The sequence below is a fragment of the Woronichinia naegeliana WA131 genome, assembly GCA_025370055.1.
Classification (GTDB): Bacteria; Cyanobacteriota; Cyanobacteriia; order Cyanobacteriales; family Microcystaceae; genus Woronichinia; species Woronichinia naegeliana.
Window position 1 is genome coordinate 2,883,575 of the sequence record CP073041.1, and the last position, 115,343, is coordinate 2,998,917.

86 protein-coding genes and 28 pseudogenes (1 of these 114 cut by a window edge) are annotated in these 115,343 nt (G+C 41.6%); 62 read left to right on the forward strand and 52 right to left on the reverse strand.

The annotated features are described in order from the left end of the window. Positions 1-795, reverse strand: a pseudogene (locus tag KA717_14710) (IS5 family transposase) (it extends 543 nt beyond the left edge of the window). Between the two features lie 83 nt (positions 796-878). Between KA717_14710 and KA717_14715 the strand changes: the two are divergent. Beyond that, positions 879-1,091 (forward strand): annotated as a pseudogene (locus KA717_14715) (FHA domain-containing protein). A gap of 171 nt (positions 1,092-1,262) precedes the next feature. After that, positions 1,263-1,454, forward strand: a complete 192-nt coding sequence (locus KA717_14720) for an EAL domain-containing protein (GenBank protein ID UXE64669.1) — start codon at positions 1,263-1,265, stop codon at positions 1,452-1,454. Positions 1,455-1,472: 18 nt separating this feature from the next. Here the strand turns inward: KA717_14720 and KA717_14725 are convergent, their stop codons facing one another. Continuing rightward, on the reverse strand, positions 1,473-1,910 hold the full coding sequence (locus KA717_14725; GenBank protein ID UXE63718.1) for a hypothetical protein: 438 nt from the start codon (positions 1,908-1,910) through the stop codon (positions 1,473-1,475). 168 nt (positions 1,911-2,078) lie between these two features. Between KA717_14725 and KA717_14730 the strand changes: the two genes are divergently transcribed. The 3 genes and pseudogenes from KA717_14730 (at position 2,079) to KA717_14740 (ending at position 5,116) form a co-directional block, all read left to right on the forward strand. Continuing rightward, positions 2,079-2,273 (forward strand): transposase, encoded by a 195-nt coding sequence (locus tag KA717_14730; protein ID UXE63719.1) that lies wholly within the window; start codon positions 2,079-2,081, stop codon positions 2,271-2,273. 17 nt (positions 2,274-2,290) lie between these two features. Further along, positions 2,291-3,466, forward strand: coding sequence for an IS4 family transposase (locus KA717_14735; GenBank protein ID UXE63720.1), 1,176 nt, complete (start codon positions 2,291-2,293; stop codon positions 3,464-3,466). A gap of 308 nt (positions 3,467-3,774) precedes the next feature. Next, positions 3,775-5,116 (forward strand): annotated as a pseudogene (locus tag KA717_14740) (IS5 family transposase). Positions 5,117-5,271: 155 nt separating this feature from the next. Here KA717_14740 and KA717_14745 read toward each other — a convergent pair. Further along, entirely contained in the window at positions 5,272-5,769 is a 498-nt protein-coding gene (locus tag KA717_14745; GenBank protein ID UXE63721.1) for a hypothetical protein, read from the reverse strand. Between the two features lie 74 nt (positions 5,770-5,843). On the opposite strand from KA717_14745, the gene KA717_14750 reads away from it, so the two are divergent. Further along, complete coding sequence (locus KA717_14750) at positions 5,844-7,271, forward strand: transposase (protein ID UXE63722.1); 1,428 nt, start codon at positions 5,844-5,846, stop codon at positions 7,269-7,271. 3 nt (positions 7,272-7,274) lie between these two features. Here the strand turns inward: KA717_14750 and KA717_14755 are convergent, their stop codons facing one another. The 4 genes and pseudogenes from KA717_14755 to KA717_14770 form a co-directional block, all read right to left on the reverse strand. Then, positions 7,275-7,742, reverse strand: a complete 468-nt coding sequence (locus KA717_14755; protein ID UXE63723.1) for a hypothetical protein — start codon at positions 7,740-7,742, stop codon at positions 7,275-7,277. Positions 7,743-7,872: 130 nt separating this feature from the next. After that, positions 7,873-8,961: pseudogene (locus KA717_14760) on the reverse strand (AI-2E family transporter). Between the two features lie 546 nt (positions 8,962-9,507). Beyond that, positions 9,508-9,772: pseudogene (locus KA717_14765) on the reverse strand (transposase). A gap of 296 nt (positions 9,773-10,068) precedes the next feature. Next, on the reverse strand, positions 10,069-11,682 hold the full coding sequence (locus tag KA717_14770) for an IS1634 family transposase (GenBank protein UXE63724.1): 1,614 nt from the start codon (positions 11,680-11,682) through the stop codon (positions 10,069-10,071). Positions 11,683-11,785: 103 nt separating this feature from the next. Between KA717_14770 and KA717_14775 the strand changes: the two are divergent. Further along, positions 11,786-12,400 (forward strand): annotated as a pseudogene (locus tag KA717_14775) (ISKra4 family transposase). Between the two features lie 17 nt (positions 12,401-12,417). Here the strand turns inward: KA717_14775 and KA717_14780 are convergent. Further along, positions 12,418-12,648, reverse strand: a complete 231-nt coding sequence (locus tag KA717_14780) for a DUF4277 domain-containing protein (GenBank protein UXE63725.1) — start codon at positions 12,646-12,648, stop codon at positions 12,418-12,420. Between the two features lie 521 nt (positions 12,649-13,169). Here KA717_14780 and KA717_14785 point away from each other — a divergent pair. Next, positions 13,170-14,924, forward strand: coding sequence for a DUF389 domain-containing protein (locus tag KA717_14785; GenBank protein UXE63726.1), 1,755 nt, complete (start codon positions 13,170-13,172; stop codon positions 14,922-14,924). Positions 14,925-15,002: 78 nt separating this feature from the next. Here KA717_14785 and KA717_14790 read toward each other — a convergent pair whose 3' ends face one another. Continuing rightward, positions 15,003-16,175 (reverse strand): transposase, encoded by a 1,173-nt coding sequence (locus KA717_14790; protein UXE63727.1) that lies wholly within the window; start codon positions 16,173-16,175, stop codon positions 15,003-15,005. Between the two features lie 162 nt (positions 16,176-16,337). On the opposite strand from KA717_14790, the gene KA717_14795 reads away from it, so the two are divergent. Beyond that, the gene (locus tag KA717_14795) at positions 16,338-17,291 is read left to right on the forward strand and encodes a hypothetical protein (protein ID UXE63728.1); all 954 of its coding nucleotides are present in this window, start codon (positions 16,338-16,340) and stop codon (positions 17,289-17,291) included. A gap of 9 nt (positions 17,292-17,300) precedes the next feature. Then, positions 17,301-17,825 (forward strand): CDP-diacylglycerol--glycerol-3-phosphate 3-phosphatidyltransferase, encoded by a 525-nt coding sequence (pgsA, locus tag KA717_14800; GenBank protein UXE63729.1) that lies wholly within the window; start codon positions 17,301-17,303, stop codon positions 17,823-17,825. 211 nt (positions 17,826-18,036) lie between these two features. Here pgsA and KA717_14805 read toward each other — a convergent pair. Continuing rightward, positions 18,037-18,455: pseudogene (locus KA717_14805) on the reverse strand (DUF29 domain-containing protein). Between the two features lie 239 nt (positions 18,456-18,694). Between KA717_14805 and KA717_14810 the strand changes: the two are divergent. Next, positions 18,695-20,347, forward strand: a complete 1,653-nt coding sequence (locus KA717_14810; protein ID UXE63730.1) for an acetolactate synthase large subunit — start codon at positions 18,695-18,697, stop codon at positions 20,345-20,347. Positions 20,348-20,487: 140 nt separating this feature from the next. On the opposite strand, the gene shc is transcribed toward KA717_14810, so the two are convergent. Then, on the reverse strand, positions 20,488-22,437 hold the full coding sequence (shc, locus tag KA717_14815) for a squalene--hopene cyclase (protein UXE63731.1): 1,950 nt from the start codon (positions 22,435-22,437) through the stop codon (positions 20,488-20,490). Positions 22,438-22,530: 93 nt separating this feature from the next. Then, entirely contained in the window at positions 22,531-23,250 is a 720-nt protein-coding gene (locus KA717_14820; GenBank protein ID UXE63732.1) for a DevA family ABC transporter ATP-binding protein, read from the reverse strand. A 303-nt stretch (positions 23,251-23,553) separates the two neighbouring features. Here KA717_14820 and KA717_14825 point away from each other — a divergent pair, with 303 nt between their 5' ends. The 3 genes from KA717_14825 (at position 23,554) to KA717_14835 (ending at position 29,826) form a co-directional block, all read left to right on the forward strand. Continuing rightward, a complete protein-coding gene (locus KA717_14825) occupies positions 23,554-25,038 on the forward strand; it encodes a PAS domain S-box protein (protein UXE63733.1) in 1,485 nt (494 codons plus the stop codon). Between the two features lie 290 nt (positions 25,039-25,328). Beyond that, positions 25,329-27,962 (forward strand): PAS domain S-box protein, encoded by a 2,634-nt coding sequence (locus KA717_14830; protein UXE63734.1) that lies wholly within the window; start codon positions 25,329-25,331, stop codon positions 27,960-27,962. A gap of 199 nt (positions 27,963-28,161) precedes the next feature. Further along, complete coding sequence (locus tag KA717_14835) at positions 28,162-29,826, forward strand: response regulator (protein UXE63735.1); 1,665 nt, start codon at positions 28,162-28,164, stop codon at positions 29,824-29,826. Between the two features lie 15 nt (positions 29,827-29,841). On the opposite strand, the pseudogene KA717_14840 reads toward KA717_14835, so the two are convergent. Further along, positions 29,842-31,123 (reverse strand): annotated as a pseudogene (locus KA717_14840) (ISKra4 family transposase). Between the two features lie 125 nt (positions 31,124-31,248). Here KA717_14840 and KA717_14845 point away from each other — a divergent pair. The 4 genes from KA717_14845 (at position 31,249) to KA717_14860 (ending at position 34,806) form a co-directional block, all read left to right on the forward strand. Then, positions 31,249-32,109, forward strand: coding sequence for an ATP-binding protein (locus tag KA717_14845; GenBank protein UXE63736.1), 861 nt, complete (start codon positions 31,249-31,251; stop codon positions 32,107-32,109). A gap of 118 nt (positions 32,110-32,227) precedes the next feature. Next, positions 32,228-34,021, forward strand: a complete 1,794-nt coding sequence (pyk, locus tag KA717_14850; protein UXE63737.1) for a pyruvate kinase — start codon at positions 32,228-32,230, stop codon at positions 34,019-34,021. Between the two features lie 183 nt (positions 34,022-34,204). Then, positions 34,205-34,528 (forward strand): type II toxin-antitoxin system RelE/ParE family toxin, encoded by a 324-nt coding sequence (locus tag KA717_14855; protein ID UXE63738.1) that lies wholly within the window; start codon positions 34,205-34,207, stop codon positions 34,526-34,528. After that, positions 34,525-34,806: a type II toxin-antitoxin system Phd/YefM family antitoxin gene (locus KA717_14860; GenBank protein UXE63739.1), complete on the forward strand. Its 282-nt coding sequence runs from the start codon at positions 34,525-34,527 to the stop codon at positions 34,804-34,806. The genes KA717_14855 and KA717_14860 overlap by 4 nt, the downstream gene beginning before the upstream one ends. Before the next feature lie 95 nt (positions 34,807-34,901). Here KA717_14860 and KA717_14865 read toward each other — a convergent pair whose 3' ends face one another. The 3 genes from KA717_14865 to KA717_14875 all read right to left on the reverse strand — a co-directional run bounded on the left by KA717_14865 (position 34,902) and on the right by KA717_14875 (position 36,420). Next, complete coding sequence (locus KA717_14865; protein UXE63740.1) at positions 34,902-35,297, reverse strand: ACP S-malonyltransferase; 396 nt, start codon at positions 35,295-35,297, stop codon at positions 34,902-34,904. Continuing rightward, entirely contained in the window at positions 35,294-35,671 is a 378-nt protein-coding gene (locus KA717_14870) for a DUF433 domain-containing protein (protein ID UXE63741.1), read from the reverse strand. The genes KA717_14865 and KA717_14870 overlap by 4 nt, the downstream gene beginning before the upstream one ends. Before the next feature lie 215 nt (positions 35,672-35,886). Next, a complete protein-coding gene (locus KA717_14875) occupies positions 35,887-36,420 on the reverse strand; it encodes a hypothetical protein (GenBank protein ID UXE63742.1) in 534 nt (177 codons plus the stop codon). Between the two features lie 285 nt (positions 36,421-36,705). Here KA717_14875 and KA717_14880 point away from each other — a divergent pair, with 285 nt between their 5' ends. Continuing rightward, entirely contained in the window at positions 36,706-37,347 is a 642-nt protein-coding gene (locus KA717_14880) for a Uma2 family endonuclease (GenBank protein UXE63743.1), read from the forward strand. Between the two features lie 149 nt (positions 37,348-37,496). Then, positions 37,497-37,880 carry a DUF4346 domain-containing protein gene (locus KA717_14885; GenBank protein UXE63744.1) on the forward strand — a complete coding sequence of 128 codons (384 nt, stop codon included), beginning with the start codon at positions 37,497-37,499 and terminating at the stop codon, positions 37,878-37,880. Positions 37,881-38,208: 328 nt separating this feature from the next. On the opposite strand, the pseudogene KA717_14890 reads toward KA717_14885, so the two are convergent. Then, a pseudogene (locus KA717_14890) lies at positions 38,209-39,490 on the reverse strand (ISKra4 family transposase). 131 nt (positions 39,491-39,621) lie between these two features. On the opposite strand from KA717_14890, the gene KA717_14895 reads away from it, so the two are divergent. Together KA717_14895 and recN are read left to right on the forward strand one after the other, a co-directional pair. Then, the gene (locus KA717_14895; GenBank protein UXE63745.1) at positions 39,622-40,518 is read left to right on the forward strand and encodes an IS110 family transposase; all 897 of its coding nucleotides are present in this window, start codon (positions 39,622-39,624) and stop codon (positions 40,516-40,518) included. Between the two features lie 486 nt (positions 40,519-41,004). Then, positions 41,005-42,765, forward strand: a complete 1,761-nt coding sequence (gene recN / locus KA717_14900) for a DNA repair protein RecN (protein ID UXE63746.1) — start codon at positions 41,005-41,007, stop codon at positions 42,763-42,765. A 3-nt stretch (positions 42,766-42,768) separates the two neighbouring features. Here the strand turns inward: recN and corA are convergent, their stop codons facing one another. After that, positions 42,769-43,923 (reverse strand): magnesium/cobalt transporter CorA, encoded by a 1,155-nt coding sequence (gene corA / locus KA717_14905; GenBank protein ID UXE63747.1) that lies wholly within the window; start codon positions 43,921-43,923, stop codon positions 42,769-42,771. Between the two features lie 249 nt (positions 43,924-44,172). Continuing rightward, complete coding sequence (gene dapF, locus KA717_14910) at positions 44,173-45,027, reverse strand: diaminopimelate epimerase (protein UXE63748.1); 855 nt, start codon at positions 45,025-45,027, stop codon at positions 44,173-44,175. A 191-nt stretch (positions 45,028-45,218) separates the two neighbouring features. Between dapF and KA717_14915 the strand changes: the two genes are divergently transcribed. After that, positions 45,219-46,013, forward strand: coding sequence for a glutathione S-transferase family protein (locus tag KA717_14915; GenBank protein UXE63749.1), 795 nt, complete (start codon positions 45,219-45,221; stop codon positions 46,011-46,013). Between the two features lie 45 nt (positions 46,014-46,058). On the opposite strand, the gene KA717_14920 is transcribed toward KA717_14915, so the two are convergent. Then, the gene (locus KA717_14920; GenBank protein ID UXE63750.1) at positions 46,059-46,841 is read right to left on the reverse strand and encodes a fumarylacetoacetate hydrolase family protein; all 783 of its coding nucleotides are present in this window, start codon (positions 46,839-46,841) and stop codon (positions 46,059-46,061) included. 182 nt (positions 46,842-47,023) lie between these two features. On the opposite strand from KA717_14920, the gene rpsF reads away from it, so the two are divergent. The 4 genes and pseudogenes from rpsF to KA717_14940 all read left to right on the forward strand — a co-directional run bounded on the left by rpsF (position 47,024) and on the right by KA717_14940 (position 50,079). Beyond that, complete coding sequence (rpsF, locus tag KA717_14925) at positions 47,024-47,386, forward strand: 30S ribosomal protein S6 (GenBank protein UXE63751.1); 363 nt, start codon at positions 47,024-47,026, stop codon at positions 47,384-47,386. Positions 47,387-47,621: 235 nt separating this feature from the next. Next, entirely contained in the window at positions 47,622-47,762 is a 141-nt protein-coding gene (locus KA717_14930; GenBank protein UXE63752.1) for a hypothetical protein, read from the forward strand. A gap of 36 nt (positions 47,763-47,798) precedes the next feature. Beyond that, positions 47,799-48,263, forward strand: coding sequence for a type II 3-dehydroquinate dehydratase (gene aroQ / locus KA717_14935; GenBank protein ID UXE63753.1), 465 nt, complete (start codon positions 47,799-47,801; stop codon positions 48,261-48,263). Positions 48,264-48,742: 479 nt separating this feature from the next. After that, positions 48,743-50,079, forward strand: a pseudogene (locus KA717_14940) (IS5 family transposase). Positions 50,080-50,305: 226 nt separating this feature from the next. Here KA717_14940 and KA717_14945 read toward each other — a convergent pair. The 4 genes from KA717_14945 to KA717_14960 all read right to left on the reverse strand — a co-directional run bounded on the left by KA717_14945 (position 50,306) and on the right by KA717_14960 (position 52,841). Further along, positions 50,306-50,836, reverse strand: coding sequence for a hypothetical protein (locus KA717_14945; GenBank protein UXE63754.1), 531 nt, complete (start codon positions 50,834-50,836; stop codon positions 50,306-50,308). 21 nt (positions 50,837-50,857) lie between these two features. Further along, entirely contained in the window at positions 50,858-51,220 is a 363-nt protein-coding gene (locus tag KA717_14950; protein UXE63755.1) for a hypothetical protein, read from the reverse strand. Between the two features lie 255 nt (positions 51,221-51,475). Then, complete coding sequence (locus tag KA717_14955; protein ID UXE63756.1) at positions 51,476-52,159, reverse strand: hypothetical protein; 684 nt, start codon at positions 52,157-52,159, stop codon at positions 51,476-51,478. 76 nt (positions 52,160-52,235) lie between these two features. After that, entirely contained in the window at positions 52,236-52,841 is a 606-nt protein-coding gene (locus tag KA717_14960) for a hypothetical protein (protein UXE63757.1), read from the reverse strand. A 60-nt stretch (positions 52,842-52,901) separates the two neighbouring features. On the opposite strand from KA717_14960, the gene KA717_14965 reads away from it, so the two are divergent. Continuing rightward, positions 52,902-53,285, forward strand: a complete 384-nt coding sequence (locus KA717_14965; protein UXE63758.1) for an IS1634 family transposase — start codon at positions 52,902-52,904, stop codon at positions 53,283-53,285. An 895-nt stretch (positions 53,286-54,180) separates the two neighbouring features. On the opposite strand, the pseudogene KA717_14970 reads toward KA717_14965, so the two are convergent. From KA717_14970 to KA717_14985, 4 genes and pseudogenes are all read right to left on the reverse strand, one after another. Further along, a pseudogene (locus tag KA717_14970) lies at positions 54,181-55,518 on the reverse strand (IS5 family transposase). Between the two features lie 122 nt (positions 55,519-55,640). After that, positions 55,641-56,039 carry an IS1 family transposase gene (locus tag KA717_14975; protein ID UXE63759.1) on the reverse strand — a complete coding sequence of 133 codons (399 nt, stop codon included), beginning with the start codon at positions 56,037-56,039 and terminating at the stop codon, positions 55,641-55,643. A 74-nt stretch (positions 56,040-56,113) separates the two neighbouring features. Then, complete coding sequence (locus tag KA717_14980) at positions 56,114-56,242, reverse strand: IS1-like element transposase (GenBank protein UXE63760.1); 129 nt, start codon at positions 56,240-56,242, stop codon at positions 56,114-56,116. Positions 56,243-56,417: 175 nt separating this feature from the next. Continuing rightward, on the reverse strand, positions 56,418-57,086 hold the full coding sequence (locus tag KA717_14985) for a DUF6444 domain-containing protein (GenBank protein ID UXE63761.1): 669 nt from the start codon (positions 57,084-57,086) through the stop codon (positions 56,418-56,420). Between the two features lie 120 nt (positions 57,087-57,206). Here KA717_14985 and KA717_14990 point away from each other — a divergent pair. Continuing rightward, positions 57,207-57,752 (forward strand): annotated as a pseudogene (locus KA717_14990) (ISKra4 family transposase). Positions 57,753-57,808: 56 nt separating this feature from the next. On the opposite strand, the pseudogene KA717_14995 reads toward KA717_14990, so the two are convergent. Then, positions 57,809-58,042 (reverse strand): annotated as a pseudogene (locus KA717_14995) (transposase). A 63-nt stretch (positions 58,043-58,105) separates the two neighbouring features. Between KA717_14995 and KA717_15000 the strand changes: the two are divergent. Continuing rightward, complete coding sequence (locus tag KA717_15000; protein UXE64670.1) at positions 58,106-59,218, forward strand: IS630 family transposase; 1,113 nt, start codon at positions 58,106-58,108, stop codon at positions 59,216-59,218. Here the strand turns inward: KA717_15000 and KA717_15005 are convergent. Further along, positions 59,205-59,420 (reverse strand): hypothetical protein, encoded by a 216-nt coding sequence (locus tag KA717_15005; protein ID UXE63762.1) that lies wholly within the window; start codon positions 59,418-59,420, stop codon positions 59,205-59,207. The two genes, KA717_15000 and KA717_15005, sit on opposite strands and share 14 nt — an antisense overlap. 153 nt (positions 59,421-59,573) lie before the next feature. Between KA717_15005 and KA717_15010 the strand changes: the two genes are divergently transcribed. From KA717_15010 to KA717_15020, 3 genes are read left to right on the forward strand one after another with little or no spacing between them, the layout of a single operon-like run. Continuing rightward, the gene (locus KA717_15010) at positions 59,574-59,750 is read left to right on the forward strand and encodes a hypothetical protein (GenBank protein UXE63763.1); all 177 of its coding nucleotides are present in this window, start codon (positions 59,574-59,576) and stop codon (positions 59,748-59,750) included. Positions 59,751-59,762: 12 nt separating this feature from the next. Further along, on the forward strand, positions 59,763-60,476 hold the full coding sequence (locus KA717_15015) for a transposase (GenBank protein ID UXE63764.1): 714 nt from the start codon (positions 59,763-59,765) through the stop codon (positions 60,474-60,476). A gap of 31 nt (positions 60,477-60,507) precedes the next feature. Next, a complete protein-coding gene (locus KA717_15020) occupies positions 60,508-60,645 on the forward strand; it encodes a hypothetical protein (GenBank protein ID UXE63765.1) in 138 nt (45 codons plus the stop codon). Positions 60,646-60,846: 201 nt separating this feature from the next. On the opposite strand, the pseudogene KA717_15025 reads toward KA717_15020, so the two are convergent. Beyond that, positions 60,847-62,110, reverse strand: a pseudogene (locus KA717_15025) (ISKra4 family transposase). Between the two features lie 75 nt (positions 62,111-62,185). Here KA717_15025 and KA717_15030 point away from each other — a divergent pair. From KA717_15030 to KA717_15040, 3 genes and pseudogenes are all read left to right on the forward strand, one after another. After that, positions 62,186-63,262, forward strand: a pseudogene (locus KA717_15030) (IS5 family transposase). A 75-nt stretch (positions 63,263-63,337) separates the two neighbouring features. Continuing rightward, positions 63,338-64,618 carry an ISKra4 family transposase gene (locus KA717_15035; GenBank protein ID UXE64671.1) on the forward strand — a complete coding sequence of 427 codons (1,281 nt, stop codon included), beginning with the start codon at positions 63,338-63,340 and terminating at the stop codon, positions 64,616-64,618. 35 nt (positions 64,619-64,653) lie between these two features. Beyond that, positions 64,654-64,827: pseudogene (locus tag KA717_15040) on the forward strand (transposase). Here KA717_15040 and KA717_15045 read toward each other — a convergent pair. After that, positions 64,827-65,895: pseudogene (locus KA717_15045) on the reverse strand (IS4 family transposase). The pseudogenes KA717_15040 and KA717_15045 overlap by 1 nt on opposite strands. On the opposite strand from KA717_15045, the gene KA717_15050 reads away from it, so the two are divergent. Both KA717_15050 and KA717_15055 read left to right on the forward strand, forming a co-directional pair. Next, complete coding sequence (locus tag KA717_15050) at positions 65,887-66,072, forward strand: transposase (GenBank protein UXE63766.1); 186 nt, start codon at positions 65,887-65,889, stop codon at positions 66,070-66,072. The pseudogene KA717_15045 and the gene KA717_15050 sit on opposite strands and share 9 nt — an antisense overlap. A 186-nt stretch (positions 66,073-66,258) precedes the next feature. After that, on the forward strand, positions 66,259-67,575 hold the full coding sequence (locus KA717_15055; GenBank protein UXE63767.1) for a transposase: 1,317 nt from the start codon (positions 66,259-66,261) through the stop codon (positions 67,573-67,575). A gap of 333 nt (positions 67,576-67,908) precedes the next feature. On the opposite strand, the pseudogene KA717_15060 reads toward KA717_15055, so the two are convergent. Both KA717_15060 and KA717_15065 read right to left on the reverse strand, forming a co-directional pair. Further along, positions 67,909-68,150 (reverse strand): annotated as a pseudogene (locus tag KA717_15060) (IS5/IS1182 family transposase). A 189-nt stretch (positions 68,151-68,339) separates the two neighbouring features. Beyond that, positions 68,340-68,732 (reverse strand): annotated as a pseudogene (locus KA717_15065) (transposase). A gap of 451 nt (positions 68,733-69,183) precedes the next feature. Here KA717_15065 and gltS point away from each other — a divergent pair. Continuing rightward, positions 69,184-70,392, forward strand: a complete 1,209-nt coding sequence (gltS, locus tag KA717_15070) for a sodium/glutamate symporter (protein UXE63768.1) — start codon at positions 69,184-69,186, stop codon at positions 70,390-70,392. 128 nt (positions 70,393-70,520) lie between these two features. Here gltS and KA717_15075 read toward each other — a convergent pair whose 3' ends face one another. Beyond that, positions 70,521-70,718, reverse strand: a complete 198-nt coding sequence (locus KA717_15075) for a hypothetical protein (protein UXE63769.1) — start codon at positions 70,716-70,718, stop codon at positions 70,521-70,523. A 194-nt stretch (positions 70,719-70,912) separates the two neighbouring features. Here KA717_15075 and KA717_15080 point away from each other — a divergent pair, with 194 nt between their 5' ends. From KA717_15080 to KA717_15090, 3 genes and pseudogenes are all read left to right on the forward strand, one after another. Next, positions 70,913-71,401: a cupin domain-containing protein gene (locus KA717_15080; protein ID UXE63770.1), complete on the forward strand. Its 489-nt coding sequence runs from the start codon at positions 70,913-70,915 to the stop codon at positions 71,399-71,401. Between the two features lie 378 nt (positions 71,402-71,779). Beyond that, a complete protein-coding gene (locus KA717_15085) occupies positions 71,780-72,148 on the forward strand; it encodes a DUF2934 domain-containing protein (GenBank protein ID UXE63771.1) in 369 nt (122 codons plus the stop codon). A gap of 102 nt (positions 72,149-72,250) precedes the next feature. Next, positions 72,251-73,588 (forward strand): annotated as a pseudogene (locus KA717_15090) (IS5 family transposase). Positions 73,589-74,443: 855 nt separating this feature from the next. Here KA717_15090 and KA717_15095 read toward each other — a convergent pair. Continuing rightward, a complete protein-coding gene (locus tag KA717_15095; protein ID UXE63772.1) occupies positions 74,444-74,605 on the reverse strand; it encodes a hypothetical protein in 162 nt (53 codons plus the stop codon). 723 nt (positions 74,606-75,328) lie between these two features. Between KA717_15095 and KA717_15100 the strand changes: the two genes are divergently transcribed. From KA717_15100 to KA717_15115, 4 genes are all read left to right on the forward strand, one after another. Then, positions 75,329-75,739: a universal stress protein gene (locus KA717_15100; GenBank protein ID UXE63773.1), complete on the forward strand. Its 411-nt coding sequence runs from the start codon at positions 75,329-75,331 to the stop codon at positions 75,737-75,739. Between the two features lie 342 nt (positions 75,740-76,081). Beyond that, positions 76,082-77,359, forward strand: a complete 1,278-nt coding sequence (gene iscB / locus KA717_15105) for an RNA-guided endonuclease IscB (GenBank protein ID UXE63774.1) — start codon at positions 76,082-76,084, stop codon at positions 77,357-77,359. An 89-nt stretch (positions 77,360-77,448) separates the two neighbouring features. Continuing rightward, entirely contained in the window at positions 77,449-78,819 is a 1,371-nt protein-coding gene (locus KA717_15110; protein UXE63775.1) for an FAD-binding oxidoreductase, read from the forward strand. Between the two features lie 212 nt (positions 78,820-79,031). Then, positions 79,032-79,403 (forward strand): hypothetical protein, encoded by a 372-nt coding sequence (locus tag KA717_15115; GenBank protein UXE63776.1) that lies wholly within the window; start codon positions 79,032-79,034, stop codon positions 79,401-79,403. A 337-nt stretch (positions 79,404-79,740) separates the two neighbouring features. Here the strand turns inward: KA717_15115 and KA717_15120 are convergent, their stop codons facing one another. Beyond that, the gene (locus tag KA717_15120) at positions 79,741-80,391 is read right to left on the reverse strand and encodes a hypothetical protein (protein ID UXE63777.1); all 651 of its coding nucleotides are present in this window, start codon (positions 80,389-80,391) and stop codon (positions 79,741-79,743) included. 263 nt (positions 80,392-80,654) lie between these two features. On the opposite strand from KA717_15120, the gene KA717_15125 reads away from it, so the two are divergent. From KA717_15125 to KA717_15150, 6 genes are all read left to right on the forward strand, one after another. Continuing rightward, positions 80,655-80,939 (forward strand): hypothetical protein, encoded by a 285-nt coding sequence (locus KA717_15125; GenBank protein UXE63778.1) that lies wholly within the window; start codon positions 80,655-80,657, stop codon positions 80,937-80,939. 128 nt (positions 80,940-81,067) lie between these two features. Beyond that, the gene (locus KA717_15130; GenBank protein ID UXE63779.1) at positions 81,068-82,414 is read left to right on the forward strand and encodes a GTP-binding protein; all 1,347 of its coding nucleotides are present in this window, start codon (positions 81,068-81,070) and stop codon (positions 82,412-82,414) included. A 143-nt stretch (positions 82,415-82,557) separates the two neighbouring features. Next, on the forward strand, positions 82,558-83,949 hold the full coding sequence (locus tag KA717_15135; GenBank protein ID UXE63780.1) for an ACT domain-containing protein: 1,392 nt from the start codon (positions 82,558-82,560) through the stop codon (positions 83,947-83,949). A 150-nt stretch (positions 83,950-84,099) separates the two neighbouring features. After that, positions 84,100-84,795, forward strand: a complete 696-nt coding sequence (locus KA717_15140) for a D-alanyl-D-alanine carboxypeptidase family protein (GenBank protein ID UXE63781.1) — start codon at positions 84,100-84,102, stop codon at positions 84,793-84,795. Positions 84,796-84,926: 131 nt separating this feature from the next. Continuing rightward, positions 84,927-85,769 (forward strand): cation diffusion facilitator family transporter, encoded by an 843-nt coding sequence (locus KA717_15145; protein UXE63782.1) that lies wholly within the window; start codon positions 84,927-84,929, stop codon positions 85,767-85,769. Positions 85,770-85,950: 181 nt separating this feature from the next. Continuing rightward, entirely contained in the window at positions 85,951-86,142 is a 192-nt protein-coding gene (locus KA717_15150; GenBank protein ID UXE63783.1) for a hypothetical protein, read from the forward strand. Between the two features lie 154 nt (positions 86,143-86,296). Here KA717_15150 and KA717_15155 read toward each other — a convergent pair whose 3' ends face one another. The 5 genes from KA717_15155 to rnc form a co-directional block, all read right to left on the reverse strand. After that, positions 86,297-87,133: a M48 family metallopeptidase gene (locus KA717_15155; protein UXE63784.1), complete on the reverse strand. Its 837-nt coding sequence runs from the start codon at positions 87,131-87,133 to the stop codon at positions 86,297-86,299. Between the two features lie 75 nt (positions 87,134-87,208). After that, positions 87,209-87,460, reverse strand: coding sequence for a hypothetical protein (locus KA717_15160; GenBank protein UXE63785.1), 252 nt, complete (start codon positions 87,458-87,460; stop codon positions 87,209-87,211). A 1,221-nt stretch (positions 87,461-88,681) separates the two neighbouring features. Beyond that, positions 88,682-90,544 (reverse strand): biosynthetic-type acetolactate synthase large subunit, encoded by a 1,863-nt coding sequence (gene ilvB, locus KA717_15165; GenBank protein ID UXE63786.1) that lies wholly within the window; start codon positions 90,542-90,544, stop codon positions 88,682-88,684. 295 nt (positions 90,545-90,839) lie between these two features. Next, complete coding sequence (locus KA717_15170) at positions 90,840-91,391, reverse strand: cyclic nucleotide-binding domain-containing protein (GenBank protein UXE63787.1); 552 nt, start codon at positions 91,389-91,391, stop codon at positions 90,840-90,842. Between the two features lie 73 nt (positions 91,392-91,464). Then, on the reverse strand, positions 91,465-92,181 hold the full coding sequence (rnc, locus tag KA717_15175) for a ribonuclease III (GenBank protein UXE63788.1): 717 nt from the start codon (positions 92,179-92,181) through the stop codon (positions 91,465-91,467). Between the two features lie 399 nt (positions 92,182-92,580). Here rnc and KA717_15180 point away from each other — a divergent pair, with 399 nt between their 5' ends. Then, positions 92,581-92,934, forward strand: a complete 354-nt coding sequence (locus KA717_15180) for a hypothetical protein (GenBank protein ID UXE63789.1) — start codon at positions 92,581-92,583, stop codon at positions 92,932-92,934. 353 nt (positions 92,935-93,287) lie between these two features. Here the strand turns inward: KA717_15180 and KA717_15185 are convergent, their stop codons facing one another. Beyond that, the gene (locus KA717_15185; GenBank protein UXE63790.1) at positions 93,288-93,563 is read right to left on the reverse strand and encodes a helix-turn-helix domain-containing protein; all 276 of its coding nucleotides are present in this window, start codon (positions 93,561-93,563) and stop codon (positions 93,288-93,290) included. 174 nt (positions 93,564-93,737) lie between these two features. On the opposite strand from KA717_15185, the gene KA717_15190 reads away from it, so the two are divergent. Further along, positions 93,738-96,164 carry a general secretion pathway protein GspD gene (locus tag KA717_15190; GenBank protein UXE63791.1) on the forward strand — a complete coding sequence of 809 codons (2,427 nt, stop codon included), beginning with the start codon at positions 93,738-93,740 and terminating at the stop codon, positions 96,162-96,164. Between the two features lie 67 nt (positions 96,165-96,231). Here the strand turns inward: KA717_15190 and sfsA are convergent, their stop codons facing one another. Next, positions 96,232-96,957: a DNA/RNA nuclease SfsA gene (gene sfsA, locus KA717_15195; protein ID UXE63792.1), complete on the reverse strand. Its 726-nt coding sequence runs from the start codon at positions 96,955-96,957 to the stop codon at positions 96,232-96,234. A gap of 83 nt (positions 96,958-97,040) precedes the next feature. Beyond that, positions 97,041-97,547, reverse strand: a pseudogene (locus tag KA717_15200) (IS4 family transposase). A 73-nt stretch (positions 97,548-97,620) separates the two neighbouring features. Between KA717_15200 and KA717_15205 the strand changes: the two are divergent. Continuing rightward, a pseudogene (locus tag KA717_15205) lies at positions 97,621-98,902 on the forward strand (ISKra4 family transposase). 19 nt (positions 98,903-98,921) lie between these two features. Here KA717_15205 and KA717_15210 read toward each other — a convergent pair. The 4 genes and pseudogenes from KA717_15210 to KA717_15225 all read right to left on the reverse strand — a co-directional run bounded on the left by KA717_15210 (position 98,922) and on the right by KA717_15225 (position 101,221). Beyond that, positions 98,922-99,104, reverse strand: a complete 183-nt coding sequence (locus KA717_15210; protein ID UXE63793.1) for a hypothetical protein — start codon at positions 99,102-99,104, stop codon at positions 98,922-98,924. A 29-nt stretch (positions 99,105-99,133) separates the two neighbouring features. After that, positions 99,134-100,478, reverse strand: a pseudogene (locus KA717_15215) (ISKra4 family transposase). Positions 100,479-100,550: 72 nt separating this feature from the next. Next, positions 100,551-101,009 (reverse strand): annotated as a pseudogene (locus KA717_15220) (IS4 family transposase). A 17-nt stretch (positions 101,010-101,026) separates the two neighbouring features. After that, on the reverse strand, positions 101,027-101,221 hold the full coding sequence (locus KA717_15225) for a transposase (GenBank protein ID UXE63794.1): 195 nt from the start codon (positions 101,219-101,221) through the stop codon (positions 101,027-101,029). A gap of 249 nt (positions 101,222-101,470) precedes the next feature. Here KA717_15225 and KA717_15230 point away from each other — a divergent pair, with 249 nt between their 5' ends. Together KA717_15230 and KA717_15235 are read left to right on the forward strand one after the other, a co-directional pair. After that, entirely contained in the window at positions 101,471-102,253 is a 783-nt protein-coding gene (locus KA717_15230; GenBank protein ID UXE63795.1) for an ABC transporter ATP-binding protein, read from the forward strand. A gap of 83 nt (positions 102,254-102,336) precedes the next feature. Then, positions 102,337-103,896: an MlaD family protein gene (locus KA717_15235; protein ID UXE63796.1), complete on the forward strand. Its 1,560-nt coding sequence runs from the start codon at positions 102,337-102,339 to the stop codon at positions 103,894-103,896. Positions 103,897-104,428: 532 nt separating this feature from the next. On the opposite strand, the gene KA717_15240 is transcribed toward KA717_15235, so the two are convergent. Continuing rightward, positions 104,429-107,095, reverse strand: a complete 2,667-nt coding sequence (locus tag KA717_15240) for a hypothetical protein (protein UXE64672.1) — start codon at positions 107,093-107,095, stop codon at positions 104,429-104,431. Between the two features lie 316 nt (positions 107,096-107,411). After that, positions 107,412-108,104 (reverse strand): annotated as a pseudogene (locus tag KA717_15245) (transposase). Positions 108,105-108,253: 149 nt separating this feature from the next. Between KA717_15245 and KA717_15250 the strand changes: the two are divergent. The 3 genes and pseudogenes from KA717_15250 to KA717_15260 all read left to right on the forward strand — a co-directional run bounded on the left by KA717_15250 (position 108,254) and on the right by KA717_15260 (position 111,027). Beyond that, positions 108,254-108,877 carry a hypothetical protein gene (locus tag KA717_15250; GenBank protein ID UXE63797.1) on the forward strand — a complete coding sequence of 208 codons (624 nt, stop codon included), beginning with the start codon at positions 108,254-108,256 and terminating at the stop codon, positions 108,875-108,877. Between the two features lie 112 nt (positions 108,878-108,989). Further along, positions 108,990-110,327: pseudogene (locus KA717_15255) on the forward strand (IS5 family transposase). Positions 110,328-110,661: 334 nt separating this feature from the next. Beyond that, the gene (locus KA717_15260) at positions 110,662-111,027 is read left to right on the forward strand and encodes a hypothetical protein (protein ID UXE63798.1); all 366 of its coding nucleotides are present in this window, start codon (positions 110,662-110,664) and stop codon (positions 111,025-111,027) included. Between the two features lie 61 nt (positions 111,028-111,088). Here the strand turns inward: KA717_15260 and KA717_15265 are convergent. Beyond that, positions 111,089-111,748 (reverse strand): annotated as a pseudogene (locus KA717_15265) (transposase). A 213-nt stretch (positions 111,749-111,961) separates the two neighbouring features. Between KA717_15265 and KA717_15270 the strand changes: the two are divergent. Then, positions 111,962-113,074, forward strand: coding sequence for a transposase (locus tag KA717_15270; GenBank protein ID UXE63799.1), 1,113 nt, complete (start codon positions 111,962-111,964; stop codon positions 113,072-113,074). A 158-nt stretch (positions 113,075-113,232) separates the two neighbouring features. Next, a pseudogene (locus tag KA717_15275) lies at positions 113,233-114,569 on the forward strand (IS5 family transposase). Positions 114,570-115,343 lie beyond the last annotated feature (774 nt).

Here is a 115,343-nt window from a genome sequence, read left to right on the forward strand (position 1 = left end):
CTCATACACTTTTCCTATCGTTACAAGCTCTTCTTGCTCTTTTTTCGTTAGTTTTTCTAACTTTGCTCCCTCTTCTATCATTTTTTCTATATCAGACAAGTTTCTTTTTATATATCCTAGTTGTTTTTTTGTTCCTTTTCTTCTTTCTTTTTTTGACACACGACGTTTTTTTGCTATGGCTAAGTACTCTTTTCTTGCCACTTCCCTATAAGTCCTCGGCTTTTCTTTCCTTTTCTCTTTTATTTCTTCATACAGCTTATCTATTATTTTTTCTATTTTTTCTCTGGCATCATTCAATATTCCTATATCCGTTGGATATTTTATATCTGCTGGTGTACAAGTCGCATCTAACAATAACTTTCCTTCATTTTCTTTTTTTTCTGACGCTACACCCGTCGCTTTTTTTTCTATTTCTTTATTAATTTTATTTATTAATTCCATTCCTATTTTTTTACGAAAATGAACCATCATTGACGCATTAAATGCTTCTTTGCTACTATAGCTTTCCATTCCTATAAAGTACTGTAAATAAGGGTTCTCTTTTATTTGTTCTACTGTTTCTCTGTCACTTTTTCCTGAAATTTCTTTGATAATTAATGCTCCTAATGCCATTCTAAATGATTTGGCTGGGGCTCCTTTTTTTTCTGTGAAGTTTTTTGCATATTCTTCCTCATATTCTTCCCAGGGAATCATTTTTGACATTTCTATCCAACGATTTTCTTCGTCTAACTGCCCGCCGAACAGATTTTTCAAGTTTTCTGGTGTTTCAATTGAGTACTGTTGCTTTCGGTACATCTGCTTTCTCTCTTCTTAATGCAATGGTTTTGAGGCATTCTACCCTATTTTCGTGCATTCTAGCGGTTCTTAATTCGCCTACTATTTTTCTCCGTAAAGGTTTCAGCTTTTTTCAGCAAGCCCTAATTATTGATTCCCCCTCATTTAAAAGAGTCATTCATCTTCGGAATTCCTATTATTCGATTGGTCGCCATCCTTGTAACTCAATTGTAATTCCCTCCCCTCAGATTTCGCGATACCATGCGACCCTGATTAAGAAAATTAATACAAATTTAGAGATATCGTTTCATATTATATACGTCTGATGTGAGTTAAAATAACCTAGTAGTCAGCAAGGGTTTTAGCCCCCCCCCTTTAATTAGAGAAAGCATCAATTAAACGAGTTTACGCCATTCCATGCCCCAACTCACATCAGGCGTATTATAGAAACCATCTTGACCCTAGGGCTAGGTTTTCATCTCAAAGTTGTGGCTGAAGGGGTGGAAACGAAAGAGCAGGCAATGTTGTTACAATCATTAGGCTGTGAAGAAATGCAAGGTTACTGTTTCAGTAAGCCTCTCTCGGCAGAGAAGATGACTCAATTTCAGCAATTCCAAATTCAGAATGTAGTCAAAGATACAAAAGGCTCGATGTATTTACTGGCAAGGGTTTTGCTATGAAAATTGCCAATTAATCAACTAGGAAGAATTCGAGACAGCGAGAGAAACTGAGTCATCAAGCATAAAATCTAAAAGATGATGCCAGCTTTCAAAGAACAGATATTTGGTCAAAGAGAGAATATATTGAAAGAATCCCTTACGAGTGCCGCGTTGGACGCGAATTCTCTGGTAACGTTCATCAACCAAACCTAAAACCGTGTGCAAGAGAAAAGCCAGCAAATTCAGGGTAAGCAAAACAGAGGCGAGGTGTTGTTTACCATGCCCAAAATTATGCTCTAAGTGATAGCCTCGATTTTTGAGAATATTGTGATTCTCGTTCTCAGTGCGCCAACGAGTCCGTCCAGCACGACAGACATCAAGAACGATGTGAGGGGTGAGAAAATGATTGGTAATCCAACTATTGTGATAAAGAAGTTGAGCATCCTGACTTTTCCCGTTAAGTCCAAAATCCAGCAATGCAAACTTCTAGAGGCTTTATCTGGCAAGGGTTTGAGTAATGATTCTCTTGACAGGAAAAAAATATTCTGAAGCCATCATCCCGCTTATCGTTCAAATTTCAAAAACAAAGGATGAAGGGAGTATGAGACTGTAAAATGGAGAAAATCTTAAAGGGCAGGTCAAAAAATGTTGGAATGGTGGACAAAAAACTTTGCCAGTTGTGAATTGGGAGACGAGAGGCTAAACAATCGTGCCTTCTCGATTGGGAAAAAGTTAAGTGAGGGGTTTGGAAAAGCCTTATCAGAAGTGTTTAAGGGAGGAAACGAGTTAAAGAGGGCCTATGAATTTTTGGGAATCCGAAAACAGACTTTGTCAAGATAATAGAGCCGCACTGTGAAATGACAACTGCCGCCGTAGAAGAATATAAGATAATGCTATCAGTCGGAGATACGACCTTCTTAGATTATCGCAATATCAAGGAAAAAAGGGAAGGGTATGGGCCGACTGGAAAAGGAGGGAATGGATTAATACTGCATAGTGCTTTAGCAATTGAGCCAGAAAAAGGACAAGTATTAGGTTTATTATGGCAAAAACTGTGGAATAGGGAGGTAAAAGAAAAGCCCCCAACAGATGAAACGGCGAAGCAGAAAAAAGAAAGACAGAAAGAACAAAGAAAAGCAGCTCGTCAAAGACCATTTGAGGAAAAAGAATCCTACAAATGGGTAGAGGCTCTAAACACCTGTGAGAAACAGGTAGAAAGTTCAACGAGGGTAATTCATGTATTTGACAGAGAAGGAGATGTTTCAGAAGTCTTTGACTCAGTGCGTCAACTCAAGCATACAGGAGTGCTGGTCAGAGCGTCTCATAATCGTAGTTTAGACAAAAATAGTGAACGACTTTGGCAACATTTGGAATCAGAACCGATTCGTTTTCATCAAGAAATCGAGATTCCGAGTACAGGAAAAAGAAAAGCACGGAAGGTTAAGCTTGCCGTCCGATTTTGCTCAGTTAATCTACGAACTCCCTATCGTTTTGATAATCGTGACCCGTTGAATGTCTATGCTGTTTATGCGACAGAAATCGATTGTCCCGAAGGCGAAACTCCTTTATCTTGGATGCTTCTGACTACAGAAGTTGTTGAGACTATTGAGATGGCTGTCACTATTCTTCGTTGGTACACCTACCGATGGCGGGTTGAAGAATTTCATAAAGTCCTTAAGTCTGGTTGTCAGAGTGAGCGTTATCGACTTGCCTCTGATGGAATGAAAACTCTTTTGGGTTTTTTAAGTGTCATTGCTGTTGAACTTTTACACGTTACTTATCTTCATCGTACCCAGCCCGATGCTCTCGCGATTGAAATTCTTAATCCTCTTCAACTTCAGGTGTTAAAAGCAGCCGCCTCTCAAAAACTTCCCCCTATTTTGACTGTTGCTTGGGCTGTCGAGTCTGTTGCTTTTCTTGGTGGTTATCTTGAACATCGTCGTAAAACTCCTCTCGGTATCCAAGTCCTTTGGCGCGGTTGGTTGAAGTTGCATGACCTTTGCCAAGGCTGGCAGCTTGCAATCCGCACTTAACGGGAAAAGTCAGGTTGAGCATCGGATTCGCGGTGGATTTTTAGCTCACACCAGTTAACCAACAAAGCAGGCTGTTGGTCTCGCAGGGGAATCTGATTGAGATAACGGCAGTGCCAAATCTCGAAATACTTCCCATTCCAACGTCGGTGTTGAGTGGTTTTGACTTCTCCATTCGCTTCTAAATAGGGCTTGCTGAAAAAAGCTGAAACCTTTACGGAGAAAAATAGTAGGCGAATTAAGAACCGCTAGAATGCACGAAAATAGGGTAGAATGCCTCAAAACCATTGCATTAAGAAGAGAGAAAGCAGATGTACCGAAAGCAACAGTACTCAATTGAAACACCAGAAAACTTGAAAAATCTGTTCGGCGGGCAGTTAGACGAAGAAAATCGTTGGATAGAAATGTCAAAAATGATTCTTTGGGAAGAATATGAGGAAGAATATGCAAAAAACTTCACAGAAAAAAAAGGAGCCCCAGCCAAATCATTTAGAATGGCATTAGGAGCATTAATTATCAAAGAAATTTCAGGAAAAAGTGACAGAGAAACAGTAGAACAAATAAAAGAGAACCCTTATTTACAGTACTTTATAGGAATGGAAAGCTATAGTAGCAAAGAAGCATTTAGTGCGTCAATGATGGTTCATTTTCGTAAAAAAATAGGAATGGAATTAATAAATAAATAAAATTAATAAAGAAATAGAAAAAAAAGCGACGGGTGTAGCGTCAGAAAAAAAAGAAAATGAAGGAAAGTTATTGTTAGATGCGACTTGTACACCAGCAGATATAAAATATCCAACGGATATAGGAATATTGAATGATGCCAGAGAAAAAATAGAAAAAATAATAGATAAGCTGTATGAAGAAATAAAAGAGAAAAGGAAAGAAAAGCCGAGGACTTATAGGGAAGTGGCAAGAAAAGAGTACTTAGCCATAGCAAAAAAACGTCGTGTGTCAAAAAAAGAAAGAAGAAAAGGAACAAAAAAACAACTAGGATATATAAAAAGAAACTTGTCTGATATAGAAAAAATGATAGAAGAGGGAGCAAAGTTAGAAAAACTAACGAAAAAAGAGCAAGAAGAGCTTGTAACGATAGGAAAAGTGTATGAGCAACAGTTAGAAATGTATGAAAAAAAGACAAATAAAGTAGAAAACAGAATTGTGAGTGTAAGCCAACCTCACGTGCGTCCAATAGTGCGTGGAAAAGCGGGAAAAGCAGTAGAGTTTGGAGCTAAAATATCGGCAAGTAATGTGAATGGCTTTGTCTTCTTAGACAAATTAAGTTGGGATAATTACAACGAATCGGGAGATTTACAAGCGCGAATAGAAGAATATAAAAGGGAAACAGGATGTTATCCGGAATCGGTTCATGTGGATAAAATCTATCGAACAAAAGCGAATCGAGCTTATTGTAAAGAAAGGGATATAAGAATGAGTGGTCCCCGATTGGGAAGACCGCCGAAAGAGGTGAGCAAAGAAAAAAAGAAAGAGGCACGCTCAGATGAAAGAGTGCGTAATGCCATTGAGGGTAAATTCGGACAGGGAAAGAGGAAATTTAGTCTTGGTCGAGTGATGGCCAAACTACCTGAGACCTCGGAAACGGTAATTGCGATGAACTTTTTGGTAATGAATCTTTCTACTCTACTTCAGAAGACAAAAAGTAAAAAGTTGTAGAGTCGTTTTTCTTGTGAAAAATGGTGTTAATTTTCCTCTCTTTTGTGAGGAGTGATTTGTGTTGACCTTTTTAGACAGAAAGGAACAATAGATTAAACAAAATCTGTATTTTGATTTGTTTCCATAAGGATAAGTTATCTATGCTTTTTCAGTCCATACTTCCCTAACCCACATTTCTTTCGTTTTTTGACTTTTTCAGCAAGCCCTAAATAGTTTAACCATTCATAGAGTGTGGGATGAGAAGTCGGTAAACAGACGAAGATAAAGTTGAAATCGTGGTCGAGACAGTGCTGACAAGTGGGCTGACGACTGTACAAGTCATCCCCTAGCAGAGTTATCTTCTGTCCCGCAAACAAACTAGCATGGTTACTTATCCAACGTTTCGCCGCATTTTGCTCACAATCTTGCTTTTCAGAACCGTCTTGAGGGGTAATAAATTCAGGGGGTAAGGAAAAAACTGATTCATGGTCTGGGGAAACAATCACGGGCAATAATGCCTGATGGAAGTAGGTGACTTTTCCCTGTTTTGACGTTTTGGTTGAACAGCATGGACAATTTACTTTTTCCGAACTGTAGTAACTGGACAGTGGGAAGTTCTCGAGCAGGGTAAGTGAGAAAAGAAAATCGGACATGCGATACCCAAGAGTGCCGTTATGTCCGAAACTGGCTGATATAGAAAATAGATAGCCAGTGCTATCTATCAATTATGCAACTATGTCAGCGACTAGAGCAAATCCTAGAGAATCTCCGTCCCGCCTTTAGCCGAGAAGCAACGTACCAATGGTTTATCCTATTAGCCTGGGGAGTAGTGCTCAACAGCCAACCGAGCGCAATAACAAGCTATGTCAATGCCTTAGGGTTAACAGAGAGCTACTACCATCAGGCACTACATTGGTTTGAATCCAAGGCATTTAACGTCAAAGGACTGACCTTGGGATGGTCGAAGTGGGTAAGTCAGCATGAAAATCTATATCGAATCAAGGAAAAACGAGTGTATGTGGGGGATGGAATCAAAGTGGGGAAAGAAGGGCGCAAGATGCCAGGGGTAAAACGACTACACCAAGAATCCGGAAATGTGGCGAAGCCAGAATGGATAAGGGGGCATTACTTCAATGCCTTGAGTGTTTTGGTGGGAGCAGGAAAAGCCTGCTTTGCCTTGCCCTTAGTGTTGCGGCTAGACGATGGCATCAAGTCCAAAGCAACGGCAAAGGAAGGGAAAAAAGGCAGCAAAAAAGAGAAGACTACTCTAGTCACGAAAATGGGGGAGCTTTGCACTACCTACGCAGAGGCGGGAAGCTATGTGATTTTGGATGCTTACTTCGCTTGTGGAGCAGTGCTCAAAAGTTTTCGCCAAAATGCCTTGCATCTCATCACCCGAGTGCGTTGCTCTACAGTGGCATATGCTCCCTTTTCTTCCGTTCCGACCTTGAGGGGGAAAGGACGACCACGGCTTTGGGGGAGTTCAATAAAACTAGAAAGCCTGTTTGCTCTTGTGGAGGATTTTCCCACCGCTAAAGTCTGGCTCTATGGTCAACAAGTCTCCGTTTCTTATCAGTGCTTTGAGTTCCACTGGGATAGTCCCCATCAGCTCGTTAAGTTTGTCCTCACCCAATTGCCCAACGGACAAAGACTGATTCTGCTTTCTACTGACCTCTGTTTGACTGGACCTGAGATTATTGCCGCTTACGGTCTCCGATTTAAGATTGAAGTCACTTTTCGTCAATTAATCCATCTTTTGGGCGGCTTTGCCTATCGTTTTTGGCTTAAGGCTCTTCCTACTTTACCGACCTGGCCTAGCAATCTTATCCTCCCTGACTATCCCCAAACTGTTCAGACTCAGATTTTAAACAAAGTAGAAGCCTTTGAGCGTTTTGTTAATCTTCATGTCATTGTTCTCGGCTTACTTCAAATTCTTTCCTTAGAGTTACCCCAGGGGATTTGGGCTAATTTCCCTCGCTGGTTTCGGACTCTACCCTCCCATGGCTATCCTAGTGAACGCATTGCTCAACTAGCCATCCAACATCAAGCCCCAATGATTTTTCCTCAAAGTCCACCTAGTCTGCTTTTGCCTAAATTCCTTGCCGCTAAACTTGACCCTTTTCCAAGTCCTGATAGACTTACTTTGGCCGCATAGTCATTACCTTCTCTGCCATCCATAAACTTCCCACTGTCCAGTGTAGTAATTTGTCCCATCCATTGCTACTAGAAGATTTCCCCTCAATATTTCATAGGCTTTCAAGAATCCCATGCTCCTCAATGCTTGGTAAATTAACCCAAACAAAGGGAATAGACTACTCGCTGCTACCCCATCCACAATGTTGCGAATCTGTTCTACTGTTGGTATTTTTTCTAGTCCAAACAAGCTCTGAGCATTATCTCGCCCACAACGGCTGTTAAGCTGACGTTGGTACTCTAAAAATGACTCATTTTGCATAAAAAAGGCGGCAAATGCCCCCAGTATCGCCTCTCTTAGACTATATTTCGTTGCATTACTAACCGAACGGGGGTCATCTATCTTCCCAATGACCTCGTTTAAACAGTGAACGATTCCGTCAAAACTTAGGTCGTTTACTTCCATCTTTCTCTCTGCAAAATCAGTAGACACTTTTCTCTTTATTCATAACTTCCTATAGGTCAAAGTTTTTCTGTCTCTATTTATACCATTTGAATTTGGAATTGCTGATTGATGACACGCCCTAGGAAGATTCATGGTGAACAAAACTTTCCTCTGGACTTAGACTCCGTACCGCATTGAGAGCCTCCTTAATCATCACCGCCGAAGGCACTGCCACGATCACCCCCAATAATCCCCCCACTCTCGCTCCTGTCAATAGCGAAATTAAAACCCAAAAAGGATTTAAACCCGTAACACTGCCTAATACCCTTGGAGCAATCCCATTTTCAACAATTTGTTGAATAACCAGGGCGACGGCCAAGAGTTGGAGAGCTAAACCAATATCTCTTAATGCCACCAAGAAAGTGACCAGAGTAATACCGACCGACCCACCAAAAGGAATAAGGGCCATTAATCCCACCGTTAGACCAAACAGCAGGCCAAAAGGAACTTTGAGGAGCAGAAAGCCTGACACCAATCCCAATGCCATACAGGCCGCAGAGATCAATTGCCCCAAGAAATAATTTTGAAAACTACGGCGTAGGGTTTGAGAAAAAGGTTGCTGAACGCGACTTGGCAACCAACCAATCACACTTTGCCAAATATCTTCCGTATGGAGAAGAAGATAAAAGGTTAAAATAACTGTCAATAGTACATCAAGGATACGGACAACCGTAAAAACCGTTAAATTTAAAGCCAAATTCAATGTACTGCCTGCTAGATTTTGCAGTTCTACGGCTAGACGGCTATTGATTTGAGTGATAATGCCATCAAAACTGATGGGTAAGCCAAATAATTCGACTTTTTGATCCAATAGCATTAACTGACGTTGGCCAGAGTCTAACCATTCTGGCAATCTGGCCACCAATTGTTGGGCTTGGTTAAAGGCCAAGGGAACGAGAATAACACCAACAGCAGTAAATACCACCAGTGTAATTAAAAAGACAAAAGTGGCTGCCAGAAATCGTTTAATCCCTCTTTGGGCTAACCAAACAACGGGATAGTTCAAGAGGAAAGCCAACACGGCAGCCAGGAGAATAATCACAAAAAGGGATTGAAAATAGCCAAAAATTGCGGATAGGGCCCTCGCATTTAAGACCATGAGCGGGGCTCCTAAGGTTAAGACTAAGAGGCGGGCAAGCGGCCCCAAGGAGTTCCACCATTTAAATAACCAATTTTGTTTATGGGGAGATGAGTCAGCGTTGACCATAATGATCGGTTGATTAACCCTGCTGTGATCGGAAAAACGAGATTGCGTTTCAAGTTTTATGCCGTTGGCATTGCCAGATGCTCTTTATTTTAAGCGACGATCAGGCACGAAACAGGATTTAAGGATTAATTCAGGAGATTTCTGACTTTGAATAGATTGATCGATTCAAGAAAATGGGTTGGAAAAGGACGAAGGAAATATCGCCTAATGCCACAGGTATCGGCTCTTGCTTGAGAAGATTGGGGGGCTTTTTGGGGAGTCGCGTTTTTCTTTCGTCTGATCGCAAGCACTTTGGGGAGAAAGATCAATTTTTGTGATTGGCTCACGCTCAGTAGAAGATACGGTTTTATCAAGTTGTCCAGTCTTCTAAGGTTAAGTCGGTGATTTTTTTGTTTTTTGAGATTCTGATAATAAGTTAAAGCTCGGTTGCAATCTCCTCTTCATCATAAGCAGCCATTTCTTCAAGGTATAATCTACGGCGTTCTTCGGCCATGGCTTCGACAAATTCATCAAAGGAAGGATCGTCTTTAAAAATTCCGTAAGAATTCAGGAGAACGGGTTGACAAAAGAATCAGGAGCAGGAACAAGAGAAACAATGTCATCCTCGTCAACAGAAGCTAAAGCTTCGCGAAAAAATTCCAAAACAGAACGACCCTGAGCGCGACAAGATTGAATGGCAGTCGCCCGAAACCTTACGCTTTGTCACGCCTAAACGCAGGGAACGTTCTGCTAAATTATTATCGGGGGCAACTTCAGGATGGTCAAGAAAATACCACCACTGATGAGACTTTTCATTAAGAGAAGTCGGTCGTGTTCTGAATCTGTGGATAAGACCAATCGCAATGTATTGCGCTGACAATGTTCTAGAAAAGCGATCTACAGATCTAGAACATTACCGCTTCCAAACATGGTTGGGAAAAACTGGGATGGATCTGTGATGTTGCTGAGTTTGTTTTAGTCCATCAGGAGATGGAGTGGACACTCATAATTGAGCAAGCAAAAAAATTGGGTTGTGAACGAATGCTTTTGATGGGCCTCACTCTCGCCAGCAATCTTCTAGCCCACATTCCGTACATAAAAAAAGAACAAAGAAAATAAGAAAAGTCATTATGACAAAAGATAATACTGACAAGTAGTAGCCCCAAAAAAGCGCAAAATCCTCTCTCGCTCAAGCGTTAGATTGATTATTTGGGGACAATTATCCAGTACAACCCAATGAACTCCTCTCAACATCTGAAAAATCCAACGCAGTGTCGGACGCTGAGTCGGCTTTCCCAACTGATTAGGCACAGTCTCCTCCTGCTCTGCCAGAGCCAGTCTCAGTTTACGTTGTCCCAAGCTGTACACCAGTAAACACAACACCATGATGAAACTCAATGCCATAATCCGCTCAGGGGTTTTGAGAAAAACACTGGACGCCAAAAACAGAGGGTCTTTAAGGAAGCGAAAACCTCGCTCTACCCCTTGCTGTTGCTTGTAGTGGACAAGCAGTTGCTCATCGCTCAAAGAGTCTCCATCTAGCTGATTCGTCGCCAAGACAAAACGTCCTGCTGCCCGCTCTGAAGCTTGAACTTTCGCACTATTGAGGCTGAAAGTGGCTTGGGCATGATAGCTACGACGAATGGGCTGTTCATGGGGACGGGGTTTACCTCGATGACCGTAATGACATTTTTCGACGACAGTTAGGTCTTGAAGAAGATGCCATTCTAAACTCTTCTCCCATCGGCTCAGGGCGGTTAAAGCATCCTCCCGACAAGCAAATTCCTGACGCTGTAATTGTTCTAATTGTCTTTGAGCTTGAGCCGTTGCTTTCTCTGTCTTCTTCGTCAGTTGTTTGAGGTCTAAAGCTTTTTTTTGCTCGCTATCTACCACTATCCAACGTTGTTTGACTCCCCCATATTCACTTTCTAAGGAGGTAAGACGATAGCCCTCTAAATCAGTTGTGATGAATTGCTCCGAGGCTAATTGACTGACCGCATCCTGCACTTCTCTAATCGTTTTCGGCACAGAACATAACCAGTATATGCCGGTTAACTTTTGCAAGTTATCGGCACTGTATAAGGCTGAATCTGCTATATACAAACCATCGAATTGCCACTGCTCATTGAACTTTTTCAAGAGTTTAGCAAACTCTTTTTTATCACTTTGATTGCCATCTCCTAATTCGAGAAAAGCGGGAATGTCGCCATCCCCCCAACAGACTAGATTCAAGACAAATTGTTTCAAGTCTGGTCGCTTATCCTTTGAATAGCCATGAGTGATATGGATTATTTGGCTTTCTTTGTCTTCTCTCTCCACCGATAATTTATATTCCCCTTGTACCGATAATGAACTGGAGTCTAAATGGGAACTTTTCATCACTATTTTGAAGATTTCTACGGCTTTTAGACAAATTCCGAGAAACAAACGGCTGATGCCGGCCATAAAGATTAAATCTAAGACTCTCCCTAAACGGTCATCATTCAGGTCGCTGGCTTTTATTCCTTTTCCTAAAAGATGTTCTACTGGTTTATCTTCAAAAAAACGACTGAACAAATATAAAGGAGAGTTGATAAAGCCTAAGCCATTGAGAATCATCGCTTTCACTACCAGACCCGCACTGATTTTAGCACGGTCATTTTCTCCTAGTTGTTCATTGATATAATCCACTAGACCTAGTTCATCAACTATCGCCGCGATTATTCCTAAATGGTCGAGATTTTTAACGTTTAATTGGGTCATTTTCTCTTGGGTTTATTAGCTTTTTTATTTTAACTATTCTGTAGCCATTTTTGAATCTATTTTTATTTTTTCAAGACTAGTACGGAATACGGGCTCTAACACAGAAGTCGAAGAAATTAGCATAGATGGTGGGAAGGTACGACTCAGAACTCCCAAGGGAGAACCCTTAATTTGGCGTGATTATAAAGGAGTCAGTTTTCATCAATTGGGGGTAGCTGCCTTTTTTCAAGATAACTCGGCTTTATTAGATTTGGTTAATTCTCAAATTTTGGCTAAGCCTTTAATTTGTTTGGGAGATGGACATGATGGTATCTGGAACTTATTTCGTGAGATAGGACAGAAACATGAGCGAATTGAAATTTTGGACTGGTATCACTTAATTGAAAACCTCTATAAAGTTGGGGGGTCATTCCAGCGAATTGAGGAGGTCAAGTCTTTTCTTTGGACGGGTGAAGTGGATGCCGCTATCTCCTGTTTTGAGGGATGGTCAGAGCCTCAAGCTGAGAATTTTATCATTTATTTAAACAAGCATAAACATCGGATTGTCAATTATGGTTATTTGCAGGCAGAGGGCATTTCCATTGGCTCTGGCTCTGTCGAATCTCAAGTTAAACAAATTGGTCATCGTCTTAAAATTACTGGTGCGAGTTGGAATTCTGACAATGTACCACAAGTCCTTCGTCATCGCTGTTCCTATTTAAATGATTACCTTTTTTGACTCTTTCATTTACCTCGTTAAGTATTTCTACTTATTGCAAAGGTGAGATGCTCCCTGAATAAATACAAGGGAGAATTAATAAATCCTAAGCCATTGAGAATCATGGCTTTAACCACCAGACCCGCACTGATTTTCGCACGGTCATTTTCTTGTAACTGTTCATTGATATAATCCACTAGACCTAGTTCATCAACTACGGCCGCGATTATTCCTAAATGGTCGAGATTTTTAACGTTTAATTGGGTCATTTTCTCCTCGGTTTGTTAGCTTTTTTATTTTAACTATTCTGTTGCTATTTTTGAATCTATTTTTATTTTTTCAAAATTAGTACGGGATATGGGTTCTAGACACTCCCCTACCAGAAATAGTTCATCAAAGCATTAAGGCTGATCCGAAAAGCACACTATTAGTCGCGCAAGTGTACGAGTAACTTTTTCATGACAGTTTTATTTTCGATGCTAGTTCAAAATTTAGTTACTGTTTCAGAATGATGGAACGCCCCCAGGATAAATTGCGTTATTCTGTCGGATTTATTTTCAATAATAGTCTCATCCGCTTGTTTTTGTTTATTAGACAGGCTTATGGGAGCTGTATTAAAAGAATAGTGCGATCGCTGTTATCAGGCTAACAGATTTTAGGCTCTTGGTGTCAGCTTGGCTTAAGGACAGCTTGGCAAAAATTAGTTAAAGTCAAGTTATTTTTAGCTATTATACTGATAATCTTACCTGAATGCTTTAATGATCGTTACGATGTTTTGAGGCAAATAGCCATGCCCCTGAAGAATCCTTTCTTTCGCCGTCTAAACTATTTTCGCCGCCGTTTTGCTCACAATCTGGGTTTAACGGATGCCCGCAAAAAACAAATTTATCAAGAAATCTGTGAATCCGTCAGTTTAAGTAGTGTTAGTTATTGGCTTCAGGTACTACTAGCGGCGGGGATTGCCACTCTGGGGCTGGTGCTCAATAGTCCGGCTGTTATTATTGGCGCGATGCTCATTTCTCCTTTAATGGGTAGCATTTTAGCCAGTGGCTTGGCCTTGGCCGTGGGAGATGTGATTTTAGTAGTACGAGCCACGATTAACCTGATTTTAAGCTGTAGTTTAGCGATCGCCTTTGCCATTTTATTGGTATCTCTGTTGCCTTTTAAGGAGATGACCAGTGAGATTATGGCCCGAACCCAGCCCAATTTACTAGATTTAATGGTGGCTCTTTTTTCGGGGGCAGTGGGATCGGTCGCTATCTGTCAAGAACAAAAAGGCGTGGCCACTTCTTTACCAGGAGTCGCGATCGCCGTAGCCTTGATGCCGCCCCTCTGTGTGGTGGGTTATGGTCTGGGTCTGGTGTTTAGTGTGGCCAATTCCAACGGTTTACAGGTGGCGATGGGAGGCGGTTTACTCTTTTTTACCAACCTAGTGGCCATTGTTTTTACCGCCATGTTGGTCTTTTTCTTTGTACATCTCGATACAAAAAATGTTAAAGATCAGATTCATCAATGGCAAGACCGCGATCGCGAAAGTCATAAAGCCCAACAAATTTTACTCCGTCTGCCAACGGCGGGTTATTTTCAAAAAATTGGCAGTTTACCTGGTCGTTTTCTGCTCATTTTATTAACCATTGTGGTTATTTCCCTACCTCTGAATCAATCCTTAGGTCAGTTGCGTCAAGAAATTATTCGTAAACGTCAAGAAAATCAATTAAGAACTCTAATTACCGAAACTTGGCAACAGCAATTAGGTAAATTATCCAATGGTGAAGCCCGTGCCTATATTAATCAACTGTTGATAGCCGAACAGCAGGAAAATTTAATTGTACAGTTGCAAGTTGTCACCAGTAAATTCTATAGCCAAACGGAAAGGGAAAATTTTATTGAACGTCTCGCCCAAGTCCTACGACGCAAGCCTGAGAGCATTACCTTAAAATTAGTGCAAATCCCGACGGGACAGTTAGTGGAATCTCAAACTCCCCAACCCTTAGCCCTAGCTTCTCCTAATATTGCTGAATTACAAACCCAATTTTTCCAAGCGGTAAAAACCTCCCTTCAGTCTATCAGCTTACCATCCCCCGCTCAATTAATTACCACGGAAATTAGTATTAGTGCCATCAATCCTCTCTCCATTCAAATTATCTATCTCAGCGATCGCGATCTGCAAGAGGATGGTAAAAGTTTGCTCACCAATCAAATTCGTAATCAACTCAATATTCCTCAGACCACTGTTGTTTATCACCGTATTAATCCGCAGCTTGGTTCTTTAGAATTGGTTCAAGAGCAAACTGAAATAACGGCTCCCCAAAAAGTAATCTTAGATCAGGTGGGAAAACTACTACAAAAATATCCCAATTTAATCCTATCTTGGCAGTTGCCCTTAGCTTCAGAGAAAACTAATGAAACCGATCCCTTACTATCTAATCATTTAGAGAGTTTACGTCGTTATCTTGCTGAAAAATGGCAAGTTAAAGATAGCCAAATTCAGGAAAAATTTGATCAGAAGAATGCCAATGACCTACAACTGAGGTTAACACTATAGTGGTCGGATTCTGGCAGCGATCGATTAGGTTTGCTCTTGACATCCTCCTCGGCGTGAACGCACGAGGATTCCCAAACCTCACGATTTGGGTTTCTGTTTCTTCGCACCTGCCTTAACAGATTTACTCTGTTCTGGTCTTACAGTCGCTCCGCAGACTGACACCGCAAGCCCTGCGGCCAAAATATTTTTACTTGCGTTAATATCTCGATCATGGTTTACCCCACAATTGGGACACTGCCATTCACGGATATTAAGAGTCATCTTTTCGACAATATGCCCACAAGAATTGCATCGTTTTGAACTAGGAAACCATCGGTCAATCTCGACCAATTTTCTTCCATACCAACGACACTTGTAATCCAGTTGTCGAATCAGTTCACTCCACCCACTATCGGAAATAGCAAGAGCGAGTTTGTAGTTTTTAACCATATTCTTAACAGCCAACGACTCAACGGCAATCACTTGATTTTCGCGTACCAAACGATTCGTCAATTTATGCAAGAAATCTTTTCGAGCATCGGATATTTCAATGTGAATTTTAGCTACCTTGATTCTAGCCTTTTCTCTGTTTTTAGAACCTTTTTGCTTACGAGCAAGATTCTTTTGTGCTTTCTTTAAGCGTTTCCGATGCTTTTTGAAATGCTTGGGATTAGTAATCTTTTCCCCTTTGCTATCTGCAATCAGGCTTGTTATCCCCAAGTCTATCCCTATCGCATTCTCGTTGACAGGGAGAGGCTTGATTGTTGGATCGTCAAATCTGATAGAGATATGCCAGCGTCCAGAGGGGTGAAGACTCACTGTAACGGTACTTGGCTCACATCCTTTTGGAATCTGCCTAGACCATCTAATCGGTAATGGTTCAGAGCATTTGGCGAGGTAAATCTCTTTGTCTCTGAATTTAAAGGCCGACTTGGTAAACTCAGCACTACCGCCATTCCTCTTTTTCTTGAAAGTAGGGTATCCCGCATTTCCTGCAAAGAAATTTGTAAAGGCAGTTTGGAGATGTCGAAGTCCTTGCTGTAAAGGGACACAGCTAACTTCATTGAGGAAGTCAAGGTCTTCTTCTTTCTTCCATTGAGTAAGCAGGCTAGAAGTTTCGGAGTACCCGACTCTTTCCTGCCTCTCATACCATGCCTGAGTTCTTTCATGTAGAGCCTTATTATAGACAAGTCTTACGCAGCCTAAGGTTCGTCGCAATAGCGACTCCTGTTCAGGGGTTGGGTAAAAACGAAATCTAAAAGCCTTTTCCATTTTTCACATTCTAGCGACTCTTCGTTGAAAGCGTCAACCCACCCCATATAAAGTCTTCCTCCGCTATCGCTAAAGGACGGGGTTTCTACCCATTTTTCTGATGATTGCATTCTTGAGTCAATTTTTTGATAGGATGGCCCTATTAGGCGCGAAAAATGTACCATGTCAGACGGTCAAGCTTTATCTAAAACGGAAGTGATTGCTCAATTACAAACGACCATTGGGCAGTTAGAAGGTATTATCCAAACCCTACAAACAGAATCGGCAGTCTTACCCGATCGCCTAGACCTGGATAATTTAGTGAACACCACAACCCAGCTTCGTCAGACCCTATTGCCTATTCCTAGTTCAAATATTGATTCAAGTGTTGACTCAGACCCCGATGATTTTGACCTTTTAAAGACGGAAGACGAGGACGAAGAAATTATCGATGCAGTACAAGCAATTGATCGTCTATTGCCCAGCTTTAACCGTCTCCAGAATTGGTGGGATCGGGTTTTAGGGCGGATTCGCCAATGGTTGCCCAGAAAAATTAATGAAAAACTGACGGATTGGGGTTTAACCAGTCTTTTAACCGTTTTGGTGGTGATTGCCTTACTGTCTTCAGTGGTTTTATTGTCCTCTCCTAGTTCAACGGTCGATAGTTCAACCACCACCGAGGTGAATGGGGCCGACAATTCCCTGTCAAGCCAACCGTCCTTTCCTGAACCGATCGCCGCCCCTGAAAATTTAGAAGCTCCGGCAGAACCGAAACCCATTGAACTCGCGCCACCGTCCCCACCGCCTCTCACCCCAGAGCAAAGTCTATTAGGTGCTATTCAACGAGAAGTGGATGATTTAACTCGCCGTTATCCCGATGGTCTGATTTTGGCGATCGCTCCCGACTTTGACCACAATCATCTCACCCTGACTCTAGCGGACAGTTGGTATCGTTTAACGCCGAAACGTCAGGATACTTTAGTTGATGGCATTTTTAAGCGATCGCAAAAATTAACTTTCCAAAAGCTTTCCCTCATTCGTGGGGATGGAACCCTATTGGCCCGTAGTCCGGTGGTGGGTCAGACGATGATTATTGTGCAACGACAATTGCCTGAACCAGTAACACCCTCTTTGTAATCACTGCCGATGAATTTGCCCAATACCATTACCCTCTCGCGTCTGCTGGGTTTACCCTTCATTTTTGTCTTACTCCAGTTTCCCGCTCCCCTTTATCATTGGTGGGCCGTGGGAATTTTTGCGGTGGCCGCTGGCACAGATTGGCTAGATGGTTATTTGGCCCGCCGCTTGGATCAAGTTACGGAAATGGGAAAATTTCTAGATCCTTTAGTCGATAAATTACTCGTACTAGGGCCCTTGTTAATTTTGGTGCAATGGCAACAGATTCCCGCTTGGGCCGTTTTCTTAATCTTGGCCAGGGAACTAGGCATTGCCGGTTGGCGCATTAACCCGCAATTGAGCGGTAGTGGCCCGATTCAAGGGGCTAATCTGTGGGGAAAATTGAAAACAATCACTCAAATGGCCGCGATCGCTGTCCTTTTGACTCCGTTATCAGGCCAGGTTGAGCAAGTCGGATTAGGGCTATTTTGGCTATCGGTGATTTTAACCTTGATTTCAGGCCTAGTCTATGTGCTCGGCACTGGTATCGTCTGAGTAAATCAGCAAAAGGTTATAATCGCCATAGGGACATAATATATTATGTCCTTTATCTATCTTGTTTTTTCTTAATATTAATGAGAGTTTTCTATTTCACAAAACAATAGAATACGATAACAATGAATGAGGCGATCGCCATCTTCTTACTTAAACTTTCAGGAGCGATCGCATTTTGTTAGGGCAAGAACTGATCATCAAGAATAGCCGTTTAAACATAGGGACAGGCTTTAGGAAAGGTTGCTAGGGGCAGTCCCGTTTCAGCTTTTGCCTGCTTGACAGCTTCAGCGTAACTCTCTTCTAAAATAGTGACTAAATAGGGTTTTAAACTAGAAGAATCTTGCAACGCTTTACGGACTCGACGACGATGTTCAATAATACTGCGCTCCCAACTACCACTCCGTTTTTGGAGTTGATATTGCCATTTGAGTAAATGTAAGAGAATAATAATTAAATTACTTTCTAAAGCATTTTTTCACTTCTACCCATCGTTTCAATTTCTTCAATTAAATTTTCCCAATCCACTTGTTCATACTGTTGAGTCCGCAATTTTCCCAAAGTATTCTCCAGCCAAGCTAAATAGTCACTTTCGTAGAGAGTTTGAGAAGGATTAATTAAGGTTTGAGTCATAGTTCTCAACGGTTCAATATTTGGTTATTGTAACAAAGCATTCAAAAGACGATCGCACTTGGGGTTGAGAGTGGAGAAGCGATCACCTTAGCGCAGAACCCATGCAAAAACCGTATTGTAAAACGATGAAATTGCAAACCTTAAGAAAATCCGCAAAAGAGCCTCAGATTAGTTACGCTAGATAAAGGAGCGATCGCTTCCATCCGATTAACGCAATTGTAGGGATTAAGGACGATTTTATGGGGGAGTTAAACACCGCCGACTTACTGGTTCAATGCCTAGAGAATGAAGGAGTAGAGTACATCTTTGGACTCCCAGGCGAAGAAAATCTTCATATCCTCGAAGCCCTAAAACATTCATCTATCCGCTTTATCACCACCCGCCACGAACAAGGTGCAGCCTTTATGGCCGATGTCTATGGCCGTTTAACGGGCAAAGCGGGGGTCTGTCTATCAACGTTAGGGCCTGGGGCTACTAATTTAATGACAGGGGTTGCTGATGCTAACCTAGACGGTGCGCCCTTGGTGGCCATTACGGGACAAGTGGGAACTGATCGGATGCACATCGAATCCCATCAATACTTGGATTTGGTGGCGATGTTTGCTCCTGTTACGAAATGGAATAAACAGATTGTTCGTCCCAGTATTACCCCCGAAGTGGTTCGCAAAGCCTTCAAAGTAGCCCAATCGGAAAAACCTGGCGCGACCCATATTGATCTGCCAGAAAATATTGCGGCCATGCCCGTCACGGGTAAACCCCTGAGTCTGGATAGTAAAGAAAAAGTATTTGCTGCCTATCGCACCCTCAGTGCTGCTGCCAATGCTATTTCCAAAGCCAAAAATCCCCTCATCCTGGCGGGGAATGGAACTATCCGAGCCAATGCCAGCGAGGCTTTAACGGAATTTGCCACCCTGCTTAACATTCCCGTTGCCAACACCTTTATGGGTAAAGGAACCATTCCCTATACCCATCCCCTCGCTCTCTGGACAGTGGGACTCCAACAACGGGATGTGATTACCTGTGCCTTTGAACAAAGCGATCTAGTGATTGCTGTCGGTTATGACCTGATCGAATATTCTCCTAAAAAGTGGAATCCAGAAGGAACCTGTCGCATTATCCACATTGGTATGACTCCCGCCGAAATTGATAGTAGCTATATTCCCGACGTGGAAGTGGTGGGAGATATTTCCGATTCCTTGATGGATATTCTCAAACGAGCCGATCGCACCGGCAAACCTACACCCCACGCGGCCGAACTCAAACCAGAAATTCGCGCTCAGTACGAGTTTTATGCCAATGATACCGGTTTTCCCGTTAAACCCCAAAAGATTATCTACGACCTGCGGCAAGTGATGGGGCCAGAGGATATCGTCATTTCCGATGTGGGGGCCCACAAAATGTGGATGGCCCGCAATTATCACTGTGACTCTCCCAATACCTGTCTCATTTCCAACGGCTTTGCTGCAATGGGTATTGCCATTCCAGGCGCGATCGCCGCCAAACTGGTTTATCCCAATCGTAAAATCGTTGCGGTGACAGGGGACGGTGGTTTTATGATGAACAATCAGGAACTAGAAACGGCTCTACGGGTCGGAACTCCCTTTGTGACGCTGATCTTTAACGACAATGGTTATGGTCTGATTGAGTGGAAACAAATCAATCAATTTGGAGAAGCTTCTTTTATTAAATTTGGCAATCCTGATTTTGTTAAATTTGCCGAAAGTATGGGTTTAAAAGGCTATCGAGTCGAATCGGCTGAAGACTTAATTCCCACCCTGAAAATGGCCCTAGAGCAACCCATTCCTTCCGTTATTGATTGTCCGGTGGATTATCGGGAAAATATTCGTTTCTCCCAACAAGCTGGCGATTTAAGCTGTGAAATTTGGGAGTAATTTCTATTGATTAGATCAAGGTAATTCCTGACACAATTTATACGAGCAAGTCCCCCAGAATTTAGAGATTTAGGGGGCTTGACTAGGTTACGTGCTTGGTCAGAAATATCCTAATTGCATTAGCGGCGATCGCTATTTCATTAACCCTTTTTCTGAAGCCATTGTTGATAGCGTCCGAGGGCAAGCAAAGGAAAATATTGGCGATAATAATGGTAACGAATATAGAAATGGCAAGGAAAACCAGTTCCCGTAAACTCCGCTTCATCCCAATAGCCTGCCGTTGTTTGCGTGGCTAACAGATAGTTAATGCCCCGTTCCACTGCTTGATAGGCCATTTTTCCCGTTGCTTGAGCACCATCTAATAGACCAATTAAAGCCCAAGCCGTTTGGGAAGCAGTACTGACTCCCTGACCCTTCAAACGAGGATCTTTATAACTTTCGCAGGTTTCTCCCCAACCCCCATCGGCATTCTGACAACGTTCTAACCAAGTCATGGCTTTGGCGATCGCGGCTTGATAACGTTCCGGTGCCATAACAGCCAAGGCAGAGATAACCCCACTGGTTCCGTAGAGATAATTAACACCCCAACGGCCAAACCAACTCCCATCACTTTCCTGTTCCCGTTCCAAATAGATCAAGGCCTTTTCGATGCGTGCGGTTGCCATTGATAGATGACAGGAACCTAGCATTTCTAAGACCCTGGCCGTTACATCGGCTGTATTAGGATCAATCATGGCCTTGAGATCGCCGTAGGGTAACTGGTTGAGCCAGTCTTGATCATTGTCAATATCAAAGGCCGCCCAGCCACCAGATTTACACTGCATAGTTGCCATCCAGTCCACTCCCCTTTCCATTGCTGCTTTTTTCTGAGCTTCATCGGGTAATTGCACCCCCTGGAGAGCCATAACCACCACCGCCGAGTCGTCTAGATCAGGGTAAAAATTATTGTCAAATTCAAAGGCCCAGCCGCCGGGTTTACCCAGTTTATTTTTGACAGACCAATCACCGTAGGTCAAAATTTGTTTTTTAAGCAGCCATTCTCCCGCTTTAACCAGGGCGGGATGATCGGGTTCTAAGCCAGATTCGACTAGAGCGCGAACCACCCAAGCTGTATCCCACACCGGAGAAACACAGGCCTGAATGCAATAGGTTTCCGAAGTTTCAATAGCAAAATGGTCGATCGCTGCCAGGCCGCGTTGAACAACGGGATCGTGCAAATCATAGCCTAAAACCTTGAGGGCTAACATGGAATTGAGCATAGCGGGAATAATGCCCCCCCAATCGCCGCTCACTTCTTGCCGTTCTAAAATCCATTTTTCAGCCGCTTTTAAACCTTGGTCACGGAAAGGAATTAAATTTGATTTTTCTTGCCATTTAAAAACCTGATCTAACCCTAAAAATAGATCGGCCCAATTGCCACTTTTGGGTAATTCGTATTTAACTTGATCAATACCCTCTACATATAATTCATCCAGTTTTAAGCCCTCGGCCAGGTCATAAATGGGCTTGCGATCGCAGACAATCATCAAGGGAACCGTACTGGATCTTGCCCAACTGGACATTTCATAGATGGTAAAGGGAAACCACTCAGGCAAAAGCATCACCCAAGGCGGAATAGAAGGCGTACCGCGCCAGTCGTAGCAACCGATCAGAGCTAGGTGCATTTTGGTGAAAATTCGGGTTTTGCTAATTCCTCCCTTGGCCAAAATAAACGCCTTGGCCTTCAGCAAAGCCGGATCTTGAGCCGGGACACCAAGAACACGCAGAGCTGCATAGGCCTCTACTGTCGTACTGATTTCGCCACCATCGCCATAGTAGAGTTCCCAACCGCCATGTTCCCGTTGTTGCTGTCGTAGATAGGTTTCCGCTTTGTGCAAGGGTCTAGCCTGATCCGTTCCCCAAATTTTATGCAGTAGGATCACTTCCGCCGTAATCGTGACATTGGATTCCAGTTCTGACCACCAGTAACCCTCTGGGTATTGTTGAGCGAGTAAATAATCCTGACTAGCAGCGATCGCGGTTTGCAGTCTGGGCAGGGTTGGAGTGGCATGACTGGACAGAGACGAAATCGGGGGAATTTGAGTTTGCATGGGTCTGGAAACGGTTGAGAGTCAGCTTAATATTTCTTGAATAGTTAGGTTAGTCTAACAGATGGCCTATCAAGCCTGACAATTATCAACGATTTAACATAAGCGTCCATCTTCCAATTCAATAATCCGATCAGCCACATCTAAAATGCGATTGTCGTGGGTGACAATTAAAATGGTTGATCCCTGTTCTCGCGCCAATTTTTGCATTAATTCCACCACATCATGGCCCGATTTACTATCCAAGGCAGCCGTTGGTTCATCGGCCAAAATCATACGGGGATGACTGACTAAGGCACGGGCGATCGCAACCCGTTGTTTTTGTCCACCGGAGAGATTATGGGGATGATAATCAATATGGTCGGCTAGTCCTACAGCTTCAAGCATGGCGATCGCTCTTTCTTTCGCTTCTTTGGCTCCAATGTTATCGTGTAGTTCAACAGACATTTGTACGTTTTGACGAGCCGTTAAACATTCCAACAGATTATGAGCTTGGAAAATATAACCTATATAACGACGAGTCTTAATCAGACGTTTTTTCGGTGCATTCACCAATTCTTGTCCAAAAACCTTTAAACTACCGGATTGGGCTGACCGTAATCCACCCATTAGGGTTAACAGCGTCGTCTTACCCGAACCTGAAGGCCCCTTGAGAATAACTACTTCCCCTTCCCTTAAGGTGAGATTAATTTGAAATAAAATTTGTTTTTTTAGGGAGCCAGTACCAAAAAAATGATCTAGGTTATGAATATTAACAACGGGTTGATTCTCGTCTAGAAAGCTAGGTTTAAGGGGTTGAGTGGTAAGGCTATTCATAGTCACGTTGTTAGGTTGGTTCGCTTTTGGCGTTGCTTAATCAAGGTATGAAAACAAATTTTGCATATATTCCAGATAAAAGTCTGAGTCAATGATTTAAAAATTGCATCTTTAGAGATTCATACTGTAAATCAGCAACGCCCGATTTGTCTAGTTTTACTAACAATTTATCTCACTTTTGTAAAATACGCACTATAATAGCTCTCAAGTGTACCATTTTAAGATTGCTTATAAATCGCCGTTATGGAATTCAAAAATTTATCGTTAACTGAACATAAAGTATTAACGAATTCCCCCAAGATTTTGATAGTTGATGATTCTGAAAGTGATCGCCTTAGTTACGTGCGTTATTTGGAATCAGACTTAGGACGAAATTATCATATTATTGAAGCGAAAACCTTAGAGGAAGGGTTGGAACTGTGGCGATCGCAACAACCTGATGTTGTCTTACTCGATATTAATCTACCCGATGGCGATGGCTTAGAATTTTTAGAGGCAATTGGCACAGATCAACTAATTAACAAGCTACCTGTAATCATGTTGGCGGGGCAGGGAGATGAACGCATTGCTGTACGGGCGATGAAATTAGGGGCCGCAGATTATTTAGTCAAAGACGATGTTATAGCCATTTCACTTTTAACGGCTATCAGTCAAGTACAAGAGAATGATTTGCTGTTACGTCAATTGAGGCGATCGCAACATCAGCAAACGCTTATTGCCTCAATGGCACTCCACATCCGTCAGTCTCTTAACTTTGAAGATGTTGCTAATAGGATAGTCAAGGAAATACGTCGCTTTTTAGAGGCTGATCGCACGCTCATTTATCGATTTAACCCTGATATGAGTGGGGTCATTGTTGCCGAAGCCGTTGTTCCCCCTTGGCAGCCCTGTTTGAATACTCAAGTTGAAGATAATTGTTTTGAAGAAAATCTGGGGGGAGAATATCAAAAGGGTAAAGTTTTTGCGGCGGCGGATATTTATGCGGCTAACCTAACGGAGTGCCATATTCAACTACTGGAACGATTTCAGGTCAGGGCCAATCTCGTCGTTCCCATCTTACTAAATGGTAATAATACCCTGTGGGGATTATTGATCGCCCATCAATGTTCGGGCCCCCGTCAATGGCAAGAAGGCGATATTCAACTATTGCATCAATTATCTGTGCATTTATCAATTGCCCTGCAACAAGCCGAACTTTACCAAAATCTGGAAACGATGAATACCTTGTTAGAGGAGAAAGTACAGGAACGGACTAAAAAATTACAATTGCAATCTCAAGTTTTGGAAGAAATTCATGATGGGGTGGTGACGACCGATCTTAATGGCACAATTCTCACTTGGAATGCTGGTGCAGAGAAACTTTATGGCTATACAGAGGCAGAGGTATTGGGGCGAAATGTCAGCTTTATGTATGAAGATGCCGAAGTTCTGGAAGCAGAAGTGATTGCACCTCTGTTGGCTAAGGAGAAGCATACTGCGGAAATTATTGTCCTTTCTAAATCAGGACAACGCATCTGTGTTAGTTTACGACTTTCTGTGGTCAAAGATGAGCAGGGTAATATTATCTATTTGATTGGTTGTGCCAATGATATTACGCAGCGCAAGCAAGCAGAAATAGACCTCAAAGAAAGCGAACAGAGCTATGTTCATCTCATAAGAAAAGGATGGGAGTTTGGAAACTCAGCGTCTTTAGACCTGAGAGGAAAAACGACTCAGGGGAATTTATTCCCCTTGCGCTATAATTTAGGTGTGAGTAGGAACAACTATCTACGCATTGAACCCTCCTAGTGTGGTGAAATCCCAGCTAATCGAGTAAGCCTATTGAGAGGTGACACAGACAATGGCAAGCAATGGCAGGTGGGGGAGCGTACCAAACTGGCTGAGTGATGGACTCTGAAAACAAGCAAAAAAAGAAAGGTAAACACAATGGCAGCACCGCGAGGTAGTTGTTTTGAGTGATAGAGGTGCTTTGACTACACCTTTGAGGCTCAAACTTTGGGCTATTCAAGAATCTCAGTGTCTTCAGACCTGAGAGTGTCAAGGCGGCTTCTCCAGTAGGCATCTTTCGCACCGATGCGATGGGACATTGCACCTACATCAATGATCGTTGGTGTCGTGTTTCGGGGCTTACCCTAGAAGCTGCGATGGGAGATGGATGGCAACAAGGTATCCACCCTGAAGATAGGCAATTCGTCACTGATGAATGGTATCAATCCGTGCGGGAAGATCGACCTTTCTCCCTTGAGTATCGCTTTCAACATCCCGATGGAGTAGTGACTTGGGTTTATGGGCAATCCGTTGCCAAATGTAACGATGACGGGATCGTCACAGGCTATGTCGGGACAATTACAGATATTAGCGATCGCAAAAAAATAGAAGAACAAATGTGCCAGCTTAATGAGCAACTAGAAGCACAGGTAGAGCAAAGAACCGCCGAGTTAAAACAGAGTCAAATTCGGTTGCAAGAAGCACAAACTTTTGTACGTCTGGGTAGTTGGGAATTAGATGTAGCAACAGGAGAAGTTCAATGGTCGCAGGAACTTTTTGATATTGTTAAAATTGACCCAGAACATGAAGTACTTACCTTCGAGTACCTCTCATCCTACTTCACGCCCAAAGACATTAAGTTGCGTAACGAATTAGTTGATCGAGCAATTCTATATGCTGAACCCTTTGAGATTGATCTTCAGATTGTCCGAACCGACGGAACCATTGGTTATATTTTTTCTAAGGTAAAACCCATTGTCAACGAAGCAGGACAGGTAACACGCTTACTGGGTATTGCGATGGACATTAGCGATCGTAAAATTGCCGAAGAAAGCCTAAGAGAGAGTGAGCAACGTTTTATGACTCTTGCTGAGGCTGCCCCTGTTGCCATTTTTCGTACCAATCGAGCTAATGAATGTATTTATGTCAATCAATTCTGGTCTCAAATCACAGGACAGGAAGCATCGGCAGCATTAGGACATGAATGGGTTGATATAATCCATCCCGATGATCGGGCAAGTATTCAAGCAAAATGGATGAAAGTGTTAAGCCAAAATGGACATTATGAAGGAGAAGGTAGAAGCCTAAGACCCGATGGAACAATTTGTTCTTACTATTGTCAGGCTGTCCCTGAACTTGATGAGAAGGGGGAAATGGTTGGCTATATTGGCACATTAACCGATATCAGCGATCGCAAGCAGATAGAAGCTGCCTTAACGGAGAGCGAAGCAAAATTCCGTCGCTTGGTGGAAGGGGCTAAAGACTTAATTTGGTCAACGGATACTCAAGGCGTTTTTAACTACCTATCACCCCAATTCCAAACCATCTTTGGCTTTCCTCCCGATGACTGGCTAGGAAAAACCGCCATTGATCTTATTTATCCCGAAGATCGCGATTGGGTAATAAGTGAACAGATGCGGTCTATTCACTCTGAGAAAAAGGTTGGCTATATTGAATTCCGCCATCTCCATCAAGATGGTCACTATAGTTGGGTGACTTCCAATTCTACACCGATTATTAATGCTGACGGTATCGTCGTTGGTCTTCAAGGAATTTTGACAGACATTAGCGATCGCAAAAAAGCAGAGCAGGAAATTTTGGAAAATCATCGGTTGATTCAACAAATTGCCGATTCTTCACCTAATGTCCTCTATCTGTATGACCTTCAAGAACAGCGTAATACTTACACTAACCGCGAAATTTTAACAACTCTGGGTTACTCGGCGATCGCCATCCAAGAAATGGGTGCGGCTTGGTTGCCTAGTGTCATGCACCCCGATGATTTCCAAGCCACTTTAGAACACTTTGAAAGACTAAAACTGGCTGATGATCACGAAATTTTCTCCCATGAATATCGCTTGAGACACGCCAACGGCCAATGGCGATATTTCTACAGTCGGGATTTGGTCTTTAGTCGAGATGCCCAGGGACAAGCCAGGCGGATTATTGGTACGGTTCAGGATGTTACTGATCGCAAACTAGCCGAGGCCGAACTTCAACAAAAAAATCTTGAACTTGAAGCCTTAGTGAAATTGCGCGAGGAAGCCCTGACACTACGGGAAGATATGTCCAATATGATTGTCCACGATTTGCGTAATCCTTTGTCGGCGATACTGCTATCGGCTGAAATCATTCAAAAGTACGGCGATCGTCCCAATCAGCAAGCTTTGATGGCCAAAAAAGCAGAGCAAATTTTAACCTCTTGCAAACGACTAAAAAACATGATTGATAGTTTGCTATTGATGGCCAAACTAGAATCAGGAAAAATTCTTTTGAATCCCGTTTCCACCGATTTATATGAACTAGGAAATTCGATTTTAAACGATTTTGAATTATCAGCCCAGTCCCAGAAAATTGAGCTAAAAGCAGAACTACCTGATCCAGGTAATAGTATTTTTATTGATGGAATTATCCTGCGTCGAGTGATTGAAAACTTAATCTCCAATGCCCTAAAATTTTCTCCTTCCAATAGTCAAGTCTGGTTACAGATCGAGTATTTACCCGAAAATCACCTCCGAGTTAAGGTGTTAGACAACGGGCCAGGCGTAAGTCCAGACCAAGCAGAGGACATCTTTAAAAAGTTTGAAATCGGAACCGTTAAAGCCAATGTCTCTCAAATTGGTTTAGGTTTAGCCTTCTGTAAAATGGCTGTGGAAGCTCAAGGAGGAACTTTGGCGATCACCCCCAATCAGCCTCAAGGCTCTATTTTTACTGTAGAAATCTAGGCGTTATCTGTAAAAACAAATCGTTATCTGTAAAAACAAATCGTTATCTGTAGAAATCTAGGCGTTATCTATAAAAACAAATCGTTATCTGTAGAAATCTAGGCGTTATCTATAAAAACAAATCGTTATCTGTAAAAACAAATACAGCTTATCTCGTTTACACTATTCTTATCTATTCCCCGATTATTTAATCGCTGTTATGGTATCCGATAATCCGTCCCCAACTGAATTAGAAGTGTTAACTACTTCACCGAAGATTTTGATCGTTGATGCTTCTGAAAGTGATCGCAGTAGTTATGTGCGTTATTTGCAAGCAGACCCAGAGCAGAGTTATTACATTATTGAAGCAGAAACATTAGAAGAAGGGTTAGAACTATGGCGATCGCAGCAACCCGATATTGTCTTACTGGATATTAACTTACCCGATGGCGACGGCTTGGCATTTTTGGAGGCGATTGGTACTGAGCAATTAATGAATAAATTGCCTGTAATTGTGCTGACAGGACACGGTGATGAACGGATTGCAGTACGGGCGATGAAGTTAGGGTCGGCGGACTATTTGATCAAAGACGATGTAACAGATGTTTCGCTTTTAACTTGTATCCATCAGGTACAAGAAAATAATTTACTTCTCCATCAACTAAGGCGATCGCAACAACAGCAAAGCATTATTGCCTCCATAGCTCTGCACATTCGTAGATCTATCTCTTTTGAGCAGGTGGCCAATGCGATTGTTCAGGAAATTCGTCGTTTTTTAGAGGCAGATCGGACGCTCATTTACCGCTTTAATCCTGATATGAGTGGGACAATCGTTGCCGAAGCTGTCATTCCGCCTTGGGAACCCTGCTTAAATGCTCAAGTTAAAGATACTTGTTTTCAAGAAAATCTCGGTGGGGAATATCAAAAGGGTAAAGTTTTCACGGCGACGGATATTTATAAGGCTAACCTAACGGCGTGTCATATCGAACTGCTGGAACGATTTCAGATCAGGGCCAATCTCGTCGTTCCTATTTTATTGAACGATGGTAATACTCTGTGGGGATTATTGATTGCCCATCAATGTTCGGCTCCCCGTCAATGGCTAGAAGCCGATATTCAACTCTTGCATCAACTATCTGTCCATTTATCCCTTGCTTTGCAACAAGCGGAACTTTATCAAAATCTGGAAAGCATTAATTCTTCCCTAGAAGAGAAAGTCCAAGAGCGTACTCAAGCATTACAACTGCAAAATAGAGTTTTAGAGGAGATCCATGATGCTGTCGTGACTACCGATCTCAATGGTGCAATTCTCAGTTGGAATTTGGGTGCAGAACAAAGCTATGGCTATGCTGAGGCGGAAGTATTGGGTCGGAATATTGCCTTTTTGTACGAAGATAGCAACATTCTACAAACTAAGGTGATTGCCAACCTGTTGGAAAAGGGTCGCTATGCAACGGAAATTGTTGTTTTTTCTAAATTAAGACAACGCATTGATGTTAGCTTACGGCTGTCTGTGGTCAAAGATGAACAGGGCAATATTACCCATTTAATTGGTTGTGCTAATGACATTACCAAGCGCAAACGTGCCGAGCAAGACCTTCAACAACTGAATCAAGAGCTAGAAGATCGAGTCGAACAACGCACTGCTGAACTTCAAAAGCTATCTAATCGTCTGGAATTGGCCCTCAGATCGGCGGCGATCGGTTATTGGCAATGGGATTGCGTTAACCAAATTACCGTTTGGGATGTACGAACCTGTGAAATCTATGGTTTACCGTCGGAATATATCAATTCGATCACTTACGAGAAGTGGACAAGTATGCTCCATCCTGAAGACCTGGCTTCGACAGAAACGTTGCTCCAGCAGGGTGCGACCTTTAGTTGATAAAAGCTGTTGTAATCAGGGTTCTACAGGGAACCCATATTGATCAAGTTTTGCCCAAAATTGACTCCATCGTTCCTTGGTCAATACCAAAGCTCGTAGGCTCAAAATAATTCCTGCTCCTTTTTCCTTCCATCGCATCCCTGAACAACATAATCGTTGTTTGACCAACGTCTTACAAGCTGCTTCCGTAACATCTGAACCAATCGGATACTTTTTCTCTAAGTATTCAGCATAATCCATTTGATGCTGATGATTCTCGTAATAAGTAATCGCCGCTTGTAGTTTCTCGGTAAGATTCTTAGAATGACTTTTTTCTTCTTTGACTTCTTTCATCAGATTTAGCAGTTCTCCTGCTTTTCCTTTTTCATGCTTGAGTTCTCGACAATTTTCAGTCAACCATTCTTTTTGTTTTGACACGGTATTCGGATGCAACGCTTCTGCCAAGGCACCTAAGTAACCAGAGGCATGATAGAAATCTAATATCTGTTCTTCCGTTTGCTTTTCTAAAAACTTCCAATTTGATTCTGCCCCGTCTGCTATCCCGACCAATGTTGCCTCTGGATAACGGTTTTTCGCTCGCTCAATTTCTCTTTCCAATCTTTCTAGAAAACTCTTTTTTCCATACTCTGGTGCCGCACCTAGATAGATTGTAGGTTGACGTTCGCCTTCACTATCGTATAGGGAAACGGTTCCCACCATTGCTTCACGGTAGCCATCCTCACACATCAGCATACAGGTTCCATCTAATCCTATTCCCACTGTTGCAATTTGGCTATCCTCCTTGGGCGGGGCATAACTCCACGCTTCTTCTTTTGCCTGTACCACACTTCCTACTGCTTCACTCAATCTTTGGATATAGGATAGCGCTACTTTTCTACCATGATTTTCTAATAAATCATTTTTCACCTCTTTGCCTGCCATCCCTGACATTTTTGAGGATACCTGTTTTGCCAATAATGGCGTTGATGTTATGATTATCCTTGCTTCTCTTTCTAAGGGGCAATACGTTTTTCCTCAAAGGTGAACGCTGATATACATGACGATTCACTATAACCTCACCATAAGGTGTTTGATATTCTTTCGGTTGCTCTCCCTTACTCTTCCAGATTTCTTCACCGATTTTTAAGGGTGAACCATCTGTATCTAAATATTTCAAGGCTTCTTTGCTGGCGATGCAACCTACTTCGTTTAAGCCTTTTTGAATATTTATTTCTGTATCCAACATTGAACGACTTAGTTCTAATGTTAGTTCTATTTTTATCTTTGAACCCTCTACATTAATTAGTTTTGCTGTCATCATTGTTTCCTCTTTGTCACTTTTCATCCCATGTTAACACTTTTCTTTTCCTTCATCAACTAAAGGTCACACCCCTCCAGCAAGCCCTCTCAGGAGAAGCCGAGTATGAGCCTGAATTTCGGATCGTGCGTCCCAATGGCAGTATTCGTTTTATTAAAGCCTACGGGATCGTGATCAGAGACGAACAGGGTAATCCTACAACCATAATTGGGATCCATCTTGATATTAGCGATCGCAAACAAGCAGAGGCTCAACTTCGACAAAAAAATCTTGAACTTGAAGAACTGGTGAAATTGCGCGAGGAAGCTCTCACTCTACGAGAAGATATGTCCAATATGATTATTCACGATTTGCGTAATCCTTTATTAGCCATGCTTCTATCGGCAGAAATTATTAAAAAATACAGCGATCGTCCAAGCACCAAAGCTATTTTGATCAAAAAAGCAGAGCAAATTTTAACCTCTGGTAAACGCCTGCAAAATATGATTGATAGTTTACTGCTAATGGCCAAACTAGAATCAGGCAAAATTCTGTTTAATCCCGTGCCAACGGATTTATATGAGCTAGGGACAGCCATTTTAAACGATTTTGAATTATTCGCTAATACCCAGAAGATTGAGCTAACAGGAGATCTCCCTAACCCCAAAAGCAGCATCGTTATTGATGAGATTATTCTGCATCGTGTGATTGAAAATTTACTTTCTAATGCCCTAAAATTCTCGCCGTCGAATAGCCAAGTCCGTCTCAGAATTGAGTATTTACCCGAAAATCATCTCCGTATTCAGGTCATTGATCAGGGGCCAGGGGTCAGTCCCGAAAGAACCCAGGACATCTTTAAAAAGTTTGAAATCGGAACCGTTAAAGCTAATGTCTCTCAAATTGGTTTAGGTTTAGCCTTCTGTAAAATGGCCGTCGAAGCTCAGGGAGGAACCTTGGCGATCGCCCCTAATCAGCCCCAGGGTTCTATTTTTACTGTAGAAATTTGAGCCAATGGCAGCTTTACAACTTGAATGACGATGGGGACAATCTTCCCTGATAATGGAGAAACCTAGCCAATAACGTCTGTGCCTAGTATTATTACTTATTGCCCCCTATTGATTTATCATGCAAACTTCTCCGTTACCTCGCCGTACAAAGATTGTGGCCACCATCGGCCCGGCTACGCAAAGTAAAGAAGTACTTAGAAAACTTATTCAAGCTGGGGCAACGACCTTTCGTTTAAACTTTTCTCACGGCGATCACGAATATCACCACAATAGCATTCGTTTAATTCGTCAAACAGCATTTGAATTAAACCAGCCGGTGGGCATCCTCCAGGATTTACAAGGGCCTAAAATTCGGGTCGGTAAATTTCTCAATGAAACTCAATCCATTGAACTAAAGACAGGCGATCCCTTTATCCTAACCAGTCGAAAAGTGGCCTGTTGTCAGGAAATTAGCTCGATTAGCTACGACAATTTAGCCGAAGAAGTGCCAGAGGGAGCCAGAATTTTACTCGATGATGGCAAGCTAGAAATGCGGGTCGAGAAGATTGATAAAGAACAAAAAGATCTATATTGTCGTGTTGTGGTGGGGGGAACCCTATCGAGTAATAAAGGGGTTAATTTTCCAGGGGTTTATCTGTCGGTCAAGGCTCTCACAGATAAAGATAAAGAAGATTTAATGTTTGGCTTGGATCAGGGGGTGGATTGGATTGCTCTCAGTTTTGTGCGGAATCCTGAAGACATTGAAGAAATTAAAGGGTTGATTGCTAGTGCGGGTAAGTCCATTCCGGTCATCGCTAAAATTGAGAAACACGAAGCGATCGCCGACATGGATGCAGTCCTAGAAAAATGTGATGGGGTGATGGTGGCACGGGGCGATCTGGGCGTAGAATTGCCCGCCGAAGATGTACCGATTCTGCAAAAGCGACTGATTGCCACTTCTAACCGTTTAGGCATTCCTGTTATTACCGCAACTCAAATGCTCGATAGCATGGTTAGTAATCCCCGTCCTACCCGTGCTGAAGTGTCCGATGTAGCCAATGCAATTCTGGATGGCACCGATGCGGTTATGCTCTCCAATGAAACGGCGATCGGTAAATTTCCTGTAGAAGCAGTGGCCATGATGGCCACCATTGCCGAACGCATTGAACAGGAAGAAATTAACAACAAACAAACCTCTGCTCTCAGAAACTCTATTCCCAATGCCATTTCTGCTGCCGTTAGCAATATTGCGGAAACCCTCCAGGCCGCAGCCATTATGACCTTGACGAAAACCGGCGCGACGGCCCGTAACGTTTCCAAATTCCGTCCTAAAACGCCTATTCTAGCCATCACCCCCCACGTCGATGTCTCGCGTCAATTGCAATTGGTCTGGGGCGTAAAACCCCTATTAGTCTTAGAATTACCTTCCACCAGTCAAACCTTTCAAGCGGCAATTAATGTGGCCCAGGAAAGTCATTTTCTCAAGGATGGAGATTTGGTGGTGATGACGGCTGGAACCCTTCAGGGCGTAGCTGGTTCTACCGATCTCATTAAAGTGGAAGTGGTTAAGGCTGTTCTCGGACGCGGTGTTGGTATTGGCCAAGGGGCGGTAACGGGTTGTGCCAGGGTTGCTCAATCTTCTAAGGATCTTGGTCAATTCGGTGCGGGTGAAATTCTTGTGGTTCCTGCGACCAGTGCAGATTTTGTCGAGATTATGCGTAGAGCCGCCGGTATTATCACCGAAGAATCCAGCTTAACCAGTCATGCTGCCATTATTGGTCTTCGTTTAGGCGTTCCAGTTATTGTCGGTTTTAAAAATGCCACTCAAATCATTCGGGAAGGAGCTATTTTAACCCTAGATGCTCAGAAAGGATTGGTTTATTCGGGAACAATGCCAGGCATGATCAGTAGTAACAATAATTCTTTACCCTAGATTTGAGCTTCCCTATTTGAGTCAACGCGATCGCCTCTTAACTCTTAACCCTGAAGACCAAAACGCGATCGCCTCTTACCGTGAGAATAAAAATGCGATCGCCAAAAGGTATTGCGTGGTCAGCGACCAAATTTTAGAATTAATTAGCTCATTTTTTGAGAAATTTAACTATAATATTGTTCAATGACACAAGAATTCATTTTTTCTTTAATTTTTGCTCCTGAAGTTATCGATCACCTACGAGTCATTGATAAAAAGTATCACAACTTAATTCGGGAAACGATCTCTCAACAATTAACCTACAACCCTTTAGACTCTACTCGGAACCGCAAACTATTAAAACCCCCTGCCCCATTTGAGGCAACTTGGGAACTTAGATTCGGATCTAAAAACTGTTTTCGGGTATTCTATGACGTTGATGAAGTAGAAAAAATAGTTCTTATTTTGGCTATTGGTGTCAAAAATAGAAATAAATTAATTATTGGCGGAGATGAAATTGGATTATGAAAAAGATTCCTCTTGTAGATGTACAAGAACCACTAAGTACCTATGTAGAACAGGCTCAAAATCAGGGGCCAATCGTGATTACTTGCAATGGTAAGGCGATCGCTTTACTGATTGCTCCCATTGACGATGATGATTTGGAGAGTTTGTTATTATCTCATTCATCCGAACTACAAACTATCTTGAATCAATCTCGTCAAAGTATCAAAATAGGTGAAGGATTAACAACAGATACGTTTTGGGCAAGAGTCAAGAATTCGGTTGAAGACCCAGAATTATGAACTGATTGCCTCTTAAGTTTTTCTAATTCTAACAAGCGATCGCCTCTTAACTGTGAAAATAAAAAAGCGATCGCCGATTAGTTTTTATCAGAGATTCACGGAATAAAAATCCTTCTTGCCCCCTGATAATCCTCAATATCAACGACAATATCTACCAAACGATTAACGCAACGCTCCCGATAATCTGGCTCTACAAGTAGTCGATCAATACGGGCAATTGTCACCACAGGTAATGACGTTGGTGTGTTTTCTTCCCGCATCACTTGTTCTAAGGAATTTTCTCCCTTCATGCTTCGATTAGCCGTGATCAAAATCATATGATGGGCTTGAGCATAATGCCAAACAACACGATCATCACTGGTGTCTGCTAATCCAACTTCTTCAAACAGAACAAAGCAAATTGAGATTAAGTCTAGCCAACCACTCGCTGCAAGGCATCCCGCCAAAATTACAGAATGCCCCCGCAAATTATGATCCACTAGAAAATTCATGTTCGTGATGTCATTAATTTGGCTTTTTCAGCTTCAAGTTTTGCGCGAATTTCTTCTCTGCCTGGTTTTGGTGGTTTAGCCGCAATACGAGTAACGCGATCGCGATTTTCTTCTTCGTAATATTTTTGTAGTTCTTCGGCTTCTTTTAAAATGAACTGATATTCTGTCTCAACTTCTGCTCGATGTGTCTCAATATAAAATAGGGCAGCAGCTACCTGTTCATCGGTCAGCCCTAACATGGCGCGGATAAACTTGGGTGGATAGTTTTCTGTCACATAATCCATGACATCATAAAGCGTTATTCGAGTACCTGCGATCGCCAATCCTCGCTCTGTACGAATAATAATTGCTGGCTCACTGAAGGTTAAAGACATATCAATTAAATGCTCTATCGTTAATTCCATGTTAGCTCAGAAGAAACAAAAAGCGATCGCCAATTAATTAATAGTTAATAATGAATAATTTGATAGTTGATAATTAATAACAGTGATAACTGATTAACATTTTGACTCCAAAAATCTATTCAAAGTCCCCCAGAATTGGGGGATTGAGGGGGCTTTTCCCCCAGAATTGGGGGATTTAGGGGGCATTACTTTTGTAAAGGTTTGGCAAATTTCCGTTTAGCCCACAGCCCCGCGCCGAAGAGAATCGTGCTACCAACAACGGGAAGAGCGTCCGTTTCCCAAGGTACAGCCGTAGCAGGTGCGAAACTAGAAGTGACTATGTCACCATCGCTAATCCCCTGAGGACTTTTATAAATACCTAGGCCAGTGAAAACGTAAGAGGAGTCGGTGGGATCAAGCCCCGTTAGGTTGTAGCTACCACCATTAGTATCATCGAATTTTATTCCCCATTCTTTAACACCAATCCCAGTCCCATCCCACTTAAACGTGTTGTTACCTGTAAATACTGGACTATTACTATTGATTCCTGAAATCGAAACAGTAGTTCCGCCCTTGGTGATAGTACCAGAAATGCCTGTCACGTTGTAAACGGTATCAGTAGCAGCAGGACTACTACCATCAGTGATATATGTCCCTGTAAAGACACCACCGTCGTTCAGCGTATAAGAGAAATTCCAGTTGAGAGCCTGGGCGGGTTGGGAAAGCAGGGATAGACCCATAAGTGTTACCCCCCCCCATTACGGACTTTCCGATAAGATTTGCTAATGTCATGTTTGTCTCCTCAATTGAGCGATGTTTTTAAACTTTTGGCATTACAAAACCTTTTTCCGTTTTGAGGCAATTTACAGCACTTTGTGTTCAAATCCCCTACAGAGTAGAGGTATAATCTGTAGGCTAGAAACTTTACCATCTAAAAAATAAATCGGGCTTTTTTGTGCTATCTAAATGAAGCTAAATAGATAGGTGTTTAAATTGTAAAGGCGATCACCACTTAATCAAAGATTATGTTAATCACCATCAGTCCTGAAACCTTAAGCCTAGAAGCAGGTAGTGAAATCATTCTTAGACACAAAACCTGGGAAGACTACGAAGACCTGTTGGCTATCCGTCAAGACAAAAACTTGCCCAAACTCTATTTCAACGCTAAAACTCAAGAAATTCGTCTTATATCTCCCCTCGCTAGTCACGGAAAACGAGTTGATACCCTCAGAGATTTAGTTAAAGCCCTATTAAATTTTGAGGGTAAGGATTGGGACTGTTTTGATCCGATTACCCTTAAACAATTGCAACGGGCTGGAGTCGAACCTGATACTTGTTTTTATATTGAAAATCGTCAAGTCATTTTAGGTAAAGAACGCATTAACTTAACGGTTGATCCTCCTCCTGATTTAGCGATCGAGGTAGATTTTACTTCCGTTACAAATCTTGGTTCTTATTCCCCCTTAGCAATTCCAGAACTGTGGATTTATTCTCCTGGTGACTTAAAAATTTATATTTTTGAAAATGATGATTATCAGGAAAAAAGTCAAAGTAATTTATTTAAACATTGGGACATTAAAACCCTATTTCCCAACTATGTCGAGATGGCTTGGTTTAAAGGTTCTAGTGTTGCTCTACGAGCATTTGAGGAGGATATTTTAAAGTAGCTTTTACCAAACCAATCTTACCGTCATAAATCAGTGTTATAATATCTAAAATACGACTAGAATGAAGGGTGTGTATTTTGTAGGGGTTTGGGTTACAAATCCTTAGAGCAAAAACTATCCAGTTACTTAAAGACATAAAAATTATTGCTATGACACCATTATTAGAGTCGATAAAAAACATCGACGATCAATTATCAAATCGTTATATTGATCTCGACCCAGGTGGCTATTGGATTATTTATATTGACTCTCAAAGCCAACTCATTGGGCTAAAACATTACAGCAACGCCATTAATGAACAAGGCTTGGCCGTTGATCCAGAAACAGGGGAAATCATTCCTTGTAAAGGAGTAGTGGAACGTCAACCGACTCTGACCCTTCAGGGTCGAACAGCCAAAGAACTCTGCGTTCAGCTTTTTGAAAAAATGCCTGATTGTCCGATCACCATGCTCAATCATGCGGCCTACTTAGGACGAGAATTGGTACGAGCAGAGTTGGCTCTTATTCAGGGAAACGAGTATATTCAGGATTAACACTATCCCCCCTAGCCCCCCTTTTTTAGCTACTGTGTACACACATCTTAAAAAAAGACACGCTTTGAGGTTTGATCCCCCTTGTATCTTAAAGGAAGAGTGGTAGACCGATTCCCCCTTGGTTATAAAAGCCGAGATTTAGTCTAGGTCGCCACTCATCAATCCTTCAAAAACTCGAAAAATCGAGAGGGTCACGAACCCGTAGTGAACAAGGTCGAGTAATGAAGATAAAAACTCAAAGTAAAGGGGTAAAAGCATGGAAACTCAAGTAGCAAGCCAATGGGTTGGTATAGAGGGTGCGACCTTTAGTTGATAAAAGCTGTTGTAATCAGGGTTCTACAGGGAACCCATATTGATCAAGTTTTGCCCAAAATTGACTCCATCGTTCCTTGGTCAATACCAAAGCTCGTAGGCTCAAAATAATTCCTGCTCCTTTTTCCTTCCATCGCATTCCTGAACAACATAATCGTTGTTTGACCAACGTCTTACAAGCTGCTTCCGTAACACCTGAACCAATCGGATACTTTTTCTCTAAGTATTCAGCATAATCCATTTGATGCTGATGATTCTCGTAATAAGTAATCGCCGCTTGTAGTTTCTCGGTAAGATTCTTAGAATGACTTTTTTCTTCTTTGACTTCTTTCATCAGATTTAGCAGTTCTCCTGCTTTTCCTTTTTCATGCTTGAGTTCTCGACAATTTTCAGTCAACCATTCTTTTTGTTTTGACACGGTATTCGGATGCAACGCTTCTGCCAACGCTCCTAAGTAACCAGAGGCATGATAGAAATCTAATATCTGTTCTTCCGTCTGCTTTTCTAAAAACTTCCAATTTGATTCTGCACCATCTGCTATACCGACAAATTTTGCCTCTGGATAACGGTTTTTCGCTCGCTCAATTTCTCTTTCCAATCTTTCTAGAAAACTCTTTTTTCCGTACTCTGGTGCCGCACCTAGATAGATTGTCTGTTGACGTTCTCCCTCACTATCGTATAGGGAAACGGTTCCCACCATTGCTTCACGGTAGCCATCCTCACACATCAGCATACAGGTTCCATCTAATCCTATTCCCACTGTTGCAATTTGGCTATCCTCCTTGGGCGGGGCATAACTCCACGCTTCTTCTTTTGCCTGTACCACACTTCCTACTGCTTCACTCAATCTTTGGATATAGGATAGCGCTACTTTTCTACCATGATTTTCTAATAAATCATTTTTCACCTCTTTGCCTGCCATCCCTGACATTTTTGAGGATACCTGTTTTGCCAATAATGGCGTTGATGTTATGATTATCCTTGCTTCTCTTTCTAAGGGGCAATACGTTTTTCCTCAAAGGTGAACGCTGATATACATGACGATTCACTATAACCTCACCATAAGGTGTTTGATATTCTTTCGGTTGCTCTCCCTTACTCTTCCAGATTTCTTCACCGATTTTTAAGGGTGAACCATCTGTATCTAAATATTTCAAGGCTTCTTTGCTGGCGATGCAACCTACTTCGTTTAAGCCTTTTTGAATATTTATTTCTGTATCCAACATTGAACGACTGAGTTCTAATGTTAGTTCTATTTTTATCTTTGAACCCTCTACATTAATTAGTTTTGCTGTCATCATTGTTTCCTCTTTGTCACTTTTCATCTCATGTTAACACTTTTCTTTTCCTTCATCAACTAAAGGTCACACCCGGTATAGACGTCAGCAAAGCCAAGTTGGACATAGCTTTACGTCCAGCGAATAAGGTTTTGCAAGTAACCAATCAAGAGTCAGGCTGGCAGGAATTAAGCGAACAACTCAAAAAATACAAAATTGAGTTAATCATCATCGAATCAACAGGAGGAATGGAAAGAGGAGTGGCTCACAAGCTGCAAAAAGAGGAATTCAAGGTAGCAGTGATTAATCCCAAAAGAGCCAGAGATTTTGCCAAGGCATCAGGTCGTCTAGCGAAAACGGACAAAATAGATGCCGAGGTATTAGCCCATTTTGGAGAAGCCTTGCAACCAAGCCCAAAACCGTTAGCATCAGAATCTCAAGTAGCTTTATCCGATTTGGTCAATCGTCGTAGTCAGTTAGTGGAAATGCTAAACAGTGAACAAAAACGAGCGCACAGTGTTCGTAGTAGCACGGCGAAAGCTGACATTGAGACTAATATTCAATGGCTCAAACAAAGGATAAAAGGAATGGATGAGCAGATAGACCAACTGCGGCAAGACAACGAAGAGAGTAAAAAGCAGTATGAGCTATTAACCAGTGTACCTGGAGTGGGCAGAGTAACGGCCGTGACCTTGCTATCAATGTTGCCAGAATTAGGAGAGCTACCATTGAAGAAACTGTCGAGTCTAGTGGGAATTGCTCCCATGAACTGTGACAGTGGGCAAATGCGAGGAAAACGACGTATTATCGGTGGACGAGCAAGGGTGCGTGCCGTGCTGTATATGTCAGCCCTAGTGGCAATACAACACAATCCGGTAATTAAGGCGTTTTATCAAAAATTGCTCCAGGCAGGTAAGGCCAAAAAAGTAGCTTTAATTGCCTGCGCTCATAAGCTATTGGGATTTCTTCATGCTATAGTCAAGAGTCAAAAACCTTGGCGATGTCCTGAAAATATAGAGACAAAGGAGGAAAAACTGCAAGCGTGCTAATTCTCTGATATTGGTTGAAAGAGTTAACATAACTCATTCTCTGACGAGTTGTATGAGGATGAGTTGTTTGTTTTGACTAATTTTATTTGATAGCGATCCTATCAAGGCCTTGACAAACAAGATAATCGCTAAATCCCCCTTAAAAAGGGGGACTTCAAACCTTTAATTTGTCTTCCCTCTTTCAAAGCTGTTCGTTACGCAAATCTCCTAATTAAAAAACTCAAAGCCATACACAGCAAGCTTTTCATCTTCTCCCCCCTTTTTAAGGGGGGTTGGGGGGGATCGAGACTCAGTAAGGGTTTCAGAGACTTCTGGATAATGGATAGCTTTCAAAGGGGAGCTATGGGTGATTCTATAACTTGTGTGTACACGGTAGCCTTTTTAAGGGGGGAAGCCGAAGGCAGGGGGATCAAACATCGGCAAAGCTCTTTATTTAATTTGGTATAGTATTGCTGAAATTGCCCATCAAAACCACTGAAACAAACTATGCTGTCTTTCCTGCGGATTAAGAATTTTGCCCTCATTGATCACCTGGAATTAGGGTTTGGTCAGGGTTTAAATGTGCTGACTGGGGAAACGGGGGCTGGTAAGTCGATTATTTTAGATGCCATTGATATTTTGTTGGGTGGTAAAGTCAATGGTCGGGTGATTCGTCAAGGAAGCCACTATAGTCAGATTGAGGCCACTTTTCAGATTACGCCGGTTTTGGAAGCCTGGCTTATTTCCCAGGAAATTGAATCGTTAGAGACTGATAGTTTAATTTGTAGCCGTGAGTTGATGTTAACAGGGGATTCGCTGCGATCGCGCTCTAGGGTGAACGGAGTCGTGGTCAATCGTCAACTGTTGGCCGAACTGCGAGAAAAGTTGGTAGAGATCACCGCCCAGGGCCAAACCGTCCAATTAATGGATTCGTCAGTACAGCGCAAGTTATTAGACCTCTACGGTGGTAAACCCCAATTAGCACAACGGGCCACAGTGGAAACGGCCTATCATCAATACCAAAGTTCAGTGCAGGCCCTAGAAGCCCGTCGTCAGTCTGAAAAAGATCGATTACAACGACTGGATATTTTAGAATATCAACTCAAGGAATTACGAGAAGCGCAACTGTCCGATGCCGATGAATGGGAAACCCTGGAACAGGAACGCGATCGCCTTTCCCATGTGGTTGAGCTACAGCAATTAAGTTATCAAGCCTATCAATTGCTTTACCAAAATGATCGGGGCGACAATGCCGTTGCCGATTTATTGGCCCAAGCTGAAGGTATTGTTCAGGACATGATTCGCTATGACAGTGGGCTGGAATCCTTGTTAGAAATGCTCCGTAATGCCACCACTCAAGTGATCGAAACAGGGCAGCAATTAAATGTCTATGGTAATCACCTGGAAGCCGATCCCCAACGGTTAGCAGAAGTAGAAGAACGTTTATTACTCTTAAAACGGCTTTGTCGCAAGTATGGTCCCAGTCTCACCGAAGCGATCGCCTATTGGCAAAAATTAGAAAGCGAAGAACAGCAAATTAATGATCAAGAACAATCCCTAGAAGTCTTAGAACAGGCCACGGAAAAAGCCAAAGTTACCCTAGAAAAAGAATGTGCGATTTTAACTCAACTGCGACAACAAACTGCCCGTCAGCTAGAGCAAGAATTGGTGCAGCAATTAAAACCCTTGGCCATGGAAAAAGTCATTTTTGCCTGTCAAATTAACCCCATTCCGCCCCAAGTCACGGGAGCCGATCAGGTGATTTTTTACTTTAGTCCTAATCCTGGCGAAAAGATTCAGCCCCTTTCCACAACAGCTTCGGGCGGTGAAATGAGTCGTTTTCTCTTAGCCTTAAAAGCCTGTTTTAGTCTGGCTGAGTCCGTTTCCCAAACCTTAATCTTTGATGAAATTGATGTCGGGGTTTCCGGTAAAGTGGCTCAAGCGATCGCCGATAAATTGTATCATTTAAGTCAACGGCAACAGGTACTCTGTGTCACCCATCAACCTTTGGTAGCGGCTTTAGCGGATCAGCATTTTCGAGTCGATAAAACCATTATTGAAGAAAGTAGTTTACCGATGGATCTCAACCTCGAAGCCGATCCATTATCAGACATTCGGACAGTGGTACGAATTACGCCCTTAATCACCTCGCAACACCGTCAGGAAGAACTAGCTCAATTGGCCGGTGGTCATTCTGCCCAGGAAGCCCTCACCTTTGCCCAGTCATTACTAAACAAGGCCGAAATTTATCGCCAAAAACAAGCCTAAAGATCAATCTTCCTTGATCCGATAGGAGGGTTTGAGCCAACCCCTACGCCAAAAGAAAAAGAGGGAACCAAAGGCGATCGTTAACATCACAATCCAGGTGCCAATATAGCCGTAGGGAGACTTTAATTCGGGCATTTCTTCAAAGTTCATCCCATAAACACCGGCAATAAAGGTTAAAGGAATAAAAATCGTCGAAATAACCGTTAAAAATTTCATGACTTCATTCATTTTATTACTCATCGAGGTCATATAAACTTCCATTAAACTGGCCGCTAGTTCTCGATAGGCTTCAATAATATCCAAAACTTGAATAATGTGATCATGACAATCTCGAAAATAGATGCGGGACTCCGTGCTAATTAAAGGATTAATATCCCTGAGTAACACATTCATAACGTGACGTAGTGGCCAAATTAAGCGTCGTAGAGCCAATAATTCCCGACGAATATTATAAATTTCTTCCATTAATTCTCCATCGGGATGACGAATGATGGTATCTTCTAAGGCCTCAATTCTAGCCTCATAGTCTTCCAAGAGAGGAAAATATTCATCAATTAACATATCCAGTAATAAATAAACTAAATAATCTGGCCCTTCCTGACAGACTTTGCCCTGGTTGGCTCGGATGCGATCGCGGACAGGATCAAAACAATCGGCCATTTCCGCTTCTTGGAAGGTTAATAAATAGCGTTTTCCTAAAACAAAACTCACCTGCTCACTTTCAAAACCATCTTCTTCTCGATTCGGACGGACACGATGGGCAATAATCATAATATGATCATGATAATCTTCCACCTTGGAACGTTGTGGAACATTGACCACATCTTCTAATAGGAGGGGATGTAATTTAAAAATTTCCCCCACTTGCTTTAAAATTTCTTCACTCCCTAAACCACGAATATCCATCCAGGAAACGGTATTTGTCCCTAAATAAGGACGCAAGGCATTGGGCGTTAAATCTGATTTGCGAATGGCATGATCGGAACTATAATCAATCAGAATAATTTTGGAGGGTTGGGCATCGGGTTCAATGCTGAGGGTGCCTGGTTCACTCCCTGGTTCATCATAAAAATAGTCAAAATAATCCTCTTCCTCTTCTGGTGCTTCCGTTGGTAATTGACGCAGCAGGAGTTCTGGATTGAGGCGTGATTGAGTCATAGGCTTTCCTGATTAAAAAGAGAGGTGAACCTGATTAAGCAGCCAGAGCAGAGGAGGAATGCTCCACCCATTTTCGAGAGTCATTTTTTCGCCCATGACCCTTCATAACGATTAATAATTAGTTTTTATTAAGATGGCATTGTCCGTAGTGATTTGCGCTGAATCTGAAGTTCAGAAACGGAGAAAAAACCAAGTCTTAACAAAAACGGGCTTGATCTTGATTAATACCCGATTGAGGTAATGGTTGCGTTAAGAAACTAGCAGGTTGTATGTTCCTGTAAAAACCCGTTGGGCTGGCCCAGTCATATAAATTCGTTGCTCACTGTCTGACCATTCAATTACCAGACAGCCCCCAGGCAATTCTACTATACAACGGCGATCGCTTTTCCCTGTCAAAACTCCAGCAACTACTGATGCACAGGCTCCTGTCCCACAGGCAAGGGTAATGCCAGCCCCCCGTTCCCAGACCCGCATTTTGAGGTAATCGGGGGCCACCACCTGAATAAATTCCGTATTAGTGCGTTGGGGAAAGACGGGATGATGTTCAAATTGAGGGCCGATTATTTCCAGGGGAATGGCATTGACATCTTCGACAAATGTAATACAGTGAGGATTGCCCATACTCACACAGGTGACAGCCCAGGTTTGTCCGGCCACGTCTAAGGGCAGATTAATCACTTTTTCGGTTGGGTTAGCCAAAGTTGTCGGGATTTCTGAGGCGAGCAGATAGGGTTGGCCCATATCCACCCGAACTTGTCCAGCCGCTTCTATTTGAGGCGTGATCACTCCAGCTAAAGTGTGAATGCGGTAGGATTTGCCCACCCGTTCCTGACCCTCTAATTCCGCCAGAAATCGCGCTAAACAACGAATACCGTTACCACACATTTCTGGTTCTGAACCATCTGCGTTATAGATCCGCATGGTATAGTCCGTGTCATCTTGACCAGGTAGCGCGAAAATAACTCCATCTGCCCCCACCCCAAAATGGCGATCGCAGATTTGGATGGCTTGCTCTGGGGTTAGACAAGGGGTCGCACTATGACGATTATCAATCAGAACAAAGTCATTACCGAGACCATGATATTTGGTAAAAGCAAGGGACATAGAAAAACCACCAGGGACAATTAAAAAAGAAGAATGGAGCCGATGAGCCTGTCCGTCAGTCTGTTTTGAGTTGTATCACAATCACCTGACAAGATAAACGCTTTCTATGTTATGTTAACTTTTGTTGAGTCCAATGTGGGTAGTCAACTCTTCTCCATTATTGTCTAGATGCAAAAAATTCTCCAAACACCATGTTAGAACTCTATCAATTTGAATTGTCTCAATATTCAGAAAAAGTTCGTTTTATTCTAGATTATAAAGGGTTAGAATATCGCAAAATTGAAGTGGTTCCAGGGGTCGGACAATTAGAGCTATTGCGTTTATCTGGACAATCAAAAGTGCCAGTATTGAAAGATGGCGAGACGGTGATCGCTGACTCAACGGAAATTGCTTTTTATCTAGATCGGAAATTTCCAGAAAAACCCTTAATTCCCACTGATCCCGTGCTGCGTGGTCAATGTTTGTTAATTGAAGAATGGGCTGATGAATCGATTGGCTTAAAAGGTCGTAAAGCTTTCATTGGGGCCTTAAATCAAAATCCTAACTTTCGGACTTCCGTGTTACCCAAAGAAACCCCCAGTTTCCTGAAAAATCTGGTGGGAGCCGTCCCCTCTGAAATGCTAGATCTTCTCGGTACGGGCATTGGTTTTGGGGCAGATGCGGTCAAAGAGGCCATGCGCGGTTTAAAACAGGATTTAGAAGCCCTGAGTCTCATTTTGCAACATCAGCCCTATCTAGTGGGCAATGAACCGACTTTAGCGGATTTTACGGTGGCGGGTTTGAGTATGATTATCAAATTTCCGGCGGGAGACTACATCAATATTCCAGCAGAGTTAAAGGCAAAGGGCATTCCTGGTTTGGCTGATCACAGTTCTTATTTGCCTTTCTTTGAATGGCGCGATCGCCTGTATAGCCATTTCCGTAAAGTCTCTAACCATTCCCCTGCTAGTCCTGATAATCCCACGGTGATTACGATTGATGATTAATGGTCAATCACAAATCCTCCGTCTTAGAGCTTAGAGCTTTTCTTTTTATGTCTTCTGCTTAACGGCGATCGCGGTTTCTAGAGAACCAATGCCTTCAATTTCAATGCGAACGGTGTCCCCCACTTGCAAAGGGCCAATCCCTTCTGGGGTTCCCGTCAAGATGATATCGCCAGGCAGGAGGGTCATAATCTGAGAAATATAGGACACCAAAACGGCGGGGGAAAAAACCATCTCATTGATTTTGGCCGACTGTCGAGGGACAGTTTCTTCATTGACAAAGGTTTGCAGACGCGCATCGATGGTTAAATCACGGATGATCCAGGGGCCCAGGGGACAAAAACCGTCAAATCCTTTGGCTCTCGTCCATTGACTATCCTGACGTTGTAAGTCCCTAGCGGTAATATCATTGGCAATGGTATAGCCCCAAATTATGCTACTGGCCGCTTCTACGGAGCAATCCTTGGTGGTCGCACCGATTACTAACGCTAATTCTCCTTCGTAATCCACCCGTTGAGATTGAGCCGGATAAAAAACGGTCTGGCCATGGGCCGCGATCGCCGTAGGCGGCTTTAAAAAAAGTAAGGGTTCTGGCGGGACACTATTCCCTAATTCGGCTGCATGGGCGGGATAGTTACGACCCACCGCAATAATCTTAGAAGGAGTACAGGGCGACAGAAGCCTATAATCGGACTCGGCCAAAACCAGACCAGTAGATTTCCCCCCTAACCAGGGAGCTTGATCGAGGACTTCAACAGAACGATTCGGTTGGAGCAACCCATAATACAACTGTTGATCCTGGCTTTGAATACGGACATAGCGTTGCGCCATAGAAGCAAGAAACCATTACGGTCTGATCAAAAAAAGAATTGCAGTTGTCTAGCGATAAACTATCCTATCGTAGTATCATAGACAATCCTTGCTTCAATAATGAATGCTTGATCACAAATCTTTGTAAGATTTTTTCAGCATTGACAAAGAAGCCTATTTGTCCATAAGGAGAACGTTTTCCCATGACCCCCTACGAAATGATGGTAATCCTGCGTCCTGATCTCTCGGAAGATCTTGTACAACAGGAAGTTACCAAATACCAAGAATTTTTAGCCCAATATAACACCGAAGAATTAACCATCAAAGTCTGGGGTAAGCGTCGTTTAGCCTACCCAATCGGCAAGTTTCAAGATGGAATTTATCTGCTCTTGAATTACCGAGGTGATGGCAAACAGGTTGCTCCCCTAGAACGGGCCATGCGTCTAGGTGATGAAGTCATTCGTTTCTTAACGATTAAATTATCGGATAAACCCGCGATCGCTGAAGTTGAAGTTCCAAACGCCATTGCCCCTCCGATTATTGCCCCTGTTCCTGCCCAAGTTTAAGCCCTTATCCGTTGGAGAATGTTGACATTGGCTATCTCCATTGCCAGAAAAATTGTGTTAGGCTAGTTTTGGTCAGGGTTTTACCTACCGTAACTCGTCTCACACAATCTTAAGGAAAGGGAAGTGCTCTGCGGGATTAACCGTTTACCCACAGTGTTTCGCAAGTTTCCCCGTGCAGATAAAAGGTCTGAGACTTTCTAGAAGAAAGCTACAGTACACAGGAGCCGTCTGTCTGATGGACTACTTGGACAAATTAATTGAAAAGCTCAGAGAATTAGCCCAAAAGCTGATTGAACATTTGCTTGGCCCCCAGGCAGAACCGGAGCCTGAGTTGATTCCCATTCCTGTCAAGGAACCTCACCGTCGTCATCGTTAGTTAACTTCCCCCCTTATCGGAGTGTCTGATCAAGCTTTGCCATTGTTAAGCTTATTAGTATTGCATGGCCCAAATTTGAATCTGCTCGGCCAACGGGAACCCCATATTTATGGATCTCTGACCCTAGCCAGTATTAATCAACGTTTAGCAGAAATTGCTGATCAGAACGGGGCTGCTCTGGCGATCGCTCAATCAAACCAGGAAGGGGTTTTAGTGGATCACATACAGGCGGCCCTGAACCAACATCAAGGAATCATGATTAATGCGGGGGCCTATACCCACACGAGTGTAGCCATTCGAGATGCCCTCAGTGCAGTTAAAATCCCGACGGTAGAGGTTCACCTGAGTAATATTTATCAACGGGAAACTTTTCGACATCATTCCTACATTGCCCCGATCGCCATCGGACAGATCAGTGGTTTTGGTGCGAATAGCTATTATCTGGGACTTCAGGCTTTGATTGATTATTTATTACTTAACCCTAGGGGCGTTAAAAGCTAAATTTAGTCTAGGGCAGGAATTGTTAAAAAATTTGGTTAATTTCAAGAATGGTTCTAAAATTGCCAAAGTTGTCAAAACCGTCTTTTACAAGAGAAATTAACGCTGGGCCAGAGAAGTGGTGGGGAAATAGGCCTGGAGTCAGGGCATTTGTCAGGAGATTTAGAGGCGATCATCCCATTGGGTGAACCTAGGCACGGAAGTTTTAGACTAAAATTTTATATACAGTGAGGCAAGAAATTCGCGCAACTCGATGCAATGTTCTCCTCACACACGAAAAATCGCTTGTGCCGTCCTTCGGGGCGGTTCTTTTTTGACAAGATGATACGGATCGAACAGAAATTAGCGATCGCTACATAGGGCTTGCTGAAAAAAGCTGAAACCTTTACGGAGAAAAATAGTAGGCGAATTAAGAACCGCTAGAATGCACGAAAATAGGGTAGAATGCCTCAAAACCATTGCATTAAGAAGAGAGAAAGCAGATGTACCGAAAGCAACAGTACTCAATTGAAACACCAGAAAACTTGAAAAATCTGTTCGGCGGGCAGTTAGACGAAGAAAATCGTTGGATAGAAATGTCAAAAATGATTCTTTGGGAAGAATATGAGGAAGAATATGCAAAAAACTTCACAGAAAAAAAAGGAGCCCCAGCCAAATCATTTAGAATGGCATTAGGAGCATTAATTATCAAAGAAATTTCAGGAAAAAGTGACAGAGAAACAGTAGAACAAATAAAAGAGAACCCTTATTTACAGTACTTTATAGGAATGGAAAGCTATAGTAGCAAAGAAGCATTTAATGCGTCAATGATGGTTCATTTTCGTAAAAAAATAGGAATGGAATTAATAAATAAAATTAATAAAGAAATAGAAAAAAAGCGACGGGTGTAGCGTCAGAAAAAAAAGAAAATGAAGGAAAGTTATTGTTAGATGCGACTTGTACACCAGCAGATATAAAATATCCAACGGATATAGGAATATTGAATGATGCCAGAGAAAAAACAGAAAAAATAATAGATAAGCTGTATGAAGAAATAAAAGAGAAAAGGAAAGAAAAGCCGAGGACTTATAGGGAAGTGGCAAGAAAAGAGTACTTAGCCATAGCAAAAAAACGTCGTGTGTCAAAAAAAGAAAGAAGAAAAGGAACAAAAAAACAACTAGGATATATAAAAAGAAACTTGTCTCATATAGAAAAAATGATAGAAGAGGGAGCAAAGTTAGAAAAACTAACGAAAAAAGAGCAAGAAGAGCTTGTAACGATAGGAAAAGTGTATGAGCAACAGTTAGAAATGTATGAAAAAAAGACAAATAAAGTAGAAAACAGAATTGTGAGTGTAAGCCAACCTCACGTGCGTCCAATAGTGCGTGGAAAAGCGGGAAAAGCAGTAGAGTTTGGAGCTAAAATATCGGCAAGTAATGTGAATGGCTTTGTCTTCTTAGACAAATTAAGTTGGGATAATTACAACGAATCGGGAGATTTACAAGCGCGAATAGAAGAATATAAAAGGGAAACAGGATGTTATCCGGAATCGGTTCATGTGGATAAAATCTATCGAACAAAAGCGAATCGAGCTTATTGTAAAGAAAGGGATATAAGAATGAGTGGTCCCCGATTGGGAAGACCGCCGAAAGAGGTGAGCAAAGAAAAAAAGAAAGAGGCACGCTCAGATGAAAGAGTGCGTAATGCCATTGAGGGTAAATTCGGACAGGGAAAGAGGAAATTTAGTCTTGGTCGAGTGATGGCCAAACTACCTGAGACCTCGGAAACGGTAATTGCGATGAACTTTTTGGTAATGAATCTTTCTACTCTACTTCAGAAGACAAAAAGTAAAAAGTTGTAGAGTCGTTTTTCTTGTGAAAAATGGTGTTAATTTTCCTCTCTTTTGTGAGGAGTGATTTGTGTTGACCTTTTTAGACAGAAAGGAACAATAGATTAAACAAAATCTGTATTTTGATTTGTTTCCATAAGGATAAGTTATCTATGCTTTTTCAGTCCATACTTCCCTAACCCACATTTCTTTCGTTTTTTGACTTTTTCAGCAAGCCCTAAGTATTTGTACGACGACGAAAGGCGGCTAAATAGCGTCGGATAGCACTATTAAATGCCTCAACGTGGTTGGCATGGACGTCCTTTTCTTCTGGTTTTTCTGTTGTCTCTGGATGTTCTGGTTTCGGAGTTTCTACTTTCTTTAGTTTACCCTCAGAATCTCGACGTTTACTACTCTTATTTTTTAGTCTTACTACAAGACCCTTCGGTAATACTTTGGTGGGACGACCTCGCTTTCCAGTCCTTAATACTTCGTGACAAATATTAAATAGCAGTTGACTATATCGCTTTTCTCCATCTGTAAATAACTGGAGAGATTCTGCACTCCTTTCAAATAATTCCGCTACCGTCATCATTGCTTCTAGAAATAATTTCTGCTCTTTTCGACCACATTTTAAATGCCAAATAAAGCGGCTAGCCCTGTCCATGAGCACGATTGTCCAACCCTCAGAGGCACTTGCTTCTTTATTTTTTCCAACTTTTGTGTATAGTTCATCCCCTTCTATTACTAATTTAACAAATTCATTCACTAAGGCGTATAAAAATAATGTCTATTGTAATCCTGATAATTTCTTTTCCCAATTCAATATTGTTGTTTTCGCGTAGCCGAATACTCGGGCTGCTGCATTCAATCCTATTCCTTCCATTCTGGCTTTTAATACTTTTACAATTTCACTTAATGGGGTTTCTAAGCCAGCGATTACGCTACCATAAGTCTCAGCAAAACAAGAACTACATTCTTGACAAATGAACATTTTACGTTCCCCGTTACCTTTCGTTTGATAATGAGAATGTATTTTTACATTTTCACTATAGCAATGAGGACAGTTTTTCTTGAATAAGGCATCCTCTTTCTCTTGGCACAAGCCAACATCATTCAGGATTTTCATATAGCTTTTCTTTAATATTGACATTGTTTTCTGTTTCCTTTTTCTTTGATATAATGACAATAATAATAGTATAATAAAAACGGGCCGATGTCTAGTCTTAAACTATTTTTCTATTTTCTCAAAGCCTTACACCATAACTTTTTCCAACTTTGATCAGACGATACCAGTTCCCTCTTGCTTGGAAGCCGCATCTAAACGGGCTGGACGTTTTATTTTAGCTACTAATGTTCTTGATTCTCAGGTTTTGAGTCCCGACCCAGCAATTCTAAATTTGAAAAATCAGGAGGAATTAGTGGCGGGCAGAGAGTCAAATGGCTCAAGCATAAAATCAAGAAGGTGTTGCCAGCTATCAAAGACAAAATAGGTAGTAAGAGTACGTAAATGGGAAAAAAAGCATCTTCGAGTCCCTAAAAGTAGTCGGATACGTTGGTAGGACTCATCTAAAAGCTGTAAAACGGTGTGAAACAAGAAAGCCAGTAAATTTAAGGTGAGCAAAAAGGTAGCAAGATGGTGGTCACCATGTCCAAAATTGTGTTCTAGATGGTAGCCCTGAGTCTTAAGAGTATTATGGTTCTCATTTTCGGTTTTCCAACGAGAGCGAGCGACACTGACTAACTCAACAATGTTATCGGCTTGGGGAAAAAGGTCGGTAATCCAATCGTTGTGAAAGAGAACCTGACCATCAGAACGGCGAGTAACGGTAACCTCGAACCAATGAGTATTGAGGGCGGCGGAACCATCTCTTAGGGGCAAGTGATAAGTCCAACGATAATGATAATCATGCCAATCGCGACCATGACGACGACGCTCATGGAAAGAGTAAACCTCTCCAATCTTCTCGGCATAGTCCAAAAACTCATAAAGAGTGGGGTGAGATTCAGGCAAACAGACAAAGAGATAGTGAAAGTGGTTTTGAAGAGCCTCTTCGCACATCGGTTGACGACTATAGAGGTCATCCCCCAATCATAGTAACGCTAAACGGGTCAAAGAATTCTCGATGTCTGTGGAGCCAACGTTTTGCCGCCGCTACCTCACAGTCCTATTTCTCGTGACCATCTTGAGGGGTAATAAATTCAGGGTCAAGACTAATCACCGCTTTTTGCTGAGGTGAGACAATTACCGGTAAGATTGCCGAATGAAAGTAAGTCACTGTCCCGTTTTTATGGGTTCGATGGGAACATTGCTCACAGTGGATATTTTGGGAGGAGAAATACTCTGTGCCATCTAGCGGAATTAGTAATTGCTTGTCTAACACCTCATACCGAGTCAATATTCCTCTGGTCTTTAGTAGTTGATAAATGTCACTAAACACCACAAATAACGAATTGGCTTTGATTTTATCCAGGATATTGCGGATTTGATTGTCACTAGGTATTTTGATGGCACCGAATAGAGTTTGAAGATTATCCCTACCGTTGCGACTATGCAGTTGTCTTTGATGTTCTAGGAATGATTCACATTGCATTAGAAACAGGCTGAAACCACCTAGTACCGCATCTTTTAGGCTGTAGGTTGTATTTGGACTGGGTTGGCGAGGGTCTTTCATTTTCTCTATACTTGCTACCAAGTACGCTATCAGACCAGCCATACTGATTATTCCTTGCATCTTTTCTTCCTCTCTGTCTCCCTTGTTGTCCTTTCCCATTATCCCTGTTTTCTACAACCCTTACCTCGCCTTAAATTTAGAATTGCTGGTCCCGACCAGATGTTGGCTGAATATAAGGCTCAACAAAACACCGAGCGCGGCTTTCGCTTTCTCAAAGACCCTTTCTTTTTTGCCTCTGCTCTTTTTCTCAAGAATCCTCAACGCATTATGGCTTTGATGATGATTATGGTTGTCTCTTTATTGGTTTATACTTTGGCACAACGTCGCCTACGACAGGCTTTGGCTCTTGCCCATCAGACTATTCCTAATCAAAAGGGTAAACCGACCGCCATTCCCACTCTGCTTTGGGTCTTTCAGTCTTTTCTGTTTATCCGTTGGTTAGAGATTGACGGCATTCAAACTATCGTTAATTTGACCTCCAAACACAAACATATTCTTTCCTTTCTTGGCTCTTCATGCCAAAAGTACTACTTTGTCTCTTGACTTACCTGCGGAATGTGGGATTGATTGGAGAATGCCTGATTTTCCTTTGATGCCCAAGTCGGTCTCAAGTCAGGGCGAACGCATCTTATTTTTGAAAGGTAGGCTGGATAAGGGTTTCCGAGATCATGATTGATTTTTTATGAAACGCTGAAAGTCTTATCAGATAAGGAGTCTAGAATTTAGATGCGTTTGCCCTGGCTTTGAGACTCAATTTCTTGACATTTGCTTACTATCTCCTCATACACAGGATCATAGAATAGTTTGTATAACCCAATAACCAGTTTAAATATCTTGGTTAAAATGGGTACGCTTCTTAAGTCAAATCCTCCTAAATAGGGCTTGCTGAAAAAGTCAAAAAACGAAGGAAATGTGGGTTAGGGAAGTATGGACTGAAAAAGAACAGATAACTTATCCTTATAGAAAGAAGTTAAAATACAGATTTTGTTTAATCTATTGTCCCTTTATTTCTAAAAAGGTCAGCAAAAGTCACTCCTCACAAAAGAGAAGAAAATTAACACCATTTTTCAGAAGAAAAACGACTCTACAACTTCTTACTTTTTGCTTCCTTCTTTGTCTTCTGAAGTAGAGTAGAAAGATTCATTACCAAAAAGTTCATTGCAATCACAGTTTCCGGTAGTGTTCTGAATCTGTGGAAGCACATCTAAATAGGGCTTGCTGAAAAAGTCAAAAAACGAAAGAAATGTGGGTTAGGGAAGTATGGACTGAAAAAGCATAGATAACTTATCCTTATGGAAACAAATCAAAATACAGATTTTGTTTAATCTATTGTTCCTTTCTGTCTAAAAAGGTCAACACAAATCACTCCTCACAAAAGAGAGGAAAATTAACACCATTTTTCACAAGAAAAACGACTCTACAACTTTTTACTTTTTGTCTTCTGAAGTAGAGTAGAAAGATTCATTACCAAAAAGTTCATCGCAATTACCGTTTCCGAGGTCTCAGGTAGTTTGGCCATCACTCGACCAAGACTAAATTTCCTCTTTCCCTGTCCGAATTTACCCTCAATGGCATTACGCACTCTTTCATCTGAGCGTGCCTCTTTCTTTTTTTCTTTGCTCACCTCTTTCGGCGGTCTTCCCAATCGGGGACCACTCATTCTTATATCCCTTTCTTTACAATAAGCTCGATTCGCTTTTGTTCGATAGATTTTATCCACATGAACCGATTCCGGATAACATCCTGTTTCCCTTTTATATTCTTCTATTCGCGCTTGTAAATCTCCCGATTCGTTGTAATTATCCCAACTTAATTTGTCTAAGAAGACAAAGCCATTCACATTACTTGCCGATATTTTAGCTCCAAACTCTACTGCTTTTCCCGCTTTTCCACGCACTATTGGACGCACGTGAGGTTGGCTTACACTCACGATTCTGTTTTCTACTTTATTTGTCTTTTTTTCATACATTTCTAACTGTTGCTCATACACTTTTCCTATCGTTACAAGCTCTTCTTGCTCTTTTTTCGTTAGTTTTTCTAACTTTGCTCCCTCTTCTATCATTTTTTCTATATGAGACAAGTTTCTTTTTATATATCCTAGTTGTTTTTTTGTTCCTTTTCTTCTTTCTTTTTTTGACACACGACGTTTTTTTGCTATGGCTAAGTACTCTTTTCTTGCCACTTCCCTATAAGTCCTCGGCTTTTCTTTCCTTTTCTCTTTTATTTCTTCATACAGCTTATCTATTATTTTTTCTGTTTTTTCTCTGGCATCATTCAATATTCCTATATCCGTTGGATATTTTATATCTGCTGGTGTACAAGTCGCATCTAACAATAACTTTCCTTCATTTTCTTTTTTTTCTGACGCTACAACCGTCGCTTTTTTTTCTATTTCTTTATTAATTTTATTTATTAATTCCATTCCTATTTTTTTACGAAAATGAACCATCATTGACGCATTAAATGCTTCTTTGCTACTATAGCTTTCCATTCCTATAAAGTACTGTAAATAAGGGTTCTCTTTTATTTGTTCTACTGTTTCTCTGTCACTTTTTCCTGAAATTTCTTTGATAATTAATGCTCCTAATGCCATTCTAAATGATTTGGCTGGGGCTCCTTTTTTTTCTGTGAAGTTTTTTGCATATTCTTCCTCATATTCTTCCCAGGGAATCATTTTTGACATTTCTATCCAACGATTTTCTTCGTCTAACTGCCCGCCGAACAGATTTTTCAAGTTTTCTGGTGTTTCAATTGAGTACTGTTGCTTTCGGTACATCTGCTTTCTCTCTTCTTAATGCAATGGTTTTGAGGCATTCTACCCTATTTTCGTGCATTCTAGCGGTTCTTAATTCGCCTACTATTTTTCTCCGTAAAGGTTTCAGCTTTTTTCAGCAAGCCCTAAATAAGACATCCAAATTCAAAGCGATTGATAAATAATCCAAGGACAATATCGTGCATCACAATAGATTTGGAGAAACAAATCGTTTTTCTCGCTAATCTCTTTATTCGAGTTCTCAATGTCAAGTGCTTTCGTTCGATTTTTTGAGTATTATACTTACCCACCTCATGCAATGCTGGCTCAATATGTCGTTCGTAAGCCCCCCATCCATCTGTATAATATTGAGTAATACCAAAAGGTTCTAACAACTCTTTTAGCCTTAGAAATGCTTCGTCTTTGTGACCAGACAAAACATAAGCTAATATCTCACCTGTCTTATGATCAATAGCGTGCCATAACCATCTTTGCTCTTTTTTGCTCTTCACAAAACCCCACATTTCGTCGAGTTCTGCTTCCACGTCATTCCATTGGCAGAGCGTTACAATACTCTGACTGGGTTCCAGTTCTGCTAGTTTTTTTTCGTTGGCGAATACTAAACTAGACTCTTTTTTTTTAGTTCACTAATCACTGTTGATGGACTAATCCTCAGCACACGGGCTGTATCCCTTATGCCACTACCATTCATTGCCATTTCGGCAATCTTTTCCTTTACTTCTGGCAAATAACCTTTATAAGTATAGTTTAAGATAAATGTGCAACGCTTACATTCTGTATTACGACATCTGTAACGCTCTTTCCCCTCCCCAGAGGGGCCGTGTTTCACAATATCCGTACTTTGACAACTTGGGCAAACAATTGCTTTGAATAGCATGGCACACCAATTTTAAGATTTACATTTATTTATTATTACTCTTTTCCACAGGTTTAGAACACGACCCTACCAAGTATCGTTGTTTTAGCCAAGTCAAATTTCCCCCATATCCCAGCCATCCCACTAAGCTGGATAAGGTTGCACCGTAGCTAAAATCTTCACGACATCCCAAAGGAAGTGGGGCATAACCTTCCCAATCACATTTTGAGCATTGATACTTTTCCCTAACATATTCCCTTACCTCTACTGGTTTACTGACTAATTCAGCTATTTGATTTTTTTTGATGATAGTCTCCTTTTGCTTTTCCACTGACGCACCACATTTTGGGCATTTTTCCATCCTTAAATCTACTATTTCATCTACCCGACCAAACCCGTTTCTGGTTTTACCCACATGGTCGTACTTTGGACCTCTTTTTTTTCCTTTTTGACCGAAGGTTTTGGCGACTTTCTTTTTGTAACCGTCACTGCTTGGGGGCTGAGAGCTATTTTCACTCGTTCTTTGGTTAAGCTTTTTCAGCTTTTCTTTCAACTTTTCTATCTCTTTCTTTAACTCTACCAATTCTTTTCTCAGCTTTTCGTTCTCTTCTTTTTCTTTCTGATAATCTTCATACCAATCTTTTGCCACTTCTTTTTGCCATGGCATTTTCACTTCTTCTTGGTTTAAGTCTGGAACTGGGTCTAGTTTTTCCATAGTCTCCCTATTCTAACCTATCTCTTTAACCGCCTTTCCTTTCTTCATTATTCTTTACTTTTTTCATTTGCTTCTCATTCTCAATAATTTCCTTCTTTATTGCGGTGACTAATTACAATTTGGCGTGATTATAAAGGAGTCAGTTTTCATCAATTGGGGGTAGCTGCCTTTTTTCAAGATAACTCGGCTTTATTAGATTTGGTTAATTCTCAAATTTTGGCTAAGCCTTTAATTTGTTTGGGAGATGGACATGATGGTATCTGGAACTTATTTCGTGAGATAGGACAGAAACATGAGCGAATTGAAATTTTGGACTGGTATCACTTAATTGAAAACCTCTATAAAGTTGGGGGGTCATTCCAGCGAATTGAGGAGGTCAAGTCTTTTCTTTGGACGGGTGAAGTGGATGCCGCTATCTCCTGTTTTGAGGGATGGTCAGAGCCTCAAGCTGAGAATTTTATCATTTATTTAAACAAGCATAAACATCGGATTGTCAATTATGGTTATTTGCAGGCAGAGGGCATTTCTATTGGCTCTGGCTCTGTCGAATCTCAAGTTAAACAAATTGGTCATCGTCTTAAAATTACTGGTGCGAGTTGGAATTCTGACAATGTACCACAAGTCCTTCGTCATCGCTGTTCCTATTTAAATGATTACCTTTTTTGACTCTTTCATTTACCTCGTTAAGTATTTCTACTTATTGCAAAGGTGAGATGCTCCCCATCTGAGCGTGCCTCTTTCTTTTTTTCTTTGCTTACCTCTTTCGGCGGTCTTCCCAATGGGGGATCACTCATTCTTATACCCCTTTCTTTACAATAAGCTCGATTCGCTTTTGTTCGATAGATTTTATCCACGTGGACCGATTCCGGATAACATCCTGTTTCCCTTTTATATTCTTCTATTCGCGCTTGTAAATCTCCCGATTCGTTGTAATTATCCCAACTTAATTTGTCTAATAAGCTGTCATCACTCTAAGTGGATATAAGGTAGAATATATAGACTTACTTTTTTGTATGACTATGCTGACGTTAAACTTCTTAGACCAAAAGACCAAGAAAGAGCTACAAAAAGCCCTTAAAACGGAAGAGCACGCAGTTACAAGAGAGAGAATATTGATTATGTTACTGAGAAATGAAGGAAAAACGTATGATGAAATATCAGGATTATTAGGATGTTGCAAACGACAAGTGTGGTACTGGTGCAATAATGGAAATCCGAAAGAGATAGAAAGCTTAAGAGACAAAAGAAAAAAAGGAAATCACAGGAAAGTAACAGAAGAATACATAGAGAAATTGACGGAGATAATAATCAAAGAGCCTGAAGAGTTTGGATATGAATTTGGAAGTTGGACAGTAGCAAGACTATCAACTCATATGGAAAAAGAAACGGGTATATTGTTAGGAAATACACAACTTAGAAATATACTTAAAAAAAAGCGATTTGTCTACATCTGGGCAAAATATAGTCTAGAAGATAAAAAAGATGAGCAAAAAAGAGAGGAATTTACAAAGAAAGTTGAAGAGTACAAGAAGCTTTTGAAAGAAAAGCCAGAATCAATCCAGATATGGTTTTGGGATGAAAGTGGCTTCAGCTTAAGAGTAATACGGAGAAAACATTGGACAAAAAAAGGAAAGCGTAAAAAAGTGAGGGGAGATAGAAGAAAAGGAAGAGTCAATGTAATGGGTGGTATTAGATATACTGACAAAAAACGGTGGGTTGATTTGATTCCCACTGGTAACTCTCAGAACTTCAAGAGTGTATTATTAAAATTTTACAAAGACATACAAAGAGAATGGATAGAACAAGGAAATAAAAAAGAAGACTTTGAAAAGAATGGTCTGAAGATTGTGATTATTTTAGATAATGCGAGCTTCCACAAAAAGCAAGAAATTCTAGACGAGAGCACGGAAGAAATGCCAAACATTATTTTGGAGTTTTTACCCCCCTATAGTCCCGATTATAATTTAATGGAATTGGTATGGCATTCAGCAAAAGAATATATTGCAAATAAATTATTCAAATCAATTGAAGAATTAGAATCTCTCATCCATAAACTTCTTAATGAAGGTGGATTGACAATATGTTGGGGACGTAAAATCAAAAACAAGGGCTCAAGTATTATTGCAAGTTAAACTGATGACAGCTTAACACAAAGCCATTCACATTACTTGCCGATATTTTAGCTCCAAACTCTACTGCTTTTCCCGCTTTTCCACGCACTATTGGACGGATATGAGGTTGCGTTACACTCACAATTCTATTTTCTACTGTATTCGTCTTATTCTCATACATTTCTAGTTGTTGTTCATACACTTTTTCTATGGTTATAATCATTTCCTTCCCCTTTTTTGTTAGTTTTTCCAATTTTGCTCCCTCATCTAACATTTTTTTAACATACAATAGACATCTCCATAATACTATAAAATCGACAAATATGCTATAATCATAGAAATTTAGACAGGAGTAACTATGCCTGAATACATCTATATGTGGGCTTATATTCAAAAACAGCCTCAAGAAACAAAGAGGTTGTTAGGAATAGAGTACCCAAAATTATTAGAGCTTATAACCTATGGCAAATTACTTAAAAAAGAATTTGAAGAAAGCAAAACCACACTGATTAAAGCAGGTGGTGGAAATAAACCGAAATTATCAGAGGAGTAGCAAATAGTTTTAATGCTAGTTTACTTAAGGCATTATCCGACCTTTCAGCTACTAGGAATAATGTTTGAAATAAGTGAATCGTCTGCCCATAATATATTCAATTATTGGCAGTCACTATTCGGAGAAAATTTACCAGCAAGTCTATTTGAACAACTAAAAAAGTTGCCAGAAGAAATAGAAAAAGTTAAAGAGGAGCTAATCCAACATGAACTAATAGTGGATGCGACAGAACAACCAGTAGAAAGACCTTTAGGGCAGGAGGCACAAAAACCATACTACTCAGGTAAACAAAAAAGGCATACCTCAAAAAGCCAAATAATCATTTGCCCAAAAATCAAGGAGATTGTGGATGTTGTGATAGGAGAAATAGGTTCAAAGAGCGATGTACAAATATTACATCAAAGATTGGCTAAATTCCATCAAGAACAAGGCTTTCTAGGTGATAAAGCCTACGAGGGAGAATTCCAATTAACAACACCAAAAAAGAAACCAAAGGGGCGAGAATTAAGCAAAGAAGAAAAAGAAAGAAATAGTTGGTTATCGTCTCGACGAGTAGTGGTTGAACATATGATTCGATTGCTCAAAGTATTCAAAGTGATGCAAGAAAAATTTAGACTAAGAAAGGGAACTGGACAGTGGGAAGTTCTCGAGGCGTGTAAGTGGAGAAAAGAAAATCGGACATCCGATACAAAAGAGTGCCGTTATGTCCGAAACTGGCTGATATAAGAAAATCGATAGCCAGTGCTATCTATCAATTATGCAACTATGTCAGCGACTAGAGCAAATCCTCAATAATCTCCGTCCAGCCTTTAGCCGAGAAGCAACGTTCCAATGGTTTATCCTGTTAGTCTGGGGAGTAGTGCTCAACAGCCAACCCAGCGCAATAACTAGCTAGGGCTTGCTGAAAAAAGCTGAAACCTTTACGGAGAAAAATAGTAGGCGAATTAAGAACCGCTAGAATGCACGAAAATAGGGTAGAATGCCTCAAAACCATTGCATTAAGAAGAGAGAAAGCAGATGTACCGAAAGCAACAGTACTCAATTGAAAGGGTGCGACCTTTAGTTGATAAAAGCTGTTGTAATCAGGGTTCGGGAACCCATATTGATCAAGTTTTGCCCAAAATTGACTCCATCGTTCCTTGGTCAATACCAAAGCTCGTAGGCTCAAAATAATTCCTGCTCCTTTTTCCTTCCATCGCATCCCTGAACAACATAATCGTTGTTTGACCAACGTCTTACAAGCTGCTTCCGTAACACCTGAACCAATCGGATACTTTTTCTCTAAGTATTCAGCATAATCCATTTGATGCTGATGATTCTCGTAATAAGTAATCGCCGCTTGTAGTTTCTCGGTAAGATTCTTAGAATGACTTTTTTCTTCTTTGACTTCTTTCATCAGATTTAGCAGTTCTCCTGCTTTTCCTTTTTCATGCTTGAGTTCTCGACAATTTTCAGTCAACCATTCTTTTTGTTTTGACACGGTATTCGGATGCAACGCTTCTGCCAAGGCACCTAAGTAACCAGAGGCATGATAGAAATCTAATATCTGTTCTTCCGTTTGCTTTTCTAAAAACTTCCAATTTGATTCTGCCCCGTCTGCTATCCCGACCAATGTTGCCTCTGGATAACGTTTTTTCGCTCGCTCAATTTCTCTTTCTAATCTTTCTAGAAAACTCTTTTTTCCATACTCTGGTGCCGCACCTAGATAGATTGTAGGTTGACGTTCGCCTTCACTATCGTATAGGGAAACGGTTCCCACCATTGCTTCACGGTAGCCATCCTCACACATCAGCATACAGGTTCCATCTAATCCTATTCCCACTGTTGCAATTTGGCTATCCTCCTTGGGCGGGGCATAACTCCACGCTTCTTCTTTTGCCTGTACCACACTTCCTACTGCTTCACTCAATCTTTGGATATAGGATAGCGCTACTTTTCTACCATGATTTTCTAATAAATCATTTTTCACCTCTTTGCCTGCCATCCCTGACATTTTTGAGGATACCTGTTTTGCCAATAATGGCGTTGATGTTATGATTATCCTTGCTTCTCTTTCTAAGGGGCAATACGTTTTTCCTCAAAGGTGAACGCTGATATACATGACGATTCACTATAACCTCACCATAAGGTGTTTGATATTCTTTCGGTTGCTCTCCCTTACTCTTCCAGATTTCTTCACCGATTTTTAAGGGTGAACCATCTGTATCTAAATATTTCAAGGCTTCTTTGCTGGCGATGCAACCTACTTCGTTTAAGCCTTTTTGAATATTTATTTCTGTATCCAACATTGAACGACTGAGTTCTAATGTTAGTTCTATTTTTATCTTTGAACCCTCTACATTAATTAGTTTTGCTGTCATCATTGTTTCCTCTTTGTCACTTTTCATCTCATGTTAACACTTTTCTTTTCCTTCATCAACTAAAGGTCACACCCAATTGAAACACCAGAAAACTTGAAAAATCTGTTCGGCGGGCAGTTAGACGAAGAAAATCGTTGGATAGAAATGTCAAAAATGATTCTTTGGGAAGAATATGAGGAAGAATATGCAAAAAACTTCACAGAAAAAAAAGGAGCCCCAGCCAAATCATTTAGAATGGCATTAGGAGCATTAATTATCAAAGAAATTTCAGGAAAAAGTGACAGAGAAACAGTAGAACAAATAAAAGAGAACCCTTATTTACAGTACTTTATAGGAATGGAAAGCTATAGTAGCAAAGAAGCATTTAATGCGTCAATGATGGTTCATTTTCGTAAAAAAATAGGAATGGAATTAATAAATAAAATTAATAAAGAAATAGAAAAAAAAGCGACGGGTGTAGCGTCAGAAAAAAAAGAAAATGAAGGAAAGTTATTGTTAGATGCGACTTGTACACCAGCAGATATAAAATATCCAACGGATATAGGAATATTGAATGATGCCAGAGAAAAAACAGAAAAAATAATAGATAAGCTGTATGAAGAAATAAAAGAGAAAAGGAAAGAAAAGCCGAGGACTTATAGGGAAGTGGCAAGAAAAGAGTACTTAGCCATAGCAAAAAAACGTCGTGTGTCAAAAAAAGAAAGAAGAAAAGGAACAAAAAAACAACTAGGATATATAAAAAGAAACTTGTCTGATATAGAAAAAATGATAGAAGAGGGAGCAAAGTTAGAAAAACTAACGAAAAAAGAGCAAGAAGAGCTTGTAACGATAGGAAAAGTGTATGAGCAACAGTTAGAAATGTATGAAAAAAAGACAAATAAAGTAGAAAACAGAATTGTGAGTGTAAGCCAACCTCACGTGCGTCCAATAGTGCGTGGAAAAGCGGGAAAAGCAGTAGAGTTTGGAGCTAAAATATCGGCAAGTAATGTGAATGGCTTTGTCTTCTTAGACAAATTAAGTTGGGATAATTACAACGAATCGGGAGATTTACAAGCGCGAATAGAAGAATATAAAAGGGAAACAGGATGTTATCCGGAATCGGTTCATGTGGATAAAATCTATCGAACAAAAGCGAATCGAGCTTATTGTAAAGGGGTGTGACCTTTAGTTGATGAAGGAAAAGAAAAGTGTTAACATGAGATGAAAAGTGACAAAGAGGAAACAATGATGACAGCAAAACTAATTAATGTAGAGGGTTCAAAGATAAAAATAGAACTAACATTAGAACTCAGTCGTTCAATGTTGGATACAGAAATAAATATTCAAAAAGGCTTAAACGAAGTAGGTTGCATCGCCAGCAAAGAAGCCTTGAAATATTTAGATACAGATGGTTCACCCTTAAAAATCGGTGAAGAAATCTGGAAGAGTAAGGGAGAGCAACCGAAAGAATATCAAACACCTTATGGTGAGGTTATAGTGAATCGTCATGTATATCAGCGTTCAGTAGGAGGAAAAACGTATTGCCCCTTAGAAAGAGAAGCAAGGATAATCATAACATCAACGCCATTATTGGCAAAACAGGTATCCTCAAAAATGTCAGGGATGGCAGGCAAAGAGGCGAAAAATGATTTATTAGAAAATCATGGTAGAAAAGTAGCGCTATCCTATATCCAAAGATTGAGTGAAGCAGTAGGAAGTGTGGTACAGGCAAAAGAAGAAGCGTGGAGTTATGCCCCGCCCAAGGAGGATAGCCAAATTGCAACAGTGGGAATAGGATTAGATGGAACCTGTATGCTGATGTGTGAGGATGGCTACCGTGAAGCAATGGTGGGAACCGTTTCCCTATACGATAGTGAAGGCGAACGTCAACCTACAATCTATCTAGGTGCGGCACCAGAGTATGGAAAAAAGAGTTTTCTAGAAAGATTAGAAAGAGAAATTGAGCGAGCGAAAAACCGTTATCCAGAGGCAACATTGGTCGGGATAGCAGACGGGGCAGAATCAAATTGGAAGTTTTTAGAAAAGCAAACGGAAGAACAGATATTAGATTTCTATCATGCCTCTGGTTACTTAGGTGCCTTGGCAGAAGCGTTGCATCCGAATACCGTGTCAAAACAAAAAGAATGGTTGACTGAAAATTGTCGAGAACTCAAGCATGAAAAAGGAAAAGCAGGAGAACTGCTAAATCTGATGAAAGAAGTCAAAGAAGAAAAAAGTCATTCTAAGAATCTTACCGAGAAACTACAAGCGGCGATTACTTATTACGAGAATCATCAGCATCAAATGGATTATGCTGAATACTTAGAGAAAAAGTATCCGATTGGTTCAGGTGTTACGGAAGCAGCTTGTAAGACGTTGGTCAAACAACGATTATGTTGTTCAGGGATGCGATGGAAGGAAAAAGGAGCAGGAATTATTTTGAGCCTACGAGCTTTGGTATTGACCAAGGAACGATGGAGTCAATTTTGGGCAAAACTTGATCAATATGGGTTCCCTGTAGAACCCTGATTACAACAGCTTTTATCAACTAAAGGTCGCACACTTGTAAAGAAAGGGATATAAGAATGAGTGGTCCCCGATTGGGAAGACCGCCGAAAGAGGTGAGCAAAGAAAAAAAGAAAGAGGCACGCTCAGATGAAAGAGTGCGTAATGCCATTGAGGGTAAATTCGGACAGGGAAAGAGGAAATTTAGTCTTGGTCGAGTGATGGCCAAACTCTAAGTACAGGACAAAAAATGTAGGGAGTCGAGAAAAAGAGAAAAATTGGGTAGAGAAGGATTAAGAACAAGATGACGAAGATGGTCAAAACCAAGACGAAAAAGACTCTGCGCTAGGCGACCATGTTTCTTGAGGGGAATGGGATGAAGATGATGAATTGCTAGACCAGTTTTGAGAGACCAAGCCAAAGCTAAAGTCAGTAAAGCCAAAAGCTTACGAAGACGCTTGGGGTCAGTAAAGTGAGTAGATTCCAAGCAAAAGCCACGAGTCTTAAAGATGCCAAAAAGGGTTTCAATGCCCCAACGCAGGGCATAATCGTGAATAAGACCTTGGGAATCGGGATGTCCAATGACGATGAGTAGAGAATTATCAGGCAAGCGAAGAGCCTCTACAGAAACAGGATATCCCCAAACCCGACAACTCCCTTGAAGACGTTGAGATTCACTCTTTTGCAAGATGGGCAAAAATGACTTTGGCGGCCAAAAGCTTGCCATTGTGCTCAATCTTGTCCGTAGCCCGAATTCTCAGACAGAAAGCCAGTAGCGGTTCGAGCAGAAGATAGCGAAGCCAAGCCTGACCAATAAACTCACGGTCGCCACATAAACAACGAATCAGGGCGGTGGGAAAAATCTTGAGCATCTCCTCGATAAAACGCATTCGTTCATCACTGTTAGAATTGCCCTTTTTCTTGCTAAGCATCCACCACAAGATGGGAATGGCTACTCCTTCATGGACAATGCCGACAGTGAGGATATTATAACCATGACTGCCAAACTCCCAGGTTGTGCGGTCAATACTTAATACCCAAGGTTGAGGGATATCCAGCCAACTGACTACAATACGGGCAATGTGATGGTAATCCAGCTCAAATCCTGAGAAAAAGCGTTGTAAGCGTTTGTAATGAGAATCCACCAATGCCCGACCTTCAAAACCCAGAGCCAATTCTTTAAGGTTAACCGTTTTCACTTTGAGGAGGGCGAGTAAGAACAAGGCTAGGAAGGAGAGTCTGGCACCATGCCATCCCAAATGGGGTTTTAGGGCTTGTTTCAATGCGTTATATTGGTTCATGGGTTTTCTTACATTACGTTCATCTTCCATGAAACCCCTTTCTCGTATACTTTTCAAGCCTTTTGTCCTGTACTTAGGGCCAAACTACCTGAGACCTCGGAAACGGTAATTGCGATGAACTTTTTGGTAATGAATCTTTCTACTCTACTTCAGAAGACAAAAAGTAAAAAGTTGTAGAGTCGTTTTTCTTGTGAAAAATGGTGTTAATTTTCCTCTCTTTTGTGAGGAGTGATTTGTGTTGACCTTTTTAGACAGAAAGGAACAATAGATTAAACAAAATCTGTATTTTGATTTGTTTCCATAAGGATAAGTTATCTATGCTTTTTCAGTCCATACTTCCCTAACCCACATTTCTTTCGTTTTTTGACTTTTTCAGCAAGCCCTAGCTATGTCAATGCCATTGGCTTAACAGAGAGCTACTACAATCAGGCTCTACATTGGTTTGATTCCAAGGCGTTTAGGGTCGAAGGACTAACTTTACAATGGTCAAAGTGGCTAAGTCAGCATGAAAGTCTATACAGAATTAAAGGGAAACGGGTGTATGTGGGTGATGGCATCAAAGTGGGGAAAGAAGGACGCAAGATGCCAGGTGTAAAACGACTACACCAAGAATCGGAAGATGTGTCCAAGCCAGAGTGGATAAGGGGTCATTACTTCAATGCCTTGAGTATTTTGGTGGGAGTAGGGAAAGCCTGCTTTGCCTTGCCCTTAGTGTTGCGGCTAGACGATGGCATCAAGTCCAAAGCAACCGAGAAGGGGGAGGGAAAAGGCAAAAAAAAGGTGAAGACGAGCCTGGTGACAAAAATGGCTGACCTTTGTGTTACTTACGCAGAGGCAGGGAGTTATGTAATTTTGGATGCTTATTTTGCTTGCGAACCAGTGCTCAAAAGTTTTCGCCAGAACGCCTTGCATCTAATCACAAGAGTGCGTTGCTCCACCGTCGCCTATGCCCCCTTTTGTTCCGTGCCGACGCTGACGGGGAGAGGACGACCACGGATTTGGGGGAGTTCGATAAAACTAGAAAAGCTGTTCGCTCTGGCGGCGGACTTTCCGACAGCTAAAGTCTGGCTCTATGGTCAACAAGTCACGGTTTCTTATCAGTGCTTTGAGTTCCACTGGGATAGTCCCCATCAGCTCGTCAAGTTTGTTCTGACCCAATTGCCTAACGGACGACGACTGATTCTGCTTTCTACTGATCTCTGTTTGACTGGACCTGAGATTATTGCCGCTTACGGTCTCCGATTTAAGATTGAAGTCACTTTTCGTCAATTAGTCCATCTTTTGGGCAGCTTTGCCTATCGTTTTTGGCTTAAGAGTCTTCCTACTTTACCTACCTGGCCCAGCAATCTTATCCTCAGTGACTATCCACAAGCTGTTCAGACTCAGATTTTAAACAAGGTAGAAGCCTTTGAGCGTTTTGTTAACCTTAATGCCATTGCTTTAGGGCTACTTCAAATTCTCGCCTTAGAGTTACCCCAGGGGATTTGGGCTAATTTTCCTCGATGGTTTCGGACATTACCATCCCATGGCTACCCTAGTGAACGGATTGCTCAACTAGCCCTTCAACATCAAGCCCAAATGATTTTTCCTCAAAGTCCACCCAGTCTGCTTTTGCCTAAATTCCTTACCGCTAAACTTGCCTCTTCCCCAAGCCCTGATATGCTTACTTTCGTCGCATAGTCATTACCTTATCTGGCATCCATAAACTTCCCACTGTCCAGAAAGGGAAGATATAAGTCATTAATCTCAACAGTATGTGGATTGGTGAGACTAAGGATAAATGCGCTGATATTAAGCATTATAAAATGTAGCGAATCAGGGCAGGTAATTGAGGTAAAGATGAGTCATTGTTTTTTGCCAGAATTGAATTTGGAGGTCTGAAAGCCCTGTAAACTCGTCTATGTACCAAGAAGTCTACTGAGTCTAGATTTAGCTACACTGCTTGCTAGACTAGGCTTTCCAGTTTTTGGAGATGTCTAATAAGTTTCTTTTAATATATTGTAGCTGTTTTTAAATTTTTCTTTTTTTGACGGACGACGTTTTTTCGCTACCGTTAGGTAGTCTTTTCTCCCTTTTTCTCTATAGGTTCTCGGCTTTTCTTTCTTTTTTTCTTTTATTTCTTTATACAACTTATCTATTATTTTTTCTGTTTTTTCTCTGGCTTCATTCAATATTCCTATATCCGTTGGATATTTTATATCGGCTGGTGTACAAGTCGCATCTAACAATAACTTACCTTCATTTTCTTCCTTTTTTTTTCTACTCCCTCAACTGGACAGTGCGAAGTTCTAGGAAAATCAACGAGTTTACTAGGGTTTCAGCCCCCAACGGCCTTCAAACCTCTTCAAGACTTATAATCGCTGAAAGACTTTCAAAGCAAGGCTTTTAGGCGTTTTGTCAAAATGTCTGACAGAGAACTTCGCACTCACCAGTCCCTCAACCTTCTTTACCATTTCTTTATTGATTTTATTTGTTAATTCCATCCCTATTCTTTTACGAAAATTAACCATCGTTGATGCTTCAAACGGCTCCTCGCTACTGTAGCTCTCTATTCCGATAAAGTATTGTAAATACGGATTTTCTTTTATTTGCTCTACTGTTTCTCTATCACTTATTCCTAACCTTTCTTTAATGATTAATGCCCCTAATGCTATTCTAAATGACTTTGCTGGTGCTACTTTTTCTTCTTTGAAATTTTTAGCATATTCTCCTTCAAATTCCTCCCATGGAATCATTTTTGACATTTTTATCCAACGATTTTCTTCGTCCAATTTCCCCTCAAACAGGTTTTTGAAGTTTTCCAGTGTTTTTTCTGTGTACTGTTCCTTGCGATACATACTGTTGAGGGGAGGGATGCAAGGTTTCCGACTCATTCTAGCTTATTTTCCTGCATCTTTGACGTTGTTTTTATGGCTATACTCTTTTCTCTATAAGGGTTTTAGCCTTTTTTGGCAAGCCCTAAATAATTCGTTGATAGATTATCCTGTGAAACGGTACGATAGGGCTTTCGAGCTCGCGTCAGATGTAATCAACGAAAATTTTACAGCAAGAACTTAATTAATCATTGTTTTTTCCCCGAATCAAAAAAAGTACCTCCTTCAAACCATTAAATTACGACCTCCTTCGCTAACAAAAGAGAGTGATTATCAAACAAATCTTTCTTCAGTTTTCTAGCAAAAATTTTGTTAGCATTAGCAGATTTTGTATCGTTTGAACAAAAAATTGCAAGAAATTGAGTATAATTCCCCAAGGGCTGATTAAACACCTCAAGGAGCAAGAGTAATCGTTATGAGCAGCTATCAACTAGACCCCCGTCAAACTATCATCGTGGCTATTTTGGTTTTATACCTGGGTAAGTATTTAACATCACGAATCAAATTTTTGCAAGATTTCAATATCCCTAGTGCCGTATCAGGGGGAGTTCTTGCCTCATTGGTGTTTGGTCTCTGTTTTGTTCTCTTTAAGTTTCAGATCAATTTTGATCTCCAAGGGCGTGACACTTTTTTGATTATTTTCTTCTCTACCATTGGGCTTTCTTCTCGTATAAAAACGCTTTTTCAGGGTGGAAAACCCCTACTCATTTTACTCACAGGTGCGCTAATCTATCTTTTCATTCAAAACTTGACAGGGGTTAGTGTCGCCGCCTTACTTGGTTTAAAGCTACCGATTGGTTTGCTTTCTGGCACCATTTCTCTGACGGGAGGACATGGAACCGTCGTCGCTTGGTCTTCTATTTTTAAAGATATTCACGATATTCCTAATGCTTCTGAAATTGGTGTTGCTAGTGCTACGTTTGGTTTAGTGATGGGAGGAGTCATTGGCGGCCCGGTTGCCAAATTTTTGATTATTAAAAACCGACTGAAAGCGAAGGATTATGAGGAAAATCTAACGGTTGGTATCAAACATGGTCAGCGTCATGTCCAGATTGACTATGATACCATGGTTAATTCTATTCTCGTTATTGCGATTACGATTGGTTTGGGTAGTCAAATCAATAATTTAATTTCTTTATCTGGTCTAAAATTGCCCCTTTTTGTTACCTGTATTTTAGCCGGTATTTTTCTGACCAATACTGTCCCTTTCTTATTCAAACGTTTTCCCTGGCCAACGGATACGCCTTGCCTAGCTCTCATTTCTGATGTTAGTTTGGGTTTATTTTTGGCGGTATCTTTAATGAGTTTACAGCTATGGACTTTGGTGGATATTGCGGGCCCCATTACGGTGATTTTGTTGGTGCAAACCTTGGTGCTGATTGCCTATACGGTTTTTCTTCTATTTCCGGCGATGGGCAAGAATTATGATGCGGCAGTGTGCTCGGCAGGATATTTAGGATTGTCACTAGGAGCGACTCCCACCGCGATCGCCAACATGACGGCGGTGACAAGACAAATGGGGGCTTCGCCTCAATCTTTTATCATTGTGCCTTTGGTAGGAGCGTTCTTTATCGATATTGCTAATGCCTTTATTATTCAGCATTTTCTGAGTGTTATCGGTTAAGGATGATGACCATCGGATCAATGCCTTTCCCAATCTGGGTACTTTATTGCACAGCGATCGCCTTGGAATTCATAGAAAAACCCCACCAAGAGGCAGGGTATAAACGCAAGAGGTTATCATGATTCCCGCTATTTGAGGGAAGACTGGGCGTAGTTCACTAAACCTGCACTAACGTAGTAGCTGTAACCGTCTAATTTGTTTTGTTGCGCGAGACGGGCAGGATTGTTCACTAAATCGCTAATACCAAGACTGAGGGTTAACACTGAAGCGGCGGCAATAACGTAGTTGCGGATGAGGGTGGTGGTTGGGGCGGACTGGGATAACATCAGGATTGCTCTCCTTTTCTCTTGCTATCCTCAGAATAGGTTGATTGTCGGGGGATGTCAGTCCCATAAGATCTGTAATTTCAAGGGTTTCAGGGTTTCTATCTTCCACTTCAACATGGAAATAAAGGGAAAGCGATCGCTATCTTGATAGAACAGAGAATTTACTATCCCACTAAACTATTTTATTCAAAACAATGCTTCCATCAAATCGACGTTTATCCCTTGCTCTGACCCTGTTATTTACTCTGACCCTTCCGAGTGTTAGTCTTGCCCAAGATAAGGGGGCAAAGGTTGAGGTTTTAGAAAAGACGACGGTTAGCTGGGATGGCGACTCGCTTCCAGTTTATCCGCAGGGCCAACCAGAGATAACGATTTTAAAAATCACGATCGCACAGGGCCAACAACTTCCCGTTCATAAACATCCCTATATCAATGCAGGCGTTTTGGTTCGGGGTCAGCTAACGGTGGTAACGGATAAAGGTGAAACCCGTCATCTCAAGGCAGGTCAAGCACTGGCTGAATTAGTCGATAAGTGGCATTACGGCAAAAATGACGGAACAGAACCCGCCGAAATTATCGTTTTCTATGCTGGAATTAAAGGCCAACCAATAACAATTATCAAAGATTATACTAATCATCAAACTGAGTCATCTACCCCACTACAAACCAAACAATCCCCATGAATCAGAGGACAATTTTCAAACTCGTTATTGCTGTCTTATTGTCAAGGTCAGCGATCGCAGTATTAAGTTTTGATTTAGAGCGATCGCGATTATAACAAAACTTATAACTCACTATCAAACTTATCCTCTCGTTCTGCGACCTTATTACCATCACCAATTGAAACCCCTAGTAATTTTTGGTAATCACCTACGATTTAGAGTTTTGTAAAGAATTGTGAATGCTTGTTCCCGAATGCCTAACAGTTGTTAATATTTGGAGAACTGATAAAAATTTGGGTTTTTCTCTTGAACGGATTAGTCTAGCGATCAATCCAATTTTGAGTCTTCCGTCTAAATTCTGGAGTTAAGCATAATTTAAATTAAGAGGGGAAAGAGAAAATGATAGATCACGACTTTGATGATGAGCAGATAAGAGATAAGGCATACCAGATATGGGAGAAAAATAAAGAGCAATCCGAAGAAGAGAACTGGAATGCAGCAATTAAAGAACTAAAAAAACAAGAGGAAGTTTCTCGTGAAGGGATTAAAGTTGAAAACTTGCTGATTTCAAATAGAATTACATGGATGACTACAGTAAATGGCTTATTATTTGGTACTCTAGGTGTTAGCATTGGCAAGTCTTTAAGTTTTTGGTTTTTCCTTGCTATTGTAGTGATCGGATTCTTTGCGTCTCTCTCAAGTTTGTTTGCTTTGCGGTGTGCGCATAAAGCTATAAAAATTTACCTAGGGCTTGCTGAAAAAAGCTGAAACCTTTACGGAGAAAAATAGTAGGCGAATTAAGAACCGCTAGAATGCACGAAAATAGGGTAGAATGCCTCAAAACCATTGCATTAAGAAGAGAGAAAGCAGATGTACCGAAAGCAACAGTACTCAATTGAAACACCAGAAAACTTGAAAAATCTGTTCGGCGGGCAGTTAGACGAAGAAAATCGTTGGATAGAAATGTCAAAAATGATTCCCTGGGAAGAATATGAGGAAGAATATGCAAAAAACTTCACAGAAAAAAAAGGAGCCCCAGCCAAATCATTTAGAATGGCATTAGGAGCATTAATTATCAAAGAAATTTCAGGAAAAAGTGACAGAGAAACAGTAGAACAAATAAAAGAGAACCCTTATTTACAGTACTTTATAGGAATGGAAAGCTATAGTAGCAAAGAAGCATTTAATGCGTCAATGATGGTTCATTTTCGTAAAAAAATAGGAATGGAATTAATAAATAAAATTAATAAAGAAATAGAAAAAAAAGCGACGGGTGTAGCGTCAGAAAAAAAAGAAAATGAAGGAAAGTTATTGTTAGATGCGACTTGTACACCAGCAGATATAAAATATCCAACGGATATAGGAATATTGAATGATGCCAGAGAAAAAACAGAAAAAATAATAGATAAGCTGTATGAAGAAATAAAAGAGAAAAGGAAAGAAAAGCCGAGGACTTATAGGGAAGTGGCAAGAAAAGAGTACTTAGCCATAGCAAAAAAACGTCGTGTGTCAAAAAAAGAAAGAAGAAAAGGAACAAAAAAACAACTAGGATATATAAAAAGAAACTTGTCTGATATAGAAAAAATGATAGAAGAGGGAGCAAAGTTAGAAAAACTAACGAAAAAAGAGCAAGAAGAGCTTGTAACGATAGGAAAAGTGTATGAGCAACAGTTAGAAATGTATGAAAAAAAGACAAATAAAGTAGAAAACAGAATTGTGAGTGTAAGCCAACCTCACGTGCGTCCAATAGTGCGTGAAAAAGCGGGAAAAGCAGTAGAGTTTGGAGCTAAAATATCGGCAAGTAATGTGAATGGCTTTGTCTTCTTAGACAAATTAAGTTGGGATAATTACAACGAATCGGGAGATTTACAAGCGCGAATAGAAGAATATAAAAGGGAAACAGGATGTTATCCGGAATCGGTTCATGTGGATAAAATCTATCGAACAAAAGCGAATCGAGCTTATTGTAAAGAAAGGGATATAAGAATGAGTGGTCCCCGATTGGGAAGACCGCCGAAAGAGGTGAGCAAAGAAAAAAAGAAAGAGGCACGCTCAGATGAAAGAGTGCGTAATGCCATTGAGGGTAAATTCGGACAGGGAAAGAGGAAATTTAGTCTTGGTCGAGTGATGGCCAAACTACCTGAGACCTCGGAAACGGTAATTGCGATGAACTTTTTGGTAATGCATCTTTCTACTCTACTTCAGAAGACAAAAAGTAAAAAGTTGTAGAGTCGTTTTTCTTGTGAAAAATGGTGTTAATTTTCCTCTCTTTTGTGAGGAGTGATTTGTGTTGACCTTTTTAGACAGAAAGGAACAATAGATTAAACAAAATCTGTATTTTGATTTGTTTCCATAAGGATAAGTTATCTATGCTTTTTCAGTCCATACTTCCCTAACCCACATTTCTTTCGTTTTTTGACTTTTTCAGCAAGCCCTACCTAGAAAAGTTTGTTCGCTCTAATGAAATAAAACGACAAAAAAATATTGCTGAAGGACGTATTATAGGGTATCGAGGAGATGCTTGGTTTCTTATTTTACAACCTGAAACATTTTTGCCAATAGCATTCATTTTGGGATGGTTTACTATTGGCGGGCTTTTGTTGTTTCAAAAACTGGATAAGACAATAATAGATTACCCATATCCATCAAGTAGCGTTATCCCCTCCCCAATACGAACACCAACAATTCAAGTTACTCCAATTCTTTCTAAGTCACCACCTCCAGCTAAAGTACCAAATCCAACGCCTGCCGCTCAGAAAACTCCCTGAACCCCTAGTAAAATGTCCCCCTACCTATTCTGCTTTCTGTAATCCAAAGGACGTAGAGCATCCCCACATCAAAACCCTAGTAATTTTTCAGAATTCAATCATAGCAAAGCTTTTAAAGGTTGTCCAGTCAAGGCTTTATAGTTTGATGGTGGGTGATTGTTGAGTTAAACGGCCTTTCTCTTTTCCTTTGGTGATCGATTAGGGAGGGATTAGTGCGATCGCTTTTTAATGAGCCTGTAAAGGGCGATAAAGTATTTTACAGTTTATAACTGAGTGCGATCGCTTTTGTTTCTTTTCAGGTTAAAGGGCGATCGCTATTAAACCCAAGAAAGATTAAATTATTCCTCGCTTCTTCTACGGATTCACCTTGACTGGCAATATCCATCTGAGGGCAAAGGGAGCCATAATCATCTCCTTCACGTTTGATAATACAAGTTAGCTGTTTAAGTTGTTGCATAGTTTTTTAGTTTTCAATAGTTTAATTGTAATAATTTTTATTAGGGTTATTGAGAGTTTTAGATAATAGTGATCGCTTTTTATCGGATTGGTAAAGGGCAATCATCTTAAAATAAGATAGGGAATTGCGATCGCCTTTTAAATCACAAATAACAAAACCGCGATCGCTGTTTCCATCCTGTTTTAAAGGGAAATCCTTGGAAATCGTTTTTAGAAATTAGATAAGGTGCGATCGCCATTTTTTATCCTATTTTTAAAGAGTGCTCACGTTTTCAATGGACAATTATCAACTATTCATTATCAATTAATCGACATTTTCAATAGATAATGGATAAGCGATCGCCTTTCTACTCACCATATTTCGACAAAAATACGAGAAAATCCCTCAAGGCTGCTCTGGTGTCTGGTGAACTTTCGAGTTGATGTTGTATTTGGCGAATAATCCATCTATTTTGGAAAAGACACTAACCCGTTTTGCTTATCCCGAACTCAGGTTAGCTTAGCTACTGTGTACACACATCTACCCATCAACCCCGTTTCGCCCCCCCAGCCCCCCAACTTTGGGGGGAGATCGGTACATTTCGCGGTTTCAAGTCCCCCAGAATTGGGGGATTTAGGGGGCGTGAAAAGGTTAAAACGAAAATCAAAAACTTATGTGTACACAGTAGGGTTAGCTTAGAGGGACAAATCGCGGTATCAGTAAGGTAAGCCAGAGGTGAAAGTTATGTTTAAAACAATCTTGTTTCCGATTGACCAAAGTCGAGAAGCCAGAGAAGCAGCCCAAATGGTGGCGAATTTGGTCAAAACCTACCATAGTCGTTTGATTCTTCTCTCTGTAGTGGAGCAAAACGCCAAACCCGATCCCAATCATCCCAGTGTGATGAATTCTCCCGAAAATGTCGCTAAGTTGCTTGAAGCGGCTCAAACCCTTTTTGCCCAACAAAACATTGATGCAGAGGTCATTGAGCGCGAAGGGATGCCTTCTTTTACAATTTGCGATGTAGCCGATGAGATGGAAGCGGAATTGATTGTCATGGGCTGTCGAGGCTTAGGGCTAACCACGGAAGGCGCGACAGAAAGCGTTACTAGTCGAGTGATTAACCTTTCTCCTTGTCCTGTGCTAATCGTTCCTTAGGGTTGTCTTTGGAACCGGCCTCTAGGACGCTATCTCGAAAACTGTCTTAATACCGAAAAATCGTTCGGCGATCGCGGTGGTGATGACATGAGCGGCAGTATTAAGAAGTCAGCACCCCCGACTGAAGTACGGGGGCTTCGTGCCTCTAACTTCAGTTAGCTGACCAGGTTAAGTCCTTCGAGGACTACGTTTTTTGAGTCATAACACCGACGAATGCGTAGCCAGTTTGTCGCTGTGTTGTTGAAAGTTAAACATCTTTACGGGGTTAAGGAAGTGCTTTCAGCCTAACAAGCTCTTAAAACATTACCGAGGCTAACATTACCCAAGAAATTGGAGTTATCTATGTCTAATTATGTTTTTGTTATTGATACCGATAAACAGCCTTGTAATCCAGTGCATCCTGCTCAAGCACGATTGTTACTGAATCAGAAAAAAGCTGCTGTATTTCGTCGGTATCCCTTCACCATTATTCTCAAGGAGAAGCAAGAAGATGTAGAAGTCAATTCGTTGACTCTTAAAATCGACCCAGGCTCTCAAGCAACAGGGATTGCTATTCTCAATGGAGAAGATGTCATTTGGGGAGCCGAATTATCTCACCGAGGACAACAAATCAAGTCCGACTTAGATTCCCGTCGCGCTATTCGTCGTAATCGCCGAAATCGTAAAACTCGCTATCGTCCTGCTCGATTCCTTAATCGGAAAAAGGAAAAGGGATGGTTAACTCCCAGTCTCCAACATCGAGTAGATACCACGCTAACCTTGGTCAAGAAATTGATTCGTTACTGTCCTGTCACTAGCATTGTTCAGGAGTTGGTTCGATTCGATTTACAGAAAATGGAAAACCCTGAAATCTCTGGTATTGAATACCAACAAGGAGAGTTACAGGGTTACGAAGTGCGGGAATATCTCTTGGAAAAATGGAACCGTCAATGCGCCTATTGTGGAGCAAAGAACATCCCTCTCCAAGTTGAGCATATTCAACCCAAGGCGAAGGGCGGAACTAATCGCATTTCCAATCTTTGTTTAGCCTGTGAACCCTGTAATATTGGCAAGGGAACTCAGGATATTAAAGACTTTCTTTCAGGAAAACCTGATGTCTTGAAACGAGTATTGAGTCAGGCAAAGTCTCCTTTAAAGGATGCCGCCGCCGTTAATTCGACCCGTTGGGCTTTATTTAATGCCTTAAAGATCACTGGATTACCTGTTTCTACGGGATCTGGTGGACAAACTAAGTTTAATCGCACTCGATTAAAATTAACTAAAGCTCATTGGATGGATGCCGCTTGTGTAGGAACGATTGATTCTTTACGGATTGTCACCAAGCAGCCTTTATTGATTAAGGCAACAGGACATGGATGCCGTCAAATGTGTCGCACCGATAAATTTGGCTTCCCATCTCGTTATGTCCCTCGCCTTAAGTTTATTAAAGGATTTCAGACAGGTGACATTGTTAAGGCAATCGTAACTTCTGGAAAGAAAATCGGAACTTACGTTGGACGAGTTGCTGTTCGTTCTAGTGGTAGTTTCAATATTTCAACATCCTCACAGCTAATACAAGGAATTGGGCATAAATACTGTCGGGCAATTCATCGTAAAGATGGTTACTCCTATAGTTTTTAACCCATATTTTACGGGGGAATAAATTCCCCTGAGTCGTTTTTCCTCTCAGGTCTGAAGACGCTGAGTTTCCAAACTCCCACCTTTTTCTTATGAATAATCGACCAGACTTGATCGCCGATATCCTGCTACAGTTAGCGGCTTATCAGATTCGAGTAATTACGGATTGCCAACAAATTCAAAAACTTTCCCTAGATTATTACCATTTTAGTCCAGTCCTAACTCGTCAATTGGCTCACAAACGAGGTGATCTAGTTGTTTTTCCTAAAACAGAACAGGAGATCCTTTTGGTTGCTCAACTTTGTGTTCAAAACCATATTCCCTTAACAGTGAGAGGGGCTGGTACGGGTAACTATGGCCAATGTATTCCGCTTTTGGGGGGAATTATTCTAGATCTGACGGATATGAATCGGATTTTAGCCGTAGAACCAGGACGGGCCAGGGTGGAGCCAGGGGTCAAAATGGCGGCGATCGATAAAGTTACGAGGGAAATTGGTTGGGAATTACGCATCGCGCCTTCTACTTATCAAACAGCGACTTTAGGCGGTTTTATTGGCGGTGGCAGTGCGGGAATGGGATCGATTAATTATGGGATGATCAGCGATCGCGGCAATGTTCAGGCATTACGGATTGTCACTCTAGAAAATACACCGCAGGTCTTGGAGTTAAAAGGGGATGAAACCCAGCCGATCCTCCATGCTTACGGAACCAATGGCATTATTACCCAAATCGAAATTGCTCTTGCACCAACCTATCCCTGGGCAGAAGTGATTATTTGTTTTCAGGACTTTTTAAGAGCGATCGCTTTTGCTCAAGACCTTGGAGACAGTAGTGGCATTATCAAAAAACAAATTGCCGTTCATGCCAGTCCTATTCCCCAATATTTCACCGCCTTACGACGTTATTTACCTCAAGATCAAAGTTGTGTCCTGGCGATCGTCTCGGAATACGATTTATTGGCTTTAAGTAATTTAGTTTGTCATTATCAAGGCAGTATTACCTATCAAAAAATGAGTGGGGAAACTAGTAAACATCTAAATCTTTTGGAATTTAACTGGAATCATACAACTCTACTCGCCAGAAGCCACGATCCTAGTCTGACTTACCTACAGGTTGCTTATGGAAATTTGGCACGAGTCGAGCAACTATATCGTTATTTTGGGGATGAAGTCATGATTCATCTTGAGTTTTTACGGGCAAATGGTAATGTTATCCCGGCTGGTTTACCGTTAGTTAAATTTACCAATGAAGACCGTCTTCAAGAAATTATTAATGAGCATCGAAGTCTAGGGGCAAGTATCGCCAATCCCCATGTTTATACTATTGAAGAGGGGGGATCGGGTGAGATAAATCCAGACCAATTAGCTTTTAAAAAAAGGGTCGATCCTCATGGATTAATGAATCCAGGCAAGATGAAAACCTGGCAGAATTCGTCAACTCTAAGTCTGGATCAGAAATATTAGGAACGCATTTAATTTAAGGTGTTTTTCAGAAATAGGCAATCTGCGATCGCCTTCCGTAGGCGCATTGCGTGCGCCCAATAAAATTTTAAATCCTATCAATACATTTTCTATCATTTTTTCATTGCGATCGCCCAGATAATTTTTATTCTTTTACCAATTCTTTATAATTTAGTTTTTAAAACTGCGATCATCCAATAATTTGTAATTCTAATATGAAATTTGATCCTGAAAAACATCATCGTCAATCTATTCGCCTTAGAAATTATGATTATTCTCAACCAGGATATTATTTTTTGATTATCTGTACCCACAAAAAGCAATGTTGGCTTGGGGAAATTAAAAATGCTCGGATGTACCTTAATCAAATCGGAAAAATTGTTGCGAGAGAATGGTTACATACGCCGAAAATTAGACCCAATGTTCAATTAGATCAGTGGATTATTATGCCTAATCATTTACACGGTATTGTGATTATTAATGAGAATTTAAATCTTTTGGGCGATCGCAATATGTCCGAACAAAAAATATTTGATGAGGAGAATCGAGATATTCTGGGCGCACGCAGTTCGACAGGCTCACTGTAAGACAATGAGCCCCTACGGCAGGAATCGAATTCTATTTCGTCATTTGTGGCGGGGTTTAAATCGGCTGTTACGAAACGGATTAATTTGTTAAGGGAGAATCGAGATATTCCTATTTGGCAACGCAATTATTATGAGTCAATTATTCGGGATGAAAATGCATTGAGAGTTATTCGGGAATATATTTTTAATAATTCTTTATCAGTGGAAAAAAGACCCTGATAATCAAGAAAATGATCAATCAGGGCAAGTGTTAGATTTAGATTTGTATTTTTGATGGCGATCTTTATGTATAAGGGGTTGGAGGTCGATTTGGGATAAATCATTTTTGAGGATTCCCTTAAGGAGTAGCCGTAATTAAGACATCTAAAGCAGTACTATCATAAAAATAATTGGCATTTGGCTCGACAACAAAGTATAAAACATCCGTTGGAAGAACAGAAATTGCTGTATCAAATATGGCCCCATGATTCCCGTTGGCAATAATTCCAGTTCCGAGAACAGTAGTGTTCTTGTAAACGACCCATTTAACTCCATCGCCACCGCCAGGATCTATATCAGAAAAGCGAGCAAGAACTCGAACTGTACCAGTCGTATTGCCTGCCCATTTTACTATTACTGGCTGAGTGGGACCAGGATGCACGTGTATCAGCCCTTTAGTTGCGTTGGCAACACCAGAAGGAAAAGTCGTAGTGGGAATATAAACACCTAAAGAAGGAATACCCGAAGTACTCCAGTAACCATAACCTGGAGAAGTAACAGAAGTAAAAGTGCTTAATGATGAAGGCAAAGTAACTGAGCCATACAAAAACGTCCAGGCTCCGACAGTATTACCTGAGTAGGTCGGAGCAGTGGGATACCCAGGGATCGATGTTAAGTCCCTTGATAAATTCCATGAGTTGACGGGGGCAGCGAGTACATTTGCATTGCTCGCTAAAACAAAAGCGATTGCACTTAACGCTGTGAGTTGACGATGGATTATTTTATACACCTTAAATTGAATAATTTACGATCATTTTTTCAAAGCGTAACACGAACCAGCACAAACCCGAATTTCCTGACAAGAAAACTTAATAAAAATTTACTTTAGGGATAATTGACTCCATTCTCAAAGGGGATAAAAGGCGATCGCTGTGTTAAATGTGAGGATAAGAGGCGATCGCTGTGTTAAATGTGGGGATAAGGGGCGATCGCATCGGAGTAAGAACTATAATAGGGAGTGACAACTTATCAAGTCCTTTTGTCAAACAAACCATGACTGACGACGAATTAAAACAACTGATTGCTTCCAACGCCAAGGCGATCGAGGCCCTAACTAGTGCCTTAACCCAAGAGCGGGAAGAACGCCAGAAAAAGGAACTTGCCTGGGAAAAGGATAGAAAAGGTGTATATGAATTACTGGGACGAGTAGCTAGGAGCCAATCGGATTTTTATGCAACCCAGTCCGACTTTTATCATCGCTTTGACCAAATTGATGAACGTCAGGCCAAGATGACTGAGATTTTGAACCGTTATCTTCCTCCTGAATCCCTATCGTAAAATATAGTTAAAGGCGATCGCGGTTTTAAAGGCGAGGATAAGAGGCGATCGCACCCTACCATTAAAACCATTGAAATTAATCTACAATGTAAAGCTGAAACCCATTGATGTGATTCACCAAGGCAACCTTGACTCCAACCCCCTCCTTGCAAGATAGCCATCTCCAACAGAGCCATACCAGCATCCAACAAGCTCTGAACTGGTTTGCTAGTCAACGTCGGCACTGGAATTATCCACCCAATCCTGAACTTCAAGCAGCAGTTCGCCAAGACCTACAGGCATTAAAGGCTGCTTTGGCCAAAATTGAACAACCCGTGATTCGCATTGCGACCTTTGGATTAGTCAGTCGGGGGAAATCAGCCGTAGTCAATGCCTTAATTGGTCAAAAAATTTTACCGACAGGCCCTTTGCATGGTGTCACCCAATGGCCCCAATCGATTCGTTGGCCCTCTGGAGATAAAGTACAAATTGAATTAATTGACACCCCGGGATTGGACGAAATTGCAGGAGAAGCCCGATCCCAAATGGCTCAGGAAGTAGCCTATCAAGCTGATTTAATTTTGTTTATCGTAGCAGGAGATATTACTCGTACTGAATATGATGCGCTCTGTGATCTGAAAAAAAGTTGTAAACCCCTATTATTAGTCTTTAATAAAATTGATCTTTATCCTGAGCAGGATCGGGAAACTATTTTTCAGCAATTACAACAATTAGGTCAAAATCATCAAAATCTGCCCATTTTTTCGGCGGATGATATTGTGCGAGTGGCCGCAGAACCACCGCCATTGCGAGTAAGATTAGAATTTCCTGATGCTCCCACTCAAGAAACTTGGGAAACGCCAGAGCCACAAATTGAAGAACTGCGCCAGAAAATTCTACAAATTCTTAATCAAGAAGGGCGATCGCTGTTAGCCATTAATGCCTTGGTACAAACCCAAAAAGCGGAGGAAAATATTGCTCGTAAAACCCTAGCCCTGCGTCAGGAAGAAGCCGATGCAATTATTTGGAAATATGCCCAATATAAAGCTCTAGCCGTTGCGGTCAATCCCATTGCGGTTTTAGATCTGTTGGGAGGCTTCGTTACCGATTTATTTTTGATTCGTGCCCTGGCGCGTCTCTATGGCCTACCGATTACCAGTTTTAAAGCAGGTCAACTTTGGCAGAAAATTTTGATTAGTTCTGGTGGTTTATTAGGGGCAGAATTGAGCAGTAGTTTAATCTTGGGACTGAGTAAAACCACTTCTTTACTGGAAAGTCCAGGCAGTTTTACCACCTATGCCAGTACTGCTTTTTTACAGGGAGGAATTGCTGGTTATAGTGCTTATATTATCGGTCAAGCCACAAAAACCTATCTGGCTCAAGGTTGTAGTTGGGGAACCTGGGGCGCGAGTACAGTCATTGCCGAGATTTTGAGTCAGGTTGATCCCCAAACCTTTATTTATCGTGTTCTTCAACAAGAGAGAAAAAATATTTAGAAATTTCTTTTGGCTTGGTCTGGAAAATAATCCAGAAACATGAGCGAGTCCTGACACAGTAACCAATCTGTTCTATTCCAGACAACTGTCATTGTTGATACTCTGTATATTTGTTTGCGTTCTATTCAACGAGTTAATCCAGCATGGTCAATTTAACCCCCAATCCTAGCTACAGTCTTAGTCTCCGCCTTGAATTACCCAATCATCCGGGTGCTTTAGCCACTGTTACCCAAGCGATCGCCGAGGAGGGGGGCAGTTTTGGGCAGATTTCCTTGGTAGAAAGTAACCTCAAATTTATTCAACGGGAAATTACGGTTCACGCCTCCAGCGAAGAGCACGCGGAGAAAATTATTGAAGCCGTTAAAGTTTTACCCAATATTCGCTTACAGAGTGTTTCAGACCGAACTTTTGACCTGCATCGTCAAGGTAAAATCACCGTTGAAAGCCGCATTCCTTTAACCACTCAATCCGATCTGGCCATGGCCTATACGCCTGGGGTCGGGCGGATTTGTATGGCGATCGCCCAGGAACCGGAACAGGTTTTCGCTCTGACCATTAAAGGCAATACAGTGGCAGTGGTAACAGATGGTAGTGCCGTTCTGGGTTTGGGGAACTTGGGCCCGGCGGCGGCTCTGCCAGTCATGGAAGGAAAAGCCATGCTCTTCAAAGAGTTTGCTGGAATTAATGCTTTCCCGATCTGTCTGGATACCCAGGACACGGAGGAAATTATTAAGGCCGTTAAACAGATCGCTCCCGTTTTTGGCGGTATTAATCTAGAGGATATTGCGGCTCCTCGTTGTTTTGAAATTGAAGCCCGCCTACGAGCAGAGTTAGATATTCCTATTTTTCATGATGATCAGCATGGTACCGCGATCGTTAGTTTAGCGGCCTTGATCAATGCCCTAAAGTTAGTCAATAAACCGATTGAGACTATTCGTATTGTTATTAACGGGGCTGGAGCCGCCGGATTAGCGATCGCTTCTTTACTGAAAAAGGGAGGCGCGACGGATATTTTAATCTGTGACTCTAAGGGGATTTTGTCTAAAGAACGCACCGATCTCAATCCCCAAAAAGCTGCCTATGCGGTTGAACAGTCGGGAACCCTAGTTGAAGCCATGCAAGGAGCCGATGTTTTTCTGGGGGTCAGTGCGCCTGGGGTGGTCAGTCGAGAAATGGTGCAATCTATGGCCAAAGATCCGATTGTTTTCGCCATGGCCAATCCCATTCCTGAAATTCAACCCGAATTAATTCAGCAGGATGCCGCCGTAATTGCCACCGGTCGCAGTGATTACCCGAACCAAATCAATAACGTTCTAGCCTTTCCTGGGGTTTTTCGGGGGGCAATGGACTGTCGCGCTCAAACAATTACCGATAATATGTGTCTAGCGGCAGCAAAAGCGATCGCCTCCTTAGTCACCGTTAATACCTTAGATCGAGAACATATTGTTCCTTCTGTCTTTGACAAACGGGTTGCGACCACTGTCGCCAGTGCCGTTCAACAGGCAGCCCGAACGGAAGGTATTGCTGCTAAATAATTCTCTCGCTAGGGCCAGATCATGATGGGGAAAAACAACAAGCAAATTAAACGGAAGCTTAGGTCAGAGGAAAGCAACGATATCCCAGAAGTGATTCGGGATCGACCCTCTACCAAAGTAGCTAACCGTCCAGGGTTTTCCCCTCTGCTCTTGGCTAGTTTAACGTTAGGAATTTTTGCCTTGCTCTCTCTCTTGATTTTCTGGCGACCTAGCTCCCCACCGGTTGTCATCTCTTCTCCACCCCTACCCACACCGACGAGTTCTGCTACTCCAGGTGAAAATCCAGGTGAGGAAGTGGATAATGTTCTTGGTCATTTACCCTACGCAGAAGCTCCTCAGAGTGAACTTAAGGCCATTACACCGGATGGACGACTCAGAATGCGAACCGCCGCCGCCAATGAATTTTTGCAAATGCAGGGGGATGCCAGGGCTGAGGGGGTGATTCTGGTTCCTATCTCTGCTTTTCGATCCGTGCAGCAGCAAAACCAGGTCTTTTTTGGGGTTAAACAACAGCGTAATCAGCAGGTACGTGAACGAGCCGAAGTCAGTGCGCCCCCAGGTTATAGTGAACACCACACAGGTTATGCCATTGATATTGGGGATGGTCACGCTCCTGGAACGAATCTTAGTCAAAACTTTGAGACAACGGCGGCCTATAAATGGCTCAAAAATCATGCGGCTCAATACAATTTTGAGAATTCCTTTACCCGTGATAATGCCCAGGGCGTGAGCTATGAACCCTGGCACTGGCGTTATGTCGGTGATCGCCAAAGTTTAGAAACTTTTTTCAAGGCTAGAAGTTTAAATACCTCTAGTCAACCGGCTCCGGCTCCCTCCAATCCTTAACTTTTTGTCCCCATTTGCTCATGGCTGACCATCATCATCACGATCACCACCATCATCACCATGAACATCACCACCATCATCATGCGGGGGAACCAGGGAAGCTTAACCGCGCTTTTTTGATCGGCTTTGTTTTGAATACATCGATTGTGGTTATTCAGGTGATTTTTGGATTATGGAGTAATTCTCTTTCCCTGTTAGCGGATGCGGGCCATAATTTCGGGGACGTTTTAGGATTATTAATTGCCTGGGGAGCCAGTTGGCTGGTTCAAAGACGAGCTTCAGCCCACTATACCTATGGTTTTCGACGATCTTCGATTTTGGCGGCTCTGCTCAATGCCTGTTTAATTTTTGTGGCTCTAGGGGCGATCGCGGTGGAAGCCATACATCGTTTCCAAAATCCGCCGGAATTAAAGGAGGGAATTGTGATTGTGGTGGCCAGCCTGGGTATTGTTTTAAATGGTTTGACCGCCTGGTTATTTGCCAAGGATCAGCAAGATCTCAACCTCAAAGGGGTTTTTCTGCATATGCTTACCGATGCCCTAGTTTCTTTGGGAGTAGTCTTAGGGGCGATCGCTATTATGGTGACGGGGTGGATGTGGCTAGATCCGGCCATGAGTTTAGTGATTACTGTTCTAATCTTTTGGGGAACCTGGGGCTTACTCAAGGATTCAGTTGCTCTGCTATTGGATGGCGTTCCTGCTCACATTGAAACCCAGGCTGTGCAAACTTATTTGCAAGAGTTTCCAGGCGTGGTTGCCATTCATGATCTGCATATTTGGGCAATGAGTACCACCGAAACCGCTTTAACCGTGCATTTGGTTCTCGGCGATCGCCCAATGGATAATGAGTTATTGCAAACCTTACATCAAGAGATCAAAACCTATTTTGGCATTGCCCACAGTACCATTCAATTGGAAAACAGCATCTCTCCATTAAATTGTCAAAGTCGTGGCTGTTACCCTTTGCACTTCTAAGTCGTATCACTTAGTTCGAGCCTTAAGACGTGCTAGAATAACGGGAGAAGAACTAGTTCGACAGCAAGATCAGTTAGTAATCTTGATAGCTTGGTCTATTTAGAATTGACAGATTAACCTGCGAAATCTTGCCTTTTTCCCGTGTTTCGGGAATTTTTACTGTTTTAATGAGGAAATCATAGTGGCAAAACGTCGCAACTTAAAGAAAGAAAAAGCTGAACGTAATAGAGCCTATGCTCGTCAATTTCGCTCTGCCTCAACTCGTACTACAAACAAACGTTTCTCTGGTGGGCAAAGAAGACAGGGGGGCAGTAGTAGCGGTGGTAATGGTGGTGGCAATGGTAGCAATGGTGGTGGTGCTGCTGCCATTTAAAATTCGTCAAATCTTGACTTTTGTCAACTATCATGACGCTTTCTAGTCAGAACAAATCTACCCTAAATACTGCGGTGGGGTTTTCCCACCGTCCTGATACCCGTCAAGAGTAGGGTACAAATCTTTTCCGTTTTGGATTTTCCGTTGAATGCCATTAGCGTCGCGAGCTAATTCTTGTCTGATAAGCTTGAGCATCTAAGCCATCCCCTTCATTAGCGGTACTGGGATTGATCGCCTCTTGTAAGGCAACTACTCGGTTAGCGGTGTCAGGATGACTACTGAGAATTTCTATGCCTGAATTCCCTTGTCGCTGGAGTTTTTTCATAAAATTGACTATTCCAATCGGGGCATAACCGGCTCGAATTAAGTTGTTTAAGCCTAAACTATCTGCCTCTAGTTCATCTTCTCGGCTGGTAGGCAAGTTCACCGCAAATTGCACACCTAACCGCACAATAGTACTTCCTTGTAGTCCGGCAGCACTCATTAACCCTTGGGAAAGAGCGGCATCTCGCATCTGGGTGACAGCATGACGAGCCGTAATATGACCAATCTCATGGGCAATCACACTGGCAAGCTCGGCTTCATTATCAGCCGCTAGGATCGTTCCAGTATTAATATAAACGTAGCCCCCCATTGTAGCAAAGGCATTAATCGCTCGATCATCCACGACTTGAAAGGTGTAGGGGATGTCAGGTCTCTCGCTGGACTGGGCTAAACGCTGACCAATCTCATTCACGTAACGATTTAAGCTGCGGTTGCGAGAGGGACGAAATTGTCCTTGTTGAACTAATTGTTGATTAATTTGCTGGCCAAATCGGACTTCTTGCTGATCTGACAGGTTCGATAATTGTAAAACTTGTATTCCCTGAAAGAATAATTGCATCCAGGATTGACTATAACTTGGTTGGGCTGTTGTTAAAACAAGACTAAAGGTTGTTATTCCAGCGATCGCCCAGGATATACACCGTTGACGGAAACGATTAACTGCCATCTTTCTCTGCTAAAAATATGTCCTATCCTTTAGTATATAGAGACTAAAACAGAGCTAGATCGCCATAAGGGACAGTTACTGACCTCTCACACTGGAATTTTGATAGACATAAAAATTGAAAAGATCGAATACGCCGCCCACAAAACTACAGGTGGCTCCAATTACCAATAGTCCAGGTAAAGGGGAGCCATTGCCAAAGATCGTGAGGAATTCGACCAGGCTACTGTTGCCAATCTGACCAATAAAGGCAATCCAAGGCAGATAACTGATCAACCAGAGGCTGGCCATTAACCCGATCATTAATAGGACAGGAGTGGTAAAACTCATGACAGTCGTGAGTATTAGCGAACATAGTAACTTAGACACAAGACACCTCTCCTAGGGAATGGATGGACTTTATGAGATTACTTGACTGCTCAAATAAGATAACTTAACCTTAGCTGCTCTTTTCTAATTTGGCACAGATAGTTATAAATCTTAAATCTTTATTAAAAAGTTGAGCGAATGCAGATAAAGACTTGTAAAAATCCACATAAAAAAACATGGAACGTTATAAATCTCAACATTGATAGGCAATATTCATGATTTCATGAGAAAAAATGTAACAGTTCTTTGCAAGCACGACTTGGAAGGTTAAAAGAGTTGTCCAATCTGAGATAATAATGAGAGAGTCAACACACCTGATCATGGAATAACGAAGTATAACGGGGTTAATCGGAGCAAAAAGAATCTTGTCGATAAGAGAATTCCCTCCTTTTTTTGCTACAATCGTTATTGAGTTTCAAACCGCGTAGGTTGCGCGATTGTTGGAGTTGACAAGTTTTGATACGTCACAACTCGATTCTCAGTTCGAGACTCTTAAAAAGGCTCGCGCTGGGGAGCAGTTTACCAGAGATAATGGGGTCGTATTGCACTCAAATACCAATGTTGCCGAAGGTATCCTGCAAGAAGGGAGGATTTTGAACTCCCCGCCTCCTTGTTTTTTAAAAAACAAAGGAAATATTGCTAGAACGGACTCGGAAGTTTCCAGTAATTGATACCACAAGGAAGTTGATTATTGGAGGCGAAAACGGACAAAGGCAAGTCCCAGACCCTAGAACCAAGGAAGCGTAAGCCTCCATCGGTCAATCGGGGAGCGAATATAAAGCAGTTGACGCTGTTTAACTTCGGTTAACTCCGTTTTCCGTGTGCCTCACACCTTAATATCCTAAGATTTGATGGTGACTATCTAGGGCTTGCTGAATAAGTATAGAACCCTTGCCAGATAATGCTTTCAAGCATTTTAAAAACGATCAGGTGCAAGGTTATGGCCTTTGGAGGCTCAAAGCCCATGCACGTCGTTGGAAAACTGGGGGTTGAAATTGGAAACAACTCTCTGAAGTCACCATTTTTCGCGTCCTGTGGCATCTAGGTTCGTTTTGTGGACTTTTTCAGCAGACCCTATCTAAAACAAAATTGGCTCAATCCTGATTAAAAAACTCCCTAACTGACGTAAAAAATACACAATTAAGGAGAAGCGGGTCTATTACTTACACAAAAAGCAGAAACCTAAAGTTTTGTTCCGCATTCTGGGCAGAAATGGTTATTGGGTGGGTTTTTCGCGCCACAGGTATGACAAACGACTAACTGAGAGGATGATTGACTGGGAGGTAGTTCAGGCAGACCAAGCATTTGGGCATTACTTTTCCCTGGAGCCACCATCGGATAACAATTTTCATCCCGCTTAACTTTGACATCTAGAATGCAAGGGCCATCGTGAGCTAACATTTCAGCGATCGCCCCAGCCAATTCACTGTGGTCTTTAACGGTGATACCTTTCATCCCATAGGCTTGACAGAGAAGGGGAATATCGGGCATTCCGATGTGCATATCAGAAGCAGAATAATGCTCGTTATAGAAAGTTTCCTGCCATTGGCGTACCATTCCCTGCCAGCCGTTATTAAGAATGATGGTTTTGACCTTAATCCCATACTGAACTAGAGTTCCCAACTCCTGTAAATTCATTTGGAAACTGGCATCCCCACTAATACAAATCACTTGCTCCTGGGGCAAAGCCATTTTTACGCCCATAGCGGCAGGAACGCCAAAGCCCATCGTCCCTAGACCGGCACTGGAGATCCAACGCCGAGGGCCATTATTGAGGAACTGAGCCGCCCACATTTGATGTTGACCCACATCTGTTGTGTAGTAAGCATAGGGAGCTTGACGACCGACTTCTACGATTACTTCTTGAGGAGCAATACTATCTTCGTAGTGGGGAGCTTTCAGAGGATAATCTTCGCGCCAACGATTAATGCGTTTTAACCAGGCCTGAGTCCGATTTCCGTAGGTGGGATAGTCCAATTCCCGCGATCGCTGCAACAGTTGTTCTAAAACATTGCGGACATCGCCGACAATAGGAACTTCTGGTTTACGGTTTTTGCCCACTTCCGCCGGATCAACATCGATGTGAATCACTTTAGCGCGGGAAGCAAATTCATCCAGTTTCCCCGTCACCCGATCATCAAAGCGAGCCCCCACGGCAATCAACAGATCACATTCACTAACGGCAAAGTTGGCGTAAGCTGTACCGTGCATCCCTAACATTCCCAGGGCCAAGGGATGATGTTCATCAAAGGCCCCGATCCCCATCAGCGTCGTTGTCACCGGCAATTGAAAACGTTCCGCTAATTCTTGTACCTGGGCATGGGCATTAGAGGCGATCGCGCCCCCACCAACGTATAACAAAGGACGTTCGGCTGCTTCCAATAAATGCAACGCGGCATTAATCGAGCGATGATTGGCCTTGGTTGTTGGACGATAACCCGTTAAATTAACCGACCCAGGTTCAATGGGAAAATAATCACATTCTTCTAAACCCACATCCTTGGGAACATCAATTAAAACGGGGCCAGGTCGTCCTGTGCTGGCAATATGAAAAGCTTCCGTCACGATACGAGCCATTTCACTGGCATGACGAACCACATAGGAATGCTTAACAATCGGCAAGGTAATGCCAAAAATATCAATTTCCTGAAAAGCATCACTGCCAATAAAGGCCCGTCCCACCTGTCCTGTGACCACAACCATGGGAATCGAGTCCAAATGGGCATTGGCAATCCCCGTAACTAGATTAGTCGCGCCTGGCCCAGAGGTTCCAAAACAGACCCCCACTTTACCCGTTGCCCTGGCATAACCATCGGCCGCATGGGCCGCACCCTGTTCGTGGCGTACCAGAATATGTTGAATATTCCCTCTGGCTTCAGCACGGTAAAGTTCGTCGTAAATGGGAAGAATTGCACCTCCCGGATAACCAAAAATATGTTTTACGCCATGACGTTCGAGACTATCAATGAGAATATAGGCTCCGCTACGGCGTTGGGCAACGGGGACTGATGCAGGAACTTTTGTTTTAGAAATGGAGGCAACCACAGGACAAACCGCTTTATTGAGTAATTGACTTAATTTTTATTGTAGTTTTGTTGTATAGGATGCAACGCAAAGAATCGTAACGCTGCTAAACTGCCAGACTTTATATTCTACGAGATCGAGCCAACTTCTGTCGAGCCGATAAGCCAAGTCAGATAAGCCTTCGGCCAGATCGACTAGCTTGACTGCACCGTTGAATGAGTTAATTATTCTTAAGCTAATCTTTTTGGAGATCTTTAACCTTTCCTGACAAATACGGTGAATCTGGCAAGATCGGCGGCTCAAATAAGGGCAATAGTTAACTAGACTGACTCGCGTGGATCGCATTCTGGGCACGACGGAGTAGCCAATCAAAGCGGGCTTGAGCTAGGGGAATTTCTTCTAACAAGACAGGGGATAGTTCTAAATCAGGACTAACTGAGTCCTGTCCAAGATTGAGTTCCGTTAAGGTGACTCGCAAACGACTGGATAGAAATAGGGCGATCGCGCGATAAAAACGAGAAGCAAAGCCAATGTCCTGGTGTAAGCGTTCGGTCAAGGCTAGACGAGATAGGGACAAGACAACAGAATCTTCTAAGGTTTCGATAGTGGCAGAAGGGGGATAACCGTCAATGAAAGACATTTCTCCCAAAACCTCACCACTGCCTAAACTGGCAACTTCCTTACTGCTGCCTAGGACATTGACGGAAACAATCACGCTACCTTCAAAAATAATGTAGAGAAAGCTAGAGGGTTCACCCTCCCGAATTAAAACACTTCCCGCTGGAATCCGCTCGATCGCACCTTGGGTAACAATCCAGTCGAGGTCGTCGTCATTAAGTTCCCCAAAGAGGTAAAGAACTTTTTTCATGGGGCTTCTGGGTTGAAGGAAGGACGTTACTTGACGATTATAGAAGGCTTTGGAAAGGATAGAACGGTGTTTTCTAGAATATCCCTAACTGTTTCAGCGTTTCGAGGGCGGCGGCCTTAGTTGCGTCCTGTTTACTATGACCTTTGCCTTGACCGTAGGACTTTCCCTGTATGCTAACTTCAAAGGTAAATTCTTTGGCATGATCTGGCCCCGTTGCTGCAATCAAAACATACTGAGGCAATTCACCGCATTGGGATAAAGACCACTGTTGTAGTTGATTCTTAACATCAATTAAAGCCGTTCTCAGAGGTTGGCTATTAGGCGATCGCGGTTTGGTTAAGGCAGAGACTAAGAGGGATTGCACAAAAGAACGGACAGCTTCCAGACCCGAATCTAAAAAATAGGCCCCAACAATGGCTTCTAGGGTATTACTTAAAAGGGCTGGGTTATCCCGTTCTCCATTGCGATCTGCTCCTTTGCCCAGACACAGAATTTCTCCAAGGCCCAAAGTCCTAGCAAACTGAGCTAATTGCGCTTCATTGACCAGTTGGGAACGCAGCCGAGTTAATTCTGCTTCTCGAAAGCGAGGATATTTTTCGTACAAAAATTCTGCCACCAGGAAACCGAGAATCGAATCCCCTAAAAATTCTAGCCGTTCATTATGTTGAGTGCCTGGGTTCTCATTGGCATAGGAACGGTGAGTTAAAGCCTGAAGCCAAAGGTATTCATGGGTAAAAGTCGGCAATGTTAACGGGAGCGGTGGGGATTGACTGGATTTAGTGATATTCATAATACGCAGTTGAATTTTGTACTTGTGGTTTTAAATTTCCCGTTCAGCAGGTTGTTTAAGGCACAAATAATACTTAATTGTTGGTAAGAGGAATTAACTTAGAACAGCAATTCCAAATTCAGAATGTAGTCCAAGATACAAAAGTATTGAAGTGCTTACGGTCAAGGGGTTTTGTTTCAATATGTGGAATCAGCGTAATGCTCTATTTAGTAATTGATCAAGTTTGTTTGCAGGTTGCTGACTCTCCAAGAGGCTAAGATTCGAGGAGGAAGTACAAAAAACGCCAGAAATCAGCGAAATCTCTTTTGACCTCATAAAAGCGAGATAACGTCCGTATCTTATGTTACCGTTTGAATTTGGAATTGCTGCTTAGGGGACGACCTCTATAGTCGCCAACCGATGGCTGAACATTGTTTAGAGTACAATTACAACTTTATCTTTGTCTGTTTACCCACATCCCATCCAGCTCTCTATGATTGGGTCGCTTTCATGGAGGCGAACGGAGAAGTTAAAACTACTCAACAACGAGTTTGGAATGGGCGCTACTTTGACATTTGGGACTATCGTTATCTCAATCAAATCCCTCTGCGCGAACAACAACCCGTCTTACTGGTCAATTGGTGTGAGGTGACAGTTAAGCGCGAGTCGGATGGTCAACTTCTCTATAGCAATAGCTGGATTACCAACCACGACCTGACTCCTCAACGGGTCATTCTGCTCTGCTGGACGCAGTCGTTGGCGAACCGAAAATGAGAATCACAATGTTCTCAAAACTCGGGGCTATCATTTAGAACATAATTTTGGGCATGGTCAGCAACATTTGTCCTCTTTTCTGCTGACCCTCAACCTTCTGGCTTTCTTATGACCTACTGTTCTCCATCTGGTCGATGAACGCTATCAACGGGCTCGGATTCAGCGAGGGACTCGCCGGGGCTTTTTTCAAGATGTTATTTGTCTGACCAAGTATCTGTTGTTTGAAAGCTGGCATCACCTTTTAGACTTTATGCTTGATGAGACCATCCCTGTTGCTCGCGTTAATTCCTCTTGATTGTGGATTGGATGTACGCAGCAGAAGCTTCCTATGTTCCGTATCATTTGCCACATTCCTAATTTGGAATTGCTGCTTGATTAAATTTTGGTTTACGACCTCTTCCTGGTTTGTTGTATAATCCCACTATGCTTTCTGATTCCCAACGCTTAAACCAGTTATAAATCGTTTTATAACTCACCTTGAAAATTTTCATTAATTGTTCTATTTTCATACCTTGATTTGCTAAAATTAGACAGTGCGCTCTTTGACGTACTTGATGATGTTTGCTTTGGTTATAGATTCTTTGTAGTAACTTGGCAGAAAGTAGATTTATCTCTCGAATAAATATCATAATTGCAGAAATTGATTAGCAACTTCTCTACTCTATCAGATTATTTATAATTTGTGTAATTAATTTTGTACAATTACTTACTTCCCCTGCACCAGAAAAAAAATCTTAAATAACCTTACGGATTCTCCGTAAATATTGAATAATTAGTTTTGAACGTGTGACGAGGAATGTATTGTGAATTATTTACGTTTTTACTTAGTTGCTGAAGTTACAGCCTGTATATTAATGGCAGTCCAACCGACCTATGCCTCTAACGTTCCTGTCCAAGACACATCTTCCTCATCACCTACAACCTTGTCCAGGCTTCAGACAAAGCAAGACGACCCAATCCGTTCTGAGTATTCTAATCCGCATCAGCCATTGGCCAAGGCATTAAAAATTGATGAAAATAATCAGAATTTAGTCAATAGAACATTTGATTTGATTCAAGGAAAAATTCCAGTCGGTAATCCAGTCGATAATATTGATTCTCAAAACCTGGAGCAGAACCAGAGCATTGGGCTCAGTAACCCGTCTGGTATTAAAAAACAGCCTGAAAGCCTAGGTAAGGTCCGAGAGATTACCCAACTTCCCAATTCATCTTTAGATACCCCTGTTCTCCCTTCGGCTCCCTCATCGCCTAATGGTGTCATGGTTCCTAATCCAGAGATTATCATTAGATCTAATGGTACGGCTAATCCAGATATTCTCAATCCGACGGTTCCTGTCGCTCCTGTCTTACCCCGTGCTGTCGCGCCTCCAGTAGGGGATATGTCGATTTCTAATATTACTGCCGGTTTTGACTCTGTTGATTTGGGGCCATCGGGTCAGGCAATGATACCTCGCCTGGTTTTACGGCAAGCTCCAGCGAAAGAAGTTTTGATGGTATTAGCTCGTTATGCGGGGGTTAATATTATTTTCACGGATGATGAGGCCGCTGGTTCTACCGATGCAGCAACCCCTGATGCGCCTGGTATAGGAGGCTCCAAAATTTCCCTAGATCTGGAAAATCAACCCGTTCAACAGGTCTTTAATTCTGTTCTCATGATCTCTCGGTTAAAGGCAACAAAACAAGGGAATACCATTTTCGTTGGCGCGAAACTACCAGAAGCGGTACGGAATGTGATGATGCGAACGATTCGATTAAATCAGGTGTTAGCCTTTGATGCCGCAACGTTTTTAAGTTCCCAAGGGGCGCAAACTTACGTTTATCGAGAGAGCGAATCCGCAACATCAGAAATTGATGCCAGTGGCAATAAGGTAACTAGGACAACGAAGCAACAAACGCCCAAGATTGAAACCATTGAGTTAGATGAAAAAAGACGAAAGGCAACTCCCCTGGATGGCTTGACAGTTTCAGCCGATGTACGACTGAATTCAGTGACATTAGTCGGTGATCCTCGTCAGATCAACTTGGCAACCACGTTATTGACGCAACTAGATGCCCGTCGTCGTCAGGTAGCAGTTAATGTCAAGGTTGTGGATATTAATTTAACCAATATTCAGGACTACAACAGTAGTTTTTCCTTTGGCTCAGGGGATAGCTACTTTGTACAGGATAATGGAGCGGCAGTGATGCGTTTTGGTAGTACGGCTCCAGTCTCCCGCAATGTTCTGAATAGTGCAACAGGACAAGTCAGTAATCCGCCTGCTGTTCCTAATCCTTTTGCTGATTCTAATACTTTCATCAACCTTAACAGTGGCACAACGGTTCCAGGGTATGGACAGGGAACCTATTTTATTGATCAGTCAACAGGACAAGCTGGGTATATTATTCCAAGGGGTGATATCACATTTTTTGATAGAATTGCAGGGGTTTCTACTAATCCTTTTGTAGCGGGCATTACTGATCTAACCCAACCAACAGATACCTTAATTACTCGGACAGTTGACCCGACAACAGGACTTTCTACTTTAACAGTCTCACCAGGAGTTGAAGGAACGGCAATAGGTGCTTTACCTTCCTATTTTCAGTATCCCCAAAAGTTCCAAGCTCAAATTTTTTCTCAAATTCAAAGTGGCAATGCCAAGATCTTGACCGACCCCACCTTGGTTGTTCAAGAAGGGCAAAAGGCTGAAGTTAAGTTAGTTCAGTCCGTTGTTGCTAGTGTTAATACTCAAGTTGATCCTTTGAGTGGTGTGCGAACAACAACCCCAGTACTAGAAGATGTGGGGCTAACCCTTGCCGTTATTGTGAACAGAATCGATGACAATGGCTATATTTCTCTAGAGGTTATTCCTCTGGTTGCCTCTCCTGGCCCACAACAGCAATTTGATAGCGGTCAAGGTGCGGTTAATACGATTACCTTGATTAATAAGCGGGTCTTAGCGTCAGGGCTATTGCGTTTGCGAGATGGTCAAACATTAATTTTGTCGGGAATCATATCTGAGCAGGATCAGTCTGTCACCAGTAAAGTCCCCATTTTAGGAGATCTGCCCGTTATTGGGGCTTTATTCCGTAGCCAAACTGATACAACTAATCGATCTGAAGTGGTTGTGATGTTAACTCCCCAGATTATTCATGACAATACAGAATCGCAATTTGGCTATAACTATACGCCTGGTAAAGCGACGGCTGATTATCTGCGCCAACGGGGTTTTCCTGTTCAGGTTCAGCCGTGATCTGGTTGTGATGGTTTTTACTCCTGATGGTTTTTACTCTTCCTTGTTCGGAGGAATTTTAAATAGCTCAGTTTTCTATGCTTAATTGAGCGAGTCCTAAATAACGGAGGCCTTGAGGAGTGACTTCAAAACGACAGGGTAAAACCATCAGTCCCTGGCTGATTCCTAGTCGTAATAACTGGCCGTAATGAGGATCAAATTCATCGCCTGGAGAAAATTCGGAACAATCGCCTCGATTAATAAAGTACAACATCACCGATCGCGTTGACGGAAGGAGAGCCGTTAATTCTTCTAGGTGTTTTTGTCCCCTGGTGGTGACAGTATCAGGAAAGAGAGCTAACTGCTTTTGAGCAAGAGTGGTATTTTTCACCTCTAAATAAATATCTGGCTGACCGGATTGGCTTAAGAGAAAATCAATGCGACTTTTTCGATCTTGGCCGTAGGGAACTTCCGATTTTACCGTGTCGTATAGGTCAGCTAATTCAGGAAAAATTTTCTGGGTTAAGGCCTGTTTAATCACCTGATTGGGCAGATTAGTATTAACACCCACCCAGGTGTCTTGAATTTGGATCATTTCCCAGGTATAAGCTAATTTTCGTTTAGGATTATTACTTGGGGAAACATAGACTAGATTGCCGATTTGGCAAACGCCCGTCATTGGGCCAGTATTGGGGCAATGGGCGGTGATCATTTCTCCCGTTTCTAATTCAATGTCAGCAAAAAAGCGTTTATAGCGTTTCTGTAATTTCCCTAGAATCAGGGGGGGATAGGGATAGAAAAATTGGTTTGTCATTTGGGAATTTAGAAATTTGGAATTGTTGTCGGGCAGTATATCGGGAGTTACGGTTGAGAAATAGGCTTAGCTGACTTTTCCCGTTAAGTGCGGATTGCAAGCTGCCAGCCTTGGCAAAGGTCATGCAACTTCAACCAACCGCGCCAAAGGACTTGGATACCGAGAGGAGTTTTACGACGATGTTCAAGATAACCACCAAGAAAAGCAACAGACTCGACAGCCCAAGCAACAGTCAAAATAGGGGGAAGTTTTTGAGAGGCGGCTGCTTTTAACACCTGAAGTTGAAGAGGATTAAGAATTTCAATCGCGAGAGCATCGGGCTGGGTACGATGAAGATAAGTAACGTGTAAAAGTTCAACAGCAATGACACTTAAAAAACCCAAAAGAGTTTTCATTCCATCAGAGGCAAGTCGATAACGCTCACTCTGACAACCAGACTTAAGGACTTTATGAAATTCTTCAACCCGCCATCGGTAGGTGTACCAACGAAGAATAGTGACAGCCATCTCAATAGTCTCAACAACTTCTGTAGTCAGAAGCATCCAAGATAAAGGAGTTTCGCCTTCGGGACAATCGATTTCTGTCGCATGGGTGTGACCTTTAGTTGATGAAGGAAAAGAAAAGTGTTAACATGGGATGAAAAGTGACAAAGAGGAAACAATGATGACAGCAAAACTAATTAATGTAGAGGGTTCAAAGATAAAAATAGAACTAACATTAGAACTCAGTCGTTCAATGTTGGATACAGAAATAAATATTCAAAAAGGCTTAAACGAAGTAGGTTGCATCGCCAGCAAAGAAGCCTTGAAATATTTAGATACAGATGGTTCACCCTTAAAAATCGGTGAAGAAATCTGGAAGAGTAAGGGAGAGCAACCGAAAGAATATCAAACACCTTATGGTGAGGTTATAGTGAATCGTCATGTATATCAGCGTTCACCTTTGAGGAAAAACGTATTGCCCCTTAGAAAGAGAAGCAAGGATAATCATAACATCAACGCCATTATTGGCAAAACAGGTATCCTCAAAAATGTCAGGGATGGCAGGCAAAGAGGTGAAAAATGATTTATTAGAAAATCATGGTAGAAAAGTAGCGCTATCCTATATCCAAAGATTGAGTGAAGCAGTAGGAAGTGTGGTACAGGCAAAAGAAGAAGCGTGGAGTTATGCCCCGCCCAAGGAGGATAGCCAAATTGCAACAGTGGGAATAGGATTAGATGGAACCTGTATGCTGATGTGTGAGGATGGCTACCGTGAAGCAATGGTGGGAACCGTTTCCCTATACGATAGTGAAGGCGAACGTCAACCTACAATCTATCTAGGTGCGGCACCAGAGTATGGAAAAAAGAGTTTTCTAGAAAGATTAGAAAGAGAAATTGAGCGAGCGAAAAACCGTTATCCAGAGGCAACATTGGTCGGGATAGCAGACGGGGCAGAATCAAATTGGAAGTTTTTAGAAAAGCAAACGGAAGAACAGATATTAGATTTCTATCATGCCTCTGGTTACTTAGGTGCCTTGGCAGAAGCGTTGCATCCGAATACCGTGTCAAAACAAAAAGAATGGTTGACTGAAAATTGTCGAGAACTCAAGCATGAAAAAGGAAAAGCAGGAGAACTGCTAAATCTGATGAAAGAAGTCAAAGAAGAAAAAAGTCATTCTAAGAATCTTACCGAGAAACTACAAGCGGCGATTACTTATTACGAGAATCATCAGCATCAAATGGATTATGCTGAATACATAGAGAAAAAGTATCCGATTGGTTCAGGTGTTACGGAAGCAGCTTGTAAGACGTTGGTCAAACAACGATTATGTTGTTCAGGGATGCGATGGAAGGAAAAAGGAGCAGGAATTATTTTGAGCCTACGAGCTTTGGTATTGACCAAGGAACGATGGAGTCAATTTTGGGCAAAACTTGATCAATATGGGTTCCCTGTAGAACCCTGATTACAACAGCTTTTATCAACTAAAGGTCGCACCCTGTCGCATAAACAGCATAGACATTCAACGGGTCACGATTATCAAAACGATAGGGAGTTCGTAGATTAACTGAGCAAAATCGGACGGCAAGCTTAACCTTCCGTGCTTTTCTTTTTCCTGTACTCGGAATCTCGATTTCTTGATGAAAACGAATCGGTTCTGATTCCAAATGTTGCCAAAGTCGTTCACTATTTTTGTCTAAACTACGATTATGAGACGCTCTGACCAGCAGGGTGCGACCTTTAGTTGATAAAAGCTGTTGTAATCAGGGTTCGGGAACCCATATTGATCAAGTTTTGCCCAAAATTGACTCCATCGTTCCTTGGTCAATACCAAAGCTCGTAGGCTCAAAATAATTCCTGCTCCTTTTTCCTTCCATCGCATCCCTGAACAACATAATCGTTGTTTGACCAACGTCTTACAAGCTGCTTCCGTAACACCTGAACCAATCGGATACTTTTTCTCTATGTATTCAGCATAATCCATTTGATGCTGATGATTCTCGTAATAAGTAATCGCCGCTTGTAGTTTCTCGGTAAGATTCTTAGAATGACTTTTTTCTTCTTTGACTTCTTTCATCAGATTTAGCAGTTCTCCTGCTTTTCCTTTTTCATGCTTGAGTTCTCGACAATTTTCAGTCAACCATTCTTTTTGTTTTGACACGGTATTCGGATGCAACGCTTCTGCCAAGGCACCTAAGTAACCAGAGGCATGATAGAAATCTAATATCTGTTCTTCCGTTTGCTTTTCTAAAAACTTCCAATTTGATTCTGCCCCGTCTGCTATCCCGACCAATGTTGCCTCTGGATAACGGTTTTTCGCTCGCTCAATTTCTCTTTCTAATCTTTCTAGAAAACTCTTTTTTCCATACTCTGGTGCCGCACCTAGATAGATTGTAGGTTGACGTTCGCCTTCACTATCGTATAGGGAAACGGTTCCCACCATTGCTTCACGGTAGCCATCCTCACACATCAGCATACAGGTTCCATCTAATCCTATTCCCACTGTTGCAATTTGGCTATCCTCCTTGGGCGGGGCATAACTCCACGCTTCTTCTTTTGCCTGTACCACACTTCCTACTGCTTCACTCAATCTTTGGATATAGGATAGCGCTACTTTTCTACCATGATTTTCTAATAAATCATTTTTCACCTCTTTGCCTGCCATCCCTGACATTTTTGAGGATACCTGTTTTGCCAATAATGGCGTTGATGTTATGATTATCCTTGCTTCTCTTTCTAAGGGGCAATACGTTTTTCCTCAAAGGTGAACGCTGATATACATGACGATTCACTATAACCTCACCATAAGGTGTTTGATATTCTTTCGGTTGCTCTCCCTTACTCTTCCAGATTTCTTCACCGATTTTTAAGGGTGAACCATCTGTATCTAAATATTTCAAGGCTTCTTTGCTGGCGATGCAACCTACTTCGTTTAAGCCTTTTTGAATATTTATTTCTGTATCCAACATTGAACGACTGAGTTCTAATGTTAGTTCTATTTTTATCTTTGAACCCTCTACATTAATTAGTTTTGCTGTCATCATTGTTTCCTCTTTGTCACTTTTCATCTCATGTTAACACTTTTCTTTTTCTTCATCAACTAAAGGTCGCACCCTGACCAGCACTCCTGTATGCTTGAGTTGACGCACTGAGTCAAAGACTTCTGAAACATCTCCTTCTCTGTCAAATACATGAATTACCCTCGTTGAACTTTCTACCTGTTTCTCACAGGTGTTTAGAGCCTCTACCCATTTGTAGGATTCTTTTTCCTCAAATGGTCTTTGACGAGCTGCTTTTCTTTGTTCTTTCTGTCTTTCTTTTTTCTGCTTCGCCGTTTCATCTGTTGGGGGCTTTTCTTTTACCTCCCTATTCCACAGTTTTTGCCATAATAAACCTAATACTTGTCCTTTTTCTGGCTCAATTGCTAAAGCACTATGCAGTATTAATCCATTCCCTCCTTTTCCAGTCGGCCCATACCCTTCCCTTTTTTCCTTGATATTGCGATAATCTAAGAAGGTCGTATCTCCGACTGATAGCATTATCTTATATTCTTCTACGGCGGCAGTTGTCATTTCACAGTGCGGCTCTATTATCTTGACAAAGTCTGTTTTCGGATTCCCAAAAATTCATAGGCCCTCTTTAACTCGTTTCCTCCCTTAAACACTTCTGATAAGGCTTTTCCAAACCCCTCACTTAACTTTTTCCCAATCGAGAAGGCACGATTGTTTAGCCTCTCGTCTCCCAATTCACAACTGGCAAAGTTTTTTGTCCACCATTCCAACATTTTTTGACCTGCCCTTTAAGATTTTCTCCATTTTACAGTCTCATACTCCCTTCATCCTTTGTTTTTGAAATTTGAACGATAAGCGGGATGATGGCTTCAGAATATTTTTTTCCTGTCAAGAGAATCATTACTCAAACCCTTGCCAGATAAAGCCTCTAGAAGTTTGCATTGCTGGATTTTGGACTTAACGGGAAAAGTCAGATAGGCTTAGGGATTATAATCAAAAAAGTTGATTTTTATTATTTTCCGATGACTGAACCCTTAATCCAGTTAAAAGGAGTCCGTAAAACCTTTGGGAATCAAGTCATTTTAGATGGAATCGATCTGACGATTTATCGAGGTGAGGCATTGGTGATCATTGGCCCTTCCGGTACGGGAAAATCGACTATTTTAAGAATTCTGGCCGGTTTGTTGCCAGCAGATGAGGGAGATGTGCTTGTTAAAGGCAAGGTACGGACTGGTTTAGTCGAAGATGGGGATAATCCCATGCGGATTGCCCTGGTCTTTCAACAGTCGGCTCTTTTTGATTCGCTGACGGTGGAGGAAAATGTCGGCTTTTTACTCTATGAACATTCCCAATTATCACGCAGTATGATTCGTAAACTGGTAGGAGAAAAATTGGCAATGGTGGGGCTTCAGGATATTGGCGATCGCTATCCATCGCAACTATCAGGCGGAATGCGAAAACGAGTGAGTTTTGCTAGGGCAATTATGTCCAATCCTGACAATCCCGAAGACAATCCTGAGATTATTCTCTACGATGAACCAACTGCCGGACTCGATCCGATCGCCTCTACCGTGGTGGAAGATTTAGTGCGCTATTTACAATCTTCTGTCGGGGGTTGTGAAACCTATATTATGGTTAGTCATCAGGAAAGTACGATCCGCAGAACAGCCGATCGAGTTGTGCTACTCTATGAAGGCAAAGTACAGTGGCAGGGGGCGGTTACGGAAATTGACAGCACAGATAACCCTCTGATCCGACAATTTTTTAGTGCTAGGGTAGATGGGCCCATTCGGGTAATCGACTAGTTCAAACGACCGAAATGTTTCTGAAACATCCCTTCATTCTTTCGCTTCATTGTGATTGCAAGCCTGTTTAGCCCGCCAGAGGAATGACTATGCTCCGTCCCCGCACCGTTCGAGAAGGATCCGTTGGTCTTTTTGCCCTATTGGGGTTAATCGTGCTAGGTGGAGTGGCGATTTGGCTACGGGGAGGGGGTTTTGGAACGCCTAGTTACCGTATTTTCGTTGATTTTGATGATGCTAGTGGACTACAGGTCGGTGCACCAGTACGCTTTCGCGGGGTGGCGATCGGCAAAATTGCGGCCCTTTCACCCAGTAGTAATGGTATCGAAGCGGCCCTGGATATTGCTTCTACCCAACTCAAAATTCCCAGGGACTCCCTGATTCAAGTCAGTCGTTATGGCTTAATTGGGGAAGCCTCGATTGATATTATGCCCCAACGGAAGTTAACCGAGAAAGAATTGGCCCTCAATCCAACCAGTCAAGATTGTCTGAAGCTACAACAAATTTTTTGCCATAATGAACGCTTTCAAGGAGAAGCCGGTGCTCAATTAATGACCAGTTTAACCCAGCTTAGTAAGGTTTATAGTAATCCAGAATTTGTTGGCAATCTTAATTCTACGGCCCGTAATGCGGCTTTAGCAGCGAATCGTATTGCTCGTATGAGTGATGAAATTGCCCTGTTGTCAAAAACGGCTCGTTATCAAATCAGTGGTGTTTCTAATACGACTAAGGCGATCGCCGGAGCAGCCCATAGTGCAAATCAATTAACCCAAAATTTGAATCAAATTGTGAGCCTGAATCAGTCCAGTATTAGCAAAACAATTCGAGACTCGGCCCAACTTATGCAAAACCTAAACCTGCTAGTGCTCGAAAACCGTAGCCATGTCACCCAGACCCTAACCAGCATTCAAGGGACAAGCCAGGAAATTCAAAATCTTAGCCGTCGCTTAGAAGGATCAGTGCAACTTCTCGACAATGGTTTAGTGAGTGTGAATCGGGGACTAAATGCGATCGATACCGATAAGTTGGCTAAAAATTTAGAAATCGTCTTAAATAATGCCGCAGAAACCAGTAAAAACTTACAGGAAATTTCTAAGCAATTTAATGATCCGACGATTTTATTAACCATTCAAAAAACCTTAGATTCTGCGAGAGTGACCTTTGAAAATACACAAAAAATTACCTCCGATGTGGAACAGGTGACAGGCGATCCCACCTTTCGGAATAATCTACGAAAATTAGTCGATGGTTTAGGGAATTTGGTTTCTTCGACAGAAGCACTCCAGCAACAACTCTATGCGGATCAGATGCTCAAAAATACCTCTCTTCAATTACAGTATCAGATCGACGTTCAACAACGATTAGTGTTATGGCAAAATCCCCGTTTTGCTAATCCTTCTGCTCCTGCCACTGTTAGCACCCTACCGACTACCAAAATGCCAACTGCTGAAGTGCCAGCGCGGTCACGAAGTTTGCCTTCGGCATCGCCCCTTAATTCACTACCTAAACCACCCCTTGCTCTTAATCAGGAAGGAAGTTCTACCACTCTAACGGCCCCCAACGCTCTCCCAGTACCTAGTGAAATATCCCAAGCAGCAAGTCCTCGATCAATGGCCAGAAATTCCCGTCAACAGAGGGTTAATTAACAGTAATAGTTTTGCTAACAATCACTAACTTTTGCTCAAGATTCTAGGACAGCAATTCCAAATTCAAACGATAACATAAAATACAGACCTTAGCCTCTTGGAGAGTCAGCAACCTGCAAACAAAACTTGATCAATCACTAAATAGAGCATTACGCTGATTCCACATATTGAAACAAAACCCTTTGACCGTAAGCACTTCAAGACTTTTGTATCTTGGACTACATTCTGAATTTGGAATTGCTGTATAGGGCTGGATTAATTTTTTCTCCGACAAGTCTGGGCATATAGTTTCCCGAAATTTAAGAATAGGATAGAAAGAAAAACTAAACTGTGACAAAGCTACTGATCGCCAAGGTTCCAACCAAGCCCGTCACCTCCACAATGGCATCACTACCAGCTGGCAAACCTGCGATCGCATTATTAATGGCTACAAAGGTATGAAAGTGAATGCACAAAAATACTTATTTTTTGTTTAAGTTTTGATACAACAAAAGCGACAGGAAGGCCCGCCGCTAATTTATTGATGCTCGCTCTAAGCGGCGAAAATATTGTCTGCTGTCAAGCCTAGATTAGCTGTTAGTGAAGCAAATTGAACAGAGGAATTAGAACCGCTACCATCAATATCAAAGAAGAGCTTCCCTGTGGGTTTATCAAAAATAAACCGTGTATTTGCAGTCACAGACCCTAAACTGATACTGAATTGAGCCGCCGAAATACTCTCACCAGCTATCAGTCCACCACCAAAATTAACCGCAGAAACTTGGATCAGATCTTGATACACATTGAAATCAGTAATGGTGTCAATTCCTTCTGTTGTCGTAGTAAACAAGACAGTATCAAATCCCGTTCCTGTTGTTAGAGTGTTATTGCCTGCCCCTCCAACCAAGATATTACTGGCACTGGAACCAATAAGAATATCACTGCCTCCTTTGCCACTCAGGGTACTAGTTGATCCTGCTTCAATGACATCACTTCCCGTTGTTCCTTGTTGGTTAAGAACGCCATCGTCATTAAGGATTGTCGTGGTGACTACCGTTGGAGTCCCAATCTGATAACCCGTCCCACTAGTCAGGGTTAGGCCAATGGTTTCATTGATTTCTTTGACAGTATCGCCTGAAGTAACCAGAGCTAACTGAGCCGTCGTTGCTCCTACCGCAAAAGTAATGGTTCCTTGAGTTGGTGTTGGGAAAGCTCCTCCATAGGCAACATAATCATCGCCATTGATCGCAGTGCCACTAACGCCAAAGTTAACAGTGAGAAGACTGGTCGTATCACCTGTACGGTTGAAGGTATAAACCAAGTTCGTTTTGCCATTTTCACTGACACCGCTGTAGTTACTGGCGAGGGTAATGCTGGGTGTTGTTACACCGTCATCATTTTGGATGGTACCAACAGCAGTGGCAGTAGTGATAGTTGCTCCATTGGTAGGGCTGGAGAGTGTCACCGTAAAGTTTTCATTGGGTTCCACTGTTGTATCCCCTTGAACATTCACCGTAACGACTTTAGAGGTTTCTCCCGCCGCAAAACTTACCGTTCCTGTTGGTAATACCCCACCCGCAAAGTCAGTGGCATTGGCGAGACTAGCACCAGACTCTGTTACTGCCCAGTTGACAGCATTAATGCCAGTAGTATTAACCGCACGAGTTACGGTAAAGGTAAAGGCCTTACTGCCACTATTCCCTTCCGTTTGCGTTGCGTTTGTTGCTGCGATCGCCAAGGTGGGAACCGTTGCTGTACCCGCTGTGATTACTGCCCCTGTGCCTTGGAATGTATATCCAGGGGAGGCATTCGTGCTACTGAAGTTAACATTCGTAACACCAGTTGTGAAGGTTGATGCCGCCGTGAAGTTCGCATTGTAGAGAGTGACAGGGAAAGCCACGTTTGGCCATGACACTCCACCAAAATTCAACCAAGCTACGTTAATCGCCTTATCCGTAGAAGCATCATTATCCTCGTTCAGCGTGTCTGCCTCTGGAGCACCAATTGTAGGTGTTACGCCTGTTGAGAATACCCCTGGATTTGCAAAGTTGACAAAGTTAAGTTTAGAAGAACTGTAATGTAGTTTAAACCCGAAGGAAGACTGTAGGGTCGTGTTATTATCTGAGGTAGAGTAGTTAGCCTTAATGGAAACTGCCCCCCCTGGTATAACCGTTGAACTGCTTGGTGTCGCCGTGATATTTTGGGTCGGCCCAGTAGCGGCAACCTTGTTGCTACCACCAGAGACTAACCGATAGGGGGCTAAAAATGCTTCAATTTGAGCCGCATTAGTACGAGTTGCCCCAGTTCCAATGGCTCCATTGGTTAAGGTTGTCCCTGTAAAGCCAAACAGATAGCGAGCAATTAAAGTACCATCTGCTGGACCATCTGCTATTCCATTGCCATCCGCATCTAGCATTGTCGTCCGACCGTTTTGTAGATAGTTTTGGATGTCAGTCGGCGTTGTGCGAGTTGCCCCAGTTCCAATTGCTCCATTGGTTAAGGTTGTCCTTGTAAAACCGAACAGATAGCGAGCAATTAAAGTACCATCTGCTGGACCATCTGTTATTCCATTGCCATCTGCATCTAGGGTAATAGTTGGGGGGTTATCGTCATTTTGGATAGTACCGATGGCAGCAGCAGTGGTAATGGTTGCCCCATTAGTTGGAGCAGAGAGAGTCACCGTGAAGTTTTCATCGGGTTCTATGGTGTTGTCCCCTTGAACATTCACCGTAACAACTTTAGAGGTTTCTCCTGCCGCAAAACTCACTGTTCCCGTTGGCAGTACTCCACCTACAAAGTCAGTGGTATTGGCGGGATTTGTACCCGACCCTGTTACTGCCCAGTTGACGGCATTAATGCCAGTAGTATTAACCGCACGAGTTACGGTAAAGGTAAAGGCTTTACTGCCACTATTCCCTTCTGTTTGCGTTGCACTTGTTGCTGCGATCGCCAAGGTGGGAACGGCCACGTCGTCATTTTGGATAGTACCGATGGCAGTAGCAGTGGTAATGGTTGCTCCATTAGTTGGAGCGGAAAGTGTCACCGTAAAGTTTTCATCGGGTTCTACTGTTGTATCCCCTTGAACATTCACCGTAACAATTTTAGAAGTTTCTCCTGCCGCAAAACTCACTGTTCCCGTTGGTAATACTCCACCTACAAAGTCAGTGGTATTGGCGGGATTTGTACCCGACCCTGTTACTGCCCAGTTGACGGCATTAATGCCAGTAGTATTAACCGCACGAGTTACGGTAAAGGTAAAGGCTTTACTGCCACTATTACCTTCCGTTTGCGTTGCGCTTGTTGCTGCGATCGCGAAAGTCGGTATACTTAGGGCTTGCTGAAAAAGTCAAAAAACGAAAGAAATGTGGGTTAGGGAAGTATGGACTGAAAAAGCATAGATAACTTATCCTTATGGAAACAAATCAAAATACAGATTTTGTTTAATCTATTGTTCCTTTCTGTCTAAAAAGGTCAACACAAATCACTCCTCACAAAAGAGAGGAAAATTAACACCATTTTTCACAAGAAAAACGACTCTACAACTTTTTACTTTTTGTCTTCTGAAGTAGAGTAGAAAGATTCATTACCAAAAAGTTCATCGCAATTACCGTTTCCGAGGTCTCAGGTAGTTTGGCCATCACTCGACCAAGACTAAATTTCCTCTTTCCCTGTCCGAATTTACCCTCAATGGCATTACGCACTCTTTCATCTGAGCGTGCCTCTTTCTTTTTTTCTTTGCTCACCTCTTTCGGCGGTCTTCCCAATCGGGGACCACTCATTCTTATATCCCTTTCTTTACAATAAGCTCGATTCGCTTTTGTTCGATAGATTTTATCCACATGAACCGATTCCGGATAACATCCTGTTTCCCTTTTATATTCTTCTATTCGCGCTTGTAAATCTCCCGATTCGTTGTAATTATCCCAACTTAATTTGTCTAAGAAGACAAAGCCATTCACATTACTTGCCGATATTTTAGCTCCAAACTCTACTGCTTTTCCCGCTTTTTCACGCACTATTGGACGCACGTGAGGTTGGCTTACACTCACAATTCTGTTTTCTACTTTATTTGTCTTTTTTTCATACATTTCTAACTGTTGCTCATACACTTTTCCTATCGTTACAAGCTCTTCTTGCTCTTTTTTCGTTAGTTTTTCTAACTTTGCTCCCTCTTCTATCATTTTTTCTATATGAGACAAGTTTCTTTTTATATATCCTAGTTGTTTTTTTGTGGTACTGGTATCGTGTGATCAAAGCTAGAAAAAGTTATGGTGTAAGAGTTTGAGAAAATAGAAAATAACTTACGACTGGACATATTCCCGTTTTTGTTATACTATTATTATTGTCATTATATTAAAGAAAGGGAAAACGGAAAGCAATGTCAACATTGAATAAAAGCTCAATTGACCTCCTAAGTGATATTGGCTTACCTCAAGAGAAAGAGGAAGCCTTATTTCAGAAAAACTGCCCTCATTGCTATAGTGAAAAAGTAAAAATACATTCTCATTACCAAACGAAAGGTAACGGGGAACGTAAAATGTTCATCTGTCAAGAATGTGGTTCTTGTTTTGCTGAGACTTATGGTAGCGTAATCGCTGGCTTAGAAACCCCATTAAGTGAAATTGTAAAAGTATTAAAAGCCAGAATGGAAGGAATAGGATTAAATGCAGCAGCCCGAGTATTCGGCTACGCAAAAACAACAATATTGAATTGGGAAAAGAAATTATCAGGATTACAAGAGACATTATTTTTATACGCCTTAGTGAATGAATTTGTTAAATTAGTAATAGAAGGGGATGAACTATACACAAAAGTTGGAAAAAATAAAGAAGCAAGTGCCTCTGAGGGGTGGACAATCGTGCTCATGGACAGGGCTAGCCGCTTTATTTGGCATTTAAAATGTGGTAAAAAAGAGCAGAAATTATTTCTAGAAGCAATGATGACGGTAGCGGAATTATTTGAAAGGAGTGCAGAATCTCTCCAGTTATTTAGGGCTTGCTGAAAAAAGCTGAAACCTTTACGGAGAAAAATAGTAGGCGAATTAAGAACCGCTAGAATGCACGAAAATAGGGTAGAATGCCTCAAAACCATTGCATTAAGAAGAGAGAAAGCAGATGTACCGAAAGCAACAGTACTCAATTGAAACACCAGAAAACTTGAAAAATCTGTTCGGCGGGCAGTTAGACGAAGAAAATCGTTGGATAGAAATGTCAAAAATGATTCTTTGGGAAGAATATGAGGAAGAATATGCAAAAAACTTCACAGAAAAAAAAGGAGCCCCAGCCAAATCATTTAGAATGGCATTAGGAGCATTAATTATCAAAGAAATTTCAGGAAAAAGTGACAGAGAAACAGTAGAACAAATAAAAGAGAACCCTTATTTACAGTACTTTATAGGAATGGAAAGCTATAGTAGCAAAGAAGCATTTAGTGCGTCAATGATGGTTCATTTTCGTAAAAAAATAGGAATGGAATTAATAAATAAAATTAATAAAGAAATAGAAAAAAAAGCGACGGGTGTAGCGTCAGAAAAAAAAGAAAATGAAGGAAAGTTATTGTTAGATGCGACTTGTACACCAGCAGATATAAAATATCCAACGGATATAGGAATATTGAATGATGCCAGAGAAAAAACAGAAAAAATAATAGATAAGCTGTATGAAGAAATAAAAGAGAAAAGGAAAGAAAAGCCGAGGACTTATAGGGAAGTGGCAAGAAAAGAGTACTTAGCCATAGCAAAAAAACGTCGTGTGTCAAAAAAAGAAAGAAGAAAAGGAACAAAAAAACAACTAGGATATATAAAAAGAAACTTGTCTGATATAGAAAAAATGATAGAAGAGGGAGCAAAGTTAGAAAAACTAACGAAAAAAGAGCAAGAAGAGCTTGTAACGATAGGAAAAGTGTATGAGCAACAGTTAGAAATGTATGAAAAAAAGACAAATAAAGTAGAAAACAGAATTGTGAGTGTAAGCCAACCTCACGTGCGTCCAATAGTGCGTGGAAAAGCGGGAAAAGCAGTAGAGTTTGGAGCTAAAATATCGGCAAGTAATGTGAATGGCTTTGTCTTCTTAGACAAATTAAGTTGGGATAATTACAACGAATCGGGAGATTTACAAGCGCGAATAGAAGAATATAAAAGGGAAACAGGATGTTATCCGGAATCGGTTCATGTGGATAAAATCTATCGAACAAAAGCGAATCGAGCTTATTGTAAAGAAAGGGATATAAGAATGAGTGGTCCCCGATTGGGAAGACCGCCGAAAGAGGTGAGCAAAGAAAAAAAGAAAGAGGCACGCTCAGATGAAAGAGTGCGTAATGCCATTGAGGGTAAATTCGGACAGGGAAAGAGGAAATTTAGTCTTGGTCGAGTGATGGCCAAACTACCTGAGACCTCGGAAACGGTAATTGCGATGAACTTTTTGGTAATGAATCTTTCTACTCTACTTCAGAAGACAAAAAGTAAAAAGTTGTAGAGTCGTTTTTCTTGTGAAAAATGGTGTTAATTTTCCTCTCTTTTGTGAGGAGTGATTTGTGTTGACCTTTTTAGACAGAAAGGAACAATAGATTAAACAAAATCTGTATTTTGATTTGTTTCCATAAGGATAAGTTATCTATGCTTTTTCAGTCCATACTTCCCTAACCCACATTTCTTTCGTTTTTTGACTTTTTCAGCAAGCCCTATTTACAGATGGAGAAAAGCGATATAGTCAACTGCTATTTAATATTTGTCACGAAGTATTAAGGACTGGGAAGCGAGGTCGTCCCACCAAAGTATTACCGAAGGGTATGGTGGTAAGATTAAAAAATAAGAGTAGTAAACGTCGAGATTCTGAGGGTAAACTAGAGAAAGTAGAAACTCCGAAAACTGAACATCCTGAGACAACAGAAAAACCAGAAGACAAGGATGTTCATGCCAACCACGTTGAGGCATTTAATAGTTCTCTACGACGCTATTTAGCCGCCTTTCGTCGTCGAACAAATACTTATGCTAAATCTGTTGTGGGATTACAGCGAGTGCTAGATATTTTCTGGATGGTTCATAACTTTGTTCGCAGCCATTTTACGACGAAAAAAGTTCCTGCGGTAGCTCTCGGTATAATTCAAAAAGGGTTAACTTGGGAGGACTTACTCCAAATTCGCCTGATTTGTTGAACCTCTTGTATTGCAACGTTTATAGCTTCTAGCTAGACGATACCAGTGCCTTTTTTGTTCCTTTTCTTCTTTCTTTTTTTGACACACGACGTTTTTTTGCTATGGCTAAGTACTCTTTTCTTGCCACTTCCCTATAAGTCCTCGGCTTTTCTTTCCTTTTCTCTTTTATTTCTTCATACAGCTTATCTATTATTTTTTCTGTTTTTTCTCTGGCATCATTCAATATTCCTATATCCGTTGGATATTTTATATCTGCTGGTGTACAAGTCGCATCTAACAATAACTTTCCTTCATTTTCTTTTTTTTCTGACGCTACACCCGTCGCTTTTTTTTCTATTTCTTTATTAATTTTATTTATTAATTCCATTCCTATTTTTTTACGAAAATGAACCATCATTGACGCATTAAATGCTTCTTTGCTACTATAGCTTTCCATTCCTATAAAGTACTGTAAATAAGGGTTCTCTTTTATTTGTTCTACTGTTTCTCTGTCACTTTTTCCTGAAATTTCTTTGATAATTAATGCTCCTAATGCCATTCTAAATGATTTGGCTGGGGCTCCTTTTTTTTCTGTGAAGTTTTTTGCATATTCTTCCTCATATTCTTCCCAGGGAATCATTTTTGACATTTCTATCCAACGATTTTCTTCGTCTAACTGCCCGCCGAACAGATTTTTCAAGTTTTCTGGTGTTTCAATTGAGTACTGTTGCTTTCGGTACATCTGCTTTCTCTCTTCTTAATGCAATGGTTTTGAGGCATTCTACCCTATTTTCGTGTATTCTAGCGGTTCTTAATTCGCCTACTATTTTTCTCCGTAAAGGTTTCAGCTTTTTTCAGCAAGCCCTACTTACATCTTGCAGCAGAACAAAAGAACGACTGGCGGAAAGGGTCAAGAAAGTGGAAAAAGGAGTAGAAGTGAAAAAACAGCAAAACAATGGAAACCATTCTTATACAAGCCCAGACCCTAGTTTATACATTGCTAGGTTTGATGCCGACCTCCTATCAACGCGATAGTTTGCAGGCAATGTTGGGGCTATTCCTAGAAGCTCAAGGTCATCCTCTACCCCAACATAGTCAAACAAAATCACCCTCGGCCTTAAGCCGATTTTTGAATCAGTATGATTGGGGTACTCGCCAAATTATCCGAGCAGTGCGAAAAGCAATTCTCAAAGAACTACTTACCTATGCTCCAAGAGGAAGACGACCTTGGTTGCAGGTGATTGTGGACTTAACGACACTGGAGAAATGCGGAAAATTTAAGGCTTTTGAGCATTTAATTCATGTTCTTCACGGGAAGAGGGGTTTACATCTTTTGGTGATTTATCTGGTGATAGGAGAATTTCTAGTCCCCTGGGGATTTCGAGTTTGGAGAGGTAAAGAAACAAGAAGTCCCGCTCAACTCGCGGTGCGATTAGTGGATAGCCTACCCAAAGAACTCCTGAGTGCTTTTCGGGTTGTCATTTTAGCCGATACCGCCTTTAGTAGTGTGCAATTCCTTCAAGCGATGAAAAAACGCCGTCTTGCGGTTATCGTCGGTGTGCGTTGTGACCGTAAATTAGCTGATGGTCGTCAGCTTCGTGATTTGCTCAAAAAAGGACAACAGGTCACTCTTGATGGATTATCTTTCCCTGTTACTATCTCTTGGTTCTACCTCAAACGTAACGGCAAACTCGAAAAACGCTTCGTCTTATCGACTCGTCCTCTTAAGTCCAGTACCATTATCTGGTGGGGACGGCGAAGATGGAGTATTGAGGGCTTTTTCAAGACCGTAAAACATCGTTTTGGTTTACATCGTTTTGGTCAACAAACTCTTCTGGGGGTTTATCGCTGGTTGCTTCTTTCGATGATTAGTTTTCTTCTTGCCCATTGGGTTTATCTTTCTACTGACTCCTCTAAACCACCTGATTGGGGTCAAGCTTCTGCTTCTGCTCTTCAGACACTTTTTCCTGATGTTGCTCTTTGTTCCCTTTTTTCTCAAGTCGAGCGATTACGTCCACTTTTGCAATCTTTTGGACTCCAACTTCAGTTAGTTGCTGTCACAACTTAGAACATGAGTTTTGGTGCAAGATGTAAGTATAGTTAGGGCTTGCTGAAAAAAGCTGAAACCTTTACGGAGAAAAATAGTAGGCGAATTAAGAACCGCTAGAATGCACGAAAATAGGGTAGAATGCCTCAAAACCATTGCATTAAGAAGAGAGAAAGCAGATGTACCGAAAGCAACAGTACTCAATTGAAACACCAGAAAACTTGAAAAATCTGTTCGGCGGGCAGTTAGACGAAGAAAATCGTTGGATAGAAATGTCAAAAATGATTCCCTGGGAAGAATATGAGGAAGAATATGCAAAAAACTTCACAGAAAAAAAAGGAGCCCCAGCCAAATCATTTAGAATGGCATTAGGAGCATTAATTATCAAAGAAATTTCAGGAAAAAGTGACAGAGAAACAGTAGAACAAATAAAAGAGAACCCTTATTTACAGTACTTTATAGGAATGGAAAGCTATAGTAGCAAAGAAGCATTTAATGCGTCAATGATGGTTCATTTTCGTAAAAAAATAGGAATGGAATTAATAAATAAAATTAATAAAGAAATAGAAAAAAAAGCGACGGGTGTAGCGTCAGAAAAAAAAGAAAATGAAGGAAAGTTATTGTTAGATGCGACTTGTACACCAGCAGATATAAAATATCCAACGGATATAGGAATATTGAATGATGCCAGAGAAAAAACAGAAAAAATAATAGATAAGCTGTATGAAGAAATAAAAGAGAAAAGGAAAGAAAAGCCGAGGACTTATAGGGAAGTGGCAAGAAAAGAGTACTTAGCCATAGCAAAAAAACGTCGTGTGTCAAAAAAAGAAAGAAGAAAAGGAACAAAAAAACAACTAGGATATATAAAAAGAAACTTGTCTGATATAGAAAAAATGATAGAAGAGGGAGCAAAGTTAGAAAAACTAACGAAAAAAGAGCAAGAAGAGCTTGTAACGATAGGAAAAGTGTATGAGCAACAGTTAGAAATGTATGAAAAAAGACAAATAAAGTAGAAAACAGAATTGTGAGTGTAAGCCAACCTCACGTGCGTCCAATAGTGCGTGGAAAAGCGGGAAAAGCAGTAGAGTTTGGAGCTAAAATATCGGCAAGTAATGTGAATGGCTTTGTCTTCTTAGACAAATTAAGTTGGGATAATTACAACGAATCGGGAGATTTACAAGCGCGAATAGAAGAATATAAAAGGGAAACAGGATGTTATCCGGAATCGGTTCATGTGGATAAAATCTATCGAACAAAAGCGAATCGAGCTTATTGTAAAGAAAGGGATATAAGAATGAGTGGTCCCCGATTGGGAAGACCGCCGAAAGAGGTGAGCAAAGAAAAAAAGAAAGAGGCACGCTCAGATGAAAGAGTGCGTAATGCCATTGAGGGTAAATTCGGACAGGGAAAGAGGAAATTTAGTCTTGGTCGAGTGATGGCCAAACTACCTGAGACCTCGGAAACGGTAATTGCGATGAACTTTTTGGTAATGAATCTTTCTACTCTACTTCAGAAGACAAAAAGTAAAAAGTTGTAGAGTCGTTTTTCTTGTGAAAAATGGTGTTAATTTTCCTCTCTTTTGTGAGGAGTGATTTGTGTTGACCTTTTTAGACAGAAAGGAACAATAGATTAAACAAAATCTGTATTTTGATTTGTTTCCATAAGGATAAGTTATCTATGCTTTTTCAGTCCATACTTCCCTAACCCACATTTCTTTCGTTTTTTGACTTTTTCAGCAAGCCCTAGTTACACCTGAAGTTCCCACGAGTGCTTTAATACAGAAGTTCGCAGTGGGATCAAATGCATTGAGATCCCCCCAAGTGCTACCATCAAAGCTATAAAAGCTTTCCCCTGGATTAGCAGTAGAATTTGAGGAATAGTTGTAATAGCTCTGGTAATCAACTGCAAGAGGATACGCTCCTCCATTAGAGAGATGCAACGACACATAGAATTTATCCCCTGTTTTCAGAGAAACGGTTGAGGGTAAATTTACTGTGTGATAACCTTGAAAAAGTGTTGTTCCTGTCGTAGAACTTAAGAGATTAGTAAGCTGCCCATTCTGGAAATCATCATAGATTTTAATTTCGTAAGAAGCACCATCAGCTAAGGTGTAGAAACCAACCGCTTTTAAGGGTTCATTAGCTTCAGAGGTGTAAGCATTGAAGGCATAAGGACTGTTAAGGCTATCGACGAGTCCAAAGTCATCATAATCGTAAATCCTTTGGTAGGGGGAAATAGCTTGAGAAGGGTGTGACCTTTAGTTGATGAAGGAAAAGAAAAGTGTTAACAT

What these genes read in the sequence shown, in the direction of transcription:
- KA717_14730 (UXE63719.1), top strand. Translation starts at nt 2,079, where the DNA reads ATGTTGGAATGGTGGACAAAAAACTTTGCCAGTTGTGAATTGGGAGAC.
- KA717_14735 (UXE63720.1), top strand. Translation starts at nt 2,291, where the DNA reads ATGACAACTGCCGCCGTAGAAGAATATAAGATAATGCTATCAGTCGGA.
- KA717_14745 (UXE63721.1), bottom strand. Translation starts at nt 5,769, where the DNA reads ATGTCCGATTTTCTTTTCTCACTTACCCTGCTCGAGAACTTCCCACTG.
- KA717_14750 (UXE63722.1), top strand. Translation starts at nt 5,844, where the DNA reads ATGCAACTATGTCAGCGACTAGAGCAAATCCTAGAGAATCTCCGTCCC.
- KA717_14770 (UXE63724.1), bottom strand. Translation starts at nt 11,682, where the DNA reads ATGACCCAATTAAACGTTAAAAATCTCGACCATTTAGGAATAATCGCG.
- KA717_14780 (UXE63725.1), bottom strand. Translation starts at nt 12,648, where the DNA reads ATGACCCAATTAAACGTTAAAAATCTCGACCATTTAGGAATAATCGCG.
- KA717_14785 (UXE63726.1), top strand. Translation starts at nt 13,170, where the DNA reads ATGCCCCTGAAGAATCCTTTCTTTCGCCGTCTAAACTATTTTCGCCGC.
- KA717_14790 (UXE63727.1), bottom strand. Translation starts at nt 16,175, where the DNA reads ATGGAAAAGGCTTTTAGATTTCGTTTTTACCCAACCCCTGAACAGGAG.
- KA717_14795 (UXE63728.1), top strand. Translation starts at nt 16,338, where the DNA reads ATGTCAGACGGTCAAGCTTTATCTAAAACGGAAGTGATTGCTCAATTA.
- pgsA (UXE63729.1), top strand. Translation starts at nt 17,301, where the DNA reads ATGAATTTGCCCAATACCATTACCCTCTCGCGTCTGCTGGGTTTACCC.
- KA717_14810 (UXE63730.1), top strand. Translation starts at nt 18,695, where the DNA reads ATGGGGGAGTTAAACACCGCCGACTTACTGGTTCAATGCCTAGAGAAT.
- shc (UXE63731.1), bottom strand. Translation starts at nt 22,437, where the DNA reads ATGCAAACTCAAATTCCCCCGATTTCGTCTCTGTCCAGTCATGCCACT.
- KA717_14820 (UXE63732.1), bottom strand. Translation starts at nt 23,250, where the DNA reads ATGAATAGCCTTACCACTCAACCCCTTAAACCTAGCTTTCTAGACGAG.
- KA717_14830 (UXE63734.1), top strand. Translation starts at nt 25,329, where the DNA reads ATGGGACATTGCACCTACATCAATGATCGTTGGTGTCGTGTTTCGGGG.
- KA717_14835 (UXE63735.1), top strand. Translation starts at nt 28,162, where the DNA reads ATGGTATCCGATAATCCGTCCCCAACTGAATTAGAAGTGTTAACTACT.
- pyk (UXE63737.1), top strand. Translation starts at nt 32,228, where the DNA reads ATGCAAACTTCTCCGTTACCTCGCCGTACAAAGATTGTGGCCACCATC.
- KA717_14855 (UXE63738.1), top strand. Translation starts at nt 34,205, where the DNA reads ATGACACAAGAATTCATTTTTTCTTTAATTTTTGCTCCTGAAGTTATC.
- KA717_14860 (UXE63739.1), top strand. Translation starts at nt 34,525, where the DNA reads ATGAAAAAGATTCCTCTTGTAGATGTACAAGAACCACTAAGTACCTAT.
- KA717_14865 (UXE63740.1), bottom strand. Translation starts at nt 35,297, where the DNA reads ATGAATTTTCTAGTGGATCATAATTTGCGGGGGCATTCTGTAATTTTG.
- KA717_14870 (UXE63741.1), bottom strand. Translation starts at nt 35,671, where the DNA reads ATGTCTTTAACCTTCAGTGAGCCAGCAATTATTATTCGTACAGAGCGA.
- KA717_14875 (UXE63742.1), bottom strand. Translation starts at nt 36,420, where the DNA reads ATGGGTCTATCCCTGCTTTCCCAACCCGCCCAGGCTCTCAACTGGAAT.
- KA717_14880 (UXE63743.1), top strand. Translation starts at nt 36,706, where the DNA reads ATGTTAATCACCATCAGTCCTGAAACCTTAAGCCTAGAAGCAGGTAGT.
- KA717_14885 (UXE63744.1), top strand. Translation starts at nt 37,497, where the DNA reads ATGACACCATTATTAGAGTCGATAAAAAACATCGACGATCAATTATCA.
- recN (UXE63746.1), top strand. Translation starts at nt 41,005, where the DNA reads ATGCTGTCTTTCCTGCGGATTAAGAATTTTGCCCTCATTGATCACCTG.
- corA (UXE63747.1), bottom strand. Translation starts at nt 43,923, where the DNA reads ATGACTCAATCACGCCTCAATCCAGAACTCCTGCTGCGTCAATTACCA.
- dapF (UXE63748.1), bottom strand. Translation starts at nt 45,027, where the DNA reads ATGTCCCTTGCTTTTACCAAATATCATGGTCTCGGTAATGACTTTGTT.
- KA717_14915 (UXE63749.1), top strand. Translation starts at nt 45,219, where the DNA reads ATGTTAGAACTCTATCAATTTGAATTGTCTCAATATTCAGAAAAAGTT.
- KA717_14920 (UXE63750.1), bottom strand. Translation starts at nt 46,841, where the DNA reads ATGGCGCAACGCTATGTCCGTATTCAAAGCCAGGATCAACAGTTGTAT.
- rpsF (UXE63751.1), top strand. Translation starts at nt 47,024, where the DNA reads ATGACCCCCTACGAAATGATGGTAATCCTGCGTCCTGATCTCTCGGAA.
- KA717_14930 (UXE63752.1), top strand. Translation starts at nt 47,622, where the DNA reads ATGGACTACTTGGACAAATTAATTGAAAAGCTCAGAGAATTAGCCCAA.
- KA717_14950 (UXE63755.1), bottom strand. Translation starts at nt 51,220, where the DNA reads ATGTCAATATTAAAGAAAAGCTATATGAAAATCCTGAATGATGTTGGC.
- KA717_14960 (UXE63757.1), bottom strand. Translation starts at nt 52,841, where the DNA reads ATGGGAAAGGACAACAAGGGAGACAGAGAGGAAGAAAAGATGCAAGGA.
- KA717_14965 (UXE63758.1), top strand. Translation starts at nt 52,902, where the DNA reads ATGTTGGCTGAATATAAGGCTCAACAAAACACCGAGCGCGGCTTTCGC.
- KA717_14985 (UXE63761.1), bottom strand. Translation starts at nt 57,086, where the DNA reads ATGGAAAAACTAGACCCAGTTCCAGACTTAAACCAAGAAGAAGTGAAA.
- KA717_15000 (UXE64670.1), top strand. Translation starts at nt 58,106, where the DNA reads ATGCTGACGTTAAACTTCTTAGACCAAAAGACCAAGAAAGAGCTACAA.
- KA717_15005 (UXE63762.1), bottom strand. Translation starts at nt 59,420, where the DNA reads ATGATTATAACCATAGAAAAAGTGTATGAACAACAACTAGAAATGTAT.
- KA717_15010 (UXE63763.1), top strand. Translation starts at nt 59,574, where the DNA reads ATGTGGGCTTATATTCAAAAACAGCCTCAAGAAACAAAGAGGTTGTTA.
- KA717_15015 (UXE63764.1), top strand. Translation starts at nt 59,763, where the DNA reads ATGCTAGTTTACTTAAGGCATTATCCGACCTTTCAGCTACTAGGAATA.
- KA717_15020 (UXE63765.1), top strand. Translation starts at nt 60,508, where the DNA reads ATGCAACTATGTCAGCGACTAGAGCAAATCCTCAATAATCTCCGTCCA.
- KA717_15035 (UXE64671.1), top strand. Translation starts at nt 63,338, where the DNA reads ATGACAGCAAAACTAATTAATGTAGAGGGTTCAAAGATAAAAATAGAA.
- gltS (UXE63768.1), top strand. Translation starts at nt 69,184, where the DNA reads ATGAGCAGCTATCAACTAGACCCCCGTCAAACTATCATCGTGGCTATT.
- KA717_15075 (UXE63769.1), bottom strand. Translation starts at nt 70,718, where the DNA reads ATGTTATCCCAGTCCGCCCCAACCACCACCCTCATCCGCAACTACGTT.
- KA717_15080 (UXE63770.1), top strand. Translation starts at nt 70,913, where the DNA reads ATGCTTCCATCAAATCGACGTTTATCCCTTGCTCTGACCCTGTTATTT.
- KA717_15085 (UXE63771.1), top strand. Translation starts at nt 71,780, where the DNA reads ATGATAGATCACGACTTTGATGATGAGCAGATAAGAGATAAGGCATAC.
- KA717_15095 (UXE63772.1), bottom strand. Translation starts at nt 74,605, where the DNA reads ATGCAACAACTTAAACAGCTAACTTGTATTATCAAACGTGAAGGAGAT.
- KA717_15100 (UXE63773.1), top strand. Translation starts at nt 75,329, where the DNA reads ATGTTTAAAACAATCTTGTTTCCGATTGACCAAAGTCGAGAAGCCAGA.
- iscB (UXE63774.1), top strand. Translation starts at nt 76,082, where the DNA reads ATGTCTAATTATGTTTTTGTTATTGATACCGATAAACAGCCTTGTAAT.
- KA717_15110 (UXE63775.1), top strand. Translation starts at nt 77,449, where the DNA reads ATGAATAATCGACCAGACTTGATCGCCGATATCCTGCTACAGTTAGCG.
- KA717_15115 (UXE63776.1), top strand. Translation starts at nt 79,032, where the DNA reads ATGAAATTTGATCCTGAAAAACATCATCGTCAATCTATTCGCCTTAGA.
- KA717_15125 (UXE63778.1), top strand. Translation starts at nt 80,655, where the DNA reads ATGACTGACGACGAATTAAAACAACTGATTGCTTCCAACGCCAAGGCG.
- KA717_15135 (UXE63780.1), top strand. Translation starts at nt 82,558, where the DNA reads ATGGTCAATTTAACCCCCAATCCTAGCTACAGTCTTAGTCTCCGCCTT.
- KA717_15155 (UXE63784.1), bottom strand. Translation starts at nt 87,133, where the DNA reads ATGGCAGTTAATCGTTTCCGTCAACGGTGTATATCCTGGGCGATCGCT.
- KA717_15160 (UXE63785.1), bottom strand. Translation starts at nt 87,460, where the DNA reads ATGAGTTTTACCACTCCTGTCCTATTAATGATCGGGTTAATGGCCAGC.
- KA717_15170 (UXE63787.1), bottom strand. Translation starts at nt 91,391, where the DNA reads ATGAAAAAAGTTCTTTACCTCTTTGGGGAACTTAATGACGACGACCTC.
- rnc (UXE63788.1), bottom strand. Translation starts at nt 92,181, where the DNA reads ATGAATATCACTAAATCCAGTCAATCCCCACCGCTCCCGTTAACATTG.
- KA717_15180 (UXE63789.1), top strand. Translation starts at nt 92,581, where the DNA reads ATGGCTGAACATTGTTTAGAGTACAATTACAACTTTATCTTTGTCTGT.
- KA717_15185 (UXE63790.1), bottom strand. Translation starts at nt 93,563, where the DNA reads ATGATATTTATTCGAGAGATAAATCTACTTTCTGCCAAGTTACTACAA.
- sfsA (UXE63792.1), bottom strand. Translation starts at nt 96,957, where the DNA reads ATGACAAACCAATTTTTCTATCCCTATCCCCCCCTGATTCTAGGGAAA.
- KA717_15225 (UXE63794.1), bottom strand. Translation starts at nt 101,221, where the DNA reads ATGTTGGAATGGTGGACAAAAAACTTTGCCAGTTGTGAATTGGGAGAC.
- KA717_15230 (UXE63795.1), top strand. Translation starts at nt 101,471, where the DNA reads ATGACTGAACCCTTAATCCAGTTAAAAGGAGTCCGTAAAACCTTTGGG.
- KA717_15235 (UXE63796.1), top strand. Translation starts at nt 102,337, where the DNA reads ATGACTATGCTCCGTCCCCGCACCGTTCGAGAAGGATCCGTTGGTCTT.
- KA717_15250 (UXE63797.1), top strand. Translation starts at nt 108,254, where the DNA reads ATGTCAACATTGAATAAAAGCTCAATTGACCTCCTAAGTGATATTGGC.
- KA717_15260 (UXE63798.1), top strand. Translation starts at nt 110,662, where the DNA reads ATGGTGGTAAGATTAAAAAATAAGAGTAGTAAACGTCGAGATTCTGAG.
- KA717_15270 (UXE63799.1), top strand. Translation starts at nt 111,962, where the DNA reads ATGGAAACCATTCTTATACAAGCCCAGACCCTAGTTTATACATTGCTA.